Source organism: Paraburkholderia bryophila, assembly GCF_003269035.1.
Taxonomy (GTDB): domain Bacteria; phylum Pseudomonadota; class Gammaproteobacteria; order Burkholderiales; family Burkholderiaceae; genus Paraburkholderia; species Paraburkholderia bryophila.
Map to the genome: position 1 here is coordinate 634,388 of NZ_QLTK01000001.1, position 115,343 is coordinate 749,730.

Here is a 115,343-nt window from a genome sequence, read left to right on the forward strand (position 1 = left end):
TAGCCGTACCCGCGCCCTGGCCCCGACGCAGCGTCTGAATCACCTGCGCGCGCGCCTTCATCACCTGTTTATTCATCTCGCTCGACGATGCATCGCTCTTGCCCGAGATGTTCTGGTGCAGCGCGTACAGCATCGAATCGAGACCCGGCGTGCCGGGGTTGTCGATCACGTCGACACCGGCTTCTTCGAAATGGTTGCGCCACTGCAACGGCTCGGCCGCATCCGAGCGCTGAACCTGAACCCGTTCGACCGCGTCCGCCGCGAGATTGCGGCCCGCCTGGTCGAGCTTGACCGTGGAGAAACGGCGCCGCACGTTTTCACCGAACAGGTGGCCTTCGAGCCACTTGCACGCGTCCTTGCGACTCATGCCCTCCAGGCCCGCGATGTCCTTTTCGGTGAAACGAAGATCGCGCAGCATGTTCCGCGCCGCCACCGCGCCCTCGCCGCCGTCGCGCCATCCCGCCACGAACTGCCGCACCGCGAACGGCGGATTGTCCTGCGCGAAGCGTGTTTTCAGGTGCTCGGCGATCGCTGCGGGCGTCTTGCCCTGATAGCCGGTCTTATCGAAACCAAAGTCACCCTGCGCATGCCCCGTCGCCAGTTGTTCGGACAGCGTGCCGATTCCCACCGCCGGATGGTAAGCCGCTTCATCCAGAAAATGCGTCTTGAGCGCGGCAAACGACTCGTCCGGATTCGAGTCGTCGTCGATCGCGCGCAGGGCGGCGGAGTCATGGGTCTGCGCCTCGGCATCGATGGTTTGCCGCGCCTGATTGCGGTGAAAATGCGAAGCGACGCCGCCGCGCTCGTCGGCCATCACGCGCAGCGCGACCAGCACATTGTTCTCCGGGTTTTTAGACGCCAGAAACTCGCGGGCGCCCGCATGATTGCCGGCTCGTTCGAGCCCGTCGAGCTTCTTGATGTCCGCATCGCCGAGTTTGAGTTCATTGCGCAGGAACATGTCCCGATGCTGCAGGCGTTGCGTCGACGCCGCGCCTGATTCGATCCGCTCGCGCACTCGCGGCAGCGCGCGCAACAGCGCTTCCTCACGCATCTTCGCGTCGATCGGCCGGGCGTTCTTCTGCGTGATATAGCTGACGATCCCCCGGCGCCCCGCATAGATCAGATACACCGGACTCAGTACCGCGCGTGACGCACTCACTTGCCCGGCGGTCGCCGCGGCAACCGGATTCACCGCCAGCTCGGCGACGCCGGCCGCCATGTTCACCGCGCCGTAAGCGACCTGCACCTTCGCGTGCCGCTTCTCTTCTTTCAGATTGTCGAGATTGAGTGCCTGGTAAGCCGACAGATGCTGCTTGAGCATCTCCGGCGGCGCGGCGGTCTGCGGTGTCGTGCCGGTCGGCTTCAACGGCACGACTTTCGCGTTATAGCGCGTCTTGAGTTCCTGCATCCGCTCGATCGTCGCACCGCCGATGAAATGTTTCGCCAGCGCCTGGCGAATATCGCCGCGCTGATATTTCGTCGTCGGCAAGGTGGCGTCGCTCTTCCAGAAACGCCACGAGCCGAAGTGCATCGTGTCGCGCACCCGCGAGCGGTCGGTCTCGGAGAGGCCTTTGTAGCGTTCGAGAAACGCGTCCGGATTGCCCGAGCGGGCAATCGCCGTCAGCGCGTTCTTGTCGAACTCGCTTTTCTGCACACCGTGAGTCGCGAAATGCGCGTCCAGCTTGCCGAGATCGGGACCGGCCCGCTTGCCGCGCGACTCCTCGCGGACCGTCGCCAGATGCGTGAACAACGAATCGGTTCGACCGGGCCGCACGTCGGCGGCGATGAAAGCGTCGATCACGTCCTCGCGAATCGCGCGGCGCGTGCTCGCCGTATTGAGATTGGTCTTGCGGTTGAAGTTGAGGACGTTGAGCTTGATGCGCTCGCCCGGGAAATGCAGCATCTGGTTCAGCCGCTGTTGTCCGCCGCCGCCCACCGATGCGAAATTCTGCGTGAATTTCGTGACCTCGGCATCGCTGCGTTGACGCAGGATCGAGTAGACGTTCGAATCGATCCTGCCGCGCTCGTGCAGGTCGTCGAGTTCTTGCAGACCCGGGCTCGTCGCATCCTCGCGCGCACTCGCCGGATGATCGAGCGCGGTACTGAACGCATGGGTGCGCTGCACCTTGCGGTCGACCGCCCGGCTTTGCAGCGCGCCGGCCGCCGTGTACATCGCGCCGGACGCGATGGCGAGCGCGCCGTCCGCATACACCGGCCCCGGCGCCTTGCCGTACAGCGAGGTGCCCGGATGCGTGACCGATTCCATGCGGCTGGTCATGTTCAGCGCGCCCAGCCCGACATCGCGAAACGCGCCGGGCGCGGCGCGCTGGAGATTGCCTTTGTCCTGAGCCAGCGCACGCCGTGCTTCGTCGCCGTCCAGCGTGCCCTTTTCCGTCGTCTTGACCTTGTTCGCGCTGTTGGCGACCTTGAAGGCCTTGTGCGCGGTGCTGACGGAAGTGGCGACGATATCGAGCGCCTGCGGCACCGCGCCGAGCGAGCCCGCGACTTCGGCGAGGTTTTTTGTTCCTTCCGAGGCGTGGCCCGCGGCGCTTGCGAGGCCGCCGCCGGACGACGCCGCGTTGTTCACGCCCCACCCCAGATAGCCGCCGGACGCCGTGGTGCCGAGCGGCGATTCGATCGCCGCGATGCCTTCGCCGGTTTTTTTGGCGCCCTTCGACAGCTTCGCCTTCAGCTTGCCGAGCGTCGACAACTGGGCACTGCCTTGCTGCGTCGGCGTGGGTGTCGTCGATGCGGGCGCGGGGTGGGAGGGATCGGTCGACGGGTGTTCGCCGCCGGTCGGATCGGGGACATGTGCGGCACTGTGCGAACTCGGAATGGACGGTGTCGACATGGTGTTCTCCGTGGCGGTCGGGGCTCGATTCGTCAGTACATCGGAAATCGATGTGCCGACTCACGGCAAAACGGAACTGCCGAACGGCCAGGCGAAGTTTTTGTCAGCCTGATGACGGTTGTGGGAAAGTTTCAATGCGGTACGGATGGTCCTAACGCGACGCGCAGCCGTTCGCCCATCGCCTCGATACGGGCGCGCTGCACGCTGGCATAGTCCGCGTAAGCCGCGACCAGGGCGGTGCGCACCTCGTCGCGGCACAACGATCCGATCGCCGTCAAGGCGGCTTGCGCGCCGTTCGCGTCGTCGCATGCCGCACGCCATTGCGGGCATCCCACTTCGCCGAGCAAACGTTCGATACGCGTGTCCATCGACAGCCCGAACACGGGCACACCATGCGATATCGCGAGCACCGCCGCGTGATAGCGCGTCGTCACGACACAGGCAGCCTGCGCCACGGACGCGGCCACCTCGTCGAGCGTGCGCGGGCCACGCGTGACGAGTTCGATCTCGAACGGCAGCCGCGCGGCCAGATCGGTGCAGGCGCTGCGGTCGAGTTGCTCCATGCCCACCAGCACCGGCGTATAACCTTGCTCCCGCAGACCGATGGCGATCCGCGCGAAACGATCGAGATACGCGTCGTACGCCTCGGCGCGCGCCGCGTCCCAACTATGGAAATGCAGCGGCCCATAACGCAGCGGCGATGCTTCACCGCGCGCGTCGAGCTCACGGGCGCGCGCGGCGTCGGCGCGCACCGGCCACCAGAACGGATTGTTCGGACACAACGCGACGCGGCGCGCGGCGGGCGCCGCTTTGCTTGCTTCAGGTCGCGCCCGATAGGTCCATGCCGTATCGGCGCCGGCCTGCACGAGCACACCCAGCGAGGCGAGTTGTCGTCGCGCCGCGTCGTTGCGGCAGATGATCTCGCCGCCATCGGCGTTACGTTCGACGAAGCGCGTCAGCGCCGCACTCATCGTGCCGCTGTCGACACCATAGGCGATCGCCGCTCGCCCATGCGCATGCGCGAGCGCAACCCCGCCGATCAGCACGCCCGCCAGCGAATCCGAAAACTTCGACGTGTAAGTCGAGCCTTCGACGTTCAGCACGAGGTCGGCTTCGCGCACGGCGGCGTCGAGCGCATCGGGCAGATAAGGCAGCGCCGGCGTCAGGCGCGGCGTGTCGGCCAGCAACGGGTGATCGAAGCAGTCGCCAAGCGCGAACAGCGTGATGTCCGGCACGCGCGGCGCCAGCACGCGGTGTAGCTGCGCGATCGTTTCGATCGTGCGCAGATCGGCGCCGGTGTTGCCCGCGCCGGTGTAGCCGAGCAACAGGATGCGGGGCGCGGCGTTGGGCGCGCTCGGCGTAGCTGGGGGGACCGACCCACCCGACCCACCTGACCCACCTGATGCACCAAGCCCCTCGCCCGCCACACGCGAGCCGCTGCGGGCCGACGCGCGCCGCGCCGCGCCGATGCGTTGCTGCAGGTCGTCGAGAAACACTTCATCCGGCGCACTGGCACTCGCGTACCGCTCCAGGGCCGCGAGCGAGCGCTCCAACGGACTGGCCACCCCATCCCAATCCATCATGCCGCCCCCAACGCTTGCGCCAACTGTTTGATCTGCATCGCGCCGGAGTACGGTTCGACGGCAATTTCAACGAGGGTCACGCCAGCGTGAGCGCTGGCATCGGCGAGGGCCGCGTCCAGTTCGGCGCGCGTGCCGACCCGCCGGTGCGCCAGCCCGAACCCTTGCGCCAGCGCACCGAGGTCGAGGCGGTAAGGATTGCGGATGGTGCGCCGATAAGCCGGCGCTTGCGCGATGGGCAGAAAATCGAAAATCGCCCCGCCGCCGTTGTCGACCACGCAGACGCAGGCGGGGGTCCGCACACGCTGCGCGCTGGCTAATGCAGACAGATCGTGGACCAACGCCTGATCGCCGAGCAGCAGCAGCCCTGGGTCGCGACGCGCGAGCGCCTCGCCGATGAACGTCGACAGCGTGCCGTCGATACCGCTCACCCCGCGATTGACGTAGATGTCCTGACAGGCGGCGCGCACGTCGTAGCCGATATCGGCATGGCGCATCGACATCGAATTGCCGAGGTGAACGAAGGCAAAACCCGGTGCGGCCAGTACGCGATGCACCGCGGACACTTCGCCCCATTCGAGCGCGGCGACACAAGCGCGTCGCTCCCGCGCGCCGTAGCTGGCGACACCGGCCCAGCGGTCACGCCACGCGAAGGCGACGGGCGCGGCGGGTTGACTGGGGCGGGCGTCTGGGTGGGCGGCTGGGTCGGTGGTTGCTTCGGTGCACGCATGCGAAGGCATCCGGCCGCGCACCGCCTCGCCTAGTGCCCGTCCCAGCGCCAGCAATGCGCTAGCCGAAGACGCCACCACGACATCGCGCGGATCGAGCGCCTGATGCAGATAGTCATGTGCCACGCGGCACGGCGCGATCTTGATGGTGGGCACGTCGGCCTGCGCTTCAAGGTAGGCGTGCAACACCGGCAGCACCGGTGCGAGGCCGAAGCGCACGATCAATTCCGCACGCGTTGCCGCGAGCCGTGCGGCGCCGCCGAATACATCGAAGGCGTTGACGATCAGCGCGCCCGCCGCGCCGCGCGCCGCCGTCTGGGGCGCGAGTGCGGACGGTCCCGCGCGCAGTCCGCTGCCGGCATCGGCGAGCACCGGAAAACCGCTCGACGCCGCCAGCGCGAAAATCGCCTCGAGCGGCACGCCGGGTTCGGGGCCAACGACGATCAAGCCGTCGAGCCCTTCCGGGAGCGGCCGGTCGCCGCGCTTCGCCAGCACGCGAGTCATCACGCGCGCGACGATCTGTTCAGACAGGTGCTCGACCACGTGCGACGCCTGCGCTTCGAATGCCAGAGCCTCCGCTCCTCCACCGACATGGCGCCGCATCGCGATCCCGCGTCCATCCCCGGCCACATCGCCCGTCTCCCGCAGCGCACCAAGCGCACGCAGCGCACGCAGCGCACGAACCGTCTCACACGACACCGGCTGCGTCTCGACCGCATCGTAGACACCCGCCAGCGGCACGTTCACATGCACCGGCCCGCGCGTCGGTCGTCGTGCAGGCGGATGCGCGTCGGCTCGCGACAAGCCATCATCTACGTCATCCACGCCCCCGGCCATCGCCGCGAGCGCCGCCACCACGAGGCCCATCTCCTGCTCCACCGCCTGCGCCGAATCGACCGGATCGCCCAGATCCGCCTGAGCTCGCACGAACGCGCGCGTCGCGCCGAGATGATCGGCCATCTGCCCGAAGCCCGTGCCGCGTAAGGCTCGTGGACGATCGCAGGTCAGCACGACGAGCGGCACGTCGGCGGCGTCCGCTTCGGTCAGCGCCGGCAAGACATTCGCTACCGCCGAGCCCGAGGTCGTGACGATCGCGACCGGCGAACCGCTCGCCTTCGCGATGCCAAGCGCGACGAACGCGCCGCTGCGTTCGTCGGTGCAGACCATCTCGACGGCGATACGCGGATGCGCATCGACCGCGAGGCACATCGCACTGGCACGTCCGCCCGGGCACAACACCGCATGACGCACGCCGGCCGCGCTCAACATCTCGACGATACATTCCACCCAGACGGCGTTCAACGACTCGTCCCCCATCGCAGCATCATCGCAAAGCGCTTCCCCACCCATCGCGGCAGCATCGAAAACGGCCGCCATCACGCGACCTCTCGCGAAGCGTCCGCCACCGGCGTAATCGCAATCGTGCGCGCAGGCGTTTCGTCACCCGTCCGCTCGGCCGCGATCAGTCGCTCCATCACGCGCCGCGCGCGAATCGCGCCGGCATCGATCGGTAGCAGCGCCGGTTGCATCGCCCAGAAATCGTTGTCGCCGAGGTTCTTCTGCTGCGCTTCGAGCATCGGCAGGTCCTCGCACTCGAACGGCTTCATCAACCCTTCCACCGCATAGCGCACCAGTTCGTGCGCGGCCTCGCCCATCTCGTTGGGCAAGCCGAACGCGAAGAAATAATGCGTCGTGCGCTCCGTTTCCGGCGTGAGCCAATGCGCCGACGGCGCGATCAACCCGGCTTCGCGCGGCATGCCCGCCGCCGTTACGCCGACCACGATCGACAGCAGTCCCGGTGGCGTCCAGCGCACGTCCATCCAGCGGTCCACCCGCGTTCCCGGCGCTATCCCGAAGCCTTGCGCGACGAACGGCTGCAACGCTTCGTCGTACGCGCTACGGCGTACCCAGACGATGTCGCCGAGGCTGCCCGACTGCACGTCGCCGCGCGCGATCGCCTCGCTGCCCAGCGTATCGGGATGCAGAAACTGGAAGTGGCTCAGATCGAGCAGGTTGTCCGCGCTCAACTGATAATGCGCGCGCGTGTGCAGATAACCGTCGTGAGTGAAGTTCGTCGCGGTATCGACGAACGGAAACGACGGCAGCAGCGCTTCGTCCGCGCGCAGGGGATCGCCCGGCCAGAACCAGATAGCGCCGTAACGTTCGAGCGTGGGATATGTGCGCACCTTGGCGCCCGCCGGCACCCGGCCGTCGCCGTGCGGATTGTGCACGCACTGCCCGTTCGCCCCGAAGCGCAGACCGTGATAGGGGCACTCGAGCACGCCGTCGACGATGCGGCCTTGCGACAGCGGCGCGAAGCGATGCGGACAACGGTCGTCCAGCGCGATCGCGCGTTGTTCGGCATCACGATACATCACCACGGGCCGGCCGAGCAGCGTGCGGGTAAACGGTGTGCCGGAGCGCACCTCGTGGGAGAACGCGGCGACATACCACGCGTTTAAGAGAAAGGACATGGACGCACTCGCAATCAGATCGGCTTGAAAAAAATAGCGTGGCGCCGCTTGCCGGCAACCTCATGCGAGTCTAAGTACCCCGCCGTCCCACACTTTCAAAAAAACTCATGCCAATCCGAAGCTATGTGCATAAAACGCAGTTTCGCGATTCTCAACAAAAATAACCAGGCCTTGCAACGCTGAAAGGTGCTGCGAACCTTGCTTCGCGTGCGATTCCGGCCGATTGGGGTCTCTTTTACCGGCGCCATTCCGAATGCGGGAAATTGATACCGCAATTGGCATAAACCATTCATCTTCATTCAACGGGCGCGATTTCTCCCCCTATTGACCTGCATAAAGCCATTCGAAACCCTTTAGCCGTAATTCATGCCCTTTCCGTACCTGTTGAAGCGAAACAATTCGTTACAGCCCTGATATTTTAAGGGCCGTAATTTTCGGGGCACGCCAGATGGTTTGGGAAGCAACCGCAAGCATCAGTCCCCGGAGGGCATGTTGAAATTCGCCGTGATGACCACCAGCAGCTGTCTGTTCAATCTGATTTGCCAATGCTTTCACGACGAGGCAATCGAATGCTGCCGTTTCCTCGATGACGTCGCGCTGTCCCGGGCGATCTATCGGGAGGACTATCACGCTATTCTTGTCGACGCCGCCACGGGAATCGACGCGACGCGCGCCGTGTTCGCTCGGCGTGCCTGTTACGGCGACCGTCGCGCGCCGTTGATCGTGATCGGCGCATTTACCGATCGCGACAGCATCGAGCGGGCCTTCGAAATCGGCGCCGACGACGTGGTGCTTGCGCCGATCGACCGCGGCGAACTCGAAGCGCGCACCTACCAGGCGCTACGCCGCTTCCAGTCGCCGACGCCGGTGCAGTCCGAGGATTGGGCCGAACTCGGACCTTACCGGCTCGACCGGCGCACCGGCACCGTGCTGGTCGACGATCAGGAAATCCGTTTGACGGTACGCGAATTCGCGATCGCGTGGCTGCTGTTCTCGCGCGCCGGCGAGTATGTGAGCCGCCGGCAGATCGCGGGCGCGATCTGGAGCAGCACCGAGGATATCGTCGGACGCACGCTCGAACAGCACATCTACAAACTGCGCAAGAAGCTGGCGTTGAACGGTACGTGCGGTGTGCAGCTCCGCACGATGTATGCGCATGGCTATCGTGTCGAGTTATGCGACGGCCGGGCGGAGAGCGACGCGATCGCAGCGGATCTGGCGCGGGCCACGCCATCCACCCGCGCCCCGCAAAGCACGCGAGCCGCGCGCACCGCTGACGCGATCGTCGCGATCACCCACGCCGTGGACAGCGCGCGCGAGGAAATCGCGAGCGACCGTGTCACCCAGGCGGCACGCCCGGTGCGGGCGCTGGACATCCATGCAAAAGACAGCGAGACGGCACGCAACGCGCAGCCGTGGGGTCAGTATGCCGCCATGTGGCACAGCGGCGCGACGCACGTCGTGCATCGGCTGGCGGGCTTCACGGCGCCTGGCGCGGAGGCTTCGGACGGCGAGGCGGCGGTCGCGCTGACCTCGTTCTCGATTCCCGCCGCACTGCTGGGCGGCAACGCACGCCGTCGCTAGGCCGCGCTAGAAAAGCGGCTAAAAAAAGGCAAGCGCGGCCATCACCGCCTTGCCCCTGCCCGGCCTCGATCCAGACTCGACCCGGCTGCCTACAGGTCGAGCACCCGCGGCGACAACAGGAAAACCCGCTCCATATGCGAGCGCTCGTCGTTGTTGTAACGGAACAGCGCGCCAATCAGCGGAATCTTCGACAAACCCGGCACGCCGGTCATACCGTTGGAGTTGTTGTCCACGCTATAACCCGCGATCAACAGACTCTCTCCCTGACCGACGAACGCCTGCGTATTGATCTCGCTGCTGGTGATCACCGGAATGTTGTCGACCTGCTGCCCCGTGAGCTGACCGTCCTCGATATGCACGTCGAGCTTGATGCGTGTCTGGCCGTCTTCCTGCACCACCATCGGCAACACGCGCAGCGACACCCCCGTCGAGACGCTGTACAGATCCGCCGACGTATAACCGGACACGCGCACGAAGAATTTGGTCTTGTTGTCCATGACCGCCTCGACGTTGTCGAGCGTCGCGACCTTCGGCGACGCGTCGATCTTCGCCTTCGAGCTGCTCTGCATCGCATTGACGCGCGCCATCAGATAACGCCCGGCATCGCCCAGCACGGCGGTGATCGACGCGCCCACCGGCGTGGCCGAGACGACCGTGGTGCCGTCGGCGAGCGTCGAGGTGCCGAAGTTCGGGTTGATCGACCCGTTCGCGTAGCTGTTCTGTTGATAGGTCCCGCTGCCTGTCTGAAAGTCGAGATGACTGTTATGCGCCCGCCAGTCCACGCCGATCTGCTTCAACAGGTCGTCGTCGATTTCGATGATGTGCGCCTCGATCTCGATCAGCTTGGGCCGCGTGTCGAGCTGCTCGATCAGCGACGCGTACTGGTCGATACGCTGCGGCGTATCGCGGATCAACACCGAGTTGGTGGTGGGATCGGGCTGCATGATCGGCAACGTCAGATCGCCGCCGCTCGGCTGGCTCATCCCCGCTGAGCCCGGCGTGTTCGCGTAGCCCACGGCGCCGCTGCTGCCGTAGTTCGACGGCTGCGCATTGCCGACCAGACCGCCGAGCGCGGAGCCGTCGCCGCTCACCATGTTGGGCGGCAACGGCGGATTGTTCACCTGACCGCCGCCGTTGTTAGCGCCGTTGACGTCCGTCATCGGCGGGACGCGCTGCAGGTTCGGCGACACCGAGGTCTGCGACTGGCCACCGCCGCCGCCCTTCTCCTGTTTCGCGTGATACATGTTCGACAGCACCGTCGCCACGCCCGGCACCGTGATCGTGTTGCCGTCGATCTGCACCTTGTGGTCGGCGGCCCACGCATGCTTCAGTTTGAACACCCGGATCACCGAGCCGGTGCGGCGGCTGGCGTTGTCGTCCAGCCGCTTCGCGATCTCGCCGACCATCTGCACATATTGCGGGGGACCGTTGACGATCGCCGTCCCCGCGCTTTCGTCATAAAGCACCGGGAAACGCGGGTCGTCGACGCTCATGGTATGCAACGCCGCGCGCAGATCGCCGGCGGACGCGTGATCGAGTTTGATCACCTGGTGCGTGACGTCGTTGGCGCTGCTGATCGACAGCACGCTGCCGTCATAGAACCACACGAAGCCGAAGGTCGACGCAAGCGTATCCAGAAAGCGCTGCGGCGACATATCGAAACGCCCCGTCACCGCACCCTGCACGTTGCCCGCAATCGACGCGGCCACGCCCTGGCTGGCGGTGAAATCGCGCAGTACGTCTTTCAGATCCTTGCCTTCGACGGCAATGTGTACGGTCGTGCCCCGCCAACGCACCGGCGCGGCGCTCGCGGGTTGCAGCGCGCTCAACGTGAGGGACGCCGCGAGCCACGCGGCGCAGAACAGCGTCTTCGATTTCATGGAGTCGACTGTGTGAAGGTAAAGGAAAAGTGATGAATGCCCACCCGCCTTGCCACGGCGAAACGCCGTAAGCAGCCGCGATCGCGCTATCGTTCGAGCGTCTCGGACGGGGCTTCGTGAAACTGTTTGCGATAACCGTTGACGAGCGTCGAACGGTTTTGCACGCCCCATTTGCTGGCCGCGCCGAGCACGCCGCGCTCGCTCGAATAGGACCGGTCGGTGAGTTCCGCGCGAATCCGCTCCATGCGCTGACGGCGGATCAATTCGGTCGGCGACAGGCCGAGGAAATTCTTGAAGGCGCTTTGCAGCGCGCGCTCGGTCACGCCGATTTCGGCGGCCACCTCGCGTACCGACAGATCGCGACGGTCGAGGTTGTCGAGCACATAGACGTAGGCGCGGCGATATTTGGCCGGCAGGCGCGCGCCCACGTCGTCGAGTTGCGGCGAAGCTTTCGCGCTGCGCTGCAGGAACGGCGCGCGCACCTGCGAGTCCTCGCGCAGACACTGCATCGCGACCAGCGCATAGCGGCTATAGAGTTGCAACGATTCCTGCGCGCGGCCTTCGGCCTGACGCGTTTTGGCGCTGCAGTAGAGATATTCGAGCTGACGGTGCCCGGTCGTGCCGTTACGGCCGACCTGATGCAGCGGTTCGAGAATCGAGCAGGCCAGGTGCGGCGCCGCACCGGCCAATGTCGCCAAAGCGATTTCGAGGCGCAGCGTGCGTTGGTAGTCGGCGAGTCCCTGCTCTCGCGACCATTGCAGATGACGCTGCAATTCGCCGATCGCATCGCGATCCGCACACGCAGCCAGTCGCAATTGCTGCAGATAATCGATACGCGCGCGCAGCAACGGCGAGCGCACGCCGAACACGCCCCGCGCGAGACCATCGACGCTCGCATCCGTACCTTGACCGGGCCGCGGCGCGCGTTCGCTCGACAAACCCGAATGCCAGTAGACGTGATCTCGCAGCGCCGTCGCACCCCGCACTTCCGCCTGCACCGCGAAGTCGAAACGCAAGGTGGTGAGCAGCGCGTGCCAATGGCCGTGCGTATCGTCGAGGTCGCGCTCCACCCGCTCGATCAGATCGTCGAGCGCGTCGGCGGCTTCGCTGGTTCGGCCCAGTTCATAGAGCACGCAGACCATCCCGAAGTGGGCTTCCACCGCACGCGCCGGTTCGATTTCGGGTTCATCGGCGACGCGCGAAAAACACGCGAGTGCCGTACCGAGCCGATGACGGAAAAATGCCTGCCAGGCGGCATTCCGGCAGGACGCGGTACGAATCGCGTGCTTCGACGAGCGAATCAGTTTCTGGGCGCGGCGGTAGTTCTCCTCCGCCTCGACTTCGATGCCCAGCATCAGTTGCAGATCGGCGTGCAGTTGCAGCGCGTGCGGCGCGAATTCGGCGTTGCCGGCCTCGTCGGTCCAGCGGCTCGCGAGCTGGCTCGCGGCGTTCAGTTTGCCATCGAGCAAGGTGTCCAGGAAGCGGCTCGCCGACGCGGTGTGAGCACACGGTGACGGTGTCGCGAGCGCGGAGACCACGGGAAAATAAAGCATCGAAAGCATGGACGACTCCTCTGAGTGCGGGAACGCGTCGCAGGCGGCAAGCGCGTTGCGTCGGGTGGAGTCAATGTAGCCAGGCAGGTCGGGCGAAATTTCAATTAATCTGACATTCGCGGCGTGTTTGAGAAGGTTTGAGTTTTGCCGCGATCTCGCTGCGACGCATCGATTCATGCGGTACGTCATGCAACATTCTCAACGCAAGCTCAAGGGCGTTGGGTCGGCGGGGAGGCATCCGGCGTGCGCGGTGTGGGCGACGCATCCGGTGTCTTCGTCGAATCGGACAGCTCGCGAAACTCCGCCGCGAGGCCGCGCAACGTGACCTGATCGCGCACCTGATCCACGAAGACGCCGACGAACAGCGCCAGCATCAGCACCGTGACCGCGCCCTTGACCGGCTGACTGAGCGTCATCAGATCGAGCTTGGAGGCGGACTTCGCGGCAAAGCCGAACGCGAAGTCGATCAGCAGCAGAATGAACATCATCGGCGCTGCGAGCTTGGCGACGGTTTGCATCAGCGAATCGGTCTGCGCGAGCACGAACGATTCGAGAATGTTCGACACGTTCGGCGCCGCCGAAACGATCGGCCACCAGTGATACGACTCGTACAGCGTGCCCAGCAGAAAGGTCATGCCGCCGAGCGCCCAGAACGCCACGGAGGCAATCTGCCCGAGCAGCGTGGCGGTCGGCGTGGATTGCTCCTGGCGCGTGGGATTGGTGATCTGTACGTTGTTGTAGCCCGTCAGATCGTCGATATACGTGCCCGCCCCTTCCGCGACCCAGAACACGATCGACGCCGCGAAGCCGATCACGAGTCCGATCAGCGCCTCGCGCAAACCGACTTCGAGCAGCATCACGCCATGCAGCGACTGCATGAACGCAACGGGCTGACCATAGGCCACGTAAGAGCTGAACAGCAGCACGACCGCATTGCGCACCACGCCTTGCAGCAAACCGTCGGCGGTCGGCGGAAAGATGAACATCACGATAAACAGCCGCAACGAGCACACGCCGATCAACGTGATGTAGCCGACCAGCAGCGCGCCGAGTTGCGGCAGCGCGGAGGCGATGTCGTTCATGCGTGCGCCCCGCGTGCATGGAAGCGTCGGGCGAGCGCGGTTTCTTCGGCCTCTTCGTCGCTCGCGTCGCTCTCGGCGTTCTCCTGCACGCGACGAATCTCGCGAATGCGCTCGCCGCACAGATCGATGCGGCCCTGGTTCAACGCGATCTCGCGCTGCGTCTGCGCGATCGCCGCAAGGTTCGCCTGCACGGCGGCTTGCGCCTGCGCGAGTTCCGCGTCGAGCACACGCAGCCGGTCGTTCACCACGCCGAGATACAGGCGGCAATGATTGAGGTCGTCGAGCGAGAACGGCTCGGTGCCCGTCATCATGCCGTCCATGCGATGCTCGTAAAAGCGCAGCACCCCGGTTTGGTGCGCGAACTGCTCCTGCTTCGCGTCGCGCGCGGCGTCGAGCGACACCTGGGCGCTGCGCTGCGCCGCGAGCGTCGCACGCAAGGTCTCGTCGAGACGGCGACGCCGCGTGCACGATCGCTCCAGTGCGACGACGCGCCGCTGCTGCAAACCCGTCGACGCGCTCATCCGCCGAACCCGCTCAGGTCGTAGAGCTGCGCCTCGGTGTCCTGCGGCGCCGCGTAATCGCCGGTGCGCTGCGACAGGAACGCCTTGATCGCGTCGGCCTTGGCGATCGCCTCGTCGGCCAGCGCGTTCATGCCCGGCTGGTATTCGCCGATCTGCAACAGCATCTCGACCTCGCGATGCTTCGCCATCAATTCGCGAATCCGCGCGGCGGCCTGCACGTAATCGTCCGGCACGACCTGCGGCATCACACGCGACAAACTGCCGAGCACGTCGATGGCCGGATACTGATTCTTCGCCGCGATTTCGCGCGACAGGATCATGTGGCCGTCGAGAATCCCGCGCACTTCCTCGGCGATCGGATCGCTGCCGCTGTCGTCTTCGGCGAGCACGGTGTAGAGCGCGGTAATCGAACCGGTCTCGCCCATTCCGGCGCGTTCCAGCAGGCGCGGCAATTCGGCGAAGATCGACGGCGGAAAACCGCGCCGCGCGGGCGGCTCGCCGGCGGCGAGGCCGATCTCGCGACCGGCCCGCGCAAAGCGCGTCAGCGAGTCCATCATCAGCAGCACGCGCTGGCCGCGATCGCGGAAGTATTCGGCAATCGCCGTCGCGACGTAGGCCGCTTTCGCGCGCTCCATCGACGAACGGTCCGAGGTGGCGCAGACCACCACCGAGCGCGCCATGCCCTCGGGCCCGAGAATCAACTCGACGAATTCGCGCACCTCGCGGCCGCGTTCGCCGATCAGCGCGATCACGTTGACATCGCACGAAGCGCCACGCGCGAACATGCCGAGCAAGGTGCTCTTGCCGACGCCCGCCGGCGCGAAAATCCCCATCCGCTGCCCTTCGGCGAGCGTCATCATCGCGTCGACCACGCGCACGCCGGTGGGCAACGGCGCGTCGATCATGCGGCGGCTCATCGGCTCGGGCGGCGCGGCGAAAATCGGCCGCAGCGTGTCGGACTCGATCGGCGGGCCGCCGTCCACGGGTTCGCCCAGGCTATCGATCACGCGACCGAGCAGCATGTCGCCCACCTTGACGGAGAGCGGGCGGCCGAGGCCGATCACCTGGGTCGAGCGCGAAATATTTTCCAGCCGCGAGAACGGCGACAGCAACGCGACGTCGCGGGTAAAACCGATCACCTCGGCCAGCTGCAGCAAGGTGCCGTTCGCCGCGCGCAGCTCGCACAGTTCGCCGAGCGACAGATCGAGCCCGGCGACCTTGATCAGCGTGCCGATCACTTCGAGCACCTTGCCGGTTCGCGTGACGCCCGGCTCGGCCAGAATCTCGCGCTCGATCTCGTCGGTGAGCCGGTCGAAATCGACCGTGCCCGTCAGCCACGGCGTGCTCATGCGGCGTCCTCGTCGGAGTCCTCGTCGGCGTACCGGTTGCTGCGCGCCTCGGCCGCGCTGCCGGGCGGCGGCGCTTCGCCTTGCGCGTCGGCCACTTCCACCGAGCGCTTCAGCGCCCGCGACACCGCGCTGCGCATGGCGCGTAATTGCGTGTCGAGACTGGCGTCGACGGTACCGAAGTCGGATTCGCAAACGCAACTGCCGGGTTCGAGCCGTTTATCCGCGATCACCGACAGCGGAATCGGCTGACCGAGATCGCGCCAGCGCGACGCGAGCCGGTCGAAGGTCGCTTTGGCTTCGGTGTAGTCGTCGGGGTGCACGGCCACGCGCAGATAGGTCGCGCCTTCCACGATGCGATCGACGGTGGCGAGCGCGCGCTCGAACAACGCTTCGTGACGCTCCACCCGCACGATCTGCTCGACCGCCGACGCAACGATCTGCGCGAGGCGCTCGCGCATGCGGATCTGCAACTGGCTCTGCGCGTCGGCCACGTCGGCGAGGCGCTGCATCCAGTCGGCCAGCGCACGATCGCAACCGTCGCGATAGCCCTGCTCGCTGGCGGTGTCGTAGTTGCGCTGCGCCTGCGCAGCGATCTCCGCGGCCTGCGCATGCCCCGCGTCGACAATCCGGGCGGCTTCGTCGCGCGCCTCGGCCAGCAAGGCCTCGCGTTCGACGGCGAGTGCGGCGTAGGCTGCGTCGATCGAGACCAACTCGCCGAAGGTCGCGCGCGGAATCACGTCCGCCGACGCGCCGACGCGGGCGACCCATTGCCCGGCATCGTTGTCGCCAAAAGCGGAGCGCGCGTGCTTCAACCAAATAGCCATGCAAACTCCGGTAGCAGATCGGACAGACGCGCGAAGAGGCGCGCCGAACCGGGCGCGTCGAGCGTTGCGGGGACGGCGGCGAGCCAGGCCGGAGCGGGCAGTGCGCGCGGCAGCGCGAGCCGCAGTAACGGGAACGGCAGGCGATTGGCTTCAGCGGCCGCGTGCCCCACCTGCCCCACGTTTCCCATCTGCGCCGCGTGCCCAGCCTGCGTGCCCTGCGCGTCCGGCATGCCATGCGCCGCGCTCAAGCTGCCCAGATCGCGCAGCAGCAGCGCGCAGCCCTCGACGGCCAGCGCGTTCGCATCGAGCGCGGTCAGCGGCGGCATCGCCGCGCGCGTGGCGAGACGCGCGATATCGGGCGCGTCGGCCAGATGCGCGTCTTGCGTAAGACGGTCGACGCCGACGCCGGTCCACTCCGCCAGCAGCGAGCGCGTGCGTTTGTCGATCAGACGCCGCGCCTCCGCGCGCCGGAACGACAGCGCGCGCATGCACAGCACCTGCAGCGCGCGACGCGCCGGCAACACGTCGAGCAGCACGGCGTTCGGTTGAACCACGCCCGACGCCGACGGTGTGAGCGCGCTGTCAGTCAGCGCGGAGAATGAAGGGGGTTTGACGCCGGCCGCATCCGCGAGCGCCTGCGAACAGGTTTCGACGGCCGCCGCGCCGGCGCGTTCAAGCGCGCCGCGCCAGGCTTCCAGCTGCGCGGCGTCGGCGCCGAGCAACGCGGCGCTCCAGGAGGGATCGGCCCAATGGGCCACGGTCGCGAGGTTGCGACGGTACGCGTCGAGCGCCGCGGCCACGCGCTGGAAAGGCAGATCGGTGGGCGCGTTCATCGTAGCCGCGTCGCCCGTTCAGTTCGCGGGTCGCAAGCGGCGCAGACGCGCCAGCAATCCGCCGAAGCGGCCGCTCGCCGCGCCGTCGCCCGCCGCGGCCGCGTCGGCGCCGGACCGCCCCGCCAGCACGCCACGGCGCGCCAACACCAGCAGCGCGGTGGCGGCCAGCACCACGGCGCCCGCCAGCACGCCCAGCAGCCATGCGGGCATGCCGTTGCTCTGCGGCTGTTGCGCGTATTCGACCGGGTCGGCCGCCACGGCGGTGACGCTGACCTGATCGTAGGTGAGACCCTCGACGCTATGCATCACCAGCGTCTTGATCTGCGGCACCAGGGCGCCGATATCGGAATCGCGCCGGTATTTGATGAACACCGCCGCCGACGAAGGCTTGATGGTCTGCGCGAGCGGATCGTTGTTCGGCAGCACGATCTGCACGCGCGCGACCAGTACGCCGTCGATCTTCGAGAGCGTCGACGACAACTCCTGCGACGTGCCGTAGATGAAACGCACGCGCTCCTCGGTCGGCGTGGAGACGAGGCCGTCCTTCTTGAACAGCGCGCCGAGATCGTCGAACTTGCTGTGCGGCAAACCGCGCGCGCGCAACGCCTCCATCGCTCGCACCATCTGCGTATCGTCGACGTCGAGCGACCAGGTCTTGCCCGCGTCGGAAGTGTCTTTGGAGGCGTCCACGCCGCGCTCCAGCAGCGCCACCACCATCTCGTTGACGTCCTGCTCGGACAGATTGCCGTACAGCTCCTTCTTGCAGCCGCCGAGCGCGACGCACAGTGCAAGCACGCAGAGCAACGGCGCGGCGCGGCGGCGGGTTCGCGCGGTGGGCGATCGGTCGAACATGATGGCGGCGTCCGTGGCGGCGTTACTGGTTCTTCATCAGCGTTTCGATCGCCGACTTCGACGAATCCACCACGCCCATCTTCGCTTCCAGATCGAGCTGCGTGCTGGCGAGTTCGAGGGTCATGCGAATGGTGCCGGCGCTCATCTCGTTCATCGTCATGGTCGGCGCCTGCTGCGCGAGTTGCAGCGCGTCGTTGACGGTGTGTTGCAGCTCGGCGTCCTGACTCGCGACCAGCTTCGAGGCGACTGCCGTGCCGTCCTGTTGCGGCGTGACGGGCGCGCTCATTTGCCCCTTCTGCATCAGCGACTGAAACTTGTCGGCCAGTTCGGGCGAAGTCTGCGCGGCGGGCCCAGCGGCCGCGCCTTGCGACATCTGATCGAGCGACGCCTGCAAGGCGGTCGTGGTGGCGTTGACGGTCATATGCGGCTCCGTGATCAGGCGCGCAGGAAGGACGGGTTCGCGTAGTCGAGCGGCGCGGGCGTGGCCGTTACAGCGGCATGCGCGACCGGCTCCGCGGTGCTGGTCACGCCAGCGGCTTCAGCGGTCTCGGCGTCGAACTCCGCCAGCGCCTCGCACGATTTCGGCGTGACGAACTGGCCGCCCGCGCGCTTGACCTTCATCGCGTTGAGCAGATCCTCGCGGGCTTCGAGCGCGCGCACCAGCGACTGCGTATCGCGGGTCGGATTGTCGGCCATGGCTTCGGCCGCGCACTGTTTCCATTCGGGGTCGCCCTTGGCGGACAGACAGAACGCGAGCAGCGCTTTGGCGTAACCGAAGCGCGGCGCGTTCTCGCCGACCTGGCGCAGCACGTGAATGGCGTCGTCCCAGTGGCCGCGCACCATGTGCAGGATGCCGTCGAGCGTATCGATTTCGGCGACGCGCGGACGCAGCACGCGCAGCGCGTCGAGCACGAGCTCGATGTCGTATGGATCGGCCGACACTTTCGGGAAGTGGCTGAGCAAAGCGGTCGAGACGGTTTCGATCAGGCCGCCGACGACATCGGGGCTGCAGTTCAGGTAATCCGGCGTGCTGACGGTCATGGCGATGGGCTCCTGACGGAAGCGTTGAAATCGACCCTGCGGGTTGCAGCAGGTCGGGAAGGATGACGCAAACATAGCAACCGCCGCGCGGCGGGCAACCTCCGGATGCGAAGTCGCCGCACCGGATGCGAAGCCGCGCGGGTGCTTCGCGCCGTGGGCGGCCGCTTCGCCTCGCCCGGCGCGCGCGAGCGGCGCGAGCGCTATCGTCAGGCGGGGTCCCGAACTGCCCTGCCACGGCACGCGCAGCGTCTGCACAGCGCCCGCACGGCATCTACCCAGCGCCCTCTCCCACCGCGACCGAGCCGACATGAGCGACGAAAAAACCGAAGAGCCAACCCAGAAAAAGCTGCGGGACGCGCGCAAGGAAGGACAGGTGTCCCGCAGCAGCGATCTGACCGATTCGATCTCGATGTCGGCGGTCGTGCTGTTGCTGATGGCGGGCGCGAGCCACTTCAGCGACGCGCTGCGCGAAGCGGTGCTGATCGCCACGGGTTTCGTCGACGGCGATCATTCGCTGACCAATATGCAGACGCAGTTGTACAAGCTCGGCGGCCTCGCGCTCTCGGCGATCGTGCCGTGCGTGTGTATCGCGGCGCTCGCCGCGATTGCCGGTTCGATCGGCCAGGTCGGCATGCAGATCGCCACCAAGCCGATCACGCCGGACCCGAAGGCCGTCAGTCCGATGGCGGGGCTCAAGAAGATCTTCTCGGTGCGCACGCTGATCGAGTGCGCGAAGATGATCGTCAAGGCGGCGATCGTGTTCTGCGTGATGTGGCAGACCATCAAATGGCTGTTTCCGCTGATCGTGGGTTCGCTCTACCAGCCGCTGCCGGAGCTGGTGCGGATGTTCTGGGCGTTGCTGATCAAGCTGTTCATGGTGGCCGCGGCGGTGTTCGTGCTGGTCGGCGCCGCGGACGTCAAGCTGCAGAGCTTCATGTTCCTCAAGAAGATGAAGATGTCGAAGGACGAGGTCAAGCGCGAACACAAGAATCAGGAGGGCGATCCACGCATCAAGGGTGAACGGCGGCGGCTCGCGCGCGAGATTCTGAACGCGCCGCCGCAGTCGAAAGTGGGCATGGCCAACATGATGGTGGTCAACCCCACGCATTACTCGGTCGCCGTGCGCTACGCCCCCGACGAACATCCGCTGCCCCGTGTGATCGCCAAGGGCATGGACGAGAGCGCGGCCGCCCTGCGGCGCGCGGCGCGCGATGCGGGGGTGCCGATCATCGGCAATCCGCCGGTGGCGCGCGCGCTGTACAAGGTCGGCCTCGACGAGCCGATTCCCGAAGAACTGTTCGAGACGGTCGCGGCGATTCTGCGCTGGGTCGAATCGATCGGCGCGCGGCGCTCGACAGGCATGCCGGCATTGGACGACGCCGAAGCCGCATCGTCCGGTTCCCCGCACGACGCCACTGCCCCGCCGCCCGCCCTCCACTGACGAGACCCACCATGCTGAAGACACTGAAACTTCCTGCGGGCGGCGAGATCGGCATCGTCGCCCTGATCGTGGCGATCATTTCGCTGATGATCCTGCCGCTGCCGCCGACGCTGATCGACGTTCTGCTCGGCGTCAACATTGCGATCAGCGTGACCCTGCTGATGGTGACGCTGTACGTGCCCGACGTGGTATCGCTCTCGGCGTTCCCCTCGCTGCTGCTGTTCACGACGCTTTACCGGCTGTCGCTAAACATCGCGTCGACCAAGTCGATTCTGTTGCACGCCGAAGCGGGCCACATTATCGAGAGTTTCGGCGAACTGGTGGTGGGCGGCAATCTGGTGGTCGGGCTGGTGGTGTTCGTGATTATCACCACGGTGCAGTTCATCGTGATCGCCAAGGGTTCGGAGCGGGTCGCGGAAGTCGGCGCGCGTTTCACGCTCGACGCGCTGCCCGGTAAGCAGATGAGTATCGACGCCGACCTGCGCGCCAATCTGCTGAGCGCCGAGGAGGCCCGCCGCAAGCGCGCGACGCTCGCCGTCGAAAGCCAGTTGCACGGCGGCATGGACGGCGCGATGAAGTTCGTCAAGGGCGACGCGATCGCCGGCCTGATCATCACGATGATCAATATCGTGGCGGGGATCGCGGTGGGGGTGGCCTATCACAACATGAGCGCGGGCGAAGCGGCGAACCGCTTTTCGATTCTGTCGGTGGGCGACGCGATGGTGTCGCAGATTCCGTCGCTGTTGCTCTCGGTCGCGGCCGGCGTGATGATCACGCGCGTTGCCGACGAACGGCAGGCGAAGCCCGCTTCGCTCGGCGATGAAATCGGCCGCCAGCTCGGCTCCAGTTCGCGCGCGCTGTATTTCGCGGCGGTGCTGCTGCTCGGCTTCGCGGCGGTGCCGGGCTTTCCCGCCGCGCTATTCCTGCTGCTGGCCGCTTCGCTGACGTTCACCGCGTGGCGGCTGGACGCGAAAAAGCCGCAGCAAAGCAGTCACGAACGCGAATCCCTGCACGCCATGCAACGCTCGGGTTCGAAGATCGACGTGCCGGTGATTCTGGCGCGCGCGCCGCAATTCACCTGTCCGCTCGGCGTGCGCATCGCCCCCGACCTCGTGGCGCGGCTGACCATGCCGGCGCTCGACAAGTCGTTCGAATCCGAACGCGCGCGGCTGCAGGAAGAACTCGGCCTGCCGTTTCCCGGCATCACCATGTGGACCTATGCCGCGCTGCCGGCCTCCACCTGTCAGATCCTCGTGCACGACGTGCCGCAACGGACCATCGAACTACCCGCCGGCAAGGTGATGTTGCCCGAAGCGAGCCGCCTCGCGCATTCGGCCGCCGCCGTCACGCTGACGGCCGAGGACAGCGCCGCCCTGGACGCGCTCGTCGCGCAAGCCGAAGCCGGTCCGCCGATCGACCCGAGCGGCGCGCCGACGCGCTGGCTCGAAGAACGCGCGGTGCCGCCGAAGACGCCGGTGTGGCGCGCGGAACAGGCCATCGCGCACGCCTGCGTCGCGCTGATGCGGCGTCACGCGCCGTTGTTTCTCGGCATCCAGGAAGTGCAGTGGATGCTCGACCAGCTCGCGGGCGACTATCCGGGTCTGGTCGCCGAGGTGCAGAAGGTCCTGCCGCCGCAACGGATCGCCGACGTGCTGCGGCGCCTGCTCGAGGAACAGATTTCGATCCGCAATGTGCGCACGATCATGGAAAGCCTGATCACCTGGGGACCGAAAGAAAAAGACATGCTGATGCTGACCGAGTACGTACGCGGCGATCTCTCGCGCTTTCTCGCGCATCGGGCGGCAAGCGGCCAGCGGACCTTGTCGGCGGTGCTGTTCGACATGCCGGTCGAACAGCATATCCGCCAGTCGATCAAGCAGACGCCCACCGGCAATTTCCTCGCGTTGCCGCCGGATGAAGCTACCTTGCTGATCGACAAGATCCAGTCGTTCGTCGGCGCGACGCCGCGCGAGGGCGTGGCGCTGGTGACCTCGATGGATATTCGCCGTTACGTGCGGCGCATGATCGAGGCGCGCCTGGGCTGGCTCGCGGTGTATTCGTACCAGGAACTCGGTGAGCACGTCGAGTTGCGGCCGCTCGGCCGCGTGTCGATCTGAGGCCGCCGCGATGACTCATATCGTGTCGCGCCACGTGCGCGTGATTCCCGGCGAGGCGGACAACGGCACGGCTGGCGACGACGCCGCTGCGCGCCCGGCATCACGCGGTCGCGGTTTTGACTACGCCTCGCTGCTTGGACGCAGACGCGCCGTGCTTCGGTTGAATCATCAGGCCGATGCCGATACCGATCGCGGCGCCGGGTCGCAAGACGATCACCCTGCGGACGACGCTGAAGCCGCCGGGCATGCATCGGTCCCGGCCGCGCCGCGCCCGTTCTTTTGTCACGAAGACGGCGGCGGCCCGCAAGCGGCCGAAGACGCGGGCGGTTCCAGCGCGAATGGCGCAGCGGGCGCGGGCAACGTGACGCTGCCCGAACGCCTCGCGATCGGCTCGCGCGTCGAAGACGCCGCACAGCCCGTCGTCTCCGCCGTTTACCGGCAGCAGCAGCGCTTCGTGCAATTGCTCGGCTCGCTGGCGCGCGAGATCGGCGCATTCTGCGGCGATCCGTCGATTGCCGAAGCGGGCAACTGGGAAGTGCAACTGCCGCTCGATCAGAAACTGCTGCCGCAGACCACGCTGTATCTGACGCTTTCGCGTTTCAGTCTGCAGCTTCGGTTCGACACGACCGATACCGTCGCGAGGCAATTACTCTTGGAACACAGCGCACTGCTCGAGCGAGAACTCGACACCTTGCTGCGCGCGTGGGGTGAAGCCCGCGACATCGAACTGACTGTCTGGTGACAGATTCTCCGCGCATGACCTATCCGCTCGACGAGCCGACGACCGAAGATCAAGCCATCGCCGATCCGCAGGCGGCCGGTGAGCGTGCGCGCACGATGGAATCGGCAGGGTCGTCGGACGAGGCGGCGCGTAGTGAGGCGCGGCTGGCGGCGAGCGCTGCACCGGTGGTCGAGGCGACACGGCCGGCGACGGTCCCGGCGCACGCTGCCGCTTCCGCTTCGGCCGGGACGCACGCCGCGCCGATCGCGCCGCTGACGATGCCGGCCATGACACGCGCCGCCGCGCGGATCACGCGAACCGTCTGCGATACGCGTCTGGCCGGTCATCTGCGCGCGACGCTCGGCATCACCGAATGGCAAGCGTCGCTGACCGGCACACGCAGCGTCGACGCCTCGTACGTGGACGCCGGTATCGTCGACCTGACGCTCGCTTCCCCTGACGGTGGCGCACCGGTCAGCCTGCAGCTGTCGCTCGATCTGCATGCCTATCCGGCGCTGTCGATTGCCGCGTGGCCGGACAGCGACGCGCCAGGCGCGAAGCCGCCCGCCGACGCCGCCTTGCGCCAGGCCGTGGCGGGCGTCGTGCTGGAGCCGTTGCTCGCGCGACTCGGCAGTGCCGGTTTCAAGGACGTACGCGTCGCCGATGTACGCCGTGGACGTCTCGAGGAGACCCGGCCGCTGCGCGAACTCACGACGGGAAAGGGAAGTCACGCCGTTGCACCGGTGATTGCTCCCGTGATCGCGCTGTCGTTCATGCTTGCCGGGCGTCGCTATCAGGCCGCGCTGCGTGCGCCGGCCGCCTGCTACGACCTGCTCGACCGCCTGCTACAGGGCGGCGCTGGGACGCAGCCCCCGGACACCGCGAGTGGCGTCGCCGCCGTCGTAGCAGCAACGGCAACGGCAACGGCCACCGCCGGCAACGACCCGCATACCACCTCCAGATCGTCCGGTCAGCCGCCCTATCCGACCGTCGATCTCGACGTGCCCGGCAGCCTGATCCTCGGCGTCAAGCGCCTGCCGGTGGACACGCTGCGCGCACTCGAACCCGGCGACGTGCTGTTGCGCGCCACCTTCCCCTCGCTCGATGCGGCGCAGCCCGGCACATCGCACGACCTTTCTGCGCCCCGCGCGCGGCTGCGTGCCGTCGCCGCGTGGGGAACCCCCGGGCTCACCCGTGTGTGCGCCGCTGTGGAAATCGACGGGCAATCGCTCGTCATCGTCAAGGAGCCGAACATGTCAGAAGAGCTGGACCCGGCGAGCGCCGACGCCGGGCTCGCCATCGACGACCCCGCCGATCCGATCCGGATCGGCGAGCTCGAGCTGCCCGTGCAATTCGAGATCGATACGGTGGCACTACCGCTCGCCCAGTTGTCGGCGCTCGGCCCAGGTTATGTGCTCGAACTGCCGGTCCCGGCAGCGGACGCCCAATTGCGGCTCGTCGCACATGGCCAGACCATCGGCTATGGCGAGCTGGTGACGGTCGGCGAGCACCTCGGTATCCGCATCATTCGCATGGCGCACAGGCATGGTCCAATTCAGTGATATCACCGGGCTGCTGCTGGTCGTCGTTGCGATCAGCCTGCTGCCCTTCGTCGCCATGGTCGTCACCTCCTACGCGAAGATCGTGGTCGTGCTCGGCCTGTTGCGCAATGCGCTCGGCGTGCAGCAGGTGCCGCCGAACATGGTGCTCAACGGCATTGCGATTCTCGTCTCGATCTACGTGATGGCGCCGATCGGCATGCTCGCCGCGAAAACGCTCGAAGGCCAGCAACTCGCGACGCAGCCGTCGCAAGCGCTGATTCAGGCGTTCGGCGCGGCGCGCGAGCCGTTCCGCGCGTTTCTCGTCAAGCACACCAACGAGCGGGAAAAGCGCTTCTTTCTACGCTCGGCCTCGGTCGTGTGGCCGAAGGAAGAAGCCGCGCAGATCAAGGAAGACGATCTGATCGTGCTCGCGCCCGCCTTCACGCTGACGGAGATGACCGACGCCTTCAAGATCGGCTTTCTGCTGTACATCGCGTTTATCGTGATCGATCTGATCATCGCCAACGTGCTGCTCGCGATGGGCCTGAACCAGGTCACGCCGACCAACGTCGCGATCCCGTTCAAGCTGCTGCTGTTCGTGGTGATGGACGGCTGGTCGACGCTGATTCACGGCCTCGTGATGTCCTACAAATAGCGCGGACTTGCCTTCGGAGATCCAGATGGAAATCGATTCGCTGATCCGCTTCACGACCGAAGGCATGCTGCTGTGCCTGACCGTGTCGCTGCCGGCGGTGATCGTCGCGGCCGTGGTCGGCCTCGGCGTGTCGTTCCTGCAGGCGATCACCTCGATGCAGGATCAAACCTTGTCGCACGCGGTCAAGCTGATCGCGGTGACAGTGGTGATCGTGGTCGCCGCGCCGCTGTCGTGCGCGGCGATCCTGCACTTCGCCAACGAAATGATGCAAGCCGCCGTGCCGCTGTGAGGCGGCCCGTGCCGACCCATTCGCGAGGCGATCGATATGAGCCGCATCTCTCACCAAGGTAACGACGCCGCTGCCGCGCATGCGCAACACACCGCCGACGCGCAGCAGAAATCGGCCAATGCGCAAGGTGCGCGCAACGGCGCGCAGTTCGCGGCGCTGTATCGCGGCACGACCAATTTCACGTATGGATCGGACGCGCAGCGCGGCCCCTCGGTCAGCTCGGTGCGCGCGAAACGCATGGCCGACCAGTTGGCGCGCAAGCGTCGCGCGGCCAAAAAACAGCGCAGCAATGGCGGCGGTCTCGACGACGACGGCCCGGACGACGCCGAGGCGAATCACGCGGAAGGCCACAAGGTGAATCGCGACGGCGGCGGACGCGGCGGCGGCGGTGGCCAGTCGCAAGGCGATCACGGCGACGAGCACGGCACCGGAACGGCGCCCGCGATCAAGGCGCGCGGCGATCGCGGCGCGGTGCCCGCGCCGCCGTCCGGCCGGCTCGACGCGGTCGCGGCGCAGTACGCCCAGCCGGGTCAGGAAGGGGCCCGCGCCGCCGCCGTGCGCGACGCGTGGCGCGGCGACATGCTGAACCTGCGCGGGCAACTGGCTGCCAATCCGCAGATGCCGCTGGACGCGCGCGTGTTCGAACAGTCGCTCGACCTGCTCGGGGTGCAGCAGCGCATCGGTAGCATTGCAGCGGCGCTGCCGGGCGCGAATTCCGGCGTGGCTGCGTTGCGTGAGCATGCGGGCGGTGTGGGTGCGCAGGGCGTGACGCGGCTGCCGCCGCCCGAGCGTGTGCAGCGCTTCAACCTGCTGTTTCCGCTGTTGTGGCTGCATGCGGATAAACCTGCGACGGTGACGCAACGCGCACGCTCGATCGATACGCTGTGCGGGCTGCGCGGCGGCGTGCTTGGGCGAACCCCCGGTGCGGCTGCGGGTGGTGCCGGTGCAGCCGGTGAAGTCGGCGCATCCGCCGCGCCGGCCACCGCGAACGGCTCCACCACCGAAGCCCGCGCCCAGGCTGCCGCGGCCCCGCCGACCCCGCGCCGGGCCTTTCCGGGCGGCAGCGGCTAGCGGCCAGCCGTTTGCGGCGCGGCTTCGCATCCCATGCGGCGCCTTCGCATCCCTCCGGCCGCACGCCACCTCGCGCGGCTACATTAAAGCCGATCGATCCGGTCGAGCCGCGCACCCCGCGCGCTCCTCCGGCGCCCCTCCCACCCACCCTGTGCGAGCACGATGAAACTGCTGCGGATACTGACGGGCGTCCACGCGGGAGCGCAGTTGCAGCTCACGCCGGGCACGCATCGCGTCGGCGCCGACGACGATGCCGACATCCGCCTCACCGACTGGCGCGGCGCGGATGCGCTGTTGCACGTCGACGCGAGCGGCGTGGTCAGCGCGCAGCGGGTCGCCGATGCCGCCGCCGTGTCGGCCGCGCAAGGCGCGGACGGCCAGCCCGCCGCGTCGCTAGCCGGCGAGGAAGTGGTGCTGCTGGTGGACTTCGTGCCGATGCAATTCGACGACATGATCCTCTGCATCGGCGCGGACGACGCGGCATGGCCGTCCGACCTCGACCTGTTGTCGATGTTGCTGGCGCGGCCCGCCGAAGCGCGCTTCGCGGCCGAACGCAAGAAACGGCGCCGTTACGTGGGCGCCGTCGCGGCGTGCTTCGTCTTGGGTATCGTGATCGTCGCCGGTTCGCTGCTGACCACCACGCAGATGAGCCGCGCCGCGCTGCCGCGCAATGCCGACGATCGTGCGCAACGCGTTAGCGAGGCGCTGGCCGCGGCGCATCTGAGCGGCTTGCAGGCGCACGCCGTCGGCAGCACGGTGGTGGTGACCGGCATGGTCACGAGCCCCGCCGACGACGACGCCGTGCGCACCCTGCTGGCGCGCGTTTCGCCGGGCGGCCTGGCGCGCAACTACGACGTCGCGCAGAACGACGCGCGCAGTATCGAGGATTCATTGGGTGTGGCGGGCGCGCATGTCCGCTATCTCGGCGACGGCAACTTCGCGGTGACGGGTGCCGTCAGCAGCCGCGCCGACCTCGACGCCGCGCTGGCGCGGGTGCGCGCCGATCTGGATCCGAACGTGAAAAACATCGTGGTGCAGGTGGCGGAAAACGGCAACGTCGCCGCGGGCAGCGCGGCACCCGCGTCGTATTCCGAAATGATTTCCTCCGACGACGTCCGCTATGCGCAGACACCGGACGGCGTCAAACATATTTACGCCGTCGACCCGCCCGCGCCGGACAGCGAGGCGAATGGGGCCGGCGGGGCGAAGGACGCCAGCAATACCAGCACCGCCAGCGCCACCAGCACCGCCGCGATCGTCGACAACGACACCGTGGCCCGCAGCACGGCAGGTGTCGTGCCGCTGCCCAACCCCGCGACCTTGCCGGCGGCCCAACCCCACGGTCCGGCAAGCTGACCCGTCAACCGCTATTGCCCCGTTCAATCAGGAGATCGACATGTACGAGCAGCTCGAAACCCACGCCAGCGAATTCAACGATTTGCAGAAGACCCTCGCCGATCCCGCCGGCGCGCCGACAGTGGACGCGATTCGCCAGTCGCTCGAAGCGACCGCGCAGCGGATCAGCGAAACGCAAGGCGCCACCGACCTCGATCGCAACAATCTGGCCAAGCTGTATCGCGGCTTTCTCGCTGCGTCGCGCGTGATCGCGCGGCTGCAGGAAAAACAGGCCGGCGCGCGCGCCTGACACGGCGGCGCAACGGCTCACCGACGCGCCGGCGCGGCAGCCGGCGCGGCGGGCAACGCGCTTGTCGCGGCGGCGTGGCTCTCCTGAGCAGCCGACGCGGCGGCAGGTCTCGATGTAGGCCACTCCCACTCTTTATCCCTAGTCACTGGAGGTTCTTATGTCCGTAGGAAGCGCAGGCGGAATGATGGCTGGTCTCACGCAGGAAATGGACCAGATGACGATGATGTCTGCCCAGATGCAAGTCGAGCAGAGCATGTATTCATCGGTGGCGAACATTGCGAAGAGCGGTGCGAGCAACGTCAAGGATGCGTCGCGCGGCAGCTAGGCGTCGCTGAGGCGGGCCGCTCGCCGACGGCGGCGGCTCGCATGCGGCCGGTCCCGTTTGCGTTTTTGTTTCCGACGGGTGCCGGCTGTGTCTTTTCAGGCGTTTGCGCCTTTGTGTTTTTTCGCTTTTTTTGCCGGCGCCGCGATGCGGTTTGCCGGGACATCCGGTTGAGCCGCGCGCGCAACCGCCACGCAGGGTACGAGGATGAGCAGCGAGCGTTACACCAGCCTGATCATGGATCTATGCGCGGTCGTCGGCCTCGGCGACGCGGACCCTGTGCTGCGCTCACGCTCGATCGAAGTCGAAGGCTTCGACGTGCGGCTCGACTATTTCGAGCGCGACCTCGACGCGATGTATGCGAACTTTCATTTCGGCACGGTCACCGCCGGGCGCACGCTCGTCGTGTTCCGCCTGATGCTCGAAGCCAACCTGCTGATCTATGCGCAGGACCAGGCGCAGCTGGGACTCGACACGGACACCGGCGGCGTCGTGCTGGTGTTGCGGCTGCCGTTCGCCGACGACCTCGACGGCAACGCGCTCGCCGATCTGCTCGCGCACTACGCGGAGCACGGCCGCTACTGGCGGCAAAACATCGTGGAATCGAGCGACGAGATGTTCGAGGGCATCGCGTCGGGGGAGTTTTTCTGGTTGCGGGCTTAGGGTTCCGAATGCGGGCCTGGCGGCGCACGCAGCGGACCCCGATATAACGTCAACCCTTCGACGCCTCTTCGATATTGCGCGCGCCCTGCTTCATCAACTCCGCGATCTGGTTCACTGCCGCCTGCTCCAGTTGCATCACGCCGCCGAGCACGTTCAGGCCCGCCTGTGCCATCCCCGTGACGCCGTTCGCCGTATTGGCCGTGCCTTGCGAGAACGCACCCAGACGGCCGGCGCCCCCCTGCATGCCGGCCGCGAGCTTCTGCGGCATCGCGGCCGCGGCCTGGCTGGCGGCCGTCGCCGCCGAAGAAACCTTGGCCGCGAACGACGCGCGCGTGCCCTTGCCGGCCGCCGCCGTCGATGCGCTACCGCCGTTGCCGGCCAGCGCGTTCAGCTTCGCATCCGCTTGCGGACCGGCGTGCGGCGCGCCGCCGGCCGCCTGGCCACTGTCCGCCGCGGGCGACGGCGACGTATGCGATTCGGTGAGCGGCAGCGTGCTGCTGGAACGTCCGATCGAGGGGGAATTCGGCATGGTGCGGGCTCCTGGTGTGAATGTGCGCCGCACGAGCGAAGCACGGGACAACGACATCGAACGGACGTCCTTATCGACCTTACAACTCACGTGCGGCGCCTGCCGGCGTGGCGCGAACCCGTGTGCGCGAATGCGAAGCGCAACGTGGCATCGCCCGGCACGAGCCGACGCGGCACGCGAAGTCGGCGCTCGCCTGCCATCGCCTGTCCTCGCCTGTCCTCCTGTCCTCGCCCGGTGCTCGCCTGAATGTTCGCGGCGCGCCCGCCCCCCCGTCACGCCTCCACCGCCGCCCGGTGTGTTCGCGCCTCTCGACGCCGGTTCGCGGCCGCTCGTGTATGAGTCATACGGCAGCGGCACACTGCCGGGACCCGTCGCTCAATCGGAGTCCGACTCATGCGCCTCACCCCACTCGACAGTATCGACACGCCGCTGCTGCGGCTGCGCCCACTGACCCCCGCCGACGCCCCCGCCCTGTTCGACCAGATGCTCGGCGACGCCGGCACGATGCGTGATCTGCCGGTGTTGCGCCAGACCGGCGTGAGCCAGACCGACGCCTTCATCGCCGAGGCGTTGCGCGGCTGGGAAGACGGCAGCCTGATTCGCTACACGCTCGAATGCAAGGAGACCGGCCGGCTGACCGCGTTGATCGAATTGAAACCGGCGCTGCCGCGCGTGGAAATCGGCGTGATCATCAGCCGGCATGGCGGCGCGCGGCGACGCCGGGCCGGCGTGCTGGCGTTGCAGGAACTGATCGACTGGCTGATCGAACAACCCGGCGTGTACCGGGTATTCGCATGCTGCGCCGTGGACGGCGCGGCGCACAGTTCAATGGAGCGGCTCGGCTTCGTCAAGGAAGCCGTGCTGACCAATCACGAACCTCGTCCGAATCGCGGCCTCGTTGCCGCCGACAGTTATCTGTTCGCCCTGACGCGCCCGGCGCCGGTTCCGCCGGAACCGGCCAGCGAAGGCGTCGCGTGGTTGCGCAACACCATGCAATGGAGTCTCGAAGATGCCTGACGCGGCCACGCCGGCCCGTCGACCCGCGCCATGCATTCGAAGAAGTGTTCGCCATGAAGGCAATTGTTCACTTCTCGGGCGATAATGCAAAGGTCTGACGAATCGCCGCATCGCGGTAATTCGTCACGCATGCCTTGCGAGTACCCCTCGCCGGTGGACCGAAACACTACTACGCCGGAGACCCATCATGTCGCTACCGCGGCTCACTGGTCAGGTCATCGCCTTTGCGCGATTCTGGCTCTCACGCGACGTGGGCCTGCTGATATCCGACGGCGCCGTCATCGAACTCGGCACGCGCCCGTTCACCATGCTGGCGGCCCTGCTCGAGGCCCGCGGCCGGGTGGTGTCGACCGCCGAACTGCGCGAACTCGTCTGGCCGGGCAGCACGATCGACGCCAATACCGTGCAGGCGCAAATTTCCGCGATTCGCCGCGCCCTCGGCGACGCCCGCGATCTGATCGTCACCGTGGCCGGTCGCGGCTATCGCTTCGCGGGCGAAATCCGTGTGCTCGACACGCCCGACGCCGGACTCGATCTCGCCGCGGCGAACGCGGGCAGCATTGCCGCGTCGCTCGCCACCTCGTTTGCGGCGACCGAGGCGGCCGGCCCGTCAGCCACGGCAACGCTCGCGTCGAGTCCAGCTTCCACGTATGGCGCGAGATTCGGCGCGACTGCAGCGGGGCTTGCGTCGGGGTTCGCCTACGGTGCTCAATTCGGTGCGCAGTTCGGCGCGCAAATCGGTGCAGGGTCCGGTGCACGACTCGGTGCATCATCAGGCGCGCAACCCGGCACGCAATTCGGACCACAATCCGGCACACGCTCCACGTCGGCGCCCGCCGCAGCGTGGGACGCCCCGGCGGCGTCGCGTCTGGCCGCCGCTCCGGCCGCTCCGGCCGCTCCGGCCGCACCGTCCACGCCGGCTTTCCCCGCGCTGATGCCGACCAGCGCGAGCGCGTCGTTGCGCTCGCAGAGCATCGATCCTTCGCCGTTCATCGGCCGTCATGCCGAACTGTCGGAGTTGCTCGCCCTGGTGCCCACGCGCCGCATCGTGACGCTGACGGGCGCGTCCGGCGTCGGTAAAACGCGGCTGGCGATCGAAGCGGCGAGCCACCTCGGTCCGCAATTTCCCGACGGCGATTTCTGCGCGGCACTCGCTTCGCTCGCGCAACCCGACCGCGTGGCCAACGCGATCGGTGCAGCCCTCGGCATGGAACCCGCCGGCGACCTGACCACCTCGGCCAATCTGGCCGCGCAGATCGGCGAGCGGCGCCTGCTGCTGATCGTCGATCACTGCGATCATCTGAGCGAAGCGGCGGCGGCCCTGATCGATACGCTGGTCGCGCACACCACCGGCTTGCATGTGATCGCCACGTGCGAGTCGCCGCTGTTCATCGGCGGCGAGGCGGCGGTGCCGGTGGCCGCCTTGCGCGTGCCGCCCGAACAGACCGACGAGACACCCGCCACGCTCGACTACGACGCGCTGCGGCTCCTCTTCACCCGCCTCGCGCACTGCCTGAAGGCGGCGGCACCGCCCGCGCCGCTGGCGGATGTGAGTCAGCTCGCGCCGGCCACCTGCGCGGCCGCGGCGCTGATTTGCCGGCGCGTCGACGGCGTGCCGTTCGCGCTCGAACTGGCGGCGGCGACCATCGCCGGCCAGGTGAGCAGCGGCATGCCGCCGGAAGATGCGATCGTGGCATTCGCGCGCGAACTCGACACCGTCATGACCCATCGTGGCGGCGGCCGCCGTATCGTGCTGCCGCGCGCGGCGATCGTGCACGTCATGCTCGATCTGTCGTACGCCGCGCTCGAAGCGCCCGCTCGCACCATGCTGCGCCGGCTCGGCATTTTCGCCACGGCGTTTTCGCACGAGGCCGCCTACGAAATGCTCAGCGCGTTCGGCAGCGATTACGGTCTCGAACCGCCCGAAGCCCACCAGCTGGAACACCAGCTTCATACGTTGATGGAGGCGGGGCTCGTGAATGCGGTCGATTGCGACGGCACGTTGCGGCTGCGCCTGCCGCCCGCCGTGCGCCGGTTTTCGCTCGACGCGCTGGAGCGTAATCGCGAAAGCGCCGAGGCCGGCCTGCACCATGCGCAGTACGTCGCCCGCGACATGGCGCGCCGGTTCGGCGCGGGCGTCGCCATGGCCACCGCGCACAGCCGCTACGATATCGATGCGTTGCGCGCCGCGCTGGAGTGGGCCGTCTCCGTCGACAAGGTGGAGCTGTGCACCGAGCTGCTCGACAACACCGCGCCGATCTGGGCCGCGCTCGCGTTGGTCGACGAATACATCGGCTGGGTGCGGGCGGTGCTGGCGCGGGTGGACAGCGTGTCGATGCGGCGCATCCGCGACGAGATGCGGCTGCGCGCCGTGCTCGCGCGGGCGCTGACGCTCAAACGCAGCGCGTCGGCGGAGATCGTGCAGAGCTGGCAGCGCACCTACGACCTCGCCAACATCTGCGCCGATACGCCGTACCGCCTGCGCGCGCTGTTCTGCCTCGTGATGTGCGCGCTCGACGCCGGCGAGATCAAGCATTGCCGCTGGCTGTCCGGCCAGTTCAGCGAGATCGCGCCCATCGCGCACAGTCCGGTGGTGAGCATCAACGCGCGGCGGATCGAGGGCGTCGTCACGGCGTATGGCGGCGACTTCGACACCGCGCTGCGTCTGCTCGCGCCGGTGGTCGGACTCAACGACGAAGCCGACGGCGTCGACGAAGAAGTCAGCCGCGAGGCCAATGCCGTCGCCACCAGTTACGGGCTCTCGCTGCATCTGGTGGCCCGGGCGATTCATGCCGTCACGCTGTGGCTGGTCGGCGAACCGCAGACGGCCGCGCCGCTACGCGTCACGATTCGCGACCCCGCCGACGAGAGCGAGCCGCTCGCGTGCTGCATCGCGCTCAGCCTCGCCTGCGCGCTCGCCGCGCTCGACGACGACATCGCGCTCACCGAGTCCTGCGCCGCGGCACTCGTCACGCGGGCACGCGCGGCGGGCGTCAGACGGTGGCTGCGCGTCGGACTCGATTTCCAGCTTTGGCTCGATGCCCGGCGCGGCGACGAGGAAGCCGCCCTGCGGTTGATCGGCGGCGCGGCGAAACGCATTGCGCGCGAACGCGTGCAGGTGCCTGACATCGCCTTCATCGCCACGCTGTTGCCGCGTATCGCGCTGCATGACGCGCCCGACCTCGCGGCGTCGCTCGGCGCGACGTTACGCGACGCCGTGACCCGCAGCGAGCGAACCGGCGAGCTCTGGTATGTGCCCGAACTGTTGCGTCTGGAGGCGATGGTGCGTCTGCGCAGCGGCGACGATCCGGGCACCGTGCGTCCGCTGCTCGAACGCGCGTTGCAACGGGCCCGGCAGCACGGCGCGCAACGGCTCGCGCTGCGTATCAATGTGGATCTCGAAGCGCTGGAGGCTTCGGTGGGCGTGGGGCTGCTTCGCGTGCGATGAGATCGCCTGGCTCGCCGCCTGGGGGGCATACGTGCGCCGGACCGGCGTCGATCTACAGGCGCTGAAGGCTTCGGCCGGTGTGGCGTGCTTCGCGTTCGGTGACATCGCTTCGCCCGCTGCCTGGGGGTGTCATACGTGCTGCATACCGTGGGTTCAACCGCCGCTCGTTGAACGCCACTCGCCATGTCCGACATCCATGCCGTACCGCCGCGCGTGCCCCACGCGCCGGAAACCGAAGCAGCCGAAGTTCCTCCAGTGCCGGGGCACCGGCCCGGCGAAGCGCCCGCGGCGACGCCCGCCGGCGCACCGCAAGCGCGGCCGCTGGTCGACGACACGCTGCTGGGCCGGCTCGGTAATAGCCTGTCGCGAACCGGCGCGCGACTAAGGGCGAGCAAGTTCGATGTCAGCACCGCGCTGTCGCAAGCGAACCGGCACGGCAAGCCGTTCGCACCGGCCGATTTCACGGCTAACGGTGAGCGGTATGCCGCAAAACCGGTGGCGGGGTCGGCCGCGGCGGCCACACCGCTGGCCAAAAGCGAACGGCAGAGCCGACAGGCGCTTGGGAAGACGGCGCGGGCTTCGGGTGCTTCAGCGGGTGCTTCAGCGGCTGCTTCTGCGGCTGCTTCTGCGGCTGCTTCTGCGGCTGCTTCTGCGGCGGCGTTGGTTGCTTCGCCTCCGGCTGCTTCGGCTGCGCCCATCGCGGCGACCGCGCACGCCGCCACGCCTGCCGCCGCACACGAGCAGCCAGCCTCGACGATCCCCCTCGACGCCATGGCCAGCGAAGCCGCGTTGCGCGAGTACGTCGGCCATCAGCTCCCGGCGCCTGCGAACGATCTGCTGGCGCAGGCCACCCTGTCGCATCGCCTGAACGCATTGGGTGGCCCGGATGCCGCGTTGCCGGCGAGTCGCGGCGCGCTGGTGGCCCAGGCCTTACACGGCGCGACGATCGGCGATGCGCGCAGCGCCAACGACGTGCTCGGCGCACTCGAACACCTCGACTTCGCGCAGATGCACACCGCCCGCTCCAGCACGCCGGCCGAAGCCGGCGCATGGCAGGTCGCGCGCACGCTGGCGCGCACCGATGCCGGCTTCGAAGCACTCACGCAGTTGCGTCACGGCGGCCAACCGCCGCCCGGCAATGCGTCGACCCAACTCGCGCAGCGCATGATGCTGCAAGCCGCCGACGCGCTCGACCCGCCGCTCCACGGCGCGGGCCCCGCGCAAGACCCGGCGCCCGCGGCGGTTGCCGCACGCGCGGCGCCAGCCGCCGGCACGGCCGTTGGCGACACCCCGCTCGCCTGGCAAGCCTACGACGCGGCAGCGACCCTGACCACGCAAGGGCGCGGCGCGTTGAACGCCGATCAGAAAGGCGCGTTCTTCGCCTGGCGTCAGAACTTCCGCGACGACGGGCGCGGCAGCGATTTGTCCCAGGCACGCGAGCGTCTGAACAAGTTTTCCGCGAAGACTATCGACCGGGTCGGCGAAAACCGCTGGAAGAGTTTCTTTCCGCGGCTCGTGGGCAAACGTAGTTCGCCGCTCTCGGCGTTGCGCTTCGGTACGCAAGGCGTGCCGCGCAAAACGGTCGGTGCCGAACAGGCGAAATTCGAGGACAGCATGCGCGAGGCGTTGGCGCCGCTGTGCGAGCGCCCGGAAATGCGCGCCGCGGCGGCGCTGTCGCACGCGCGTCCGGAGCAGTCGATCGCCGAGCTCGCCGCGCTGCACGTCTGGCTCGAAGCCGGCGGCTTTCCGAACGGCCGGCTCGACGCCGGCCAGTTGCAGCAGGTGACCGAACGCGCGCAGCGGTTGTGCGCGGAACTGCAACCACGCGACGTCGGTTCGCCCGCCACGCTCGACCGTCTGCGCACCGAGACCACGCGTTGGGCCAACACCGACCCGCACGTGCTGGCTCGCAGCAAGCCGTTCAAATCGATCGCGAAACAGCCGTTCAATCTGGAACGGCTCGCGGCGTGGGGCAAGGTCGCCAAGGTCCCCGCCGATTCGCCGTTCTGGACCCAGGTGTCGTCCCTGAAGGATCGCGCGCGGCCGCCCAGTCCGACCGCCGACGCCGATAACACCGGCGCGGTCCGCCAAACGCTCAAGGACGTCGCGCACGATCTGCAATCGAGTTCGCGGCTGCGTCTGACCGACGGCAGCCGGATCGGCATCAGCACGCGCGGGTTGTCGGCGAATCTCAGCAAGGTCTTGCACGCGGGCGCCGTGCCGATCGCGCCGCGCCTCGATCTGCGCGCGTCGAAAACGCGTGAGGCCGTGGTCGAACTGAGCCGCGGCACGCACGGCGTCGAGATGTTCGTCGGCACCGCCAGAACGCAGGTGCGGCATGCGGGCATCGGCGTGCTGGTCGGCTATGACGTCGACGTCGGCCTGACCCAGATGCGCGCGGGGCTCACCACCCAGGCCGTGCTGCATTCGCAGGAGTTGTCCGAGCCGAGCGGCGTGTCGCTGCGCGTGGCACGGCGCGTCAATCAGAACGGTACCGGCTACGACGACGGCGCGATGCGCGAAAAACTCGAGGGCGTCATCGATCACGTGTTCGACGAGACGACCCAGGCGCACGGCGCGAACTCGGGCGGCGCGCGCGGCACGTGGAACCGTCTCGCCGAGCATTATTTCGACGATCCCGACGTGTCCGTCAGTTGGACGGATACGGTGGCGCGCACCGTCAAGCGCGGCGCCTCCGCCGAAGTCGGCGTGTCGGTGAGCGTGCCGAAGGTCGGCTCGCCGTTTCGCGCGGGCGCCGCGCTCGGCATCGGCTACGAGAAGACCGCGAAACAGACGCTCGATTCGAACGAGCAAAGCGGTCGCATGCAGGTCGAGCAGCATCGGGTGGGTGCCGGCTCGCGGCTGATCGGCCGACTGAGCGGAACGGTTAGCGCGACGAAATCGGTCGGCGCGCACGATTCGAGCGTGGGCGTGGGACTCGTGTCGCTCGATGCGCCTTCCGCGAGCATGACCTTCGCCGACGATAGTCATCTCGCCAAAGTGCAGCTGGTGCGCGAGAACGGTGCGCTGATGCATCGTGCGTGTCTGTTCGACACCGAGTATTCGAGCGCCGAGACCTACACGCGCGCGCTCGATGCGAGTCGCGATCAGTGGGTCGGTCTGTTCGCCGAACAGGTGCTCGACGAACAGGAGGCCGAGCGCCAGGAGGCGCGGTTGAATGGCCGGGCGGCACCGCAACAACCGCCGGCGCGTGAAGTGGCAGAGGAACGGCTCGATCGGCATCTTGGTGACGTGAAGGCGAACCGGCGGCCGAATCAGACTTACTTTCATCGGTATCGGCTCAAGCGGGGCGCGGCTAAACAACTCGATTTGCTGGCGGCGATGGCGAAGCAGTTGCCGCCGGCGGAGACGGCGGCGGGACATCGGCAGATCGATGCGAAGGTGGATGGGATTCTCAACGATCCGGCTTCGTGGATGCCGATCGAGCTGAAGGTTAAAGAGCGCACGACGAGCACGCGGAGCCCGGGGTTTAACTTCGCGCTGCAGTTGAATACGCAGACGAGCGCGACCGGGGACCGGGAGCTGTTTGCGGAGAGTATTCCGTTTGCGTTGGTGGATCGGTTGGATGGGTAGGGGTGGGAATCGCGACCGCGTACATGGATGCGGTCCCGAACACGCTGCGAAAGCTCGTTTGTTAGCGTATAGCCCCGTTTTCATGGCTCAGGCGTCCGTCATACCCCGGAGCCGAGGCCCCTCAGTCAAGCCTTGAATCAGTTAGAAGCTTGCCACGTTTTGAGGTGTCGAATCAGAGCTGACGCCATCCAGACGACAATCGCCGCGATGATAAAGCTCGCGGTAAGCAATACGCCCAGCAACACATTTTCCTCACCCTCGGTACCGGTTGTTCGAAACAGCTGAAACAACGGCGCCAATGCCGTCCACGCCGCGTCGCTGCCGACCCAGCGCGCCAGAGGGCCAATTTGCGAAAGGCCGATGAATACGAGCGGGGTAAGCAAGGCAGCGAGAGCCATGCGCAAGATGCTTTTCATCGCACTTCCACCGTTCCGTAGTACGGGATGTCGGTACCTGGGATCATCGTAGGCGGTTGAGATAGCAGGTAGCTTCGCAGGCGATCAAACTGCGCCTGCGATGTGAGCGTGATGCATCTGTCACTGACATTCCAGCGGCCAGTGGGATGCAGCCGGAAGTTGCCGCGCCTCACGCCGTTGACGAACGTCCAATCGTCAATCTTGCCGTCGGCGCTGTACAGCGCGAACCACGTGGCGCGATCACTCCTGGACCAGATATCGAGCGCGAAGTCGCGCACCCGTCCAAGTCGGCCGCCGGGTTCGCGCGTGATGATGTAGTAGCGCCCCTTCGGGATCGGTCCAGCGCCGACAACCGCGGTATCGGAGGGGTTATCGATGTGCTGACTATTGCCTGAAAACGCGGCCACGCCGCCGAATCCAGAGCAGACCAGCGCGGACACTTTCTGATTGTTAAGCGTGAAATAGCAGGACGCAGGCATTACCAATGCCCTCGATTGCGATAGACGGCCGTAATGTATGACGAAAGAGACTGTGCAGGCAACGAACGACGTCGAAGAGCAATGAAGTTATGCGATTTGGCTGCGGATAGCCTGGTGCTGTCTCAGTGATTGTTCCCAGACAACGGAATTGCCCCAAGGACGCCCCGCTCTGATGGGAGGCAATGAGAACTCTGAGCAACGATGGAAATTGAAACTGGCTAAAACCCTTGATGCAGTGGATTTTTTAACTACAGAAAACACGGGGAGAACCCATGGTACCGGGGACCGGACTTGAACCGGCAAGCCGTTAGGCGGCGGATTTTAAGTCCGCTATGTTTACCAATTTCATCACCCCGGCAGGGCGTTGAATCTTACGTGGACGCGAATTCTACCATTGCCTGGCGAGCGCACCAAACCGGCGCAATCCGACCGCCCATCCACCCTTCCCCCGCCCCCGCCGCGCTGAATGTCGAAGTCATCCGTTAGTCACAAAGCTTCCCGATAATCCGCTCACGAAAACGTTTACAACGCGACGTTGACAACCCGACGTTTGCAACCCGAGCGGAACCCCATGACCCCGACGATCAAAGATGTCGCCGCGCACGCTGGCTTCTCCATCGCCACGGTCTCGCGCGCGATCAACGCGCCGCACACCGTCAATCCCGTCACGCTCGACAAGGTGCGTCAATCGATCGACGCTCTGAATTTCCGCCCCAGCCCGCTGGGCCGGCAACTGCGCGGCGAGCGCACGCGTCTGATCGGCGTGGTTCTGCCCACGCTCGCCAACCCGGTTTTCGCCGAATGCCTGCAAGGCATCGACGAACTCGCGTCGGCCCGGGGCTACCGGCTCATGCTGATGACCACGCAATACGACGCCGATCGCGAACGCCACGCCATTGAAACGCTGCGCGAACATCGCGTGGAAGGCCTGATCCTGACAGTGTCCGACGCCGACACGCACCCGCTGCTCGATGAACTCGATCGCGACGGCCTGCTTTACGTGCTGATGCATAACGACACGGTGCGTCGCCCGTCGGTGTCGGTCGACAACCGTCTGGCCGCCTACGACGGCGTGCGCATGCTGATCGCGCACGGCCACCGCCGCATCCTGATGCTGGCCGGCTCGCTGGCCGCGTCCGACCGCGCGCGTCAACGGCATCTGGGTTACTCGCAAGCCATGCAGCAGGCCGGCCTCTCTCCCGCGCCCGCGCTCGAAGTGGATTTCAACGCCGACGAACTGTCGCCGTCGGTGCTCGCGCATCTGACCAGCGGGCCGAATCGGCCGAGCGCGCTGTTCTGCAGTAACGATCTGCTCGCGATGGTGGTCATGCGCGGCCTGCGCCGCGCGCGTCTGCAGATTCCGCACGACATGTCGATTCTCGGTTTCGACGGCCTCGCCGTGGGCGATCTGCTGTCGCCGCCGCTCGCCAGCGTCTGCGCGCCGAATCGCGAAATCGGTTGCGCGGCGTGGGAGCGTTTGCTGGCGCGTGTCGGCGGGACGTACGAAGCACTGAACGAAACCTCGCTCACGTTGACCTTGCCGCACAGCTTGCGCCAGGGCGCGACCATCGCGGCGATTTCGAATCGCGATGCGATGTCGTCGTCGCCGCACGCAGCCGCGACGGCAGCGGAAAAACCGTTCGCCTGACCCGTCTTCCGACTCACGTCTTCTAGCTCACGTCTTCGGATGCACGTCTTTCGACTCACGCACTTCGACCCCGAACCACCCGCTCTCGTCCTCTCCAGGAGACCCGCAGTGATCCGCTCGTCCGCCCGCTTTATTTCGCCGCTTAAGCCGCTTAAGCCGCTTAAGCCGCTTAAGCCGCTTAAGTCGCTCAAGTCGCTTGCGTCGCTTGAATCGCTCAAGTCGCCCCAATCGCATCCGTCACTCAAACCGCGCTGGTCCCGCCTCGCGCGCACCAGCGCCGCTGTGCTCTCCGCCGGCGCGCTAATCACCGCCGCGCTAGGCGCGCTTGCCCCGCAAGCGGCTCTCGCCGACGAAACCGCGATCTGCTACAACTGCCCGCCCGAATGGGCCGACTGGGCAAGCCAGATCAAGGCGATCCAGCAAAAGACCGGCATCCGCGTGCCGTTCGACAACAAGAACTCCGGCCAGTCGATCGCGCAACTGATGGCCGAGCAGAAGAGCCCGGTCGCCGACGTGGTGTACCTGGGCGTGTCGTCGGCCTTCCAGGCGAAGGATAAGGGCGTGGTCCAGCCGTACAAGCCGGCGCACTGGGACGACATTCCCGCCAACGAGAAGGACCCGCAAGGCTACTGGTTCGCGATCCACTCGGGCACGCTGGGCTTCTTCGTCAACAAGGACGCGCTCGAAGGCAAACCGGTGCCGCGTTCGTGGGCCGACCTGCTCAAGCCTGAATACAAAGGCATGATCGGCTACCTCGATCCGTCGAGCGCGTTCGTCGGCTATGCAGGCGCGGTGGCGGTGAACCAGGCGCTCGGCGGCACGCTCGACAACTTCGAACCGGGCCTCGACTGGTTCCGCAAGCTCAAGGCCAACGCACCGATCGTACCGAAGCAAACCGCCTACGCACGCGTGATGTCCGGTGAAATTCCGATCCTGCTCGACTACGACTTCGACGCCTATCGCGCCAAGTACAAGGACCACGCGAACGTCGAATTCGTGATCCCGAAGGAAGGCACGATCTCGGTGCCGTACGTGATGAGTCTCGTGAAGGGCGCACCGCATGAAGCGAACGGCAAGAAGGTGCTCGATTTCGTGCTCTCCGACGAAGGCCAGAAACTGTGGGCCGAAGCTTATCTGCGCCCGATCCGCGCCAACGCAATGAGCCCGGAAATCGCCGCCAGATTCCTGCCGGCCGCCGACTACGCACGCGCCAAGCCGGTGGATTTCGGCAAGATGGCGGAGAAGCAGTCGAGCTTCGGCGAGCGTTATCTCCAGGTGATGCATTGAACGACATTACGTTTCCGCTGCGCTGGCGCATTGCGTTGATCGCGCCGGCGCTGGCGGTGTTTATCGCGTTCTGGCTGTTGCCGATGGGTGCGCTCGCGCAACTGAGCGGCGACGGCCACGCCTTCGCCACCTATCGCGCCATGCTGACCAATCCGCGCTACATGTCGAGCCTCGGCGCGACCGTGCTGCTCTCGGCAGCGGTCACGGCGGCCACGCTGGTGTTGTCCGTGATCGCCGGCTTGCTGCTGGCGCGCCGCGAATTTCCGCTCAAGCGCACGCTGCTCGCGCTGCTCACCTTTCCGTTGGCGTTTCCCGGCGTGGTGGTCGGCTTCATGGTGATCATGCTGGCGGGACGGCAGGGGCTGATCGGCGCGCTCTCGCTCAAACTCACCGGCGACCGCTGGGTGTTCGCGTATTCGATGAGCGGCCTGTTTCTCGGCTACCTGTACTTCTCGATTCCGCGCGTGATCGTCACGGTGATGGCGTCGGCCACCAAGCTCGACGCGTCGCTCGAAGAAGCCGCGCGTTCGCTCGGCGCGTCGCCGTGGCGGATTACGCGCGACATCGTGCTGCCCGCGCTGTCGCCGGGTCTGATCGCGGCGGGCGCGGTGTGTTTCGCCACCGCGATGGGCGCGTTCGGCACGGCCTTCACGCTCGCCACCGACATCGACGTGCTGCCCATGACCATTTACACCGAGTTCACGCTGAACGCCAACATGGTGACGGCGGCCGGTCTCTCGATCGTGCTCGGCATCGTCACGTGGGTAGTGCTGGCATTCGCGCGCAGCGTCAGCGGTTCCGCCGTGGCGGCAAGCGCATGAGCGGCATCGTCAAATCCGGGGCAACCCGACAACCGGACCTCGCGTCTTCGATGGACAGTCTCCCCGCTCCTTTCCAGCCGGCCGCGAAGCCACGCTCGCGGTTCACGCTGCCGCCCTCGAGAAGCTGGCTCGCGGCCGGTCAATGGCTCGTCACGCTGCTGCTGTGCGCGTTTCTGATCGTGCCGGTCATCATGTCGATCATGGCCGGGCTGACGGTCAACTACTTCAAAGGCGTGTCGAGCGGACTCACGCTGCGCTGGCTCGTCGAAGTGTGGACGCAGTATCACGGCTCGGTGTTCCTGTCGCTCGAAGTCGCGGCGGCAACCCTGTTCATCACGCTGCTGACCGGCGTACCTGCGGGTTACGTGCTCGCGCGCAGCAAGACGCGGCTCTCGCGCATCATCGAGGAATTTCTGGTGCTGCCGATCGCGCTGCCCGGTCTCGCGTCCGCGCTCGCGCTGCTGGTGGTCTACGGCGGCTTCACGATGTTCCGTATGAGCGTGGTCTTTATCGTGGTGGGCCACGTGGTGTTCACGCTGCCCTTCATGGTGCGCGCGGTCGCCGCGGTCTGCGCGAGCAGCGATCTGCGCACGCTCGAAGAAGGCGCGGCGAGTCTCGGCGCGAGCTTCTGGCAGCGCTTCGTGACGGTCGTGCTGCCGAATGCGCGGCCCGGCATCGTAGCCGGCGCACTGGCGGTCGTGACGTTGTCGATCGGCGAATTCAACCTCACGTGGATGCTGCATACGCCCGACACCAAGACGCTGCCGGTCGGTCTCGCCGACACCTACGCGTCGTTGCGTATCGAGATCGGCAGCGCGTACACGATCCTGTTTTTCATCATGACGATGCCTCTGCTCGTCGCCATGCAATGGCTCGGCGTCGATGCGACCGGTCAGCGCAGCGCGGCGAAAAAACGCAGCACGGCTTCGGCATCGAAGTCCATCATCCAGTCCACGCCCACGTCCACGCCATGAAACTCGCCTCCGTTCCCATTACGCTCACGCAGTGCGCGAAAACGTTTCGCGGCACACGCGTGCTCGAACCGCTCGATCTGCGGATCGGCGCGGGTGAAACGCTGGTGCTGCTCGGGCCGTCCGGCTGCGGCAAGACCACCACGCTGCGCATGATCGCGGGTCTCGAAACGCCGGACGCGGGCGGCCGCATCGCCTTCGGCGACGAAGACGTGACCGCGCTGCCAATCGAAAAACGCCAGGTGGGCATGGTGTTTCAAAGCTACGCGCTATTCCCCAATCTGACGGTGCGCGGCAACATCGGCTATGGACTGAAGATCCGGCGCACGGCCGCGGACACCGCGCGTCAGCGCGTCGACGAATTGCTCGCCATGATGCGTCTCACCGCGCACGCCGACAAACCGATCGACCAGTTGTCGGGCGGCCAGCGCCAACGCGTCGCGCTGGCGCGCGCGCTCGCGGTGCAGCCGCGCGTGCTGCTGCTCGACGAACCGCTCACCGCCCTCGACGCACGTTTGCGCGACACCTTGCGCAGCGAGATGAACACGCTGTTGCGCGAGCTGGGTATCACGACGGTCTACGTGACGCACGATCAGGCCGAAGCGATGGAACTGGGCGACCGTATCGTCGTGATGAGCGCGGGCCGCATCGAGCAGATCGGCTCGCCGCGCGACATCTACTACCGGCCCGCGAATCGCACGGTGGCGCAGTTCGTCGGCACGATCAACCGGCTCGCGGGCGAACGCCGCGACGGCATGCTGACGACCACCGGCGGCGCGGTGCCGCTATCGTCCTTGCTGGACACCGCGCAGGGCAACGCCGCGCACGAAATCTTCTTCCGGCCGGAAGACGCGTATCTCGCCGATCCGGCCAACGCGCAATTGCGCGGTCACGTGGAAAGCACGGCGTTTCTCGGCGAGCGCACCCGTCTGACGATAGGCGGCGCCGCACCGGACGCGTTGCTGATCGACGTTGCGGGTCGCGTCGAACTGGCGCGCGGCACGCCGGTCGGCATCTCGATCGCGCAGGACGCGCTGATTGCGCTATCTTGACGACATCGCGCTGCTTGGCCAGAGCGCGCTATAAAAAGGACTACCCTATGCTGCTGGCTCAAATTAGCGACCTGCATATCAAACGGCCGGGCGCGCTCGCTTACCGCCGCGTCGACACCGGCGCGCATCTGGCGCGCTGCGTCGCCGCGCTCAACGCGCTCGAACCGCGTCCCGATGCCGTGATCATGACCGGCGACCTCGTCGACCAGGGCGATCCGGAACAATACGCCTACCTCAAAACGCTGCTTGCGCCGCTCGAGATTCCCTACTTCCTGCTGGTCGGCAATCACGACGAACGCGCCGCCTTGCGCGCGGCGTTTCCCGATCGTTCGGAATTGCACAGCGGCGGCGAGTTCGTGCATTACGCGGTGGATATCGGCCCGCTGCGTCTGATCGCGCTCGATTCGATGGTGCCGGGTCAAAGCGCCGGCTTGCTGTGCGACGCCCGGCTTGCCTGGCTCGCGACGCAACTCGACGCCGCGCAAGGCAAGCCGACGGTGGTCGCGTTGCATCATCCGCCGTTCGTGTGCGGCATCGGCCATATGGACGAACTGCGGCTCGACCCTGCGGCAGCCGACAAACTGGCCGCGTTGATCGCGCGTCATCCGAACGTGGAACGGGTGATCTGCGGCCACGTGCATCGGCCGATGTTCGTGCGCTTCGGCGGCACGATCGCCTGCGCCGTGCCGGCGCCCGCGCACCAGGTCGCGCTTGATCTGCGCGACGACGCGCCGTCCGCGTTCATGATGGAGCCGCCCGCGTACGCGCTGCATCGCTACGATCCGGCGACGGGTATCGTCACGCATCACGCGTATGTCGAGGCCGCCGATGGGCCGTATCCGTTCTATGAACCGGAAGGCGCGTTGATCGACTGATCCGCTCGCCTGATTCTGTCGCCCCGGGCCTTTCCGGCGCGGGGTAAACGCGTCACGCGGCCGTCCGCGCGGTCAGCACGATCTGCCCCGCTCCGGTATGATCGGCACGCTCAAGGACCGCGCATGGGCCGGTCCGTCGAACGTCGCCTCTCATGTCCACATCCAACCCGTCTTCTCCCGCTACCGCCGACCGGTCGTTGCGCGGTCTGCTGTTTCTGCTCGCGACCATTGCCGGTGTGTCGGTCGCGAACATCTATTACAACCAGCCGTTGCTCGACAATTTCCGCCAGTCGTTTCCGGCCGGCGCGTCATGGGTCGGCGCGGTCCCGGCCGTCACGCAACTCGGCTACGCCGCCGGCATGCTGCTGCTGGCGCCGCTCGGCGATCGTTTCGACCGGCGCCGGCTGATCCTGCTGCAAATCGTCGGCATGTGCGTCGCGCTGGTCGTGGCCGCCGCCGCGCCGACGCTGACGGTGCTGATCGTGGCAAGTCTGGCGATCGGTGTGCTCGCCACCATCGCGCAACAGGCCGTGCCGTTCGCCGCGGAACTCGCGCCGCCGGCCGAGCGCGGTCACGCGGTCGGCACGGTGATGAGCGGTTTGCTGCTGGGGATTCTGCTGGCACGCACGGCCTCCGGCCTCGTCGCCGAATACTTTGGATGGCGCGCGGTGTTCGCTCTGTCGGTCGTCGCGCTGCTGGTGCTGGCGGTCGTGATCATTCTGCGTCTGCCGAAGAGCCAGCCGACGTCGACCCTGCCGTACGGCAAGTTGCTGGTGTCGATGTGGCATCTGGTGGTCGAGCATCGCGCGCTGCGCGAGGCGTCGCTGACCGGCGCGGCCATGTTCGGCGCGTTCAGTATTTTCTGGTCGGTGCTGGCCTTGCTGCTGGCCGGCGCGCCGTTCCATCTCGGACCGCAGGCGGCGGGGCTGTTCGGGATCGTCGGCGCGGCCGGCGCGATGGCTGCACCGCTTGCCGGCAAGTTCGCCGACAAGCGCGGGCCGCAATCGATCATCACGGTGTCGATCGCGCTGGTGGCGATTTCGTTCGTGGTGTTCGGCGCATCGGCAAAGAGTATCGCCGGACTCGTGATCGGCGTGATCATTCTCGACATTGGCGTGCAGGCCGCGCAGATTTCGAACCAGTCGCGCATTTACGCGCTCAAGCCCGATGCACGCTCACGCGTGAATACGGTGTACATGGTGGCGTATTTCATTGGCGGCGCGTTTGGCTCCGGCGTCGGCGCGTTCGTCTGGCCGATGTTCGGCTGGCTCGGGGTCAGCGTGGCCGGACTCGCGTTCGCCGGGCTCGCGGCATGGAATCATCTGGCGTTGCCGGCTCGCGCGAAGCGTCAGGGTTTGCTTTGAAACGTGCAACGTGCAACGTTGAAGCGCTAGCCGCGCGAGGCGCTCATTGGCCGCCTCGCGCGTACGCATATTCATGCAGCGCGTCGATCACCCGGTCGAACTCGAACGACTTGTCGTAGAAGTGCCGCACGCCGTATTGCTCGCAACGCTCCCGGTACGCCGGCAACGCATGATTCGTGAGCACTGCGGCGAACACCGTGTCGATCAGCCCCTCGCGTTGCAAATACGCCAGCACGGGGACGCCCGAGCCCTGCTTGAGTTGCAGATCGACGATCACCGCGTCGAACGCCTCGTCGGCCAGCAACGCGATCGCCTGATCGGCGGAGTCGGCGTAAGCGCACACGCGCAGCAAACCGGAGGCGTCGATCGCTTCCACCAGGCTGCGGCGGATCAGCGGCGAATCCTCGATCAGCAGCACACGCAACGGCATATGACTCGCTGGCTCGGTCAGGGTGTCAGGTTCGCTGTTCATCGGCTGGTCTCGATCGTCCATTATTCGATCAAGCCATTCTTGATCGCGTAATAGGTCAGATCGGCATTGTTCGCCAAACGCATTTTCTCGAGCACGCGCGCCCGATAGGTGCTGACGGTCTTCACGGACAAATGCAATTCCTCCGCGATTTCAGTGGGAAGCCGGCCGGCCGCGAGCTTGCAGAAGATCTGGAACTCGCGCTCCGAGAGCGCTTCATGCGGCCGTCCCGCAGCGGGCTTGTCGAGATTGTCGGCGAGCGTATCGGCAACCGCCTCGGATAAATAACGATGCCCGCGCGCCACCGAGCGGATCGCCCGCACGATCTCCTCCGGCTCGCAATCCTTGTTCAGATAACCGTTCGCGCCAGCGCGCAGCAGGTTGATGGCGTACTGGCTCTCCGGATAGCCCGACAGAATCAGCACGCCCTGCTCGGGGCGCACCTGCTTGATCACGCGCAACGTGTCGATACCGTTTTTATCCGGCATTGCGATGTCGAGCAGCACCACGTCGAACGCCTGCTCGCGCACGAGGCTGATGGTTTCGTCGCCGGTGGCGGCTTCCGCCGCGACGCACATGTCCGGCTCGTCGGCGACGAACTGCCTGAAACCCCCTCGGACGATCGCATGGTCGTCGGCTATCAACACTCGAATCATCGGCTTGGTGTCCCTGCTGTGGAAACGCTCCAGAGCAGACATTGTAATGATCTCCGGCACGCTGGCGCGCCGGTCATGCAGAGCGTTACGGGATCCGGCCAGTCGTGCACCTCGTGCCGTTCATGCTACGTGCCACGGGCGCGGGAGCTTGCTTCATTCCAGACCCACCCGCGCCCGGCACGCATCGGCACGCATCGGCACGCGCCGACACAGCGTCGCCGCGCTTATTCCCGTCCTTCGAGAAGATCCGCCATGTCGTCGGCATGCTCTTCTTCGACCGCGAGGATGTCTTCGAACATACGGCGCGTCGTCACGTCCTTCTCGCCGAGATAGCGAACGATCTCGCGATACGTGTCGATGGCAATCCGCTCGGCGACCAGGTTCTCCTTGATCATGTCCGTCAGATTGTCGCCTTCCTTGTATTCGGAATGCGAGCGCGTCTTTAGGCCCTCCGGCGCAAAATCCGGCTCGCCGCCCAGTTGCACGATGCGCTCGGCGATGCGGTCGGCGTGCTCCTGCTCTTCGGCCGCATGTTCGGCGAACTCCGCCGCCACGGCTTCGGAGTTGATGCCCTTGGCCATGAAATGATGCCGTTTATAACGCAAAGTACAGACGATTTCCGTGGCTAGCGCGTCGTTGAGCAGTTTCAGCACGGTGTCGCGGTCCGCGCCGTAAGTCTGCGTGACCGGACCGTCGGACATATGCTTGCGCGCGTCCTCGCGAATCTTCTTCAGGTCCATCACGAACGGCTGGCTAGACGGAGTTTGTGTGGCGGCGCTCTGCGCACCTGGCGATTTCGACATTGAATTTCTCCTTAATCCGTATTGGGGGAACAACGCATCCCGCACGAATCGCGCCTGATGCGCCGGTCAAAGAGGAATCGCTGCGCCTCTACGTTCGGAACACGCCAAGCAGCAACGTGACCACGAAGACGACGAGGAAAATGTAGAACAGGATTTTCGCGATTTCCGCCGCGCCTGCTGCGATGCCGGTAAAACCGAACACGGCCGCAATGATCGCGATCACGAAAAAGACAATGGCGTAGTGAAGCATGGCAATTCTCCTTTCAATGGGGTTCGGCTCGATGTGCGAGCCGCGCTAATCGACGATCTTTTTCGTCACCACGAAGCCGAGCACGAGGAACACCACGCACAGAATCACGAACACGACAAACAGGAACTTCGCGATCGCGGCCGCCCCTGCCGCAACGCCGGTAAAGCCAAGCAGGCCGGCGATTATCGCGATCACGGCGAAGAACAACGCCCATTTCAGCATGGTGGCTTTCTCCCAAAAGAATGAATGAACGATCAAGGCTCATGCTATCGATCGGTGCGCGAAGGCGCATTCCGACGCAGGCCGGTTTTCGTGTGAGAATCCGCTTACATTGGATTACGGCAGCGTTACGATGGTGGACGTTACACTGATGCCCCATCCGAGGAGCCCAATGTGCCAAATGCGCAGAACACGTCGAACCTGCAAACCCCGCGCGATCCAGCGGCGGCGACGCGACTGAGTCAATGGATGCACAACCGCAGCTGGGCCATCGCGATGACAGTCGCGATCGTCATCACCGTGGGCGGCCTCGTGATTCTGGAGACCGCGCGCGAGCGCATTGCCGCCGAGTACGAGACCGCGCTCGACGCCCGCGACGTCACCGTGCAACTGAGCACGCTCGCCAGCCAGCTCTCCAACCTGAGCGCGCAGCAAAGCGATTTTCTTCTGACGAAGCAGGACGCCACCGCGCAGGCCTATTGCGCGAGCGCCGCACGGATTCGCCAGAGCGAACAGCAGTTGAACCGCTTCTATCGCAGTGGCAAGGCGGATAACGCCGAACTCACGAGCTTCACGCAGATTCTGGCGCTGATCGAAGCACGCATCGGCGCGGGCGCCGCCGCCCTGCAACGTGCGGCGCCGCATCCGCTGGATCTGGCCGCGTGCGGGCCGCTGAGCGCGGCGAATCCGGCCGACGCGTCGCTGGTGGACAGCACCCTCACGCTGCTACGCGATAACGAGGACCGCCGCGCGCAGCACGCGCTCGCCGCGAGCCGCGCGGATCAGCGCATTTCGACGCTGTGCGCGGCGGGTCTGTCGGCGTTGAATATCGTGTTGTTCATTCTGCTGTTTCGCAATCTCGGCATTCAGATCGATCGCCAGGCGCGCGTGCAGCGTCAGTTGATCACGCAACAGGAAGAACTCGATCAGCTCGTCGGCGAACGCACGCGTCAGCTCGAAGCGCTGGGCTGGCATTTGCAGGCGGTCAGCGAAAACGAAAAGACCCAGCTCGCGCGCGAACTGCACGACGAACTCGGCGCGATTCTGACCGCCAGCAAGATGGACGTGGCGTGGGCCAACCGCAAGCTGAAGGACAGTGCGCCGGAAATCGCCGACAAACTAAAACGCGCGCTCGTCAATCTCGACCAGGGCATTGCGCTCAAGCGCCGCATCATCGAAGACATGCGGCCTACCGTGCTGGCCAATTTCGGGCTCGTCACGGCGCTGCGCACGCTCGCCGACGAAGCTGCGCAACGCAACAACTGGACGCTCGATCTGCATCTGCCCGCCGACGATATCCAGCTCGACGAGCAGACCGAGATCGCGCTGTTTCGTGTCGCCCAGGAGTCGCTGACCAATGCCGCCAAGTACGCGCGGGCGTCGAAGGTGTCGATTGCGCTGGAGGTCGGCGATGGCCAGGTCGCCCTGCACATCGCCGACAACGGCGTGGGCATCATGCCGGCCGATCTGAAGCGCACCCACACGCACGGGCTGCTCGGCATGCGCCAGCGCGTCGCCGCGCACGGCGGGCGTTTCGACATCCGGCGCGGCGAACCGAACGGCACCGACATCGACGTGATGATGCCAAGCGTCAGCACCGCGACGCCGTCGATCGATCTGCCGCCGGCCACGCCCACGCGCACGCCCGTCTAGCAACGTGCGGACGCACCTCGCCCCTGCGCTTGTAGGAGTGCGCCGACGCAAACACCGGAGCCCACCTACAACAAAATCGCGGTGCAACTGACAGCGCCGCCCCCGCCCTTTTTTTAACATGCAATCAGACCGGATCGACTGGCGATCTGACACAAGCCCCGGTCGCACGTGCCGGACACGACGGGCACGTCAACCGATGCATTCTCGACACGGAGAACTTTCATGACTCGACTGATCGCTTTGCTTCTCATTGCAGGGACCGCTGCGCTCGCAGGTTGCAACACGGTGGCCGGCGCCGGACAGGACATCTCGAAGGGCGGTAACGCCATCACGAACTCGGCGGATCAGGCGAAGTAAGCTGGTAGCCGGGCGACTTGTGGAGGCGCTTTCGCGGCGCCGATGCGAGTTCGCTGCTTGATGTTGCTTGATGTTGCTTGACGCTGAGTCAGGCTGCGTCACGCTGAGTTTTGCAGGCAAGGAAAGCCCGTCGCGGGTCATCTAGCGACGGGCTTTCTTTCATGGGCAGCGCAGGCGTGCCCACATTGCCCGCCCGCCCGCTCGCGCGGTGCACGTGCGCGACGTTCGCTGCCGGTTCAACTCGTCACCGCGCCCTGCACGCACCGCGCTCCCCGCGAGCGAAGCAATTCCCACCCGCACAAACAAAACGGCGACCCACTCACGTGGATCGCCGCTCCGTCCTCCCCAGGACTGTCCCCCGCTCACAGGCGCTACGCGCGCCTGCGAGCGCGGCGTGCTTACATGCCCGTCAGCGTATTGGTCAGTTCCTGACTCGGCGTGCCGGTGTTGCCGTTCTGCGCGATCAGCAGATGGATCTGCCCCGGCAGCAACTGGCTGAGCGTGCCGCCGATCGGCACCGACGTGATCAGCCAGTCGGCGTTGTTCGACAGCGAGAACGCGGCCGACTGGAAGATCGGCGTCTTGCTGCCGGAGACGGTTGCGATCAACTCGTATTGGCCGCCGGACACATAAATCGAATCCTGGCCGCTGGCCGGCACGGCGTTCTTGTACTGCACGCCCGTCATGGTCGGCGTGAGGGTGCTGACGTCGGTCGTCCCGGCCGGCACCAGGTACAGATCGAGATTGCCCGCGTTCTGCGACGCGTTGAAGCCGCGCAGACGCGCGCTATTGGACAGCAGGCCCTTGTCGAACGGATCGTCGATCAGGCCGATGTCCGGTGCCGTGACGTTCGGCAACGCGATCACGGTGTAGTCGTGACCGTTCGCGACGTTCGGGAAATTGCCGCTCGCGAGCGCGGTGGTCGTGCCGGTCGCCGCGTAGGCGACCGTGGTCGAACCCGTGCCGATATTGGTGAGATTGGTCACGCCTTTATAGGCGACGTTGGTCTGCCCCGACGGCGCGGTGCCGCTCACGAGAAAGTCGAGTGCCGGACTGCTGGGATTCGCGTTGATGAAATGAATCTCCGGATTCGTGATGCCGAGTTCCTTGCCCACGTCGCTGGTGCCGCCGCCACCGCAGGCGCTCAGAAGGGACGCAACAGCAGCCATTGCCGCCATGGTTCGGATCGTTTTCATTGTGTTCACCTATATCGATGTCGGGCTCATGGCGCATTGCTCATGGCCCATTGATTTATGGGTGCTTCGCTTCGAACCTCGGAACGTCCGACACCGGTTTCGTCGCTGCTTCGAATGGTGTCTGGACGGCGTTCCGAAACGGAGCACTCCCTCCTTCCCTGCCGCACAACGCGCCTGTTCGGGGAGCGGCGCGGTCCGTGTCGTTGGACGCTCGCATTGAGCAATGCACGTGCCGCGGGGGCAAAGTTGGCTCGTGGCGACGCAAGAATGTCTTACGGCGCAACGATTTGCGTGGATTAGAATTTTTCCTCGGAGGGTTGGCACGACGCCCGGTGTATCGTTCGTCCGCGTCCCATACTTACACGGTCCCCCGCATGCCTTACCAACGCTTACTCGCCGAGCTCGATCTCGGCTTCACCCGCTTGCGCAACCGCGTGGTGATGGGTTCGATGCACACCGGCATGGAAGACCGCTTCTGGCATTACCCGAAGCTGGCCGCCTACTTCCGCGAGCGCGCCAAAGGCGGCGTGGGTCTGATCATCACCGGCGGCATCTCGCCGAATCGCGAAGGCTGGCTGCTGCCGTTCGGCGGCACGCTGAACTCGGTATTCGATCTGCGCAACCACCGGCAGTTGACCGAGGCCGTGCACGCCGAAGGCGGCAAGATCGCGTTGCAGATCCTGCATGCGGGCCGTTACGGCTACCAGCCGTTCGTGGTGTCGGCCTCCGCGCTCAAATCGCCGATCTCGAAGTTCAAGCCGCGTGCGCTCACCGTGAGCGGCATCGCGAGGACCGTGCGCCACTACGCGCGCTGCGCGCGGCTCGCGCAACGCGCGGGCTACGACGGCGTCGAGATCATGGGCAGCGAAGGCTATCTGCTCAACCAGTTCCTGTGTCCGCGCACCAACCAGCGCACCGACGGTTACGGCGGCAGCATCGAAAATCGCCTGCGGCTCGCACGCGAGATCGTCGAGCGGGTGCGCGCGGCGTGCGGCGAACGCTTTATCGTCGTGTACCGGCTCTCGCTGATCGATCTGGTGGAAGGCGGCAATACCTGGGACGAAACCGTGCAGGTCGCCCAGGCACTCGAAGCGGCCGGCGTGACGATGTTCAATACCGGCATCGGCTGGCACGAGGCGCGCGTGCCGACTATCGTGACGTCGGTGCCACGCGCGGCGTTCGCCGAACTCAGCGCGCGTCTGAAGGCCTCGGTCAAGGTGCCGGTGATCGTGTCGAACCGTATCAATACGCCTGAAGTTGCCGAAGCCCTGCTCGAACAGGGCGCCGGCGATCTGGTGTCGATGGCGCGGCCGCTGCTGGCCGATCCCGAGTTCGTCGTGAAGACCGCCGAAGGCCGCGCGCACGAAATCAACACCTGTATTGCGTGCAATCAGGCCTGCCTCGATCACACCTTCAAGAATCAGCGCGCGTCGTGCCTCGTGAATCCGCGCGCGGGACGCGAGACCGAACTGGTCTATCACCCGGTCGCCGGACCGCAGGCTGTGCGTTCGGTGGCGGTGGTCGGCGCGGGGCCGGCGGGCTTGTCGGCGGCGACCGTGGCGGCCGCGCGCGGGCATCGCGTGACGCTGTTCGATGCGAACGCGAGCATCGGCGGCCAGTTCAATCTGGCGATGCGCGTGCCCGGCAAGGAAGAGTTCAGCGAGACCATCCGTTACTTTCAGAGCCAGTTGCAGCGGCATCGCGTCGACGTGCGACTCGACACGCGCGTCGATGCCGCGCTGCTGGCGGCCGGGGCTTACGACGACGTGATCGTCGCCACCGGCATCGTGCCGCGGCGGCCGGCGATTACCGGCATCGACGGGCCGAACGTGCTGTCTTACGTGGACGTGTTGCGGGGCGCGCCGGTCGGGCGCCGCGTCGCGGTGATCGGCGCGGGCGGCATCGGTTTCGACGTCAGCGAGTTCCTGCTGCATCGTAAGGGTGATGCTCTGCCGACGCCGCGCGATGCGTGGCTCGACGAATGGGGCGTGGATCTCGCGGTGCGGGAACGCGGCGGCCTCAAGGCGCCGGTCGCGCCGCAGCCGCCGCGCGACATCTGGTTGCTGCAGCGCAAGGCCGGCAAGCTGGGCATGGGACTCGGCAAGACCTCGGGCTGGGTGCATCGCGCGACGCTGGCGAGAAACGGCGTGAAGATGCTCGGCGGCGTGTCGTACCGGGAGATCGGCGCGCGCGGTTTGAAGATCGAGCGTGACGGTGCCGAGGAATGGCTCGAGGTGGATACGATCGTGGTGTGCGCGGGGCAGGATTCGCTGCGCGATCTGCATCCGGTGACGGCGGAGAACGCTGCCGCGCGGACCGGTGGCCCGCGCTATCACGTGATCGGCGGCGCCAGGCTGGCGGGCGAACTCGACGCGAAGCGGGCGATCCGCGAGGGCGCGGAAGTGGCGGCGGCGCTTTAGTTTAGGGGCTTGAGTTGGTCAGGCGTGCGCTGTGCGGGTGGTCGTGCTGTGCGGTTGAGTCGTGCTGTGCGGCTGGGTCGAGCGAGAACGGTGGCTTTGTCGAACAGTTCGCCGGTTCGCCCGCACGTCGGTTCGCCAGTTAGCCGGTTCGCCAACGCTCCTTCCCCCCTCGCGCCCCTCAAACAGCCAGCCCCTTCTTCCGGTAATCGAACCAGAACGACAGCCCCACGCTCGCCAGAATCACCACGGTCGCGATCACCGTGGAATGCGTGACCGGCTCGCCAAGCAGCAGCGCGCCAAGCGCGACCGCGACCACCGGGTTCACGTACATACAACTGCTGGCAATGATCGGACTGGTGTGCCGGATCAGAAAACCATACGCGACATACGCGGCCATCGTGCCGATCAGCATCAGGTAGATAAACGCCAGCACCGGCAGAAAATGCACGTCGAGCATCCGCTCGCCGGAGACCCACGCCACCATGCTCGACATCGCGCCACCCAGGCCGATCTGCAGCGAGGTCGACAGAAACAGATCCGACGGCAACTTCAGACGCCCGGCCAGATGTGCGCCGCCCGCCCAGAAAAGCGCGCCGCACAGGATCGCGAGACTGCCGCCCGCCGACCCCGGCGAGTTGTCGCCGTGACTCAGAATTGCAATGCCCACGAGCCCCAGCCCGACCGCGAACCACTCGCCCCGGCCGATCTTGCGCCCCGCTACCGCCGCGATCACCGTGGCGAACAGCGGCACGGTCGCCACCATCACCGCGGCGGTGCCGGTGCCGACGGTGCGCATCCCGAACGCCAGCATGCCGCTCGACAAACCGACCAGCATCGTGCCGACCAGCCCGGCATTGCGGATTTCGGCGAGACTCGGCCAGACCGGCTTGCGGCGCATCGCGAAGATAAACAGGCCGATACCGGCAAACAGATTGCGCATGCCCGACAGCAGCAAAGGCGGAAACGAGCCGAGCGCGACGTGCACGGCGAGATACGTCGAGCCCCACACGAGGTAGACGACGCCCAGCGCCAGCGCGATCTGGCCATTGCGCGACTGCGGTAGGCGGATCGGGAAGCGACGCGGAAAATTGCGCAAAAAGCGCTCGGGGAGTTGCGGCGACATGCGTTCAACCCGCCCCTGCCGCTAACGGTTCCGCGTCCCCGCGGACGACCCGGTGACGGGATGGCGGACACCGCATCGGCGATGCGGTCGGACGGGCGAGGCTGGCGGACATGTGGTGGAACGGAAGGACGATAAATGGCCAAAGGGCCACAGCGCCGCGCGTTCGAACGGAGTCGATTCGCGGCGAACACGCGCCAAATGCCTGGCGCGCACCGCATTATGCAGTAAGCGCCCACCGCGCCAGTCGAAAGAATCGTAACTTTTTAGCGTACTTGCAACAAAAAAACCGGGGAGTTTTCCCCGGCCTGGGCACCGCTTCGGCACCGCCGCGTTCACGCTATGCGACGGGCATCGACCGGATGCGTCAGTTGGCCATGGCGCCCGACGCTTCGTGCTTCATGCCCATCGCGTCGCCGCTCTTTTTCATCTTGTCGTGCTTCATCGTGTTCTTTTTCATGCTGTCTTTCGACATGCTGTCCTTGGACATGGAATCCTTCGACATGGTGTCTTTCGACATGGCGTCGTTGGACATCGCGCCGCTGGCTTGCGCGAAGGCGGCGCCGCCGCTGGTCAGAAGAGCGACGGCCACTGCTGCGATTGCGAACTTTTTCATGGGATAACTCCGTTGTTGTGGATGATTCAAAACCGGCCGATCGGGCGACCTGATCCATTGAGCGCGTGATCGCCGGCGTATTTCCGAAGCTTCTGCCGCCCGGGGGTGCGTGACGGGCCGGACGTCGTCGCCGGCTCATCGCGCGGCCCGCGTGCGTCAGGAGCCTCCGAACCAGTTGTAGCCCTGGTCGACCCAATAGCCGCCGGGGAACGTGTTGGTGACGAACATCTCGACGATGTGCTTCGGATTCTTGTAGCCGAGCTTGGTCGGCATGCGCAGCTTCATCGGGAAGCCGTATTTCGCGGGCAGACGCTCGCCGTCGTAGTCGAACGTGAGCAGCGTCTGCGGGTGCAGCGCGGTCGGCATGTCGATGCTTTCGTAGTAGTCGTCCGCGCATTTGAAACCGACGTATTTCGCGCTGGTGTCCGCGCCGATGCGTCGCAGAAAATCGCCGAACGGCGTGCCGCCCCAGCGGCCGATCGCGCTCCACCCTTCCACGCAGATGTGCCGCGTGATCTGCTCGGCGTGCGGCAACGCGTACAACTCGGGCAGACTCCACGTGCGCTGACCTTTGACGAGGCCGCCGATCTTCAACTGGTAGTCGGCGCCGTCCACGTCGGGCACGTCGTCGATGCCGTAGAACGCGTTGAACGGGAACGGTCGCGTTATCTGCGCTTCGGTGTAGGTCGGCGCGAGTTGCTTCGGATCGAATAGCGCGGCCTGCGCACGGTCGTTCAGGCGCGACACCGCGGTCAGGAATTGGTTGACCGAGTCGTTGTCGGTGAGCGAGCAGCCGGTCAGCATCGACAGGCCGCCGAGCGTCAACAGGCGCTTGCCGAACAGGCGCCGCGACGGCATGGTGAGTTCGCGGCGGGCGTCGATCAGGATCGACTCGCGGTCGAGCGTCTGGCCGGCGGGTCGCGAGGGGGGTCGAACAGGCTTGTTCATGATTCGAGTTCCATAACGTTCGGTAGCGGCGGCTCGGTGGTAACCAGCCGGCGGCTCAGCGGCCGCGCAACATGGCCAGCAACGAGCGAGGCACCAGCGCCACCATCGCCAGATGCACGGCGATGAACGCGGCCATCAGCGACATCGCGCAGAAGTGGACGATGCGGGCGTTGTCGTAGCCGCCCATCAGTTCGCGCAGCAGCGGAAACTGCACCGATTTCCAGATCGCGAGGCCCGACAACACCAGCGCGATCAGATCGCAAACCACGAACAGGTAGGCGAATTTCTGCACCGCGTTGTAGACGCGGAGATCGGCGTGCGACAGCTTGCCGGTCAGCGCGGCGATAAAGTCGCGCAGCACCGCGCGCGGCGACACCGGCAGGAATTTGCGGACGAAACGTCCGCTCGCGAGGTTCAGCGCGAGATACAGCAGACCGTTGAACACCAGCAGCCACATCGCCGCGAAATGCCATTGCAGCGCGCCGCCCAGCCAGCCGCCGAGCGTGATGCCAGGGGGGAAGCGAAACGTCGGGAAAATCGGCGAGGCGTCGTAAATGCGCCAGCCCGACAGCATCATCAGGATCGCCGCGAGCGCGTTGAGCCAATGCGTGACGCGCACCCATACCGGGTGAATCGCGCCGGGTTTCGGTACGGCGGGCGGTGCGAGGTGCGGCTCGCTATCGCGTAATGCGTGAGGGATTGCCATGGCGGTCTCCTGTCGAACAGAGTGGGCGTGTCATCCTGAGTTAACGCTTTCGCGCTGCCTTGGGTGCAATAGCGCTTACCCTGATCCCCTTCAAGAAAGTTGCGGCGAACAGCCGGACGGCGCTCACTGGCAGCCCGCCAGTTCGGCCACTTGCAGCACGTCGCCGGTCGCATCGTTTTCGACGAAACCGACCACGCCGAAACGATCGGCGCTGCCGCCGGCATCGGCGCCGGTCGCGTCGACGCGAATCTCGCGATGAATCTGCGCATGGCCGCCGACCAGCGGCACCGGCCCGATCCATTGCCGCACCACGCGCTCGTGATGCAAGGTGGCCCCGCTGTTTTCGCCCGCGCCGACGTGCGAGCTCAGCGCGTTCTCATAAACGGCGATGTACGCGTTGAGTTGCCCGGCAGGATCCGCGGCCTTGCTGGTGAATTGCGCGGCGACATTGAAGGCGCCCGGCGCCTGCGGATTGAGTTCGAGCGCAACGTTTGCCTGAGCCGGTTCGGCAACCAGCGTGCCGATGCGGCTGTCGAAACTGTCGCGTTGCGACCAGCTACGCAGTTCGCGCCCGGACACGAAGATTTCCGGCGTATAGATGGTGTGGCCGCCGGCGAGATCGGTCAGCGTTTGCTGCCGTTCGGTGAAACGATGTTGCGAGAAACGGTCGGTCCAGCCGAGGCTGTTCCAATAGTCGACGTGCAACGCGAGCGGCACGATGCTTTGCGTCGCGCCGCTGTTTTTCCATTGGCTCAACCAGTTGTCGGCGGGCGGGCAGCTATTGCAGCCTTCGCTGCTGTAAAGCTCCACCAGCGCGACGCGATGCGCCGGGCTGTGTGCGCTGCAGACGGCGGCGGCCGCGTCGGCGAGGCCACTGGCCGCGAGCAGGCTGAGCGCGGCCATGCACGCGATGGCTCGCGTGAAGCGGCGGGTACGGGCGGTTTGCATGACATGCTCCCATCAGGATCTGCACGTTTGTCGAACCGCCCACTCGCTTATGACAGGTCTTGCGAAATTTTTTTCCGCTGCCCTGCCCGCTCGCCGCGCATGGCTCAGTCGTGACTTATCACCACCGTCACGCGCGTGTCCGGCGTGGTGTTCATCGGCGCGACATCGTCACACTGGGTACGGCCAGTCTGTCAGGCGCGTTAACCGCACCGGCAGGCGCGGCCTTGGATGACACGCGCACGCGTGGCCGAACCGATACCACGCAGACGGCGCGTCGCGGCGTCGAACGAAGAGACCCAAAACCCCGTGCTAACATTCTCCTTTCAGTTGCGCCGTATTTTTATTCTCGCGGCGCCGAACCGATTCGATCCCGAACTTGCCGGCCAGCCCCATGCGCTTTTCGATTTCCACTGCCCACATCCGCTTGCGCCCGTGCCGCGCAACCGGTTGCGCGCGCAAGGAATTCACCCCGCAGCGCATTAGCGAGCCGGCCCGAATGCTTCGCCGAACGCTTCTGCGAACACTCCCCCGACTTCTCCCGCTCTCCGCCGCCCGGCGCCCGATCTAACGCAGCCCGCTCCATGCCCGAGCCGCGTAGTGGGGCTCCGGGCCGATCTCTTCCGCATGCTGTTCCCTCACCCGCAGATCGCACTGGAGTACCGTCGTGAAGAAGACGAAAACCTGTTACCTCACCGAGCTCGACGTCGTCCGTCTCGAGAAACACGCGGCCGCGCCCGGCGCCGACGCCCGCTTGCAAGACATGCTCGACCAGGTCCTCGAACGCGCCGTGATCGTCGACTCGCGCGAGATTCCCGCGAACATCGTCACGATGAATTCGCAGGCCATTCTGGTCGACGAAACCAGCGGCGAGCAGATGACGTGGACCGTCGTCTATCCGCCCGAGGCGGAGTTCGCGCGCGGCCGCCTGAATGTGTTTTCGCCACTCGGTCTCGCGCTGCTTGGCGCCAGACGCGGCGAGAAAATTCGCTTCATGCCGCCGAGCGGCGCCGAGAAAGTGCTGAAGCTCGAGAAGATCCTGTTCCAACCCGAAGCCGCCGACGACTTCACGCGGTGAAGCGGCCGCGCTGCGGCGCGGATCATGCGCCGCAGCATGCCGGTCGGGCTTATCTCTAGAAGAATAGGTCGCGGCCGGCGAGAGTGGTACTCGCGGTGACAGCCGCGGTAATACCCGGTATCCGACTTTTCAGGATGGGTTGCCAAGCAGCGCCCGGCCGGTGTATCGTGTGCGCTGCTAACGCGGGGGTCCTGCGTCGCACGGAGGTTGGAGGTCCGTGCTGCGTGGGTGAGAAATACCCTTTGAACCTGATCTGGATAATGCCAGCGCAGGGAAGCGTACGGATTTCGCACCTGGTCTACTGCTTCATCTCCCGCGATCTCCGACTTCTTCCGTCTCGTCTCCTGCTTAGCCGCCCCACATTGCTTTGGCATGGGACCGGAATAGGCATTCAAGCGCCAACTCCGGTCAACCTAGGAGATAACGCATGAACGCCAACCCGAAATTCCTTTCCGCCGACGCGCACGTCGACGAAGCCGCTGTCGCGCCGCTGCCGAATTCCCGTAAGGTCTACGTGACCGGTTCGCGTGCCGACATCCGCGTGCCGATGCGCGAGATCTCGCAGGCGGACACGCCGGACAGCTTCGGCGGCGAGAAAAATCCGCCGGTCTATGTCTACGACACGTCGGGCCCCTACTCCGATCCGGACGCCAAAATCGACATTCGCGCCGGTCTGCCCGCGCTGCGTCAGGCGTGGATCGAAGAGCGCGGCGACACCGAAGCGCTGACGGGTCTGTCGAGCGACTTCAGCCGCGAACGCGCCGCCGACACCGCCACCGCCGACCTGCGTTTCAAGGGCCTGCACCGCACACCGCGCCGCGCGATCGCCGGCCAGAACGTCTCGCAGATGCACTACGCACGCAAGGGCATCATCACGCCCGAAATGGAATACATCGCGATTCGCGAGAACCAGCGCCGTGCGGAGTATCTGGAGAGCCTGAAGACGAGCGGCCCGAACGGCGAAAAGCTCGCCGCGATGATGGGCCGGCAACACCCGGGCCAGGCGTTCGGCGCGAGCGCGTTCGGTCCGAACGGCCTCACCGCGATCACGCCGGAATTCGTGCGTGAAGAAGTCGCCCGCGGCCGCGCAATCATCCCGAACAACATCAATCACCCGGAAAGCGAGCCGATGATCATCGGCCGCAACTTCCTCGTGAAGGTGAATGCGAACATCGGCAACTCCGCCGTGACGTCGTCGATCGGCGAGGAAGTCGACAAGATGACGTGGGCGATCCGCTGGGGCGGCGACACGGTGATGGACCTGTCCACCGGCAAGCACATTCACGAAACGCGCGAATGGATCATCCGCAATTCGCCGGTGCCGATCGGTACGGTGCCGATTTACCAGGCGCTGGAAAAGGTCAACGGCAAGGCCGAAGACCTGACCTGGGAAATCTTCCGCGATACGCTGATCGAACAGGCCGAGCAAGGCGTCGACTACTTCACGATCCACGCGGGCGTGCGTCTGCAATACGTGCCGCTCACGGCGAAGCGCATGACCGGCATCGTGTCGCGCGGCGGCTCGATCATGGCGAAGTGGTGCCTGGCTCACCACAAGGAAAGCTTCCTGTACGAGCATTTCGAGGACATCTGCGAAATCATGAAGGCCTATGACGTGGCCTTCTCGCTCGGCGACGGCCTGCGTCCCGGCTCGATCTACGACGCCAACGACGAAGCGCAACTCGGCGAACTCAAGACGCTCGGCGAACTCACGCAGATCGCGTGGAAGCACGACGTGCAGACCATGATCGAAGGCCCCGGTCACGTGCCGATGCAGCTGATCAAGGAGAACATGGACCTGCAACTGGAATGGTGTGACGAAGCGCCGTTCTACACGCTGGGACCGCTCACCACCGACATCGCGCCGGGCTACGATCACATCACGTCGGGTATCGGCGCGGCGATGATCGGCTGGTTCGGCACGGCGATGCTGTGCTACGTCACGCCGAAGGAACACCTCGGCTTGCCGAACAAGGACGACGTCAAGACCGGCATCATCACCTACAAGCTCGCCGCGCACGCCGCCGATCTGGCGAAAGGCCATCCGGGCGCGCAGGTGCGTGACAATGCATTGAGCAAGGCACGCTTCGAATTCCGCTGGGAAGACCAGTTCAATCTCGGTCTCGACCCGGACAAGGCGCGCGAATTCCACGACGAAACGCTGCCGAAGGATTCCGCCAAGGTCGCGCATTTCTGTTCGATGTGCGGTCCGCACTTCTGCTCGATGAAGATCACGCAGGACGTCCGCGAATTCGCCGCGCAACAAGGCCTCTCCGACGACGACGCGCTGCAGAAAGGCATGGAAGTGAAGTCGATCGAGTTCATGAAGAAAGGCGCGGAAATTTATCAGCGTCAATAACGGTTGAAGCGTTTGCCGGGCGATGCGATTGCGTCGCCCTTAAAGCGCACGATGCGTTGCAGTACCGAAGCCCGCCATTGCGCGGGCTTTTTTTGTGCTCACGGCCAGGCACGCCGCATGCTGACAGAAGGGAAACACCTGATTACGAATAACTCACTTCCACGGGAGTCAGCATCATGAAATCGATCCGACAAATCAGTGCGCTCGCCACGCTCGTCGCCGTGGTGGCCAGCCTTTCCGCCTGTGGCGACATGAGCCGTCAAGGCCGCGATACGGCCATCGGCGCGGGCCTGGGCGGCGCGGCGGGCGCGGCGATCGGCGGCAACGCGCTGTCGACGGTGGGCGGCGCGGCGGCGGGCGGCATCATCGGTAATCAGGTGGGCAAGTAACGCCGACGTGCGAGCGGCCGACTTCGGCAATGCCGGTCCGCCGCCTCGTCCATGGCTTGCAATGACCTGAAATAAGCCGTTACGGTTTTGCAATCCTGCATGCATCCTCGCGGCGTAAGCTCATGGGATCACGCCGCCGGCCGGCGTTCGATATAACCAGGAGCGCGTCATGAAGTCCCGCGTCGTCAATTCGTTCCGTGCGTTCGGCCAACGGCTGCCGCACGGTTTTTACCGTCGCCTGTCCAGTCTTTCGCGAAACGGCATCGCCCTCGGCGGTGCCGTCTGCGTGTTGACGCTGTCCGGTTGCTATTACCCGTACGGCTACTATCCGGGCGCTTACTCGCCGTACTACGCCACGGTCCCCGCCGGCGCGACCCAGCAGGATCTGGGCGTGGCGCAGAACGATCCGGCCGCCCTGCAACAACAGCAGCAACTGCAGGCGCAACAGGCCCAACAGGCGCAGTCGCAAGCGCGGGCGGCCCAGCAGGTACCGCCGGCCACCTACGCGACCGCGGTGGTTCCGCCTCCGCCGGTCTATGTCGCGCCGGCTTATCCCGCTTACTACGCGCCGCCGGTTTATCCGGCTTACCCGGCGTATTACGGCGGTTATCCGGGTTGGTACGGGCCGTCGGTGTCGATCGGCTTCGGCTTCGGCGGTTACTGGGGCGGGCATGGCGGCTGGGGCGGCGGGCACGGCCACTGGCATTGATCGATTGGCGCGGACTGGTGCCGATTGGCGCTGATTGACGCCGATTGACGCCGATTCTCACCGATTCGCACTTGTTGGCGCTGGCCTTCTCCGCTTCGCCCTTTCTCTACTTCCGCTCGCGTATCGGGTCGCCGGTTCCTTTCGTGAACCCTTGACCGGATACGCTCGCGCGGCCGTCCAGAGCGCCGCGCGACGCCTGCGTCATGCTCGACGCGCGGCCCAATCCGTCAGGCGGCATACACCGTTATCCCGCCTTCGTCCCGCGCCCGTAGTTTCCCTTCTTGACCTACCCCAGCCGAGTTCTATGCTTCTGTAGAACCGCACGCAGTACCCGTTTAAATAAGCGCCCCGGCCCGCTTCACCGTCGCCGCCGGCGCCCATCCGTCCTAACGACGCGCCCCGTAGTGCGTGGTCTCGCGTCGAGTCCGAACAACAACGAAGGAGACGCGATGTTTCATCAACTACTCACTCCGGTCGGCAACTCACTGCCGCTCTCGTTTCTGGTCGCCGCGCTGCCGATCATCGTCGTGCTGCTCCTGCTCGGCTGGGCGCGGCGGCCGGCCTGGCAGGCGTCGCTCGCGGGGCTGATCGTCGGTCTGATCGTGGCGATCGCCGTCTGGCAATTTCCGGTGGGACTCGCCTTCGACTCGGTCGCCAACGGCGCGGTGTTCGCCTGCTGGCCGGTCATGTGGATCGTCTTCACGGCGATCCTGCTGTACAACATCTCGCAGCGCTCGGGCCGCTTCGCTGCCTTCCGCATGTGGATGATCGACAATCTGCCGAACGACCGGCGCGTCGTGCTGGTGGTGATCGGCTTCTCGTTCGGCGCGCTGCTCGAAGGGATTTCCGGTTTCGGCACGCCGGTCGCGATCACCAGTTCGCTGCTGATCCTGCTCGGCTTTCCGACCCTCGAAGCACTCACCTTCACGCTGATCTTCAATACCGCGCCGGTCGCGTTCGGCGCGCTGGGCGTGCCGATCACCGTGCTTGGCGCGGTCACGCACCTGCCGGCCGATTCACTCGCCAAAATGGTCGGCCGTCAGTTGCCGTTCTTCGCGTTCCTGTTGCCGTTCTATGTGATCGGCGTGTACGCCGGCTTTCGCAACATGCTGCGCGTGTGGCCGGTGCTGCTGGTGTCGGGCGCGAGCTTCGCGCTAACCCAGTTCGTCGCGTCGAACTACGTGAACTACAGCCTGACCGACGTGCTGTCGTCGATGGTGTCGCTGATCCTGACGATCGCCTTCCTGCGCGTCTGGCGCCCGGCGGTGGATCCGAAGTTCGCGATCAACATCGACCGGGTCGGCGAGGTGCGCGGCAAGATCGGCGGCGGCCAGGGCTGGTATCCGTGGATCATCGTGTCGATCGTGGTGATCATCTGGACCGTCGCGAAGATCTTCCTGATCGGCGACGTCAAGGTGCCATGGCCGGGACTCGACAAAGCCGTCTTCATCACGCTGTACAACACGCCATATAGCGCCGTGTGGGATTTCCAGCCGCTGGCCACCGGCACCGCCATTCTGGTTGCGGCGATCATCACGGCGTTCGTGGTCGGGCTGAGCGCGAGCGAGTTCGGCAAGGCGATCGCCGATACCTGGGTGCAGACGCGCATCGCGATCCTGACGGTGGCGACGATCGTCGGCCTCGCGTATCTGATGAACTACTCGGGGCTGACCTACACGCTCGGTCTGGGCGCGGCGTCGGTCGGGCCGTTCTTTCCGCTGGTGTCGGCGTTCCTCGGCTGGGTCGCGGTGTTTCTGTCGGGCAGCGATACGTCCGGCAACGCGCTGTTCGGCAACCTGCAGGTGGTGGCGGCGCATCAGTTGAATCTCAATCCGATCCTGATGGCGGCGACCAATTCGTCGGGCGGCGTGATGGGCAAGATGATCTCGCCGCAAAACATCTCGACCGGCGTGGCCACCACCGAACTCAAAGGCAAGGAAGGCGTGGTGTTCGCGCGAACCTTCAAGCATTCGATTCTGTTGACGGTGCTGCTCGGGGTGCTGGTGTGGCTGCAGCAAAATGTGCTGCAGGGGATGATTCCGCATTAGGCAGATTGGTGGGAAGCTGGCCGTGGTCTATCCGCGGCCAGCTTCCGTGATTCCGTACCTCCGTATTCCCGTACTTCTCCCACCTCCGCATTTCGGCGCCACCGCAAAATAATTCACGATCGCGCCGTGTGCCCCACGCCCTACCTGGCCTCTCGCCAACTCCGCATTCATTCTCATCGTAATTTTTCTCACATCAGCGTGAGAATTGCTCGTTTTGCATACGCCGCCTCAGCGCTTACGATCACGTCTATCCGACGCCCCCACTCTCCCGCATCTTGCCGTTTCATTCCAGGCTGAAACGTTTCGCGCAATCGCGCTGCTACGATGCGCTGGCGTCTCGACTCAACCGCGCGCGGCGCCACTCCGATGAATGCTAAAAACCTGCTCCAGTTGCTGATTCTCGCCGCCCTCTGGGGCGCGTCCTTCCTGTTTATCCGCGTCGGCGTGACCGACTTCGGCGTCGCGCCGCTGATGGCGCTGCGTGTCGGCATCGGCGCGGCCTTCCTCATCATCGTGCTGGTCGCGCGTCGGCCGTTGCAGCAATCGGTCACGATCCTGCGCACACGCGCCTTTCCGCTGCTGGTGGTTGGCATTCTGAATTCGGCGGCGCCCTTCTGCCTGTTCGCGTACGCCGAACTGACGCTGTCGGCCGGCGTCACGTCGGTGATCAATGCGAGCACGCCGCTGTGGGGCGCGCTGGTCGCTTTCGTCTGGCTGCGCGACCGGTTGAGCGGCATGCGCACGCTCGGCCTGGTGGTCGGCTTTCTCGGCGTCCTGATGCTGGTGTGGGATCAGATCGCCGCGCCGGGCAGCTCGGCGGCCACACCGCTGGGCACTGCGCTGGCGGCCGGCGCGGCGCTCGGCGCCACGCTGCTGTACGGCATTGCCGCCAATTACACCAAGCGTCACCTGACCGGCGTCGACGCGCTGACCGTCGCCGCCGGCACCATGACCGGCGCCACTATCGTGCTGCTGCCGCTCGCGGTGATCTACTGGCCGGCCACGCCGATCTCGCTGCATGCCTGGGGCGCGGTGATCGCGCTGGGCGTCGCGTGTACTGGTGTCGCGTATATGTTGTTCTTCCATCTGATCGCGGTGGCCGGACCGGCGCGCGCCATTACGGTGACCTTCGTGATTCCGATTTTCGGCATCTTGTGGGGCGCGCTGTTTCTCGGCGAAAGCGTGTCGCCCGGCATGCTGGAAGGCTGCGGCGTGATTCTGGTCGGCACCGCGCTCGCCACGGGCGTGATCAAGCGCTTGCCTTGGGTCGGGCCGCGTCGGGCCGACACCTGAGCCGGATTGATTCGGGCTCGAGCATTGTTGGGCGTTGGTCGCGCTGTCTTGTTTGCGTTTTCATTGGCCACGTATCGTGCGTCGCCAAAAAAATAGCCCGCACTCTTTCGGAGTGCGGGCGAAACCGTCGCCCTACGAGGATAGGCGACGGGGCCACCGAGGCCGCGCGCGTCGCGCGCAGGCCATCATCGGGCTCAGCACCGGTTCATCGTCCGATACTGGAATCGTCTGGAACGCCTGGCTGGAAAACCCCATCGGCTTAACCAATCCGGCCCCATGAGCTTATAAAAGCAGCTTGTGTGCCAGTTGCTGGATGTCAGCGGGAAAATCTCGCAAGCGTTTGATTATTATTGGAATTTTCAGCGAGAGGGTGAGGCGAAGGAAGGCGGTGGAGCGGGCTTCGGCAGTTACGTCACCGGGGTAACGTCACGTTACACGCGGCCGCACAGAACGGCCGCATACGTTCGATTCATACGCGGCCGGCACGGCGGCGTTCAATGCGTGGGCCACTTCGGACGGTGCGCGGCGCTGTGTCGCAAACGCAGTCCCGCCGGCGGCCGCGATTCGCGCGGGCTCAACGCCGCTCCGCACACAAGCGCCAGGACGAGCAAGCTCGCCGCCCACATCCAGTAAGGAATCACGTCGAACATGGCCAACTCCGGTTGATTGCCGGGTCATCCCGGTATCTCGCAGTCAAGCAAAACACATGCTCGGTTTCACGGGGGCACCGCCGGGCGGCCGGATGCGGATTTTGCCGGTTGTACGGCGGCGCCAGGCAAGACTTGTGAGCAAAAAAAACCCGTCCGGGACAGGTCCCGGACGGGTTTTTTACCAACTGGGCTGCCTGCCTTGACTTACCGCCGCTTGCGGCAAGCCCGGACGGTTTGCTCAGTGCAACTGGTCGACCATCAGACTCATGATCTGTTTGGCCTGCGAGCTCTGATCGACGTCGCCCTTGTCGGTGACCACGGCAACGCGAGTCTGGTTAGGCGTCACGGCGCGCACGTTCACCAGATACTGTTTGGCAACCTTTTCCTTCTTGCCGTGGAAAATCTGGCTCCAGAAACCCTGTTCCGCCGAGCTCAGATCCTTCGGATCGACGTAGCGCACGAAGTAGAGGCCACGGCCCAGATCGCGGTCGTCGACAGTGAAGTTGCTGCGGTCGAGCGCGAGGCCCACGCGCAACCACGCGCGGTCGTACGGCTCGCCCAGCGTAAGCTCGGTCGACGAGAACTGCGCCTGCGTGTTCGGCGTGTCCGCGTCCGGCATGGGCTGCTGCGCCGACAACGCCACGTTTTGCGCCGCAGTGGCCGCCGCTGCCGACTTTGCCCCCGCGGTGGCCGCGTTCGGCGCGGTTTGCGCGCCGGCCGGCGACAGATCCGCGTTTTGCGTGTCACCCGATTTGCGCGAGTCGGCCAGCGCCAGGGCCGCCATCAGGCGCTTCAGGTATTCCTGTTCGAGACCCGGATCGTTCGGCTTGGCTTCCCACTTGGTCGAATCGTTGTTCGGACCGGTGACCGCCTCACGCAAGCCCTTCTGGCTGATGAAGACATACGTGCCGCCGCCCGGCGACGATTCCAGACGCGTGCGGTACTTGTTGCGCTCCGAACTCACGTAGCTGTTGCCCATGGCTTTGGACAACGTGTTGCGGATCAGGCCGTCGTTGATCTGCGCGTGGGTTTCGTTCCAGTCGGTTTCCATCACGCCCTTGTCGCGCTGGTCGACCACCAGCAGGAACCCCTGCTCCTGCCAGAAGCGGCGGATTTGCGCCCAGGCCTGATCGGGCGACTTGTTGTCGATCACCAGCCAGCTCTCCGCGCCGTCGCGCTGGATGTGCATGCCGGTGACCGGCGGCACCACCACCGTGGAATTGGCCGACGGCGCTTGCGCCTGAACCTGCTTGAGCGTGGACAACGAGGTTTCGCCGCCTTGCGGAGGCAACGAACGCTGATCGGCCGTCTCGTCGATCATGTTCGGCGGGACGGCAAGTGACACCTGCTTCGATTTCGAGTCGCTCTTGTAGTCGATTTTGGTCGGCGACGACGTGCCGCAGCCGGCAACCAGACCGCCTGCCATCAGCATTACTGCAAACCGCTTGGTAAGACGAAGATCAGTCATGTTCGGGGAATCCTTCCGCTACGCCACGGCAAGTTTCCGTGGATCAACCCAACATTTTACCGATCCCGGCGAGTCGTGTGCAAAAACTGGGGTTTGCCTGAGAAATGAGCAGCGTGCGCGGCCTTGCCGAGCCGTGCGGGTGGCCTGCTGAGCTCACGTTTTTGCGACGCGCACGCGGCGCTTTCGGTCACGGGGGAAAGCCGGGCTTCGAGCGTTTTCATCCTGCTCTCGCGCGGCATATTTAACAATCCGCAACCTTTCCCAATTAATTGTCGGATGTATCTCACATGCGCGTCAGATCCTTGTTTTAAAGCCCTTTCGCGTCCGTTTGGCCGGTCAATTTTGAGACTCGTCGATCCGGCGAATCGCCTGCAGGACAAAGATCAGGAAACCTCAGTGTTATCTTGAATTGGACGTCTCAATAAGTTTGAGCGCTTCCATTGCGAGATCGACCGTTATGCCAAAACCCCTTGTTCGTCAGGCCCTGAACGTTCTGGCGCTGGCCGTTCCCCTTGCGTGCGCGAATGTCCCCGCGCACGCCGAACTGGGCGGCGCGATGCCGCTGCAAGCCGATTCGAGCGGCGCCACGCCGCAAACCCTGCTGAACGGCGCGCTGCGCATGCGCACGCTGACCGATGCCGGCATGACGACCGTCAACGAATACGCCACCAGTACCGGGCTGATCGTCGCCTATGCGTGGCAAGGCCCGACCATGCCGGATCTGCACGCGCTGCTGGGTCCGTACGCCCAGTCGTACCGCAGCGGCGCCGCAGCGGCTGCGGCGAGCGGCAATCTGCATGCGTCGCGCGTGGTTCGCCCGGACGTGATCGTCGAGTCCGGCGGCCCGATGCGCGGCTACGTGGGACGCGCGTGGCTGCCGTCGGCGTTGCCGGCGGGCGTCGCGGCCGATGACTTCCGCTAATGGACGATGGCGGGCCGCGCCCGCCCGCCGTGCCCCCGCCCCAAGCCCGCCCTCGTCAAAAAACAACGCGCCGGAGACCTCCCGCACCATGACCCCGTCCTTCTCCCTACTCACGCTGGTCGTCGCTTGCGCCACGCTCGCCGGTTGCGGCGGCGGCAGCGGTGGAGGCACAGGCGGCAGCAGCACGCCGACCAGCGCCCCCCAAACCGGCGCCGCCCCGCTCGGCGCCAGCGCGCCGTCCAGCGCCTCCGCGCCCGCCGCCAGCACATCGGTGCCGCAATCGACCATTCCGAACGTCCAGCCGATTGCCGTCACCACCGCGCCGGGCCTGACGCGCAACCTGCTGACGACGAGCGTCACCGTCTGCCAGCCCGGCACCGACAACTGCGCAACGATCGACAATATTCAGGTCGACACCGGCTCGCACGGCTTGCGGATTCTGGCGTCGGCGCTACCGGCGAGCGTCCCGCTCGGGGCGATCCCGTCGGGCAACGGCATCACCGGCGAGTGCGCGGTGTTCGGCGGCGGCTACGCGTGGGGCGCGGTGCGCAGCGCGGACGTGCGCATGGCCGGCCAACTGGCCGCGTCGATCCCGATCCAGTTGATCTCCGACCCGGCGGCGCCGACCGTCCCGACCGACTGCGCCGCCTCCGGCCCGGCCATGCTGACGGTCGCGAGCTTGCGCTCCAACGGCATTCTGGGTATCGGGCTGTTCGCGGCCGACTGCGGCGCCGGCTGTGTCAACGCCGCGTTGCCGCGCTGGTACTACAGTTGCGACGCGAACGGCGCCTGCGTTGCAAGCACCCAAGCGCTCGCGCAACAGGTGACCAACCCGGTCAGCCGCTTCGAGCTCGACAACAACGGCGTCGTGATCGACCTGCCGCCGGTCGCCGACAATGGCGCGGCCAACGTCTCCGGCTCGCTGATCTTCGGCATCGATACTCAGGCGAACAACACGCTCGGCGCCGCCGGCGTGGTCAAGGCCAATTCTCTGACGGGCTACGTGGTCACCACGAGCGGCGGACAAACCTACTCGCAAAGCTATATCGACAGCGGCTCGAACGGGCTTTTCTTCAGCAACGCGCAATTGCCGCAGTGCGGTTTCTGGTATTGCCCCAGCGCGGCGCTGGCCGCCAGCGCCGCGATTACGGGCACGAACGGCATCTCGAACCCGGTGTCGTTCGAGATCGGCAATTCGCGCGTCCTGTTCGCCTCGGCGAACAACGCTTTCGACAACCTGGCCGGCGTGGCCGGTAGCAGCTTCGGCTGGGGCCTGCCGTTCTTCTTCGGACGACGGGTCTACACCGCGATTTCGGCACGCGTGACGTCGGCGGGACCGGGGCCGTATTACGCTTTCTGACTTACGCTTTTTGACGCGGAGGGCTGGTTCTGACAGATTCGCCCGACACGCGTCATGAAGGCGTCGCTTTCAGAAGCGGAAACTTCTCGAATTGGTGGCATGGGGCAATTTGGATGCAATCGACTGCGATAATCTTCGGCTTCGACTAACGTCGTTTTCATTTAGTTAGTCATGCGTATTTCGAGAGATTTGCCTGATGCAAGAAGCCACCTTCTCGCTCGACCACTTCGAGCAACTTGTCTACACGCGCCAGCATGTCAAGGCGTCGATCCAGCTCATCGCCGGGTTGGTGCTGTTGCAGCAGACACGCGGCAAGCTGGACCACAGCTTCGTTGCATCGGGCATGCTCGAGCTTACGCCCATCGAGCAACGCCAACGCTTTTGCAGCCGTCTCGCGAGCGCGTCGTCCACGCTGTTCGCCGATCCGGATTTCAAGCTGCCCGGCGAGTGCCTCAAGCTGTTTCTGACGCTGCACGAATGGCTAGGCCTGGTGTTCTCGACCACGCCGTTCGGCAATGCCGATCCGGTGATCCGTCATCTGAACCCACGGGGTCCGGAGAACACGCAGTTTCTTGCTGGCGACAGCTTCGTCGAAAAACTGTGCGTGCTGTATTCGACCGAGTCGGAACTGGAAATCGACTTCGCCGCGCTGTGGGCGTACGACAAAACCCTCGCGGCCAGTCTCGCGCTCGTGCTACTCGCCCCCACGTTCAAGGCCTCACCGAGCGCACATCTCAAACGCGAAGCGCTGATTGAATGGCTGCCCGGCAAGTTGCGGCAGATCGGCGACCTCGACGACTTACCTACCGCCCTGCTGCATAACGCCTATATGTTCTGCAGCTACGCGGACTCACCGCGACGGCATGAGATCAAGCGGGACATCAACGTGCTGGTGCGTCGCAAACTGGCGCAACTCGGCCTGACCGACCTGCCGGCGGCGGCGCCGGCCGCAGCGCCGGCGAAAAACCGCACGCGCAGCGGCAAGAAACCGCTGATGCTGGTCGTGCTGGAGTGGTTCGGCGGCGCTCACTCAATTTACCGCACGCATTCACGCACGCTGGAAGCGGCACGCGAGCATTTCGAGGTGGTGGGCTTCGGGTTCGGTTACGCAATCGACGACATCGGTCGCGCGGTCTTCGATCGTTTCATCGAACTGGAGCAGCCGGAATACATCGGCGAGTGCCTGAAGACGATTCGCGACTTTGCCGAGACGGAAAAGGCGGACGTGCTGTATATGCCGAGCGTCGGCATGTTCGTGCTCAGCGTGTTCATGTCGAATCTGCGCGTCGCACCGCTGCAGATCGCCGGCCTGGGTCACCCGGCCACCACGCACTCCGACAAGATCGACTACGTGAGCGTCGAAGAAGACTACGTCGGCGACCCCGCCTGCTTTAGCGAGCGCCTGCTCAAGCTGCCGAAGAATGGTCAACCGTACCGCCCTTCCGTGTCGTTGCCGGATATCGTCGCGCGGGTCCCGCCGTCGCGCGAGACCTTGGAGATCGTCGTCACGGCCAGCGCGATGAAGCTGAATCCGGGTTTTCTCGACGCGTGCCGCGAGATCGGCGCGCGCGCCACCACGCCGGTCGAGTTTCATTTCTTGAGCGGCGTGCCGGCAGGTTTGCCGCTGGAGCGAATCCGCGACGTGATCGGCCGAGCCCTGCCGCGCGCTGTCGTGCATGGTTTTTACGGTTACGCGGGCTATCTGGCGTGCGTCGATCGCGCCGATCTGTTTCTCAGCCCGTTTCCGTTCGGTAATACCAACGGCATTGTCGACGCGCTTACGCTGGGTTTGCCGGGTGTCTGCAAACGCGGCGCGGAGGTGTTCGAGCGGATCGACGGCGCGTTGTTCGAGCGGGTCGGCATGCCGTCGTGGACCACGGCCGATAGCGTCGAAGACTACGTCGCCGCCGCGGTGCGAATGATCGACTCACACGACGAACGCAAGCTGTTACGGCAGCGTTTGATCGATACGCGGGCGGTGGAGCGGTGCTTCGAAGGTCGGCCGCAGGCGTTTGGCGAGCGGGTGCGCGAGCTGACGCGGGAAAAGAAAAGCCATCGCTTGGAGGCGATGGCTTGAGGGTGGTTCGGGCTTAGCGTTGGTTTGAGGCTAGGGCCTCAAGCGGCGCGACCGCGACCGCGACACCGACCGGGAGCAAGCTCGCCCGTGCCACGACGCACCAAGGCATCGAAAAACCGAAGCACCAACGCGATTTACTCTTCGGCGGCCTCATCAGGCGGCGCGGCGAGCTTGGCAGGCGCCAGCCAGGTGAACACCCCCAATGTCTCGCCATGGAATGTGCATTCGGCAGCGGCGGCCGTCGTGGTCTTCTTCGGCTTGGCGTCTTTGGCCGAAGGCGCTCCGGCGCTCGAAGCCGCCGCAGCCATGGCTGCCGGTGCCGCCGCTGTCTCCGATGCCCCGGAGCCATTCGCTATCGCGACAGACTCCGAAGCAGACGCCGAAGCCGGCGAAGCAGCCGAAGCCGCCCGCACGCCCGAAGCCGCGTACGCCATCTGCCCGGTCTGCGCGGCTGAAGCCGTAACCGGCGCCGCCACCTTCGGCACGACAGGCGGCGTGGCGGCCGCCACTTCCGACGCGGTCATCACGTGTTCGATCGTCCCTTCCGCCACCACCCGTGTACCGTCGATTGCCGTACCCGCATGATCGATCTTCAACGTATCCGCGGAGGTGTCGGCCAGCTTGCTTCGCATCAACTGCTCGCATGCGCTCGGGTTCTTATAGACGGCACAGCCGGCCAGCAACGTGGCAGCGGTCGCGACGCAGACGAGGGAGAGAATGCGAATCTTCATTGATGTTCCGTTTTTCAAGCCGTCGGCAATTGTAGCTTACGGGGCGCACACTCGACCTCGGCCGCGACCGGCTGCGCAACGCGCGGACCGCGAGCCGTGGACCTCGCGCAAAACGGCATGCAACGGGTCAAAACCTTGACCGCGTCGGCACGTATTGGCATCGTGTCGATCGGCCGCCGACGTTGCGCCGCGCGGCTGCCTTTCCCGCCTGCGCCCTTCACGGGACGCAGTCCGGCTTCGTCACCCCGTATCGACCGGCTTTCCCGCATGCTCAGCCTTGCCCTGCTCGCCATCGCGGCCTACGCCGCCACCAACATCGACAATCTGTTCGTGTTGCTCGCCTTCCTCGCGGAAGCGGGACGCGAGCGGCGTCGTGTGATCGCGGGGCAATTTGCCGGCTCGCTGGTCCTGGTCGTGGCGGCGATTCTGCTGGCGGCGCTGCTCACGCGCTTGCCCACCGGTTACGTCGGCCTGCTCGGCATCTTGCCGATTGGCGTTGGGCTCGCCAAGGCCTGGGAGCGCTTTAGTCCGTCCAGCGCCACCCCGACAAGCGCGTCCGTACCGCCCGCCACCGTGCGCGGTGGCTCATCCTGGTGGACCGTAGCGTGCGTGGCGGTCGCCAACGGTTCGGACAACATTGCCGTCTACGTGCCGTTGTACGCCAGTCATTCCCATGCTGACGGTATGTTCATCTCGCTGGTATTTGTCGTGATGATCGGGCTGTGGTGCCTCGGCGCGGTGTGGCTCGTCGAACATCCGTTACTCGGCGCGCCGATCCGGCGTTACGGTACGGCGCTGCTGCCGCTGATCCTGCTGGTGATCGGCGTGTCCGTGATCGTGCAGAACGACACGCTGCCGATCGTGTTCGGCCTCTGACAGGCTCGACCAGCCCTTAGAACCAGCCCTTGGATAGTCAGCAACCGGCCTGTGCGGAGATGCGCTGCACATCAGCGCGCGATGCAGCACGGCCGTTCTCCCGCCGAGCTTTCAGTTGGCCGGCATCGACGGCGTGGCGGTCGGCTGCACATACGTGCGCACGCCCGCGAGCGGCGAGCCGTAGCCGCCGGCATTCGTGTTGTTCGGCAAACCGTTCACCAATTGCGCGCGCGGGTCGGTCGGATTCAGATTCATCTCGCCAGCCTGCTGGTTGCCGTGCGTCGGATATTCGCTGCCGCGCGCGGCGTTCGGCATCAGACGTAAACCATTTTGCGGCGCGTTGACGTCGTCCTGCGCGGCGATCCCGCACGCGGCGGCGCACAGCAAGATCCGTACTGCCTTCAATGTCCTCGACGTTCGATTCATGGCTGCCTCCGGCAAAGTGAAAAGAAGTGATCGCGTCCGCGGTTTCCGATCGGGTGATCCGGCGATCCAGCGCGCGGCCAACGCTGATCCCCTTATTTATACACACCGCCGTCCGGTTCGGATTCGGCAACTTCGGCCATGTCAATCTCGACTCACCCACTGCAATCGCCGCAAACAGCGCGCCCGCTCACCCGCCGTCGCAGCGCAATCCTCCGCCTCCCACGCCGCAGCATCAGCAGCAAATTCCGCCAACGCCTATCTTTATTCCGATTGATAATTTCCCCGCGATTCGAACGCCCCGATAATGGATCTCATGAACGCCTACCCCACTCCGAAAGCCCGCGCGCTGTCTGGCACGCTCGCGGCATTGAGCGCCGCGCTGCTCATGGCGGCATGCGCCGGCCCGACCGCGGCGATCTCAACGGCATCGAATCCGGCCGCCACCCCCGCCAACGCGGCGCAACTGCAAGCCGCAATCGCCGGCCCGCAACGCGGCGAGAAGGCTCGCCAGCGCGACCTCTACCGTCATCCGCAAGAAACCTTGCAGTTCTTCCAACTGACGCCGTCGCAAACCGTACTGGAAATCGCGCCCGGCGGCGGTTGGTACACGGAAATCCTCGCGCCGTACCTCCGCGACCAGGGCAAGCTCTACGAGGCCGAATACGACGGCCCGCAAGCCGTGCCATCGGCGGAAACGCAAGCGAATCGGGCCGCGTTCGCGCGCAAATTCGCCGCCGCGCCCGCCGTGTACGGCAACGTGGTGGTCGGCACGCTGAAGGCCGGCCAGTTCAACGGTATCCCGGCGGATGCCCGCTTCGACCGCGTGCTGACCTTCCGCAACGTCCACAACTGGATCAAGGACGGCCAGATCGACGCCAACCTGCGTGCCTTCTACGCGGCGCTCAAACCCGGCGGAATACTCGGCGTCGAAGAACATCGCGCGGCGCCCGGCACCTCGCTGCAACAAACCATCGACAGCGGCTACGTGACCGAAGCCTACGTGATCGAGCACGCGCGCGCCGCCGGCTTCCAGTTGATCGGCCGCAGCGAAGTCAATAGCAATCCGCGTGACACGAAAGACTATCCGCACGGCGTCTGGTCGCTGCCGCCCACCTACGAAGGCGGCGACGTCGACCGGGCCAAATATGCCGCCATCGGCGAATCGGACCGCATGACCTTGCGCTTCCTGAAACCCGCGCAATAACGCCGTGGCGCCGGAAGGGCGTCCGCAGCGGCGTCCGCACGATGCGACAGCGGGATGGCGCTTGACGCCATCCCAATAATATGTTCCTATTGCGCACTATGTACCGCGCCCAGACCATCCTATCGCTACTACTAGCCTCCTCTACCGGGCTAGGTCTGCTGCTGCGCGCTTCCATCTGAATCTGCTACACCCGAAGCACCGCTCAATTCCCCAGTAACTGACCCAGCCCCGGTTTCCGACCGGCGCGTCGTTGCATCTGTTCGTCGTCCGGTCGATTCCCAGCTTTCTGGTCTCACCCTCGGATGATGAAAATGTTGAAGAACCCTGCTACCAAATACCGCTCGTTCAAGCCTATTAACTTGACGGATCGCCAATGGCCGTCGCGCACCATCACGCGCGCACCGATCTGGATGAGCACCGATCTGCGCGACGGCAATCAGGCGCTGTTCGAGCCGATGAACGCGCAGCGCAAGATGCGCATGTTCAAGACGCTGGTGCAGATCGGTTTCAAGGAAATCGAAGTCGCGTTTCCGTCCGCGTCGCAGACCGACTTCAATTTCGTGCGCGAGCTGATCGAAGGCGGCCACATTCCGGACGACGTCACCATCGAAGTGTTGACGCAAGCTCGCGACGACCTGATCGAACGCACCTTCGAGTCCTTGCGCGGCGTGCCGCGCGCGATCGTCCATCTGTACAACGCGACCGCGCCGGAATTCCGCAAGATCGTCTTCGGTCTCGAGAAGAGCGGCGTGAAGGAACTCGCGCAAAAAGCCGCGCGCACCATGAAGCGTCTCGCCGACGCATCGCCGGAAACGCACTTCACGCTGCAGTACAGCCCGGAAGTGTTCAGCGGCACCGAACTCGATTTCGCGAAGGAGGTCTGCGACGCCGTGTTCGACATCTGGCAACCGACGCCGGATCACAAGGCGATCGTCAACCTCCCCGCCACCGTCGAAATGGCTACGCCGAACGTCTACGCGGACCAGATCGAATGGATGCACCGCAATCTCGCGCGCCGCGATTCGCTGATCGTCTCGGTCCACCCGCATAACGACCGCGGCACGGCGGTCGCGGCGGCGGAACTCGCGGTCATGGCCGGCGCGGATCGCGTCGAAGGCTGCCTGTTCGGCAATGGCGAACGCACCGGCAATGTCGACCTCGTGACGCTCGCGTTGAATCTGTACACGCAGGGCGTCGATCCCGAGCTCGATTTCTCGAACATCAACGAAGTCGCGCGCACCGCGGAAGAGTGCACGCAGTTGCCGGTGCACCCGCGTCATCCGTATGTCGGCGATCTGGTGTTCACGGCGTTCTCCGGTTCGCATCAGGACGCGATCAAGAAGGGTTTCGCCGTGCAGAAACCGGACGCGTTGTGGGAAGTGCCGTACATGCCGATCGATCCGAGCGACCTTGGCCGCACCTACGATTCGGTGATTCGCGTGAACAGCCAGTCGGGTAAAGGCGGCATTGCGTATCTGCTCGAACAGAGCTACGGCGTGGTGTTGCCGCGCCGCCTGCAGGTGGATTTCAGCTCGGCGGTGCAGCGCTTTACCGACGAAAGCGGCCAGGAAGTCACGCCCGCGCAGATCTGGGCCTTGTTCCAGGAAGAGTATGTGCAGAACGTCGCGCCGATTCATTACATCGGCCACAACCTGTCCGAGCGCGACGGACGTGAACACATCAAGCTCACGGTCGAGATCAACGGCGAGCGCCGCGTGGTGAGCGGCGAAGGCAATGGCCCGCTGGATGCGCTGATGCACGCCATCGGCGCGCCGGTGCGGATCCAGCACTATGAAGAACGCTCGCTGACGCAAGGCGCGGATTCGCGCGCGGTGGCCGTCGCCGAAATGGCCGGCGCCGAGGTGGCGGGCAGCGCGTTTGGCGTCGGCATCGACGCCAATCTGGTGACCGCCTCGATTCGCGCGGTGATTAGCGGCGTCAATCGTGCTTATGCACGCGCGAATGCGCAGGCGAAGGCAAGCTTCTTCGACGCGGCATTGAACGATGCGGCGCAAGACGTAGCCGTGTGAAATAGCTAGCCTGCAATGGATGGCGGGGCTTGTCCAGGGGCGTCCGGTTCATTCCGGACGCCCCTTTTCCATTGGCCGCGATGGTTGTCCGCAAAGCACGTCGTGCTCGTTCTGCAATACCGGATTGCGCCCCACGCTCTTTCAGCGGGAAAGCGACCCTGCGATAGTTGCGCCGTCTTCTTCCCGAACTTTCGATTCCGGTTCAAAGGAGACTCAGGCAGTTTTCTATCGACATGAATGCGACAGTGCAACCAATGAACGTTGAATACGCCAAAGCAGAAGGACGTGGCCTCGTCCTGTACAAAACGCTGGCGGGACTGGCGGTGTGAGTGGCTTCAGGCATCGCTCTGTCGACCTATCTGCCGGCCGGTCGGAGATGTGTAAACTCACGTTGAGGGACGGGTGACGATCGATCAACACCCGCAAGTCTGGAATCAGCACATACCCGGCCAGAATGCATGGCACGCTGATGCCGACCGAGCCCAATACCTTATCGCCGCGCGACGCGAGATCGTCGGCGAGCCTCGCCGCATTGCCTGAGATCCGCTTCGCGTGTTCGAGAAAGAGCCGGCCGTCGTCGGCCAACCGAACCTGATACTCAACCTCGCTCAGTCCACGAGTCCGGCAGACTATGCGTCAACGTCGACACGAAGCGCGCCGTTTCCGGCTCACGCGGTTGCATGAAGATCTCGCGCGACGGCCCCGCTTCTTTCACCACGCCGTTATTCAGAAACACCACGTCGCGCGCAATCGTCGCGGCGAGTCGCAGGTCGTGCGTGGCCATCAGCATCGTCATGCCTTCGGTGGCAAGTTGCTTGAGCACTTCGACCACTTCGGCGGCGAGACCCGGATCGAGCGCCGAAGTCGGTTCGTCGCACAACAGCACTTCCGGCGACGGCGCCAACGCCCGCGCAATCGCCACGCGCTGTTGCTGACCGCCGGAGAGCGTGGCCGGCCACGCGTCCGCCTTGTGTGCAATGCCGACTTTTTCCAGCAATTCATCGGCGCGCACGCGCGCTTTTTCCTTGTCCCACTTCTGCACGGTCAGCAGGCCTTCCATCACGTTCTGCCGCACTGTCAGATGCGGAAACAACTGGAAGTTCTGAAACACCATGCCGGTGCGACGGCGAATCGTCAGCACCGCATCTCGCGACGGTTTTTCATCGCGACTGAATTCGAGCCGCTGATCGCCGAGTTCGAGTGACCCTGCTTCAGGAATTTCCAGCAGGTTCACGCAGCGCAACAGCGTGCTCTTGCCGCTGCCGGACGGACCGATCAGGGCCGTGACATTGCCCGGCTCGAGTTTCAGATCCACCGAACTGAGCACGCGCTGGCCACCGAAATACTTGTCGATTTTTTCCAGTCGGATCATCAGTTACCTGCCTGGAAAAGTGCGTGACGGCCAAACTTGCGTTCGAGCCTGACTTGCGCCGACGACAACACCGAACTGAACACCAGATACACCAGCGCCGCTTCGGTATAGAGAATCAGCGGTTCGTAGGTGACCGAGGCGATCCGCTGCGCCGCCTGAAATACTTCCGGCACCGTCAGCACGGCCGCCAGCGAGGTATCCTTGACCAGCGCGATAAACGAATTCGACAACGGCGGCAGCGCCACGCGCGCCGCCTGCGGCAAGATCGCGCGACGCAGTGCCTGGCTGCGCGTCATCCCCATCGAATAGGCGGCTTCCCACTGCCCTTTCGGTATCGATTCGATCACGCCGCGAATCACTTCGGAGTTGTAGGCGCCCACGTTCAGCGAAAAACCGATAATGGCCGCCGTCAACGGATCGAGCACGATGCCCACATTCGGCAAGCCGTAGAAGATCACGAACAGTTGCACGAGCAACGGTGAGCCGCGAAACAGCCACACGTAAAAACGCACGATCGCCACCGCCCACTTCGGCCCGAACAGCCGCACCAGCGCGACGACGAACGCCAGCACAATGCCGATCGCGAACGACGCCAGCGTCAGCGGCACGGTGAATACCAGCCCCGCATACAGCAGGGGCCACAGCGAATGCGCCATCAGATGCAACCATGCCGGCATGATTCAGACTCGCGGTGGGGGCTTACTGGGAAACGTCTTTGCCGAAGTACTTCTGCGAGATCTTCTCGTAGGTGCCGTCTTTCTTGATGTCGGCGAGAGCCTTGTTGATTGCCGCCACGAGTTCCGGGCTGCCCTTGCGGATCAGCACCGCGGACTTGTCGCTGCTGTCCGACGACGTGTCGAGCGCAACGATCTTCACCTTGGCGTCCGGCTTGTGTTTCTTGAAGTCGAGGAACGACAGCGAATCGTTGACGGTCGCATCCACGCGGCCCGAGGTCAGCAGATCGATCGACTCGTTGAAGCCTTGCACGGGGATCACTTCCGCGCCGTGCGCTGCCGCGATCTTGCCGAAGTTGCTGGTCAGTGTGTTGGCCGACTTCTTGCCCTTCAGGTCGTCGAAATTCTTCAACGTGGTATTGCTCGACTGCACGATCAGCGCCGCGTGCGACGTGATGTACGGGTCCGAGAAGTCGTATTTGACCTTGCGCGCGTCGGTAATCGCCACTTCATTGATCACCGCGTCGTAGCGGTTCACGTCGAGACCGGCAATCAACCCGTCCCACTTACCTTCCACGAATTGCGGCTTGACGCCCAGGCGCTGCGCGATCTGCGTGCCGATCTCCACGTCGAAGCCGGTCAGCTTGCCGGACTCGTCGTGATACGTGAAGGGGGCATAAGTGCCTTCCGTGCCGATCTTCAGCACGCCGGCGGCTTTGATCTGCGCGAGTTCGTCGGCGGCGAAGGCCGAGCTGATGGCAACGGCTTGGAACAGCGCGATCAACAGAATGGAACGAATCGACTTCGACTTCATCAGGTAGCTCCGTCAGGTTTGCTGCATCAATGATGCTTGGGCAGGGCCCGCCGCGCTTGCGCCCGGCAGAGTGGGCGGACTGTAGCAAAGCGCTCACGCTTTTACAAAGGATCAGGTTTCCGATCAATATGCGCATACGTGCTAAGGCGACAGCCGCGACCGATTACACGTTGTCGAATACGACGTTATAGCAGATAGCGCGAACGGCATGCATCGCATCATGGAACACGGGCGGGACGCCATCGGGGAAAACACGGGAGGGGTGCGGCCCGGGCCAACGCGCCGGCCAAGGCCTGGCCGCAAGAGAAAAAGCGGCGCCATGGAAAACCACGGCGCCGCCCCTGGCTGGTCTATAGAAAGCCTACCGCTCCACCGGATGCGGCTCCTTGCGCTTGTTGGCCACACGGATCGCGTCGAAGTAAGCCGGATTCGGCGGCCGCTTCAGATAACGCCCGGCGCCGCGCACGGCGCGCAACTCGCCATCGGTCCATGCGAGCGCGCCGCGCGTCAGCGTGTGCATCGCGACGCCCTGCACGGTCATGCCTTCGAACACGTTGAAGTCGACCTTCTGATGATGCGTCTTCACCGAAATCGTCCTGCTCGCGTTCGGGTCCCACACGACGAGATCGGCATCCGCGCCGACCTGCACCGCGCCTTTACGCGGATAGAGATTGAAGATCTGCGCGGCATTGGTCGACGTGATACGCACGAATTCATTCGGCGTAAGACGTCCGCTATTCACGCCGTGATGCCAGAGCACCGCCATGCGGTCTTCCACGCCGCCGCAACCGTTTGGAATCTTCGTAAAGTCTTCACGGCCCATGGCCTTCTGCGACGCGCAGAACACGCAGTGATCCGTCGCGGTGGTGTGTAACTGGCCCGCTTGCAGACCGTGCCACAACGCTTCGCGGTGTTCGGCGGAACGGAACGGCGGGCTCATGACATGCGCCGCCGCGCGCGTCCAGTCGGGATCGCGATACACCGCTTCGTCGATCACCAGATGCCCCGGCAACACCTCGCCGAATACGCGTATGCCTTCGCTGCGCGCCCGCGCGATTGCGTCGACCGCGTCTTTAGACGACACGTGCACGATGTAGACCGGCACGCCCAGTACCTGCGCAATACGGATCGCCCGATTAGCCGCTTCGCCCTCCACCTCAGGCGGTCGCGACAGCGGATGCGCCTCCGGTCCCGTGAAGCCCTTCGCCAGCAACTGGCGCTGCAACTGGAACACCAGCTCGCCATTCTCCGCATGCACGGTGGGCAGCGCGCCGAGTTCGAGCGAGCGCGAGAAGCTGTTCACGAGCACTTCGTCGTCGGCCATGATCGCGTTCTTGTAGGCCATGAAGTGCTTGAAGCTCGATACGCCATGCTCATGCACGAGCGTGCCCATGTCGCGATAGACCGAGTCGTCCCACCAGGTGACCGCAACGTGAAAGCCGTAATCCGCCGAGGCTTTCTCCGCCCAACCGCGCCACGCGTTGAACGCTTCCATGAGCGACTGCTTCGGGCTCGGAATCACGAAATCGATAATGCTGGTCGTGCCGCCCGATAATCCCGCCGCCGTGCCGGTATAGAAGTCGTCGCTCGCCGTGGTGCCCATGAACGGCAATTCCATATGCGTGTGCGGGTCGATACCGCCGGGCATCACGTACTGGCCGCCCGCGTCGACAACGGCGGCACCGGCCGGCGCGTCGAGGTCCACGCCGATCTGCAGGATCGTGCCGCCGTCCTGCGGGTCCGCACACAATACATCCGCACGATACGTGTTCTCCGCGTCGATAATCGTGCCGCCGCGAATCAGGGTCGTCATGTTGCCGCCTCCTTATGAACTGCTGGTTTCGGTGCTACCTCTATCCATTGCGCTCGCATCAGGCATCAGGCACTAGGCGCTCGCTACTCGCGCGCTCGTTCCCTTGCTGAGCTTCATCCACGCGCTGTACACGATCGACGCCAACGCGAGTCCGACAAACCACGCGTACGTATAGAGCGTATTGAAGATCGCCGGCACGTTCGGAAACGAAGCCGGAAACGCGGTATGCAAAAAGCCCGGCAGATTCGGCAGCACGCCGATCACCAGGGCGACCACCGCGCCGATATTCCAGCCGCCGGTGTAGCTATACTCGCCGTGTTCGTCGAACAGTTCGCGCGGATCCAGACGCGTGCCGCGAATCAGGAAGTAATCGACCATCAGAATGCCCGCCACCGGTCCGAGCAACGCCGAATAGCCGACCAGCCACGTGAAGATATAGCCCTGGGTGGTGGCGAGAATCTTCCACGGCATCATCACGATCGCGATGGTCGCGGTGATCATGCCGCCGGCGCGATACGAAATCCCCTTCGGCCACAGGCTCGAAAAATCATAAGCCGGGCCGACGAGATTGGCGGCGAGATTGCAGCACATCGTGTCGAGCGTCAGGATGATCAGTGCGACGCCCACGCCGATGCCGGTCATGCGGCTCGTCAGGTCGATCGGATCCCAGATCGCCTTGCCGTAAATCACCACCGTTGCCGACGTCACCACCACCGAGATCACCGAGAGCAAGGCCATCGGCACCGGCAGCCCGATCGACTGCCCGACGATCTGATCGCGCTGCGTTTTCGCGAAACGCGTGAAGTCGGGGATATTCAGCGCGAGCGTCGCCCAGAAACCGACCATGGCGGTGAGACCCGGCCAGAATGTGACCCAGAAAAGACCCTCCTTCTTGCCGCCCGGCACGAATTGCGACGGCGCCGACAACATGGAACCGAGGCCGCCCGCTTTCGAGGTCGCCCACCAGACGAGCGCGATACACATCACGATCTTGATCGGCGCGGACCAGCTTTCGAGCCAGCGGATCGAATCGGTGCCGTGCACGATGAAGTAAATCTGCAAGGCCCAGAACACCAGGAAGCACGCGAGCTGCGCGAGCGAGATGTCGAGGAACGGCAAGGCCGCGCCATGCAGCGCGTTACCGGTGAGTATGTTCAGCAGCGTGTAGATCGCACTGCCGCCGAGCCACGTCTGAATGCCGTACCAGCCGCACGCGACGATCGCGCGCAACATGGCCGGCAATTTCGCGCCTTGTGTGCCGAACGAGGAGCGCACCAGCACCGCATACGGAATACCGTGCTTCGCGCCGGCGTGGCCGATCAGCAGCATCGGCACCAGCACGATCAGATTGCCGAGCAGCACGGTCGCGACCGCCTGCCACGGCGACATGCCCTCTTCCGTCAAACCGGCCGCAAGCATGTACGACGCGATGTTCATCACCATCCCCACCCACAGCGCGGCGAAGTGATACCACCTCCACGTGCGTTGCGCGACGCCGGTCGGCGCAAGGTCGTCGTTGTAAAGACTGCTGCCCTGCGCGCCGGCCGCGAACTGCGGATCGGCGGGTTGCGCTGTCTGCTTCATCGAAAGATCTCCACTGGATCGTTGAGGCCCGCGCGGCTTCTAATGGCGCTTCAGGCCTTTGGGGAATGCCGTATCAGGCTGCCTTGGCCGCGTGCGTAGGCTCGGCGGTGTCGGCCGCTGGCGCTGCGGCCGGCTCCGCCGCGTTCACGCGCGCCGGGTTGTTCGGATGCGTGGTCCAGTTCGCGTACTCGCCCTGATCCACGCGTTCCATCGTGATGCACTGCTCGACCGGACAGACATGCATGCACAGATTGCAGCCGACACACTCGGAGTCCATCACTTCAAAATGCCGGACGCCATCTTTTTCTTTCATGATCGCCTGGTGCGCCGTGTCCTCGCAGGCGATATGGCACAGGCCGCATTGAATGCACTTGTCCTGATCGATGCGCGCCTTGATGTCGTATTTGAGGTTCAGGTACTTCCAGTCGGTGACGTTCGGCACCGCGCGGCCGCGGATCTCGTCGAGCGTGGCATAGCCCTTCTCGTCCATCCAGTTCGACAGGCCGTCGGCGAGATCGGAGACGATGCGAAAACCGTAGTGCATCGCCGCCGTACAGACCTGCACGCTGCCGGCGCCGAGCACCATGAATTCGGCCGCATCGCGCCACGTTGAAATACCGCCGATGCCCGAGATCGGCAGGTTCGGCGTTTCGACGTCGCGAGCGATTTCCGCGACCATGTTCAGCGCGATCGGCTTCACCGCGGGACCGCAGTAGCCGCCATGCGTGCCCTTGCCGTCGACCATCGGCAGCGGCGCCATCGCGTCGAGGTCGACCGCGACGATCGAGTTGATCGTGTTGATCAGCGACACGCCATCCGCACCGCCTTTATAAGCCGCGCGCGAACCGAGGCGGATGTCGCTGATATTCGGTGTGAGCTTGACGAGGCACGGCAGCTTGCTGCCCTCCTTCACCCAGCGCGTGACCATCTCGATGTACTCGGGCACCTGGCCGACCGCCGCGCCCATGCCGCGTTCGCTCATGCCGTGCGGGCAGCCGAAATTCAGTTCGACCGCGTCGGCGCCGGTATCTTCGACGAGCGGCAGAATCCACTTCCAGTCGCGTTCGTTGCACGGCACCATCAGCGAGACGATCATCGCGCGATCGGGCCAGTCGCGTTTGACCTGCGCGATCTCGCGCAGATTGACGTCGAGCGGACGGTCGGTGATCAGTTCGATATTGTTCAGCCCCGCGATCCGCTGGCCGTTCCATTGCACCGCGCCGTAGCGCGAGCTGACGTTCACCACGTGCGGGTCGAGGCCCAGCGTCTTCCACACCACGCCGCCCCAGCCCGCTTCGAAGGCGCGGTTCACGTTGTAGGCTTTGTCGGTGGGCGGCGCGGACGCGAGCCAGAAAGGATTCGGCGAGGTAATGCCGGCAATCGTACAGCGCAGATCGGCCATGTTCGGCTCCTTGGGGACGGCTATTCTTTGTCTGGGTGTTCGGATGCGTGTTGCTCGCGGCGGGCGTCGTCGGCGTCAGCCGTGCGCCGTGTTTCGGCTCACGCGGCTTTCACCGCCGTGCGGGCGAACTGCGCGTCGATCGCGGCAGCCGCGATCTTGCCGTCCTGCACCGCCTGCACCGTGAGATCGATGCCGCCGGTGGCTGCGCAATCGCCGCCCGCCCATACGCCGGGCAACGATGTCTGCCCTCGTGCATCCACGGCAATGCGGTTGCCATCGAGCGTCAACAATTCACGTTCGATCCCGACCGGCACCAGCGTTTGACCGATCGCCTTGAGTACCATGTCGGCCTCGATGACGAAGCGCTCCTGGCTACCGTCGCTCGACCCGCGCTCGAACTCGACGCCGGTCACTACGCCTGCATTGCCGATCAGGCGCGTCGGCGCCGCATGCGTGACCAGCGTGACGCCGCTGGTCTGCGCAAAGTCGCGCTCGGCCCATGTGGCGCTCATCGATTCGACACCGCGCCGGTACACCATCGTCACCGAGGTCGCGCCGAGCTTGCGGCTTTGCACGGCGGCATCGACCGCCGTATTGCCGCCGCCGATCACGACGACGCGCCGCCCGACCGGCACCGTGCCGACGTCGCTCGCGCTGCGAATCTGTTCGATGAAGTCCACCGCGTTCATCACACCGCTCAGGTCCTCGCCTTCCATGGCGAGCGCGCGCACGCCGGTAAGACCGATCGCGAGGAACACGGCATCGTGTTGCTGGCGCAGCGTATCGAGATCGATATCGCGCCCCAGCGCCACGCCGTGTCTGATGTCGATACCGCCGACCGAACACAACCATTCCACTTCACGCTGCGCGAAATCGTCGACGGTTTTATACGCGGCAATGCCGTATTCGTTCAGACCGCCCGCTTTTTCATGCGCGTCGTAAATCGTCACTTGGTGACCGCTCAACGCGAGCCGGTGCGCACACGCGAGCCCGGCGGGCCCCGCGCCGATTACCGCGACATGGCGGCCCGTCTCCGCCGCCCGCTTGAACAGCACGTCGCCGCGCGCCATCGCCCAATCGGTCGCGTGACGTTGCAACGCGCCGATCGCCACCGGCTTCGCGTCCTGATGGTTGCGCACGCAAGCGCCTTCGCAAAGAATCTCGGTCGGACAGACGCGCGCGCACATGCCGCCCAGCGGATTGGCCGACAGAATATCCACCGCCGCGCCCTTCAGATTGCCGTTGCCGATCTTGCGAATGAAACTGGGAATATCGATCTGCGTCGGGCACGCGTTCACGCATGGCGCGTCGTAGCAGTAGTGGCAGCGGCTCGCCGCCGCGGCGGCCGCGCTCGCGTCGAGCAGGGGTGCGATGTCGGAGAACTCGCACGAAAGCTGCTCGGGCGACAGGCGCTGCGCGGCAAGGTCGCCGGTTTGCTTGATAGCCATACACGTTCCTTCTTCGATGTGAGGACGTAGCCGGTCCCGCCGGCTGCGCTGAAGCGGAGCCGGGACGGCATGTTTTATGGGCACTACGGTGAAGCGACCGCTCGAACCATGCGGACCGTAAGCGGGTCCGCCGATGCTGATGCCGACGCTGGCGCTCGCGGCAACGCGTTATGAAACCGGCTCGCAGGCACGCTCGAGCATGGCGTGCAGCAGCACGTTGGCGCCTGCCTCGATCCATTCGAAGGTGGCGTCCTCGATCTCGTTGTGACTGATCCCGTCGACACACGGCACGAATACCATCGACGTCGGCGCGACTTGCGACAGGTAACACGCATCATGTCCCGCACCGGACACCATGTTGCGATGCGGATAGCCGAAGCGTTCGGCGGCGGCGCGTACGGACTTCACGCAGGCTTCATCGAAGGCAACCGGGGCGTAGTAAAAAATCTGTTCGAGTTCGGTTTCGAGGCCGATACCGCTTGCGATCTTCGCCACGCCTTCGCGCAACGCGGCATCCATCTTCGCGAGCACCGCGTCGTCCGGATGACGGAAGTCGACGGTGAAAAACACACGGCCCGGAATCACGTTGCGCGAGTTCGGATGGACCTGCATCATGCCGACCGTCGCGCAGCCGAACGGCGCGTTGTCGAGGCCGATGCGGTTGACCAGATCGACCACGCGCGCGGCGCCGAGCAAGGCATCGCGGCGACGCGGCATCGGCGTCGGACCCGCGTGCGCTTCCTGCCCCGTCAGCGTGATTTCATACCAGCGCTGACCTTGCGCGTCAGTGACCACACCGATGGTTTTCTGCTCCGCTTCGAGAATCGGCCCCTGTTCGATGTGCAATTCGAACGCCGCATGCAAAGGACGTCCGCCGCACGGCACATCGCCGGCATAGCCGATCCGTTCGAGTTCCTCGCCGATGGTTTTGCCGTCCACGTCCTTGCGCGAGAGGCCGTAGTCCAGCGTGAACACGCCGGCGAATACACCCGAGGCCACCATCGCCGGCGCGAAGCGCGAGCCTTCTTCGTTGGTCCAGATCACCACTTCGACGGGATGCTCGGTCTCGATGCCGTGATCGTTCAGACTGCGGATCACTTCGAGACCGCCGAGCACGCCGTAGATGCCGTCGAAGCGGCCGCCGGTCGGCTGCGAGTCCGCATGCGAACCGGTCATGACCGGCAGCGCGTCCGCTACGCGTCCGGCGCGACGCATGAAGACATTACCCATCTGATCGACGCTGACCGTGCAGCCCGCTTCCTTCGCCCAACTGACGATCAGATCGCGCCCTTCCTTGTCGAGGTCGGTGAGCGCGAGGCGGCATACGCCGCCTTTCGGCGTCGCGCCGATCTTCGCCATCGTCATCAGACTGTCCCACAGTCGCTTGCCGTCGACCTTGATCGACGTCGCGGGTTCGGCGCCCTTCAGTGCTTCGGATACCGCGTTCATTCGTCTCGCTCCTTTCGGTGAACCGACGTGAAACTGGTGCATGGGCGGCGGTTTTTGGGGCGTGTCCGCACGGCGGCGGTGCACACGCGATACGCTCGATCGCCTCTCGTGAGAGGGGCAAACCCTGGGGTATCGCCGCTCTTCCAATCCTGTCCAGTTGGACAGGTTGTAGACGATTAAGCCCGCCAGATCAATGCTTTTCGTACGGTGAGAAACATAGCGAGAAGCGTGCCATTGCACTGCAACACGGGGGTAACGTTCGTGAAGATTGGGGAGGTGAGCGACGCGCTGAACGACTAGAATGAAGCGCGACGCGGCACCCATGCCGCCGAAGGCGAACATGAGAGACGACGACGTGACAGCCGGCATCACGGAAAACGAAGAAACACGCGCGCCTTTGCGGCGGCGCAAGGCGCACATTCGCGAGTCGAACGAAGCGCATCTTCTGGCGTGCGCGGAGGCGGTGTTCGCCGAGCGCGGGCTCGACGGCACCAGCACCGCGATGATCGCGGAGCGTGCCGGCTTACCAAAAGCCAACGTGCATTACTACTTCCCAACGAAGCTCGCGCTCTACCGTCGCGTGCTGGAAGATCTGTTCGAGGACTGGCATCGCGCGGCGGACACGTTCGAATGCAGCGACGATCCGGTCGAAGCGATTGGCGGGTACGTCCGCGCGAAAATGGAATTGTCGCGGCGTCGGCCGTTGGGTTCGAAGGTGTGGGCGAGTGAGATCATTCACGGCGCCGGGCATATGGAAGACATTCTCACCGGTCGCGTGAAACCGTGGCTCGACAGCCGCGTGAAAGTGATCGACGACTGGATCGCGCGCGGTTTGCTCGCGCCGGTGAATGCGCAAACGCTGATGTATATGATCTGGGCGACGACGCAGCATTACGCCGATTTCGACGCGCAGATCCGCGCGTTGAAGGGCAAGCGCGCGTTGACGCAGAAGGCGTTCGAGGCGACGACCGAAGAAGTGGTGCAGTTGGTGATTCGAGCCTGCGGGGCGGTGTCGCCGGCGCAGCGGGAGGAAGGAGTGGATCCTTCACGGTAGCGGTAGAAATGCAACCGCTCGCCTGAATATTTCCGTATCCGTACGGGAACGAAAGACGCCAACAAGCGCCCCGCGATGCCGCTTCGTACCCGAACGGTTACGAAACAGTATAAATAGGCCCTTCACGTCTTCCGCCGTACCCGATCGGGTACTAAAACCCCGCTCAACCGCACCTTCCGGCATAATATTCCCGAGCGGATACGAAACTGGAGCGACAGTGGTGGATAGCGACTACCCCGTGACCGAGATGATGGCCCTTGCAATTCTGGTGCGCGCCGCGCGCCTTGCTCAAGGCCTGACTCGTGACGAGTTGGCCAACGTGACTGGCCTTTCACCGAAGTTCATTACTCACGTCGAAGCAGGGAAATCCACAGCGCAGATCGGCAAGGTGCTCCAGCTTCTCTCCGAGCTCGGCGTGCACCTGTACGCTCAAACCTCGACGACCATCTCGCCCAAGCTGACCGAAAAGGCACGACAACGCCGCCGCCGAACCCAACATGACGACTAGAAAACTGAACGTATTTGCCAATAGCGAGCGAGTCGGCACGGTCATCGACGAGAACGACATATGGTCTTTCGTCTATGAAGGGAACTGGCTGGCTTCAAAACGCGCCTTTCCGCTATCTCCCGCATTTCCGCTCCAGGCGGAGCCGTTCGTCGACGGGTCCAGCAAGCGCCCGGTGCAGTGGTTCTTTGACAACCTGCTGCCCGAAGAGAGAATGCGCATCATCCTGGCACGAGAAGCCAAGGTCGACGAGAGCGACGCGTGGGGCCTGCTCGCGCACTACGGTCGCGAATCCGCCGGCGCACTGACATTGCTCAAGGAAGGCGAAATCGAACCCGCCGCAGGGCTGCAACCCCTCTCCTTCCTGAACCTCGAAGCTCGCATCAAGGCGATGCCGGACCGCGCACTCACCGCTGCGGCGCCAAAGCGTATGTCGGCGGCGGGCGCTCAGCCCAAGCTGCTCGTGACAATGAGAGGCAACCCACCCGAGTGTGAGCTGTTTGAACCGGTCGGCAATGAACCTTCCATGCATCTGCTCAAGCCCGACGCATTGGGCACCACAGGTTATCCGCACGCCGCCGTCAACGAGTTTTTCTGCATGCAACTCGCAAAGGCCATGGGAATCTCCGTGCCGCAGACGCATTTCATCCGGGTCCCCACGGCGTGTTACCTCATCGACCGATTTGACCGGGATACGTCGAACGAGCCGCCTCGACGCCTCCATGTGATTGATGCGACCCAACTGCTCAATTACGCCCGAACTTTCAAATACGACGAAGTGACCGCGGAGCGGTTACAGCAGACCATCGAAATGACGAGCACAAAGGCCGTCTCCCGCCTCGAAATGTTCAGGTGGTCGGTATTCAACGTACTCATAGGGAACGCGGATGCCCACCTCAAGAACCTGTCTTTCTTCGTGACTCCGTTCGGTTACCAGCTCGCGCCTTTCTACGACCTGGTGAGTACCGTCGTCTACCACACGAAGAACTATCACCCAGAGCGCGCGGACTATTGGCCCGATTGCGCACTCTCCATGCCGATAGGCGATGCTCGGCATTTTTCCGAGATCAACCGGCGCAACATGCTGCAGTTTGCCGACGCGCTCGGTATGCGAGCCCGCGGTGCCGCGCAGTTCCTCGATGAAATGCTGCACACTCTTCCTGAGCGCGCGTCGACTACGCTCGCGAAAATCACCGATCTCGCGAAGCCCACTGCCGGCGAAGTCCGGCTACTGAACGCCATTCATAAGATGCCGATCGCGGAGATGTCGAGAGCATTGTCGAAGTAGTTCTATTGATGGCGACGCCTTGGAAATAGTTTCGCAAGCGCTTCTTCCTCAATACGTCTCCAGATGCAGCCGCCCTTCCTTCTTCAACTTCGCCCACAGCGCTTCCCAATCCAGCTGAACCTGCTCGCCGATCTCCTTGAGCGCCTGCAGCACACCGTCTTCCATGCCTTTCAAACCGCACACGTAAATGTGCGTGTTGTCGTCCTTCAGCATCTGCGCGATATCTACCGCGCGTTCACGCATGGCGTCCTGCACATAACGCTTCGGCTGCCCCGGCGTGCGCGAAAAGGCCAGATTCGTATCGATGAAATCCTTCGGCAGATTCGTGAGCGGCCCGAAATACGGCAGTTCCTCTTGGGTTCGCGCGCCGAAGAACAGCATCAGTTTGCCGGTCGCGCCTTTGAGCCGACGACGTCGCCGATACTCGGTCATCGCGCGCATCGGCGCTGAACCGGTACCGGTGCAGATCATCAACAGATGCGAGTTCGGATGATTCGGCATCAGGAACGTGCCGCCGAACGGACCGATCACATTGACCACATCGCCCTTTTTCAAATTGCACAGGTAGTTCGAGCACACGCCATCGATCGTGTCGCCGTGTTGCCGCGCCACGCGTTTGACCGTCAGCGACACGTTGTTATAGCCGGGACGTTCGCCATCGCGTGGACTCGCGATCGAATACTGGCGAGCGTGGTGCGTGCGGCCATCCGCCGTAGCACCGGGCGGCAGAATGCCGATCGATTGTCCTTCCAGCACCGGAAACGGCATCGTCCCGAAATCGAGCACGATGTGATGAATGTCGCTGTCGGTCGAGCCGTCCGTGAGCCGGTAGTTGCCCACCACGGTCGCCGTGGTGGGCGCCTTGTGCATGTACAGATTCACATACGGCTTCGCGGCCGACCACGGCGGCACCACCGAGCCACGCACGGTGTCCACATCGATGCCCGTCGCTTCGTCGGTCGTATCGCCCGATGCGCCCGCCGTCGGCGATTCGTCTGCCACCGGCACGGCCATCGTGTTCTGCTCCGGCAACACGTCCCATGTGAACTGCTCGTCGACCGGATAAGCGTCGGCCTTAAGCACGGTGCGCCAGTTGTCGATCGCACCGGTCGGGCACGGCGGCACGCAGGCCATGCAACCGTTGCACAGATCAGCCTTGACCACGTAATTGTTGTCGTCGTGCGTGATCGCATCGACCGGGCAAGTCTCTTCGCACGTATTGCAGCGAATGCAGATTTCCGGATCGATCAGATGCTGCCTGAGAACTTCGATCGACACTGGGCCGTTCATGACTTCCTCCATCGGGTAATACCAACGCAACGGCAACTCAACCCGCGCGTTCAGTTAAAACGCACGTACTCAAAATCGACCGGCTGACGGTTCACGCCCATGGCCGGCGGCGCGATCCAGTTGGCGAACTTGCCGGGCTCGGCCACTCGCCCCATCAGCGACGCAACATAAGCGCGGTCTTCCGGCGACGCGAGCCACTTCGCTTCGTTGGCGGCCCATTCGGTCTCGCTGATCACGCGGCCGTCGGGAGACACCCGTGTGCCGGCAAACGTGCCGATCTGCCGGTTGAACGCTTTGTGCGGCACTGTCATGCGGAAATCGATGCCGGCTTTTTCGAGCACCTTGTTCCAGCGCCCCACGCCCGCCACCGAATCCTTGATGTAATCGTCGCGCAGTACTTCGTTCATCGCGTTGAGCATCGGCACTTCGCGTTCGGTCAGCTTGCCGTCCTGCACGTCGAGCAGTTTGTAGCTCTGGCCATTCAATTGATGGTCGTCGTCGCGCTTGTTCTCTTCATAGCGGCCTTTCAGACCGGAGCTATAAAACGTTGCCGCATTCGACGAATGGTCGGCGCCGAACAGGTCGATCGTCACCGAATAATGGAAGTTCAGATAGCGCTGAATGGTCGGCAGATCGATCACACCGGCCGCCCGAATCCTGGCGACGTCGTCGGTGCCGAGCTCGTTCATCACCTGCGCGGTGCGCTGGATCACACGCGACACCCCCGACTCGCCGACGAACATGTGATGCGCTTCCTCGGTCAGCATGAACTTCGTGGTGCGCGCGAGCGGATCGAAGCCCGACTCGGCGAGCGCCGACAACTGGAACTTGCCGTCGCGGTCCGTGAAATATGTGAACATGTAAAACGCGAGCCAGTCAGGCGTTTTCTCGTTGAACGCGCCCAGAATGCGGGGGTTGTCGTCGTCGCCCGAGCGGCGGCCTAGCAGCGCCTCTGCTTCCTCACGGCCGTCACGACCGAAGTAGCGATGCAGCAGATACACCATCGCCCACAAATGGCGTCCTTCCTCCACGTTGACCTGGAACAGGTTGCGCAAGTCGTACATGGACGGCGCGATCAAACCCAGATGCCGCTGCTGCTCGACCGAAGCCGGCTCGGTGTCGCCTTGCGTGACGATAATCCGGCGCAGATTCGCACGATGTTCGCCGGGCACGTCCTGCCACGCGGCTTCGCCCTTGTGCTCGCCGAAGTGAATCTTGCGGTCCTGCTCGCCCGGCGTCAGGAAAATCCCCCAACGGTAGTCCGGCATTTTCACGTGATCGAAATGCGCCCAGCCGCCCGCGTCGACGCTGACCGCCGTGCGCAGATAGACGTCGTAGCCGTGCGAACCTTCCGGGCCCATGTCGCCCCACCAGGCGAGGAAATTCGGCTGCCATTGTTCGAGCGCGCGTTGCAGCGTGCGGTCGTCGGCGAGGTTGACGTTGTTCGGAATCTTTTCGCTGTAGTTGATCGTTGACATGGTCGGTTCCTGGTTCGGAAACTGCAGTGTTTATCTGACAGACGCGTATCGGAAAGAAAGAAGACGTTATGTCAGGCCGCGATATCGACGCGCTGCCTGAGTCGAGTCGTGCACGCTCAAACGCGCGACACGTCGAATTGCGCCTTGCTGCCCTTGCCGTACACCTTGAGCGCGCCCTTCTCGCCCACTGCATTCGGCCGGTTGAAGATCCAGTTCTGCCACGCGGTGAGGCGCCCGAAAATGCGCGTCTCCATCGTTTCCGGACCGTTGAAGCGCAAATTCGCCTCGAGACCGGTCAACGCGTCCGGCGACATGGCCGCGCGTTCTTCGAGTGCGATGCGGATTTCGTCGGCCCAATCGATATCGTCGGGCGAGGCGGTCACGAGACCGAGGCGTTCGGCGTCGACCGGTTTGATCGGCTGGCCGATTCGCGAGCGCACCGCGTCGAGCGGTTCGGCTTCTTCATAGAAGCGTCGCGCGAGCCGCGATTGTTGCGTGACCATCGGATACAAACCGAAGTTGACTTCCGACAGCGTGATTGCCGGTTCCTCGTCTTCGTTCGACGGTAATGCAGCCATGTAGCTGCGGTCGCAAGCAAACGCAAGTTCCGCGAAAGTGCCGGCGAAACACGAGCCCGGTTCGATCAGCGCGAACAGCGAACGCGACGACACGTCGATACGTGCCAGCGTGCGGCGCAGCAAGCCGATGGTCTCGCGCACGAACCAGTGGTCCTTGTGCTGCATCAACATGGCGTCTGCGGCGAGCAGCGCACGGGCGTCGCCTTCGGTCTTGAACACCCAGGTGCCGACTTCGAGTTCATTGGTGCGCATCGACAGAATCGCGTCGTCGAGTTCGCGCGCGAATTGCAGCGGCCACCAGTTGACGCCGGCGACGACGATCGCCTCGATGCTCGCGGGCTGATCGGATTGCGGCGCTCTGGCGGTGAAGGTGGCGATACGTTTGGCGCGATCGATCGTGACGTCGAGCGTTTTATAGGTCAGGCCGTCTTCCCGATCGGTGCGATCGATACGCGTGAGCAGAACACCTTGGGCATTGCCGGGACGATCGCTTTGCGCGGCGAGTTCGAGCGCGCGTGCCTGAATGGCTTGATCGAACTGGTTCGGCTTCACGACTTCATCCACGAGACGCCACGCTTTCGCGCGCTCGCCGCGAATGCCCTCGACCACCGTGCAGAAAATGTCCGCGCGATCATGGCGCACCTTGCGCTTGTCGGTCACGCGTGTCAGGCCGCCGGTGCCCGGCAGAACACCGAGCAACGGCACTTCCGGCAACGACACCGACGAGGAGCGGTCGTCCACCAGATAGATCTCGTCGCAAGCGAGCGCGAGCTCGTAACCGCCGCCGGCACATGCACCGTTCACCGCCGCGAGAAACTTCAGACCCGAATGGCGCGACGAATCTTCCAGCCCATTACGCGTTTCGTTGGTGAACTTGCAGAAGTTGACCTTCCACGCATGCGTCGACAAACCGAGCATGAAGATGTTGGCGCCTGAGCAGAACACGCGGTCCTTCAGGCTCGTCAGCACGACGGTTTTGACTTCGGGATGCTCGAAGCGAATGCGCTGGATCGCATCGTGCAATTCGATGTCGACGCCGAGGTCGTACGAATTCAGCTTCAGCTTGTAGCCGTCACGAATGCCGCCGTCTTCGGCGATATCGATGCCGAGCGTGGCAATGGGACCGTTGAAGCTCAGCTTCCAGTGTTTGTACTGCGAGGGATCAGTGCGGTAGTCGACCGGCGCGATGGCGGTTGCTGCTGTGGACATGGGGCGTCTCCTGACTGGACGATGCAACATTGTTTTTTGAACAATAGTGCATCATCACACCCACGTAAAGCACTTTAGTGCATATCAACGTGTAAACCCTGACGCTTCACTGCATTTCAGCCACCCACATCGTCCGGCGCCTCCGCCGCGAGGCGCGCCGCGAGGCGGTCGCGCAGTTGCAGATAGGCGTCGGCGAGTGTTTTCTCGCTGGTGTCGAAGCTCATGTCGGCCCGCCCGTACAGCTCGCCACGGCCGGCCAGAATGCGTTTGAGATCGTCCATCGCTTCCTTGTTGCCGGACATCGGCCGCAAATCGCCTTGCGCGACGACGCGGCGCATGTGCTCTTCCGGCGTGGCCTGCAGCCACACGGTGAAGCAGTGCGACAGCAGCGCGTTGAAGGTGCCCGACTCCGACACCAGGCCGCCCGGCGACGCGATCACCGCGCGCTCATGCTCCTGAATCACGGCCTCGAGCGCGCGGTGTTCATAACGCCGGTACGCGGCCGCGCCATACAGCGAGTGAATCTCCGACGGCGGGCAGCCGGCCAGTTGCTCGATCACGCGCGTCAACTCGACGAACGGCACCTTGCGCTCCTGCGCGAGCATTCGTCCCAACGTCGACTTACCCGCACCGCGCAGGCCGATCAACGCAATCCGGTCCTTGCGATGCGGGTCGCGGGGTGCCTGCGCGAACATGTCGGCCAGCGCCACGCGGGCGCGCTGCAACGCCGCCTGATCGCGACCCTGCAACAACTCACGAATCAGCAGCCATTCGGCGGACGCGGTGGTTTCGTCGCCGATCACCTCGGCCAGTGGACAGTTCAGGGTCGCCGCGATCTGCCGCAACACCAGCACCGAGGCATTGCCGACCCCCGACTCCAGATTGGCCAGATGCCGCTCCGACAAGCCGGTTTCGCTCGCCAGCGTCTTGCGGGTCATGCCGCGACGCGCGCGCAGCAGGCGCACACGCTCGCCCATCGCGGTCAGGAACGGATCGCGCTCCTCGCGCTCGGCGCCGCGCTCCGGCCGCTCGGCGCGGCCGGCGTCTTCGTCGGCGGCATCGTCCAGGGGTGCGGGAGAGTAATTTTGATTCATGTTTTACGACCTCTCAACTTCTATACATGTACTATAGTGCTTGACACGCACCGGATGAACGGTTAATTTTCGCCAAATATTGATCCAATAACAAACGCTGTCGAGATTTATCGGCGGCGTCACGGAGATGGCGCAACAGCACGCATGAATTAAGTTGCGTGCGCGCCGATCTGGAGGCACTTATGTCCCCTGAAACATTCCAGCGCCTGATCGCGGGCGTGACCGCGCAACTCGCCGACCGGCCGCTCGACGGCCAGCTCGCCGCCTGGCTGAACGACACCTGGCCGGCGGATGGCGAGACCTTCCGCGAGCTCGCCGCGGCGTGCCGCACCGGCGTCGCCGAAGGCTGGTTGTGCAACCGCGAAGGCGCCGGCATCCGCTACGGCAGGATCTTCAAGGCGCTCCCCGACACCCACGGTTTTTCCGTCGACGTGGTCGCGATGAGCAATATCGCCGGTCCGCATCACGTGCATCCGCATGGCGAGATCGATCTGATCATGCCGCTCACCGAAGGCGCCACGTTCGACGGCCAGCCGGCCGGCTGGTGCGTGTACGGACCCGGCTCGGCGCATCGGCCGACCGTGGCCAACGGCGACGCGCTCGTGCTGTACCTGCTGCCGCAAGGCGCGATCGAATTCACGTCGGCCTAGCTGTTTACCGCTCACTGCTCACTGCCAGAGATATGCCATGACCGAACTGTTGAAGAACTACGTTGCCGGCCAATGGGTCGCCGGCGGCGGCGCAGGTGTGACGCTCATCGATCCCGTGACGGGCGCGGCGCTCGTTCGTGTCTCGAGCGAAGGCCTCGACCTCGCGCAAGCATTCAGCTTCGCTCGCGATCAAGCGGGCGCCGCGTTGCGCGCGCTGACCTATGCGCAGCGCGCCGCCCGCCTCGCCGACATCGTCAAGCTGTTGCAGGCCAAACGCGACGACTACTACGCGATCGCCACCGCGAATTCAGGCACCACGCGCAACGATTCGGCGGTCGATATCGACGGCGGCATTTTCACGCTGTCGTATTACGCGAAACTGGGCGCGACGCTCGGCGACGTGCATGCGCTGCGCGACGGCAGCGCCGCGTCGTTGAGCAAGGATCAGTCGTTCAGCGCGCAGCACGTGCTGACACCGACACACGGCGTCGCGCTGTTGATCAACGCGTTCAACTTTCCGTCCTGGGGTTTGTGGGAAAAGGCCGCGCCGGCCCTGCTCTCCGGCGTACCGGTGATCGTCAAACCCGCGACGGCGACAGCGTGGCTTACTCAACGCATGGTCGCCGACGTGGTCGACGCGGGCATCGTGCCGCCCGGCGCGCTGTCGGTGATTTGTGGTGGCTCGGCGGGCCTGCTCGACCAGGTTCAGGCGTTCGACGTCGTGTCGTTCACCGGCTCGGCCGACACGGCCGCGACACTGCGCGCGCATCCGGCGTTCGTGCAGCGCGGCGCGCGCCTGAATGTCGAAGCCGACAGTCTGAACAGCGCGATTCTGTGCGCCGACGCGACGCCCGAGACGCCCGCGTTCGAGTTGTTCATCAAGGAAGTGGTGCGCGAAATGACCGTGAAATCCGGGCAAAAATGCACCGCGATCCGTCGTGCGTTCGTGCCGGAAGCTTCGCTCGAAGCCGTGCTCGACGCGCTCAAGGCGAAGCTCGCGAAGATCAGCGTCGGCGATCCGCGCAACGACGCCGTGCGCATGGGTTCGCTCGTGAGCCGCGAACAGTACGACAACGTGCTGGCGGGTATCGCGACCCTGCGTGAAGAAGCCGTGCTCGCCTACGACGGCTCGGCCGTGCCGCTGATCGATGCGGACGCAAGCATTGCGGCCTGCGTCGCGCCGCATCTGTTCGTGGTCAACGATCCGGACAACGCAACGCTGCTGCACGACGTCGAAGTGTTCGGGCCGGTGGCAAGCGTGGCGCCGTATCGCGTCTCGACCGATGCCGAGGCATTGCCCGAGGCCCACGCCGTCGCCCTTGCGCGACGCGGTCAAGGCTCGCTCGTCGCGTCGATCTATTCGAACCACGACGCGCACCTCGGCCGGCTCGCACTGGCACTCGCCGATTCGCACGGCCGCGTGCATGCGATCTCGCCGTCGGTGCAACAGAGTCAAACCGGTCACGGCAACGTGATGCCGATGTCGCTGCACGGTGGACCCGGACGCGCCGGCGGCGGCGAAGAACTCGGCGGCTTACGGGCGTTGGGGTTCTATCACCGGCGCTCGGCCATTCAGGCGCCGGCGGCGGCTATCGAAGCGCTGACGCAAACAACGCATTTGCCCGCGGCCTAACCAAACAAGGCCACGACGCAACGAAACATCGAAATCAGGAAACACGCAATAAGCCACGCATCGAGCGGATCAAGAGCGCACAACAGCCGGACCGCCCCACCCCGATGGAGGAGACACATGCAAGTTCTGCTGGAACCGGCTGCAAGCCAGCCCGCCGCGACCGTCGCGCCACCGCCCATGCTGTTCAATTTCGCTTCGTATCTGTTCGGACTGAACACACTCCGCGCCGCCAAAACAGCGTATATCGACGACACCGGCGCGACCTCCTACGCCACGCTCGAAGATCGCGCGCGACGCTTTGCGACCGCGCTGCGCGCGCTCGGCGTGCATCCGGAAGAACGCATGCTGCTCGTGATGCACGACACGGTCGAATTGCCGATCGCGTTTCTCGGCGCGCTGTATGCGGGCGTCGTGCCGGTCGTTGCCAATACCCTGCTCACCGCCGCCGATTACGTGTACATGCTCACGCATAGCCACGCGCGCGCCGTGATCGCCTCGGGCGCGCTCCTGCCGAACGTCATCGAAGCGATGAATACGGCCGAACACGACGGCTGCCAGTTGATCGTCTCGCAACCGCGCGCCGATGATCCGCAAGCCGCGCCCGTACTCGCCGACCTGATCGACGCCGCCCTGCCCTCGGTCAAGCCGGCCCAGTCAGGTTGCGACGACATCGCGTTCTGGCTGTATTCGTCGGGCTCGACGGGCAAGCCGAAAGGCACGGTCCACACGCACGCGAACCTGTACTGGACCGCCGAGCTGTACGCGAAGCCGGTGCTCGGCATCGTCGAAAGCGATGTGGTTTTTTCAGCGGCCAAACTCTTCTTTGCATACGGTCTCGGCAACGCGCTGACCTTTCCGCTGTCGGTGGGCGCAACCGCCGTGCTGATGGCGGAACGGCCCACCGCCGACGCGATTTTCGCGCGCCTGACGCGGCATCGGCCCACGGTGTTCTACGGCGTGCCGACGCTCTACGCCAGCATGCTGGTGTCGCCCGCATTGCCCGCGCGCGCCGATGTCGCGATGCGCGTGTGCACCTCAGCGGGCGAGGCGTTGCCGCGCGAAATCGGCGAGCGCTTCACCGCGCACTTCGGCTGCGAGATTCTCGACGGAATCGGCTCGACCGAAATGCTGCACATTTTCCTGTCGAATCGCGCCGGCGCGGTCGAGTACGGCACCACCGGACGTCCCGTGCCCGGTTACGAAATCGAACTGCGCGACGAAGCCGGGCACCCGGTGGCCGATAGCGAGGTCGGCGATCTGTATATCAAGGGGCCGAGCGCGGCGCTGATGTACTGGAGCAATCGCGAGAAGTCGCGCGCGACCTTCCTCGGGGAATGGATTCGCAGCGGCGACAAGTATTGCCGCTTGCCAAACGGCTGCTACGTTTATGCGGGGCGCAGCGACGACATGCTGAAAGTCAGCGGGCAGTATGTGTCGCCGGTGGAAGTGGAAATGGTGCTGGTGCAGCACGACGCAGTGCTCGAAGCGGCGGTGGTCGGCGTCGATCATGGCGGTCTCGTCAAGACCCGTGCGTTCGTCGTATTGAAGCGTGAATTCGCGGCGTCTGAGATACTCGCGGATGAGTTGAAAGCCTTCGTCAAGGAACGGCTCGCGCCGCACAAGTATCCGCGCGATATCGTATTCGTCGACGATCTGCCGAAAACCGCCACCGGTAAAATTCAACGCTTCAAACTGCGCGAACAGTCATAAGGTGAACCATGCAGAACCCCGCTACCGGCGCTGCCGGCAGTAGTACGGCCAGTCGCTTTGCCGAACTGCCCGCGGTTGCGTCACGGGGTCCGTTGCGCATTGAGTATCGCTGGGTCAACGATACTGCGCGTGAAGCGCCGGTCGTCGTTTTCCTGCACGAAGGGCTCGGCTCGATCGCGATGTGGCGCGACTGGCCGCAGGCGTTGTGCGAACGGCTCGGCATGCGTGGCCTGATTTATTCGCGGCCCGGCTACGGACTATCGACGCCGCGCAAGCATGAGGTGAAATGGCCGGTCGATTTCATGACCTCGCAGGCGCGCGATATTCTGCCGGCGCTGCTCGACTCGCTCGACATCGACGCAAGCGAGCGTCGGCGTATGTGGCTCGTCGGCCATAGCGACGGCGGTTCGATTGCGTTGCTTTATGCCGCGCTGCATCCGGATGCGCTGGCCGGCGCGGTGGCGATTGCGCCGCATGTGTTCGTCGAAGATATTTCGGTGGAAAGCATCGCGCTGACCAAACAACTTTATGAAACCACCGACCTACGCGACAAACTCGGCCGCTATCACGCCGACGTCGATTCGGCGTTCTACGGCTGGAACGACATCTGGTTGAATCCGGCCTTCAGGCAATGGTCGATCGTCGACGAGTTGGCGTCGATCCGCCAACCGCTGCTCGCCGTGCAAGGACACGACGACAACTACGGCACCATGGCCCAGATCGACACCATCGCCGGGCGCGTGCCGCATGCGCGACTCGCCAAACTCGACGCTTGCGGACATTCCCCGCATCGCGACGCGCCGCAGGCGCTGAACGACGCGATTGCCGCGTTCATTTCGCGGCAGAACCTGTAGCAGGAACAAGCGCGGCGCGCCTTCTCAACGCGCCGCGCGCACTTCATCCTCTACTTCAGATTACCGTCGACAACCCCAGCGTCAGCAACAACGCCGTCACCGAAATAATCGTTTCGCAGACCGTCCACGTCTTGAAGGTCTGCGGCACGGTCATGCCGAAGTACTCCTTCACCAGCCAGAAGCCGCCGTCGTTGACGTGCGACAGAATCAGCGAACCCGCGCCGGTCGCCAGCACCAGCAACTCGGGACGCACGCCGCCCACCGTGCCCGCCGCCGCGGCGGCGATCGGCGCAATGATGCCGGCGGCGGTTGCCATCGCCACCGTCGCCGAACCCGTTGCCACGCGAATCAAGGCGGCTACCAGCCACGCGAGAATCAGCAGCGGCACGTGCGCACCGGTCGCCACATCCACGATTGCCTTCGACGCGCCGCTGTCGATCAGAATGCGCCCGAAGCCCGCACCCGCCCCCACCACCAGCGTGATGCTCGCAGTCGGCGCGAGACATTCGTTGGTGAACTTGAGGATCTGCTCGCGGTTGAAACCGCGCGCCCGGCCGAACGTGATAAAGCTCAACAGCACGGCCAGCAGCAATGCCATGTCCGGGTGACCGATCAGACGCAGCGCGTTGTTCGCCGCCGATTTCGCCGGCACGATCGCATCCGCCCAGCTACCCACCAGCATCAGCAGCACCGGCAGCAACACCGTCACCAGCGTGATACCGAAGCCCGGCAGGTCCTGCTGCGAGCGCTTCGCGTCCTGCTCGATGAATTGCTGCGCCATCGGATTGATGCCGTCGAGCACGACGAACCGCGCGATCAGCTTCGAGAACAGCGGGCCGGCCAGCGCCGCGGTCGGAATGCCGACGATCAGCGCGTAGAAAATCGTGTGGCCGATATCCGCGTTGTAGGCGGTCACCGCGAGCAACGCGGCCGGGTGCGGCGGAATCAGTCCGTGCACGACGGACAACCCCGCCACCATCGGAATGCCGACGCGAATCATCGACGTGCCGGTGCGTTGCGCGACGTTGAACGCGATCGGGATCAGCAGCACGAAACCGACTTCGAAGAACACCGGCAAGCCGACCAGAAAAGCGATGCACATCATCGCCCAATGCACGTTCTTCGGTCCGAACAAGCCGATCAGCGTGCGCGCGATCCGCTCCGCCCCGCCCGACTCGGCCATCATCTTGCCGAGCATCGTGCCGAGACCGACGACGATCGCGATATGGCCGAGCGTGCCGCCCACGCCGGTTTCGAACGACTTGAGAATCGACGTCGCCGGCATGCCGACGGCCAGCGCCAACGCCACCGACACCATCATCAACGTGATGAACGGGTTCATCTTGAAGCGCGCGATCAGCACGACCAGCGCGATGATGGCGATCAATGCATAGACGAGTAACAGACTTCCTTGAACGGTCGCCATAGGTGCTCCTGAAGAGAAGGAACCGCACCGCCGCCTTGCACGCGTCGAAGCGCGTGCAATGTTCTATCGGTATCCGACGGTGCGGGCCGCGTGCTTAGAACTTGTGGCGGATGCCGGCGACGGTCACGAACTGGCCGTTGTTGTTCGACGGGTTCGAAATGCCTTCCACCCACGCCTTCGAACCGGACGAACGCTGATAGATACCGTTCAGGTACAGGTCGGTCGTCTTCGAGAGGAAGTACTCGCCGCCCACGCTCAACTGGTTGTAGTGCGCATTGGTGGCCGTGGTGCCGCTGGCGTTCTGCGTCGTGTAGATGTAGCCGAGCGCAAGCAGCGTGGCCGGCGTCAGTTGATACTTCAGGCTCGCCTCGTAGTTGGCGAAACGCAGGCTGCCGCCCGTGAGCAACTGGAATTGCGAGTTCGTGTACAGCAACGCAACGGTTGCGGGGCCGAACACGTAGGCACCGCCCGCGCCCCACACCTGATTGCGCTTCACGCCGCTGATGATCGACGAGCTGGTGCTGTAGTAGTTATCCGACGGCGCCGCACCCGCCGTGCTGGTCGCCGGCTGATTCACCAGCGAGTACGCCGCGTCGAGGTGCAACGGACCATTCACGTAATCCGCACCGACGCTCCACGAGCGGTTGTTGGCGAATTCGCCTGCGGTGTTCGAGAACGCGTACATGGCGTTCGCGGTGAAACCGGCGTACGTCGGCGTGGTGTACTTGACCGCGTTGTTGGTCCGGTAGGTGTTGTTGATGTCGTCGTTGTCGTAGATCGCGTTGCCGTACTGGCTCATTGCGCCGACGCCGTTGATCTGCATGTTCGACAGATAGTCCTGCACGCTGTTGTACTGACGGCCGAGCGTGATCGTGCCGGCCTTGTCGTTGACCAGCGCGACCCATGCGCTACGGCCGAACATCCGGCCACCCTGACCCGCCGCGCCGGTTTCCAGGCTGAAGCCGTTTTCCAGCTTGAACATCACCTTGTTGCCGCCGCCCAGATCTTCCGTGCCGAGCAGGCCCCAACGCGAACCCTGCACATTGCCCTGGGTCGCCTGATAGGCCTTCTCGCCCTTCTGGTTATTCGTGAAGGTAAAGCCCGCGTCGACGATACCGTAGAGCGTCACGCTGCTTTGCGCGTGAGCGGCCTGGGCCGCGAGTCCAACGGCCGCGAGCGCGATGGCGGTACGAAAGATCTGCTTGTGCATCATGGTTTCCTCAAGTCGAAAAGTGACGAACGCCGGTGACATTCCAATGTTCCGGCGATATTAGTAATACTAAACAGACGAGTCAAAGCGACACCGGCTTGGGGTCCGGTGTTCGGGTCAAACAACAGTCTTCGGGGCGGCTAACGGAACAGCATCAGCCGGAAAGGATCAATCGGAGAACATCAGTCCGGCCAGTTGCGGCGCGCATCCAGACGGCGCGCGTCGCGTTGATGAAACGGCGTAACGATCGGCTCGGGCGCCACGCGCGCCCGTTCGAGTTCGGCCAGGATTCTGCTCAGGACGATCTGCGCTTCGCCCGCGTGCAGGTTGCACGGGTCGAGAAAAAAGAACTGCAATTCCGCTTCGTGATCGCGCACGATCACCGGCGCCTCGCCTTCGGGCGCACGCGCGAGCGCATCGGCGAGATCCCAGGCGGAGATGCGCGCCAACTTCGGATCGATATGCAGCTTCAGGCGGTCGAGCGGATTGCCGGTCGGATCGGCGTCGATTTCCGCCCACACACCTTCGCAACGGTTCAGGGTTTCGCGCCACAGCGTCAGGTAGCCGCGCTCGCGGGCGCGAATCGCCAGATGGTCGCGCTGCTGCCACTGTTCGAGTGCGACGATCGCGCCGACAATGCCTTCCTTGCCGACTTTCATGCCGCGGCCAATACCGCCGTTCTGGAAATATGCCGCACGTACCAGCGCTTTATTGCCCGCGACGATCCCGGCCGTGAGGCCGCCGAGGAATTTGTGCGCCGAGTACAGCGCGAGATCCGCACCGCCGGCGATAAAGCGTTCGAGGTCGTATTCGGAGGCGGCGTCGACGATCACCGGCACGCCTTTCGCATGCGCGACGGCGACGAATTCCTCGAACGGGATCAGACCGAATTGCACCGTATGATGCGAGACCACGTACAGCGCCGCAGCGGTGCGTTCGGTGATCGCGGTGTTCAACTGGTAGCCGTGCGCTTCGGTCGCCGCGCCGACCGGCACGACGCGCGCGCCGGACAGGCGGATCGCCTGATCCACCGGTGCGCCATAATTGACGAGGTGGCCGGTCTGGATCACGACTTCATTGCGAAGGCCCGGCATGCCGCTCGTATCCGGCAGACGTTCGATCAGCCCGGGATCGTCGCCGGTCATCGCAGCGGCGATAGTCAGCGTGATCGCCGCCGAGCACGACGCGGTGACATAACCGGCTTCGCTGCCGCACGCCTCGGCAATCACCGCCGAGGCCTTGCGCTGCAGATCGTCGATCTCGACGAATTGCGGCAGCATCCGCGCCACCGCGTCGATCACCGGTGCGCCGACGCTGGATGCGCCCAGGCCTGTCATCGTGCCCGAAGCATTGATGACAGGGCGTAAGCCAAAACGAGAGCGAATGTCCACGAAGCGCCTCCAACCGGTATTTCTTAATTATGGAATATATGTTGTAATTGAGGATCAGTCTAGCATACAATCCCCCTGCGTCAACTGGACAAAAACAAGCTGTGACAGAGGAGCACGATGGCCCGTACGTCCCGACCTTCCGCGGCTGTAACCGCCGCCGCGCGCCCGTCCGCGGCAGCGGCGGCCGAGCCCGTTGTGGCACAAGCCGACGCAACCCTACCCGCTGACACGGCCGCGCCGCGCACCCGCACCAGCGCGCTCGACCGCGCCGTGCAGATCCTCGACGCGCTCCAGCAGGCGAACCGCCCCGCCACCGCGTACGAAGTCGCACGTATCGTCGGTGCGCCGTTGTCCACGGTGTATTCGATCATCAACGATCTGGTCGACAAGAATCTGCTGGCGCGTCGCATGGACGGCACGATCTGGCTCGGCTCGCGTCTGTACGGTTACGGCCTGACGTACGCGAGTTCGCTCGACTACCTCGCGGTCGCGAATGAGGAAATGCAACGGCTCTCGGCGGAAGTCGAGGAAACCGTGCAGGTCTGCGGTCTCGAAGACGGCATGATGGTCGTGCAGCAAATGGCCGAAGGTCCGGGCCATTTCCGAGTGACATCGCGCGTGGGCAGTCGCGTGCCATTGAACTGGACGGCGTCGGGCCGCCTGCTGGTCGGTCACCTGCCGGACGCCGAACGCATCGCGTTCTTCGCGCAGCATGCGCAAAGCTCGCCGACCGGTCGCGCGGAAACGCGGCCCGAGGTCCTCGCGCGGATCGCGCGCGAAGCGCTGGAGGCGCGGCTGTCGATTCAGATCGGCGAGTCGGACGCATCGGTGGCGTGTCTCGCGGCACCCGTGCTCGACAACACCGGCGCGTGCGTCTTCACGATTTCGATCGTGATGCCGGAGGCCAAAGCCGAACTCGGCACCGCGCGTTTCGCGCAAGCCGTGCAAGCGGTGGCCGCCCGCATCGAAGCGCGCCTCGGCTGGCGGCATCGCGATTCCGAACCGGCTGCGTAAGCGCGGCCTCGTCGCTGCGCCACCTCCCCTTAAAACGATCACCCTCACTTTCTTATCGATGAACTGCTACGACCGGCTGCACACGCGCGGCCTCAAGCTTCCGCAGGTGCCGACGCCGATCGGCAACTTCACGCACTGCACGCGCGAGGGCAATCTGCTGTTTCTGTCGGGCCAGGGTCCGCTCGACGAAAGCGGCTCGTTGATGACCGGCAAGGTCGGCGCCACCGTCAGCGCCGACGAAGCGTACCGCCACGCGCAACTGGTCGGCCTCAACCTGCTGGCCGTGCTGCACAACGAACTCGGCGATCTCGCCCGCGTGAAGCGGGTCGTCAAACTGCTCGGCATGGTCAACGCGGCGCCGGATTTCACCGAACATCCGCGCGTCATCAACGGTTGTTCCGATCTGTTCGTCGACGTGTTCGGCGACGCCGGCCGTCACTCGCGCTCCGCCGTCGGCGTGGGTTCGTTGCCGGGCAATATTACCGTCGAGATCGAAGCCATCGTCGCGATCGAGGATTAAATACCGCCCGGCCGGTCAAATCCTCAATATTCCACATCTCACCATTTCTTCACAAAAGTTACACAGGTCAGCGACTATCCTTCGACATCGCTGACCCGGGCGCATGCATGCCCTGGCGCTCTTCCCCCGTGCCGGAGACGTGGCCATGTCCTGTGTGTCGAAACCGACTGTAGCCTTTCATCGCAAACGTTTGGTCGGCGTGCTGATCGCCGCTGCGCTGTGCGCGCTGACCGGCGCCTGCAGTGACGACGACAAGACGCCGGACCCGGCCACGACCAGCGCCGCCGCCAGCGATCCCGCCGCGAACGACAACGGCGCGGACACCAGCACCGCCGTGCTGTCAGCGAACCCCGCATCCGTAGCACCCGCACCCGCAGCACTCACGATTCAAAGCCCAGCACTGCCCGCATCAAGCACCGACCCGGCTTTGTCCGCCGCCGCGTCGGCGCCGCTCGCCCCACCTGTCATTCACACCGTGGACTGAGTTCCGCGCTCCGTACGGCGCGTGGCTCACACTCGCGCGCCGTGTGCATCGTTCCTCTACCGAAGATCGAAAGCCAATACCATGACCTCGAAAAATCGCCGTGATTTTCTGCGCTCCGCCGCGCATGCAGCCGGCTCCGCCACCGCGCTGAGCATGTTGCCGCTGGGCATTCGCAATGCACTCGCCATTCCGGCCAACAACAAGACCGGCACGATTCGCGACGTCGAACACATCGTCGTGCTGATGCAGGAAAACCGCTCGTTCGACCACTACTTCGGCACGCTGAAAGGCGTGCGCGGTTTTGGCGACACGCGCGCGATCAATCTGCCCAACGGTCAACCGGTGTGGTATCAGCCCCTCGCCGCCGATCTCGGCTACGTGCTGCCGTTCCGCCCGAGCGCGCCGAATCTCGGCCTGCAATTCCTGCAGGATCTCGCGCACGACTGGACCAGCACGCATGCCGCGTGGAACGGCGGCCGCTACGATCAGTGGGTGCCGTCCAAAGGCACCACGACGATGGCCTACCTGACGCGCGAGGACATTCCGTTTCACTATCAGCTCGCCGACGCCTTCACGATTTGCGACGCCTACCACTGCTCGCTGATGGGCCCGACCGACCCGAACCGCTACTACATGTGGAGCGGCTGGGTCGGCAACGACGGCAGCGGCAGCGGCCCGGTGATCGACAACGCGGAAGCCGGCTACGGCTGGTCCACCTATCCCGAAGTGCTGCAGAACGCGGGCATTACGTGGAAGATCTATCAGGACATGGGCACCGGCCTCAACGCGAGCGGTTCGTGGGGCTGGACGTCGAACCCGTATATCGGTAACTACGGCGACAACTCGCTGCTGTACTTCAACCAGTATCGCAATGCGCAGCCGGGCAACCCGCTGTACGACAACGCGCGCACCGGCACCAACGTCTCGGCGGGCGACGGCTACTTCGACATTCTGAAGCGCGACGTGCAGAACAACGCACTGCCGCAAGTGTCGTGGATCGTCGCGCCGGAAGCCTATTCCGAGCATCCGAACTGGCCGTCGAACTACGGCGCGTGGTACATCGATCAGGTGCTGCAGATTCTCACGTCGAATCCGGAGGTGTGGAGCAAGACGGTGCTGCTGATCAACTACGACGAGAACGACGGCTTCTTCGACCACATGGCGCCGCCGTTCGCCCCGGCTTCGAGCGCGAACGGTTTGTCCACCGTCGACGTCAGCAACGAAAACTTCGCGGGCAATACGAACTACCCGGCCGGCCCGTACGGTCTCGGACCGCGCGTGCCGATGCTGGTGGTCTCGCCGTGGTCGAAAGGCGGCTACGTGTGCTCGGAACTGTTCGACCATACGTCGGTGATCCGTTTCATCGAAAAGCGCTTCGGCCACGATCACAACCTCGGCGAATCGAACATCACGCCGTGGCGCCGCGCGGTGTGCGGCGATCTGATGTCGGCCTTCAATTTCAGCAACCCGAACGACGCGGTTCCCGCGCTGCCGAGCACGAGCGGCTACGTGCCGCCGGATCAGAACCGCCATCCGGATTACGTGCCGCTGCCGCCGCTGGTGCAGGCGGTGCCGAAGCAGGAAGCCGGCGTGCGTCCGGCGCGCGCGTTGCCGTATGAGCTGTTCGTACGCGTGCATGGCGAAGGCTCGGCCAACACGCTCACCATGCGCTTCGTCAACTCGGGCCGCGCGGGCGCGGCGTTTCTCGTCTACGCCGCGAAAAGTCTCAACGCACCGCGCACCTATACGGTCGAAGCCGGCAAGCGCCTGCAGGATCAGTTGCCGTGCAATGCGGACGGCACCTACGACTTCACCGTCTACGGTCCGAACGGTTTCCTGCGCCGCTATGCGGGCAAGCCGGTGGCGCGGAACTGGTGGAATGGTTCGGATATCGCGCGCCCGGAAGTCGAGGAAGGCTACGACGTCGCGAACGGCAACCTGCAATTGCGCCTGGAAAACGTCGGCAGCGCGCGTTGCAAGTTCACGATCGTCAACGCGTACGATCCAGGCAACGTGATCACGCATTCGGTGCGCGGCGGCGACACGGACCCGCTCTACCTCGATCTGCGCAACGCGCACGGCTGGTACGACCTGACGATTACGGTCGACACCGACCCGCTGTTCGCGCGCCGCTTTGCCGGTCACGTGGAGACGGGCAAGAGCAGCATGAGCGATCCGGCACTGGGTAGCTGATCGCGACGCTGTACGCTCGCCATTCAATGCGACGGCCGCTGCGGGTACGACCGCAGCGGCCGTTTTCCAGTCGCGTTACGGTTTCATGCCGCCACCGCCGCGCTCAGCGTCTTCCGCTCGCGCAACTTCTCCCGAATCGCCTGCACGATGAACTCCGCGTCGCGCGCGACACCGGAAAAGCGCCCCGAACCCCACGTATGCAGCCACGGCAAACCGACGAAATACAAACCGTCGATCGGCGTAATGCCGCGCGTGTGCGCCGGATAACCGCGACCGTTGAATACCGGCGCGTCGAGCCAACTGAAGTCCGGCGTGAAACCGATGCACCAGATGATCGCGGCGATGCCGCTGCTGTCCACGTCGAGCGTGGCGCGCTCTTCGAGCGGACGCCAGACCGGTTCGTAGGGCTCGCCCGCGGGCGCATCGATACCGTGCTTCGCGATAAATCCGTCGATACTCGCGTTGATGCGGTTATAGACGTCGTCGGCCGCATCCAGACTGGCCGCTAATGTCGGCGCGAAATGGAACTGGCCGTCGCGCAGATCGTCGAGCCGGCCGTACAGTGCCATGCCCTCGGCGGCGAATTTGCGCAGATCGATATCGCGTCCGCCGTCGCGGCCGGTCACGTAGTGATTGGTGTTGTCGCGCACCCCTTCCCGCAGCGGATGCTGCTCGACCGGCATGTCGTAATACTGCATGTCGGCAAGCCAGTCGACCACGTCGCGGCCCCGATAGAAGCGCGCGCAACGCGGCGCCTCGCCGACCGCGAGCACGACCTGACGGCCCGCCAGATGCAAATCCTCGGCGATCTGCGCGCCGGACTGACCGGTGCCGACCACCATCACCGCGCCGTCGGGCAGCGCTTGCGGATTACGATAGGCGGACGATTGCAGCTGCACGATCCGCCCGGGCAAGCGCTCGGCGAGACGCGGCACGATCGGCGTGTGATAGCCGCCCGATGCCACCACGACCTGATCCGCGGTGAACTCGCCTTGCGTCGTCGCGACCGTATAAACGCCGTCGTCGCGCCGCTTCACGCGTTTCACCTCCGCGCGCTCGACGACCGGCGCATCGACGTGCGCGATAAAACCGTCCAGGTACGCGACGATTTCATCTTTTTTCATGAATCCGTGCGGATCGTCGCCGCGATACGGATAGCCGGGCAACGCGCATTGCCAGTTAGGCGTGACGAGACAGAACGCGTCCCAGCGCTGCTCGCGCCACGTGTGCGTGACCGTGTTCTTCTCCACGACCAGATGATCGATGCCGGCCTGCTTCAGCCAATAGCTGACCGACAGGCCCGCCTGCCCGCCACCGACGACGAGCACGCTGTAATGCCCATCGGCGCGCGCTGGATGGTTTCGATTCGACATGATGCGTCCTCTGGAAAATGAGCGTCTAGCTGAAGGCGATGACCTTGACGGTCGCCTCAGGCCGGTCGCGAAAGCGCGCCGCGTCGCGCTCGATCTGGGCGAGCTGGTCCAGCGCCGCCGAGCAGGCGAAACCGTATTTCTCGCGCACCCGTTCGGACGCGATGCCGAGCGCCTGCTGCGAACGTGCGACAAAATCGTCGAGCGGATAAGCTTCGCCAGGCGTGAAAAAATCGCCGATCACGAGCGAGGGCGAATAGCAGTCCGCTTCGTCGCCGTCGGGCCATTGAATTCGAAAGTGCATGACAGGCATGGCTAAACCTCGATCAGTTGATAACCGGTGCGTGCTTCGCGACGAAGCGGCAGTAGATGTCGACGTGGCGCTCTGCGCTCGCCGTCCAGTTGAAGCGCGCGAGCAAGGCAGGGACCGCGTGCTCGAAATCGGTTGCGTTCGCACCCGGGGAACCCGGCGGCGCCACCGCGCGCAGCAGCGCGGCCGCAATCGATTCGACATCGGCGGGATCGGCCCAGTAGCACGTGCTGTCGTCGAGATACTCGGTAAACGGCGCAATCGCCGACGCGACCACCGGCGTGCCGCTCGCCAGCGCTTCGAGCACGACGAGGCCGAAGCCCTCGCGCAATGACACCATCGCCAGCACGTCGGCGCTGCGAAATAGCGCGGGCATCGCAGCATCGTCGAGTGGCCCTGTCACCACCACGCTTTCCCGAGGACCGATCGACAGGCCCAACTCGGCGGCCCGTTGCAAAAGACGGCGGGTGTAAGCGTCATGATCGAGCAGGCTCGCGCCTCCCGCGATGACGAGTTGCGCGTGCGGCAGAACGCGCTGTACGGCGGCGAACGCTTCCAAAAGAGTCAGTGTGTTTTTGCGCGCTTCGATACCGCCGACGGCGAGCACGATGGGACCGCCGTCGCCGTTTATGCCCAGGCGATGTCGCAGCAATGCGTTGTCATGCTCTCGCTCCTTCCTGGTCTCCCGAGAAGAAAAGCGCTCGACGTCGACGCCATTCGGCACGGTGATCGCATCGATACCAAAGGCGGAGCGCATTTCCGACGTCCACATGTCGCTTACGCACAGCACCTGATCGGCGTCCTCATACGCGCGGCGCTGCCATGCCGCCAGCCGGCAATCGTCGAACCGGTCGAGGTGATGCACCGTGCGGATAAATCCATGAATGCGCGCTTCAGCTTTCAACTCGGCGAGCGCATTGCCGCTGATACTGTCCTGCGCGTGCAGCAGATCGAACGGCGTAGCGTCGGATTCGATCAATGCCCGCCTGAACGCATCGAGACGTGCTTCGACCATCGCGACGGTGTTGGACTGAGGCAATGCGATAGGCGCATACACCACGCGGCACGGCGATGGGCGGAAAAGTCTTTCGCCACGCACGGCCGGCACGAACACGGTTATGTCGTGCCCTAGCGCCGTCAGCGCCGCCGCCAGTTCAAGCGTATGCACGACACCGCCGCGCGGATTGACCGAATGCGTGAGCAACGCAATGCGCAGCGGATTCATCGCGCACCGCCCTTACCGGCCATGATGAAGGGCTCGCGCTCGAAGTCCCACAATATCGCCGCATCATCCTGCTGATGCACTATCACCTGACGCGTCGCATCAACCGAGCCGATCACCGCGCAAGCCAGCGAGCGCGCATCGAACAACGCCCGCACCGCGTCCACCTGATGCGCCCGCACCGACAGCAAATAACCGAAACTCGGAAACGCGGTGACCCAGCGCGACAGCGCCACACCCTCAGGTTTCGGAATCCGCTCGAGATCGATCCGAGCGCCCACCTGCGAGCATTCGAGCAACATCAGCGCGGTACCGAGCGTGCCGGCCATGCTGATGTCTTTCGCGGCATCGCACAGTCCGCTCTCCGCGAGACGCGGCAACAGATCGAGATCCGCACGCAGCCGCTCCGACGGCGCATCCACCGAGGCATTCCAGAACGGATACGGCTCTTCGAAACGGCCGCGCAAATCGACCGCCATCATCAGGCTGTCGCCCGGCTGCGCATTGAAACTCGACAGCAACGCGTTCGCGCGGCCAATAATCGACACCGCCAGCTGCGCGGCGTCACTGCGCGTATTCGTATGACCGCCGACAATCGGCACACCGTAGGCCACGGATGCCGCCGCCATACCCGCCAGGACCTGTTCCGCCGCGTCGCTGCCTCGACTCCACAACGCGTCCACCACCGCCAGCGGCCGGCCGCCCATCGCGTAGATATCGCTGATATTGACCATCACGCTGCTATAGCCGGCGAACCATGGCATCGCGCTGACAAAATCGCCGACCATGCCTTCGATCGCGAGCAGCAGATAGCCGCTGCCATCGGCAAGCGCCGCGCAATCGTCGCCGAGCGCGACCGCCTGATCGAGGTCGCGCGCACCGCGAGGCAAGTGCCGCGCCAACGCGCCGACCACGTCGACGATATCGGTCTTATGGCGAAAGCCGCGGCTCTCGCGCAACGCGGCGATCAGATCGGCGACGCTCATGCCGCGCTCCGGGCGGAAGCGGAGGCGGCTTGCGAGCCCGCTTCGGAATCGGCTTCACGCTTCGGCGACGCAGCCGGCGTACGCGTCACGAAGCCGCCATACGGCGTCACACACGGCGCGTACCAATCCAGTTGCGCCTGCATCAAATGATGCGGACGACCGAGCAAGGTTTCTTCGGCCAGCACGTCCCAATGCATCGCCCGAAAGAGCGGCACATTCTGA

General features: G+C 64.9%; 101 protein-coding genes, 1 tRNA gene and 1 riboswitch (2 of these 103 running past the window's edge). Of the genes, 48 read left to right on the plus strand and 54 right to left on the minus strand.

From position 1 onward, the window contains the following. From BX591_RS02760 to BX591_RS35970, 5 genes are all read right to left on the minus strand, one after another. On the minus strand, nucleotides 1–2,851 hold the 5' portion of the coding sequence (locus tag BX591_RS02760) for a hypothetical protein (protein WP_146749717.1). The gene continues 1,262 nt to the left of window position 1, outside the view; only the first 2,851 of its 4,113 coding nucleotides appear in the window; the start codon lies at nucleotides 2,849–2,851; its stop codon lies beyond the left edge, outside the window. A gap of 131 nt (nucleotides 2,852–2,982) precedes the next feature. Next, nucleotides 2,983–4,434: a polysaccharide pyruvyl transferase family protein gene (locus tag BX591_RS02765; RefSeq protein ID WP_111929180.1), complete on the minus strand. Its 1,452-nt coding sequence runs from the start codon at nucleotides 4,432–4,434 to the stop codon at nucleotides 2,983–2,985. After that, nucleotides 4,431–6,461 carry a thiamine pyrophosphate-binding protein gene (locus BX591_RS02770; protein ID WP_167444487.1) on the minus strand — a complete coding sequence of 677 codons (2,031 nt, stop codon included), beginning with the start codon at nucleotides 6,459–6,461 and terminating at the stop codon, nucleotides 4,431–4,433. Before BX591_RS02770 ends, BX591_RS02765 begins: the two co-directional genes overlap by 4 nt. Nucleotides 6,462–6,535: 74 nt before the next feature. After that, entirely contained in the window at nucleotides 6,536–7,633 is a 1,098-nt protein-coding gene (locus BX591_RS02775; RefSeq protein ID WP_111929182.1) for an aromatic ring-hydroxylating dioxygenase subunit alpha, read from the minus strand. Nucleotides 7,634–7,738: 105 nt separating this feature from the next. Next, nucleotides 7,739–7,936, minus strand: coding sequence for a hypothetical protein (locus BX591_RS35970; protein ID WP_146749719.1), 198 nt, complete (start codon nucleotides 7,934–7,936; stop codon nucleotides 7,739–7,741). A gap of 186 nt (nucleotides 7,937–8,122) precedes the next feature. Between BX591_RS35970 and BX591_RS02780 the strand changes: the two genes are divergently transcribed. Further along, complete coding sequence (locus tag BX591_RS02780; RefSeq protein ID WP_244146892.1) at nucleotides 8,123–9,217, plus strand: response regulator transcription factor; 1,095 nt, start codon at nucleotides 8,123–8,125, stop codon at nucleotides 9,215–9,217. 89 nt (nucleotides 9,218–9,306) lie between these two features. Here the strand turns inward: BX591_RS02780 and sctC are convergent, their stop codons facing one another. From sctC to BX591_RS02830, 10 genes are all read right to left on the minus strand, one after another. Continuing rightward, entirely contained in the window at nucleotides 9,307–11,097 is a 1,791-nt protein-coding gene (gene sctC / locus BX591_RS02785; RefSeq protein ID WP_111929183.1) for a type III secretion system outer membrane ring subunit SctC, read from the minus strand. Between the two features lie 86 nt (nucleotides 11,098–11,183). Beyond that, nucleotides 11,184–12,659, minus strand: a complete 1,476-nt coding sequence (locus BX591_RS02790) for a helix-turn-helix transcriptional regulator (protein WP_111929184.1) — start codon at nucleotides 12,657–12,659, stop codon at nucleotides 11,184–11,186. A gap of 200 nt (nucleotides 12,660–12,859) precedes the next feature. Further along, a complete protein-coding gene (sctT, locus tag BX591_RS02795) occupies nucleotides 12,860–13,732 on the minus strand; it encodes a type III secretion system export apparatus subunit SctT (protein ID WP_111929185.1) in 873 nt (290 codons plus the stop codon). Further along, complete coding sequence (locus tag BX591_RS02800) at nucleotides 13,729–14,253, minus strand: type III secretion protein HrpB7 (RefSeq protein ID WP_111929186.1); 525 nt, start codon at nucleotides 14,251–14,253, stop codon at nucleotides 13,729–13,731. Before BX591_RS02800 ends, sctT begins: the two co-directional genes overlap by 4 nt. Then, nucleotides 14,250–15,602 (minus strand): type III secretion system ATPase SctN, encoded by a 1,353-nt coding sequence (sctN, locus tag BX591_RS02805; protein ID WP_111929187.1) that lies wholly within the window; start codon nucleotides 15,600–15,602, stop codon nucleotides 14,250–14,252. The genes BX591_RS02800 and sctN overlap by 4 nt, the downstream gene beginning before the upstream one ends. After that, complete coding sequence (gene sctL, locus BX591_RS02810; protein WP_111929188.1) at nucleotides 15,599–16,426, minus strand: type III secretion system stator protein SctL; 828 nt, start codon at nucleotides 16,424–16,426, stop codon at nucleotides 15,599–15,601. Before sctL ends, sctN begins: the two co-directional genes overlap by 4 nt. Next, on the minus strand, nucleotides 16,411–17,259 hold the full coding sequence (locus tag BX591_RS02815; RefSeq protein ID WP_111929189.1) for a type III secretion protein HrpB4: 849 nt from the start codon (nucleotides 17,257–17,259) through the stop codon (nucleotides 16,411–16,413). Before BX591_RS02815 ends, sctL begins: the two co-directional genes overlap by 16 nt. An 18-nt stretch (nucleotides 17,260–17,277) precedes the next feature. Continuing rightward, a complete protein-coding gene (gene sctJ / locus BX591_RS02820; protein WP_111929190.1) occupies nucleotides 17,278–18,111 on the minus strand; it encodes a type III secretion system inner membrane ring lipoprotein SctJ in 834 nt (277 codons plus the stop codon). A gap of 22 nt (nucleotides 18,112–18,133) precedes the next feature. Next, a complete protein-coding gene (locus BX591_RS02825) occupies nucleotides 18,134–18,532 on the minus strand; it encodes a type III secretion protein HrpB2 (protein ID WP_111929191.1) in 399 nt (132 codons plus the stop codon). 14 nt (nucleotides 18,533–18,546) lie between these two features. Continuing rightward, nucleotides 18,547–19,152 carry an HrpB1 family type III secretion system apparatus protein gene (locus tag BX591_RS02830; RefSeq protein ID WP_111929361.1) on the minus strand — a complete coding sequence of 202 codons (606 nt, stop codon included), beginning with the start codon at nucleotides 19,150–19,152 and terminating at the stop codon, nucleotides 18,547–18,549. Between the two features lie 307 nt (nucleotides 19,153–19,459). Between BX591_RS02830 and sctU the strand changes: the two genes are divergently transcribed. The 11 genes from sctU to BX591_RS02880 all read left to right on the plus strand — a co-directional run bounded on the left by sctU (nucleotide 19,460) and on the right by BX591_RS02880 (nucleotide 29,617). Continuing rightward, on the plus strand, nucleotides 19,460–20,593 hold the full coding sequence (gene sctU / locus BX591_RS02835) for a type III secretion system export apparatus subunit SctU (RefSeq protein ID WP_111929192.1): 1,134 nt from the start codon (nucleotides 19,460–19,462) through the stop codon (nucleotides 20,591–20,593). A gap of 11 nt (nucleotides 20,594–20,604) precedes the next feature. Next, nucleotides 20,605–22,710: a type III secretion system export apparatus subunit SctV gene (sctV, locus tag BX591_RS02840; RefSeq protein ID WP_111929193.1), complete on the plus strand. Its 2,106-nt coding sequence runs from the start codon at nucleotides 20,605–20,607 to the stop codon at nucleotides 22,708–22,710. Nucleotides 22,711–22,720: 10 nt separating this feature from the next. Beyond that, on the plus strand, nucleotides 22,721–23,452 hold the full coding sequence (sctP, locus tag BX591_RS02845) for a type III secretion system protein SctP (RefSeq protein ID WP_111929194.1): 732 nt from the start codon (nucleotides 22,721–22,723) through the stop codon (nucleotides 23,450–23,452). Between the two features lie 143 nt (nucleotides 23,453–23,595). Next, nucleotides 23,596–24,993, plus strand: a complete 1,398-nt coding sequence (gene sctQ, locus BX591_RS36325; protein ID WP_420849319.1) for a type III secretion system cytoplasmic ring protein SctQ — start codon at nucleotides 23,596–23,598, stop codon at nucleotides 24,991–24,993. Beyond that, nucleotides 24,977–25,627, plus strand: coding sequence for a type III secretion system export apparatus subunit SctR (gene sctR / locus BX591_RS02855; RefSeq protein ID WP_035546643.1), 651 nt, complete (start codon nucleotides 24,977–24,979; stop codon nucleotides 25,625–25,627). The genes sctQ and sctR overlap by 17 nt, the downstream gene beginning before the upstream one ends. Nucleotides 25,628–25,652: 25 nt before the next feature. After that, nucleotides 25,653–25,916, plus strand: coding sequence for a type III secretion system export apparatus subunit SctS (gene sctS / locus BX591_RS02860; RefSeq protein WP_035546645.1), 264 nt, complete (start codon nucleotides 25,653–25,655; stop codon nucleotides 25,914–25,916). Between the two features lie 36 nt (nucleotides 25,917–25,952). Beyond that, nucleotides 25,953–26,987, plus strand: a complete 1,035-nt coding sequence (locus BX591_RS02865; protein WP_111929195.1) for a hypothetical protein — start codon at nucleotides 25,953–25,955, stop codon at nucleotides 26,985–26,987. A 162-nt stretch (nucleotides 26,988–27,149) separates the two neighbouring features. Next, a complete protein-coding gene (locus BX591_RS02870) occupies nucleotides 27,150–28,343 on the plus strand; it encodes a secretion protein (protein ID WP_111929196.1) in 1,194 nt (397 codons plus the stop codon). Between the two features lie 40 nt (nucleotides 28,344–28,383). After that, complete coding sequence (locus tag BX591_RS02875; protein WP_111929197.1) at nucleotides 28,384–28,632, plus strand: type III secretion protein; 249 nt, start codon at nucleotides 28,384–28,386, stop codon at nucleotides 28,630–28,632. A 157-nt stretch (nucleotides 28,633–28,789) separates the two neighbouring features. Further along, complete coding sequence (locus tag BX591_RS36330) at nucleotides 28,790–28,957, plus strand: hypothetical protein (RefSeq protein ID WP_167378473.1); 168 nt, start codon at nucleotides 28,790–28,792, stop codon at nucleotides 28,955–28,957. Between the two features lie 204 nt (nucleotides 28,958–29,161). Continuing rightward, nucleotides 29,162–29,617, plus strand: coding sequence for a CesT family type III secretion system chaperone (locus BX591_RS02880; RefSeq protein WP_111929198.1), 456 nt, complete (start codon nucleotides 29,162–29,164; stop codon nucleotides 29,615–29,617). Nucleotides 29,618–29,666: 49 nt separating this feature from the next. On the opposite strand, the gene BX591_RS02885 is transcribed toward BX591_RS02880, so the two are convergent. Further along, nucleotides 29,667–30,146, minus strand: a complete 480-nt coding sequence (locus tag BX591_RS02885) for a hypothetical protein (RefSeq protein WP_111929199.1) — start codon at nucleotides 30,144–30,146, stop codon at nucleotides 29,667–29,669. A gap of 393 nt (nucleotides 30,147–30,539) precedes the next feature. Between BX591_RS02885 and BX591_RS02890 the strand changes: the two genes are divergently transcribed. The 3 genes from BX591_RS02890 to BX591_RS02900 all read left to right on the plus strand — a co-directional run bounded on the left by BX591_RS02890 (nucleotide 30,540) and on the right by BX591_RS02900 (nucleotide 38,205). Continuing rightward, nucleotides 30,540–31,163, plus strand: a complete 624-nt coding sequence (locus BX591_RS02890; RefSeq protein WP_111929200.1) for a GNAT family N-acetyltransferase — start codon at nucleotides 30,540–30,542, stop codon at nucleotides 31,161–31,163. Nucleotides 31,164–31,350: 187 nt separating this feature from the next. After that, nucleotides 31,351–34,611: an ATP-binding protein gene (locus tag BX591_RS36735; protein WP_208459603.1), complete on the plus strand. Its 3,261-nt coding sequence runs from the start codon at nucleotides 31,351–31,353 to the stop codon at nucleotides 34,609–34,611. 183 nt (nucleotides 34,612–34,794) lie between these two features. Then, nucleotides 34,795–38,205 carry an autotransporter gene (locus tag BX591_RS02900; protein WP_111929201.1) on the plus strand — a complete coding sequence of 1,137 codons (3,411 nt, stop codon included), beginning with the start codon at nucleotides 34,795–34,797 and terminating at the stop codon, nucleotides 38,203–38,205. Nucleotides 38,206–38,342: 137 nt separating this feature from the next. Here BX591_RS02900 and BX591_RS02905 read toward each other — a convergent pair whose 3' ends face one another. The 3 genes from BX591_RS02905 to BX591_RS02915 all read right to left on the minus strand — a co-directional run bounded on the left by BX591_RS02905 (nucleotide 38,343) and on the right by BX591_RS02915 (nucleotide 39,458). Continuing rightward, complete coding sequence (locus tag BX591_RS02905) at nucleotides 38,343–38,621, minus strand: hypothetical protein (protein ID WP_111929202.1); 279 nt, start codon at nucleotides 38,619–38,621, stop codon at nucleotides 38,343–38,345. Next, the gene (locus BX591_RS02910) at nucleotides 38,618–39,100 is read right to left on the minus strand and encodes a DUF2778 domain-containing protein (protein WP_111929203.1); all 483 of its coding nucleotides are present in this window, start codon (nucleotides 39,098–39,100) and stop codon (nucleotides 38,618–38,620) included. The genes BX591_RS02905 and BX591_RS02910 overlap by 4 nt, the downstream gene beginning before the upstream one ends. Before the next feature lie 273 nt (nucleotides 39,101–39,373). Further along, nucleotides 39,374–39,458: transfer RNA gene (locus BX591_RS02915), tRNA-Leu, on the minus strand. Nucleotides 39,459–39,671: 213 nt separating this feature from the next. Between BX591_RS02915 and BX591_RS02920 the strand changes: the two genes are divergently transcribed. From BX591_RS02920 to BX591_RS02950, 7 genes are all read left to right on the plus strand, one after another. After that, entirely contained in the window at nucleotides 39,672–40,748 is a 1,077-nt protein-coding gene (locus BX591_RS02920; RefSeq protein WP_111929204.1) for a LacI family DNA-binding transcriptional regulator, read from the plus strand. A gap of 282 nt (nucleotides 40,749–41,030) precedes the next feature. Continuing rightward, nucleotides 41,031–42,035 carry an ABC transporter substrate-binding protein gene (locus BX591_RS02925; RefSeq protein ID WP_111929363.1) on the plus strand — a complete coding sequence of 335 codons (1,005 nt, stop codon included), beginning with the start codon at nucleotides 41,031–41,033 and terminating at the stop codon, nucleotides 42,033–42,035. Then, entirely contained in the window at nucleotides 42,032–42,856 is an 825-nt protein-coding gene (locus tag BX591_RS02930; RefSeq protein ID WP_111929205.1) for an ABC transporter permease, read from the plus strand. Before BX591_RS02925 ends, BX591_RS02930 begins: the two co-directional genes overlap by 4 nt. A gap of 50 nt (nucleotides 42,857–42,906) precedes the next feature. Further along, nucleotides 42,907–43,830 carry an ABC transporter permease gene (locus tag BX591_RS02935; RefSeq protein ID WP_111929206.1) on the plus strand — a complete coding sequence of 308 codons (924 nt, stop codon included), beginning with the start codon at nucleotides 42,907–42,909 and terminating at the stop codon, nucleotides 43,828–43,830. Continuing rightward, a complete protein-coding gene (locus BX591_RS02940) occupies nucleotides 43,827–44,879 on the plus strand; it encodes an ABC transporter ATP-binding protein (RefSeq protein ID WP_111929207.1) in 1,053 nt (350 codons plus the stop codon). The genes BX591_RS02935 and BX591_RS02940 overlap by 4 nt, the downstream gene beginning before the upstream one ends. A 47-nt stretch (nucleotides 44,880–44,926) precedes the next feature. Continuing rightward, on the plus strand, nucleotides 44,927–45,754 hold the full coding sequence (locus BX591_RS02945; protein WP_111929208.1) for a phosphodiesterase: 828 nt from the start codon (nucleotides 44,927–44,929) through the stop codon (nucleotides 45,752–45,754). Between the two features lie 152 nt (nucleotides 45,755–45,906). Next, nucleotides 45,907–47,118, plus strand: coding sequence for an MFS transporter (locus BX591_RS02950; protein WP_111929209.1), 1,212 nt, complete (start codon nucleotides 45,907–45,909; stop codon nucleotides 47,116–47,118). 43 nt (nucleotides 47,119–47,161) lie between these two features. Here the strand turns inward: BX591_RS02950 and BX591_RS02955 are convergent, their stop codons facing one another. From BX591_RS02955 to BX591_RS02975, 5 genes are all read right to left on the minus strand, one after another. Further along, nucleotides 47,162–47,611 (minus strand): response regulator, encoded by a 450-nt coding sequence (locus BX591_RS02955; RefSeq protein WP_176343033.1) that lies wholly within the window; start codon nucleotides 47,609–47,611, stop codon nucleotides 47,162–47,164. Next, nucleotides 47,611–48,243: a response regulator gene (locus BX591_RS02960; protein ID WP_035546679.1), complete on the minus strand. Its 633-nt coding sequence runs from the start codon at nucleotides 48,241–48,243 to the stop codon at nucleotides 47,611–47,613. The genes BX591_RS02955 and BX591_RS02960 overlap by 1 nt, the downstream gene beginning before the upstream one ends. A gap of 224 nt (nucleotides 48,244–48,467) precedes the next feature. After that, a complete protein-coding gene (locus BX591_RS02965; RefSeq protein WP_111929210.1) occupies nucleotides 48,468–49,046 on the minus strand; it encodes a ferritin-like domain-containing protein in 579 nt (192 codons plus the stop codon). Between the two features lie 88 nt (nucleotides 49,047–49,134). Then, nucleotides 49,135–49,296 (minus strand): DUF1328 domain-containing protein, encoded by a 162-nt coding sequence (locus BX591_RS02970; RefSeq protein ID WP_006052455.1) that lies wholly within the window; start codon nucleotides 49,294–49,296, stop codon nucleotides 49,135–49,137. Nucleotides 49,297–49,341: 45 nt separating this feature from the next. Further along, nucleotides 49,342–49,518 carry a DUF1328 domain-containing protein gene (locus BX591_RS02975; RefSeq protein ID WP_111929365.1) on the minus strand — a complete coding sequence of 59 codons (177 nt, stop codon included), beginning with the start codon at nucleotides 49,516–49,518 and terminating at the stop codon, nucleotides 49,342–49,344. Nucleotides 49,519–49,689: 171 nt separating this feature from the next. Here BX591_RS02975 and BX591_RS02980 point away from each other — a divergent pair, with 171 nt between their 5' ends. Both BX591_RS02980 and BX591_RS02985 read left to right on the plus strand, forming a co-directional pair. Further along, on the plus strand, nucleotides 49,690–51,168 hold the full coding sequence (locus BX591_RS02980; protein WP_111929211.1) for a sensor histidine kinase: 1,479 nt from the start codon (nucleotides 49,690–49,692) through the stop codon (nucleotides 51,166–51,168). Nucleotides 51,169–51,390: 222 nt separating this feature from the next. Beyond that, the gene (locus BX591_RS02985; protein ID WP_111929212.1) at nucleotides 51,391–51,525 is read left to right on the plus strand and encodes an entericidin A/B family lipoprotein; all 135 of its coding nucleotides are present in this window, start codon (nucleotides 51,391–51,393) and stop codon (nucleotides 51,523–51,525) included. Nucleotides 51,526–51,923: 398 nt separating this feature from the next. Here the strand turns inward: BX591_RS02985 and BX591_RS02990 are convergent, their stop codons facing one another. Next, entirely contained in the window at nucleotides 51,924–52,721 is a 798-nt protein-coding gene (locus BX591_RS02990) for a DUF4397 domain-containing protein (RefSeq protein WP_111929213.1), read from the minus strand. 374 nt (nucleotides 52,722–53,095) lie between these two features. Here BX591_RS02990 and BX591_RS02995 point away from each other — a divergent pair, with 374 nt between their 5' ends. Continuing rightward, nucleotides 53,096–55,141, plus strand: a complete 2,046-nt coding sequence (locus BX591_RS02995) for an NADPH-dependent 2,4-dienoyl-CoA reductase (protein ID WP_111929214.1) — start codon at nucleotides 53,096–53,098, stop codon at nucleotides 55,139–55,141. 178 nt (nucleotides 55,142–55,319) lie between these two features. On the opposite strand, the gene BX591_RS03000 is transcribed toward BX591_RS02995, so the two are convergent. From BX591_RS03000 to BX591_RS03020, 5 genes are all read right to left on the minus strand, one after another. Next, nucleotides 55,320–56,264, minus strand: coding sequence for an EamA family transporter (locus BX591_RS03000; RefSeq protein WP_111929215.1), 945 nt, complete (start codon nucleotides 56,262–56,264; stop codon nucleotides 55,320–55,322). A 364-nt stretch (nucleotides 56,265–56,628) separates the two neighbouring features. Further along, nucleotides 56,629–56,877 carry a pentapeptide MXKDX repeat protein gene (locus BX591_RS03005; protein ID WP_111929216.1) on the minus strand — a complete coding sequence of 83 codons (249 nt, stop codon included), beginning with the start codon at nucleotides 56,875–56,877 and terminating at the stop codon, nucleotides 56,629–56,631. 156 nt (nucleotides 56,878–57,033) lie between these two features. Further along, complete coding sequence (locus tag BX591_RS03010; protein WP_111929217.1) at nucleotides 57,034–57,825, minus strand: molybdopterin-dependent oxidoreductase; 792 nt, start codon at nucleotides 57,823–57,825, stop codon at nucleotides 57,034–57,036. Between the two features lie 55 nt (nucleotides 57,826–57,880). Then, complete coding sequence (locus tag BX591_RS03015; protein WP_111929218.1) at nucleotides 57,881–58,531, minus strand: cytochrome b/b6 domain-containing protein; 651 nt, start codon at nucleotides 58,529–58,531, stop codon at nucleotides 57,881–57,883. A gap of 123 nt (nucleotides 58,532–58,654) precedes the next feature. Next, nucleotides 58,655–59,479, minus strand: a complete 825-nt coding sequence (locus BX591_RS03020) for a DUF1223 domain-containing protein (protein WP_111929219.1) — start codon at nucleotides 59,477–59,479, stop codon at nucleotides 58,655–58,657. Between the two features lie 664 nt (nucleotides 59,480–60,143). Here BX591_RS03020 and BX591_RS03025 point away from each other — a divergent pair. The 6 genes from BX591_RS03025 (at nucleotide 60,144) to BX591_RS03050 (ending at nucleotide 67,352) form a co-directional block, all read left to right on the plus strand. Continuing rightward, the gene (locus BX591_RS03025) at nucleotides 60,144–60,554 is read left to right on the plus strand and encodes a GreA/GreB family elongation factor (protein WP_111929220.1); all 411 of its coding nucleotides are present in this window, start codon (nucleotides 60,144–60,146) and stop codon (nucleotides 60,552–60,554) included. Between the two features lie 174 nt (nucleotides 60,555–60,728). Next, a riboswitch (TPP riboswitch) is annotated at nucleotides 60,729–60,847 on the plus strand. Between the two features lie 134 nt (nucleotides 60,848–60,981). Further along, nucleotides 60,982–62,913 (plus strand): phosphomethylpyrimidine synthase ThiC, encoded by a 1,932-nt coding sequence (gene thiC / locus BX591_RS03030; protein ID WP_111929221.1) that lies wholly within the window; start codon nucleotides 60,982–60,984, stop codon nucleotides 62,911–62,913. Nucleotides 62,914–63,089: 176 nt separating this feature from the next. Then, nucleotides 63,090–63,302, plus strand: coding sequence for a glycine zipper 2TM domain-containing protein (locus BX591_RS03035; RefSeq protein ID WP_111929222.1), 213 nt, complete (start codon nucleotides 63,090–63,092; stop codon nucleotides 63,300–63,302). Nucleotides 63,303–63,471: 169 nt separating this feature from the next. Then, nucleotides 63,472–64,011 (plus strand): hypothetical protein, encoded by a 540-nt coding sequence (locus tag BX591_RS03040; RefSeq protein ID WP_111929223.1) that lies wholly within the window; start codon nucleotides 63,472–63,474, stop codon nucleotides 64,009–64,011. Nucleotides 64,012–64,460: 449 nt separating this feature from the next. Beyond that, on the plus strand, nucleotides 64,461–66,059 hold the full coding sequence (locus BX591_RS03045) for an L-lactate permease (RefSeq protein WP_111929224.1): 1,599 nt from the start codon (nucleotides 64,461–64,463) through the stop codon (nucleotides 66,057–66,059). Between the two features lie 366 nt (nucleotides 66,060–66,425). Further along, a complete protein-coding gene (locus tag BX591_RS03050; protein WP_111929366.1) occupies nucleotides 66,426–67,352 on the plus strand; it encodes a DMT family transporter in 927 nt (308 codons plus the stop codon). 494 nt (nucleotides 67,353–67,846) lie between these two features. On the opposite strand, the gene BX591_RS36335 is transcribed toward BX591_RS03050, so the two are convergent. Further along, nucleotides 67,847–68,002, minus strand: coding sequence for a hypothetical protein (locus tag BX591_RS36335; protein WP_167444488.1), 156 nt, complete (start codon nucleotides 68,000–68,002; stop codon nucleotides 67,847–67,849). A 238-nt stretch (nucleotides 68,003–68,240) separates the two neighbouring features. Further along, nucleotides 68,241–69,470 (minus strand): outer membrane protein assembly factor BamC, encoded by a 1,230-nt coding sequence (gene bamC, locus BX591_RS03055; RefSeq protein ID WP_111929225.1) that lies wholly within the window; start codon nucleotides 69,468–69,470, stop codon nucleotides 68,241–68,243. A gap of 457 nt (nucleotides 69,471–69,927) precedes the next feature. On the opposite strand from bamC, the gene BX591_RS03060 reads away from it, so the two are divergent. The 3 genes from BX591_RS03060 (at nucleotide 69,928) to BX591_RS03070 (ending at nucleotide 73,829) form a co-directional block, all read left to right on the plus strand. Next, nucleotides 69,928–70,392: a DUF2844 domain-containing protein gene (locus BX591_RS03060; RefSeq protein WP_111929226.1), complete on the plus strand. Its 465-nt coding sequence runs from the start codon at nucleotides 69,928–69,930 to the stop codon at nucleotides 70,390–70,392. An 88-nt stretch (nucleotides 70,393–70,480) separates the two neighbouring features. Then, entirely contained in the window at nucleotides 70,481–71,752 is a 1,272-nt protein-coding gene (locus BX591_RS03065; protein WP_111929227.1) for a DUF3443 domain-containing protein, read from the plus strand. Nucleotides 71,753–71,948: 196 nt separating this feature from the next. Continuing rightward, nucleotides 71,949–73,829 (plus strand): glycosyl transferase family 1, encoded by a 1,881-nt coding sequence (locus BX591_RS03070; RefSeq protein WP_111929228.1) that lies wholly within the window; start codon nucleotides 71,949–71,951, stop codon nucleotides 73,827–73,829. A gap of 134 nt (nucleotides 73,830–73,963) precedes the next feature. Here the strand turns inward: BX591_RS03070 and BX591_RS03075 are convergent, their stop codons facing one another. Then, nucleotides 73,964–74,560 (minus strand): hypothetical protein, encoded by a 597-nt coding sequence (locus tag BX591_RS03075; protein WP_111929229.1) that lies wholly within the window; start codon nucleotides 74,558–74,560, stop codon nucleotides 73,964–73,966. A 96-nt stretch (nucleotides 74,561–74,656) separates the two neighbouring features. Between BX591_RS03075 and BX591_RS03080 the strand changes: the two genes are divergently transcribed. Next, nucleotides 74,657–75,436, plus strand: a complete 780-nt coding sequence (locus BX591_RS03080; protein ID WP_244146890.1) for a cadmium resistance transporter — start codon at nucleotides 74,657–74,659, stop codon at nucleotides 75,434–75,436. Nucleotides 75,437–75,547: 111 nt separating this feature from the next. Here BX591_RS03080 and BX591_RS03085 read toward each other — a convergent pair whose 3' ends face one another. Next, a complete protein-coding gene (locus tag BX591_RS03085) occupies nucleotides 75,548–75,862 on the minus strand; it encodes a hypothetical protein (protein ID WP_111929230.1) in 315 nt (104 codons plus the stop codon). Between the two features lie 304 nt (nucleotides 75,863–76,166). Here BX591_RS03085 and BX591_RS03090 point away from each other — a divergent pair, with 304 nt between their 5' ends. Together BX591_RS03090 and leuA are read left to right on the plus strand one after the other, a co-directional pair. Continuing rightward, entirely contained in the window at nucleotides 76,167–77,066 is a 900-nt protein-coding gene (locus BX591_RS03090; RefSeq protein ID WP_111929231.1) for a class I SAM-dependent methyltransferase, read from the plus strand. A gap of 311 nt (nucleotides 77,067–77,377) precedes the next feature. After that, nucleotides 77,378–79,096: a 2-isopropylmalate synthase gene (gene leuA / locus BX591_RS03095; RefSeq protein WP_111929368.1), complete on the plus strand. Its 1,719-nt coding sequence runs from the start codon at nucleotides 77,378–77,380 to the stop codon at nucleotides 79,094–79,096. A gap of 598 nt (nucleotides 79,097–79,694) precedes the next feature. On the opposite strand, the gene BX591_RS03100 is transcribed toward leuA, so the two are convergent. The 8 genes from BX591_RS03100 to BX591_RS03135 all read right to left on the minus strand — a co-directional run bounded on the left by BX591_RS03100 (nucleotide 79,695) and on the right by BX591_RS03135 (nucleotide 89,652). Beyond that, entirely contained in the window at nucleotides 79,695–80,468 is a 774-nt protein-coding gene (locus BX591_RS03100; protein ID WP_111929232.1) for an amino acid ABC transporter ATP-binding protein, read from the minus strand. Continuing rightward, a complete protein-coding gene (locus BX591_RS03105) occupies nucleotides 80,468–81,145 on the minus strand; it encodes an amino acid ABC transporter permease (RefSeq protein ID WP_035546740.1) in 678 nt (225 codons plus the stop codon). The genes BX591_RS03100 and BX591_RS03105 overlap by 1 nt, the downstream gene beginning before the upstream one ends. A 22-nt stretch (nucleotides 81,146–81,167) precedes the next feature. Next, nucleotides 81,168–81,956 (minus strand): amino acid ABC transporter substrate-binding protein, encoded by a 789-nt coding sequence (locus BX591_RS03110; protein WP_111929233.1) that lies wholly within the window; start codon nucleotides 81,954–81,956, stop codon nucleotides 81,168–81,170. A 361-nt stretch (nucleotides 81,957–82,317) separates the two neighbouring features. Continuing rightward, nucleotides 82,318–83,769: a dihydropyrimidinase gene (gene hydA, locus BX591_RS03115; RefSeq protein WP_111929234.1), complete on the minus strand. Its 1,452-nt coding sequence runs from the start codon at nucleotides 83,767–83,769 to the stop codon at nucleotides 82,318–82,320. Nucleotides 83,770–83,841: 72 nt separating this feature from the next. Continuing rightward, nucleotides 83,842–85,353, minus strand: coding sequence for an NCS1 family nucleobase:cation symporter-1 (locus BX591_RS03120; RefSeq protein ID WP_111929235.1), 1,512 nt, complete (start codon nucleotides 85,351–85,353; stop codon nucleotides 83,842–83,844). A 73-nt stretch (nucleotides 85,354–85,426) separates the two neighbouring features. Then, a complete protein-coding gene (gene preA, locus BX591_RS03125) occupies nucleotides 85,427–86,755 on the minus strand; it encodes an NAD-dependent dihydropyrimidine dehydrogenase subunit PreA (RefSeq protein ID WP_111929236.1) in 1,329 nt (442 codons plus the stop codon). A gap of 98 nt (nucleotides 86,756–86,853) precedes the next feature. Continuing rightward, nucleotides 86,854–88,203: an NAD(P)-dependent oxidoreductase gene (locus BX591_RS03130; protein WP_111929237.1), complete on the minus strand. Its 1,350-nt coding sequence runs from the start codon at nucleotides 88,201–88,203 to the stop codon at nucleotides 86,854–86,856. A gap of 168 nt (nucleotides 88,204–88,371) precedes the next feature. Further along, nucleotides 88,372–89,652 carry a Zn-dependent hydrolase gene (locus tag BX591_RS03135; RefSeq protein WP_111929238.1) on the minus strand — a complete coding sequence of 427 codons (1,281 nt, stop codon included), beginning with the start codon at nucleotides 89,650–89,652 and terminating at the stop codon, nucleotides 88,372–88,374. A 340-nt stretch (nucleotides 89,653–89,992) separates the two neighbouring features. On the opposite strand from BX591_RS03135, the gene BX591_RS03140 reads away from it, so the two are divergent. The 3 genes from BX591_RS03140 to BX591_RS03150 all read left to right on the plus strand — a co-directional run bounded on the left by BX591_RS03140 (nucleotide 89,993) and on the right by BX591_RS03150 (nucleotide 92,499). Then, the gene (locus tag BX591_RS03140) at nucleotides 89,993–90,706 is read left to right on the plus strand and encodes a TetR/AcrR family transcriptional regulator (RefSeq protein WP_111929369.1); all 714 of its coding nucleotides are present in this window, start codon (nucleotides 89,993–89,995) and stop codon (nucleotides 90,704–90,706) included. Between the two features lie 247 nt (nucleotides 90,707–90,953). Continuing rightward, the gene (locus tag BX591_RS03145) at nucleotides 90,954–91,214 is read left to right on the plus strand and encodes a helix-turn-helix domain-containing protein (protein ID WP_111929370.1); all 261 of its coding nucleotides are present in this window, start codon (nucleotides 90,954–90,956) and stop codon (nucleotides 91,212–91,214) included. Then, entirely contained in the window at nucleotides 91,204–92,499 is a 1,296-nt protein-coding gene (locus BX591_RS03150) for a HipA domain-containing protein (RefSeq protein WP_111929239.1), read from the plus strand. Before BX591_RS03145 ends, BX591_RS03150 begins: the two co-directional genes overlap by 11 nt. Nucleotides 92,500–92,547: 48 nt before the next feature. Here BX591_RS03150 and boxA read toward each other — a convergent pair whose 3' ends face one another. From boxA to BX591_RS03170, 4 genes are all read right to left on the minus strand, one after another. Then, on the minus strand, nucleotides 92,548–93,789 hold the full coding sequence (boxA, locus tag BX591_RS03155; protein ID WP_111929240.1) for a benzoyl-CoA 2,3-epoxidase subunit BoxA: 1,242 nt from the start codon (nucleotides 93,787–93,789) through the stop codon (nucleotides 92,548–92,550). 50 nt (nucleotides 93,790–93,839) lie between these two features. Continuing rightward, nucleotides 93,840–95,267 (minus strand): benzoyl-CoA 2,3-epoxidase subunit BoxB, encoded by a 1,428-nt coding sequence (gene boxB / locus BX591_RS03160; protein ID WP_111929241.1) that lies wholly within the window; start codon nucleotides 95,265–95,267, stop codon nucleotides 93,840–93,842. Between the two features lie 116 nt (nucleotides 95,268–95,383). After that, complete coding sequence (gene boxC, locus BX591_RS03165) at nucleotides 95,384–97,054, minus strand: 2,3-epoxybenzoyl-CoA dihydrolase (protein WP_111929242.1); 1,671 nt, start codon at nucleotides 97,052–97,054, stop codon at nucleotides 95,384–95,386. Between the two features lie 116 nt (nucleotides 97,055–97,170). Further along, the gene (locus BX591_RS03170) at nucleotides 97,171–98,148 is read right to left on the minus strand and encodes a helix-turn-helix transcriptional regulator (RefSeq protein WP_111929243.1); all 978 of its coding nucleotides are present in this window, start codon (nucleotides 98,146–98,148) and stop codon (nucleotides 97,171–97,173) included. 182 nt (nucleotides 98,149–98,330) lie between these two features. Here BX591_RS03170 and BX591_RS03175 point away from each other — a divergent pair, with 182 nt between their 5' ends. From BX591_RS03175 to BX591_RS03190, 4 genes are all read left to right on the plus strand, one after another. Beyond that, entirely contained in the window at nucleotides 98,331–98,798 is a 468-nt protein-coding gene (locus BX591_RS03175; RefSeq protein ID WP_111929244.1) for a DUF4863 family protein, read from the plus strand. Nucleotides 98,799–98,835: 37 nt separating this feature from the next. After that, on the plus strand, nucleotides 98,836–100,431 hold the full coding sequence (locus BX591_RS03180) for a 3,4-dehydroadipyl-CoA semialdehyde dehydrogenase (protein ID WP_111929245.1): 1,596 nt from the start codon (nucleotides 98,836–98,838) through the stop codon (nucleotides 100,429–100,431). Nucleotides 100,432–100,548: 117 nt separating this feature from the next. Then, nucleotides 100,549–102,141, plus strand: coding sequence for a benzoate-CoA ligase family protein (locus BX591_RS03185; protein WP_111929246.1), 1,593 nt, complete (start codon nucleotides 100,549–100,551; stop codon nucleotides 102,139–102,141). A gap of 8 nt (nucleotides 102,142–102,149) precedes the next feature. Then, a complete protein-coding gene (locus tag BX591_RS03190) occupies nucleotides 102,150–102,995 on the plus strand; it encodes an alpha/beta fold hydrolase (protein ID WP_111929247.1) in 846 nt (281 codons plus the stop codon). Nucleotides 102,996–103,050: 55 nt separating this feature from the next. On the opposite strand, the gene BX591_RS03195 is transcribed toward BX591_RS03190, so the two are convergent. The 3 genes from BX591_RS03195 to BX591_RS03205 all read right to left on the minus strand — a co-directional run bounded on the left by BX591_RS03195 (nucleotide 103,051) and on the right by BX591_RS03205 (nucleotide 107,022). After that, nucleotides 103,051–104,421 carry a GntT/GntP/DsdX family permease gene (locus tag BX591_RS03195; RefSeq protein ID WP_111929248.1) on the minus strand — a complete coding sequence of 457 codons (1,371 nt, stop codon included), beginning with the start codon at nucleotides 104,419–104,421 and terminating at the stop codon, nucleotides 103,051–103,053. A 94-nt stretch (nucleotides 104,422–104,515) separates the two neighbouring features. Beyond that, nucleotides 104,516–105,634: a porin gene (locus BX591_RS03200; RefSeq protein WP_111929249.1), complete on the minus strand. Its 1,119-nt coding sequence runs from the start codon at nucleotides 105,632–105,634 to the stop codon at nucleotides 104,516–104,518. Nucleotides 105,635–105,813: 179 nt separating this feature from the next. Beyond that, on the minus strand, nucleotides 105,814–107,022 hold the full coding sequence (locus BX591_RS03205) for an aminotransferase class V-fold PLP-dependent enzyme (protein ID WP_244146889.1): 1,209 nt from the start codon (nucleotides 107,020–107,022) through the stop codon (nucleotides 105,814–105,816). A 195-nt stretch (nucleotides 107,023–107,217) separates the two neighbouring features. Between BX591_RS03205 and BX591_RS03210 the strand changes: the two genes are divergently transcribed. The 4 genes from BX591_RS03210 to BX591_RS03225 all read left to right on the plus strand — a co-directional run bounded on the left by BX591_RS03210 (nucleotide 107,218) and on the right by BX591_RS03225 (nucleotide 111,233). After that, entirely contained in the window at nucleotides 107,218–108,036 is an 819-nt protein-coding gene (locus tag BX591_RS03210; protein WP_244146888.1) for an IclR family transcriptional regulator, read from the plus strand. Nucleotides 108,037–108,094: 58 nt separating this feature from the next. Next, nucleotides 108,095–108,556 (plus strand): RidA family protein, encoded by a 462-nt coding sequence (locus BX591_RS03215; RefSeq protein WP_111929252.1) that lies wholly within the window; start codon nucleotides 108,095–108,097, stop codon nucleotides 108,554–108,556. A 145-nt stretch (nucleotides 108,557–108,701) separates the two neighbouring features. Further along, entirely contained in the window at nucleotides 108,702–109,040 is a 339-nt protein-coding gene (locus tag BX591_RS03220) for a hypothetical protein (protein WP_111929253.1), read from the plus strand. An 81-nt stretch (nucleotides 109,041–109,121) separates the two neighbouring features. After that, entirely contained in the window at nucleotides 109,122–111,233 is a 2,112-nt protein-coding gene (locus tag BX591_RS03225) for a phosphocholine-specific phospholipase C (RefSeq protein ID WP_111929254.1), read from the plus strand. Between the two features lie 83 nt (nucleotides 111,234–111,316). Here BX591_RS03225 and BX591_RS03230 read toward each other — a convergent pair whose 3' ends face one another. The 5 genes in view from BX591_RS03230 to BX591_RS03250 are tightly spaced (at most 25 nt apart) and all read right to left on the minus strand, a layout consistent with a single transcriptional unit that may run on beyond the window. Continuing rightward, entirely contained in the window at nucleotides 111,317–112,606 is a 1,290-nt protein-coding gene (locus BX591_RS03230; protein ID WP_111929255.1) for an MSMEG_0569 family flavin-dependent oxidoreductase, read from the minus strand. A 25-nt stretch (nucleotides 112,607–112,631) separates the two neighbouring features. Then, entirely contained in the window at nucleotides 112,632–112,916 is a 285-nt protein-coding gene (locus BX591_RS03235) for an MSMEG_0570 family nitrogen starvation response protein (RefSeq protein ID WP_111929256.1), read from the minus strand. A 13-nt stretch (nucleotides 112,917–112,929) separates the two neighbouring features. Then, complete coding sequence (locus BX591_RS03240) at nucleotides 112,930–114,138, minus strand: MSMEG_0565 family glycosyltransferase (RefSeq protein ID WP_111929257.1); 1,209 nt, start codon at nucleotides 114,136–114,138, stop codon at nucleotides 112,930–112,932. Next, nucleotides 114,135–115,121: a sll0787 family AIR synthase-like protein gene (locus BX591_RS03245; RefSeq protein ID WP_111929258.1), complete on the minus strand. Its 987-nt coding sequence runs from the start codon at nucleotides 115,119–115,121 to the stop codon at nucleotides 114,135–114,137. Before BX591_RS03245 ends, BX591_RS03240 begins: the two co-directional genes overlap by 4 nt. Next, nucleotides 115,118–115,343, minus strand: the final stretch of a protein-coding gene (locus tag BX591_RS03250; protein ID WP_111929371.1) for an MSMEG_0567/Sll0786 family nitrogen starvation N-acetyltransferase. 416 nt of this gene lie beyond the right edge of the window; only the last 226 of its 642 coding nucleotides appear in the window; its start codon lies beyond the right edge, outside the window; its stop codon occupies nucleotides 115,118–115,120. Before BX591_RS03250 ends, BX591_RS03245 begins: the two co-directional genes overlap by 4 nt.

Coding starts and splice junctions, on each gene's coding strand:
- BX591_RS03015 (WP_111929218.1), bottom strand. CDS start 58,531: ATGGCAATCCCTCACGCATTACGCGATAGCGAGCCGCACCTCGCACCG.
- thiC (WP_111929221.1), top strand. CDS start 60,982: ATGAACGCCAACCCGAAATTCCTTTCCGCCGACGCGCACGTCGACGAA.
- BX591_RS02995 (WP_111929214.1), top strand. CDS start 53,096: ATGCCTTACCAACGCTTACTCGCCGAGCTCGATCTCGGCTTCACCCGC.
- BX591_RS02970 (WP_006052455.1), bottom strand. CDS start 49,296: ATGCTTCACTACGCCATTGTCTTTTTCGTGATCGCGATCATTGCGGCC.
- sctN (WP_111929187.1), bottom strand. CDS start 15,602: ATGAGCACGCCGTGGCTGACGGGCACGGTCGATTTCGACCGGCTCACC.
- BX591_RS03085 (WP_111929230.1), bottom strand. CDS start 75,862: ATGAATCGAACGTCGAGGACATTGAAGGCAGTACGGATCTTGCTGTGC.
- BX591_RS02870 (WP_111929196.1), top strand. CDS start 27,150: ATGAAACTGCTGCGGATACTGACGGGCGTCCACGCGGGAGCGCAGTTG.
- BX591_RS36335 (WP_167444488.1), bottom strand. CDS start 68,002: ATGTTCGACGTGATTCCTTACTGGATGTGGGCGGCGAGCTTGCTCGTC.
- BX591_RS03175 (WP_111929244.1), top strand. CDS start 98,331: ATGTCCCCTGAAACATTCCAGCGCCTGATCGCGGGCGTGACCGCGCAA.
- sctT (WP_111929185.1), bottom strand. CDS start 13,732: ATGAACGACATCGCCTCCGCGCTGCCGCAACTCGGCGCGCTGCTGGTC.
- BX591_RS02815 (WP_111929189.1), bottom strand. CDS start 17,259: ATGAACGCGCCCACCGATCTGCCTTTCCAGCGCGTGGCCGCGGCGCTC.
- BX591_RS03145 (WP_111929370.1), top strand. CDS start 90,954: ATGATGGCCCTTGCAATTCTGGTGCGCGCCGCGCGCCTTGCTCAAGGC.
- BX591_RS02775 (WP_111929182.1), bottom strand. CDS start 7,633: ATGTCCTTTCTCTTAAACGCGTGGTATGTCGCCGCGTTCTCCCACGAG.
- BX591_RS03040 (WP_111929223.1), top strand. CDS start 63,472: ATGAAGTCCCGCGTCGTCAATTCGTTCCGTGCGTTCGGCCAACGGCTG.
- BX591_RS02900 (WP_111929201.1), top strand. CDS start 34,795: ATGTCCGACATCCATGCCGTACCGCCGCGCGTGCCCCACGCGCCGGAA.
- hydA (WP_111929234.1), bottom strand. CDS start 83,769: ATGACGACCCTGATTCGCGGCGGCACGATTATCGACGCGGAGAACACG.
- BX591_RS02975 (WP_111929365.1), bottom strand. CDS start 49,518: ATGCTGAAATGGGCGTTGTTCTTCGCCGTGATCGCGATAATCGCCGGC.
- BX591_RS02885 (WP_111929199.1), bottom strand. CDS start 30,146: ATGCCGAATTCCCCCTCGATCGGACGTTCCAGCAGCACGCTGCCGCTC.
- boxC (WP_111929242.1), bottom strand. CDS start 97,054: ATGTCCACAGCAGCAACCGCCATCGCGCCGGTCGACTACCGCACTGAT.
- BX591_RS02825 (WP_111929191.1), bottom strand. CDS start 18,532: ATGACCGTCAACGCCACCACGACCGCCTTGCAGGCGTCGCTCGATCAG.
- BX591_RS03135 (WP_111929238.1), bottom strand. CDS start 89,652: ATGAACGCGGTATCCGAAGCACTGAAGGGCGCCGAACCCGCGACGTCG.
- BX591_RS03245 (WP_111929258.1), bottom strand. CDS start 115,121: ATGAGCGTCGCCGATCTGATCGCCGCGTTGCGCGAGAGCCGCGGCTTT.
- BX591_RS02910 (WP_111929203.1), bottom strand. CDS start 39,100: ATGCCTGCGTCCTGCTATTTCACGCTTAACAATCAGAAAGTGTCCGCG.
- BX591_RS02800 (WP_111929186.1), bottom strand. CDS start 14,253: ATGAGCGCGTCGACGGGTTTGCAGCAGCGGCGCGTCGTCGCACTGGAG.
- sctU (WP_111929192.1), top strand. CDS start 19,460: ATGAGCGACGAAAAAACCGAAGAGCCAACCCAGAAAAAGCTGCGGGAC.
- BX591_RS02880 (WP_111929198.1), top strand. CDS start 29,162: ATGAGCAGCGAGCGTTACACCAGCCTGATCATGGATCTATGCGCGGTC.
- BX591_RS03195 (WP_111929248.1), bottom strand. CDS start 104,421: ATGGCGACCGTTCAAGGAAGTCTGTTACTCGTCTATGCATTGATCGCC.
- BX591_RS03185 (WP_111929246.1), top strand. CDS start 100,549: ATGCAAGTTCTGCTGGAACCGGCTGCAAGCCAGCCCGCCGCGACCGTC.
- BX591_RS03045 (WP_111929224.1), top strand. CDS start 64,461: ATGTTTCATCAACTACTCACTCCGGTCGGCAACTCACTGCCGCTCTCG.
- BX591_RS02765 (WP_111929180.1), bottom strand. CDS start 4,434: ATGATGGATTGGGATGGGGTGGCCAGTCCGTTGGAGCGCTCGCTCGCG.
- BX591_RS03100 (WP_111929232.1), bottom strand. CDS start 80,468: ATGATCCGACTGGAAAAAATCGACAAGTATTTCGGTGGCCAGCGCGTG.
- preA (WP_111929236.1), bottom strand. CDS start 86,755: ATGGCCGATCTGCGCTGTACGATTGCCGGCATTACCTCGCCGAATCCT.
- BX591_RS03225 (WP_111929254.1), top strand. CDS start 109,122: ATGACCTCGAAAAATCGCCGTGATTTTCTGCGCTCCGCCGCGCATGCA.
- BX591_RS03170 (WP_111929243.1), bottom strand. CDS start 98,148: ATGAATCAAAATTACTCTCCCGCACCCCTGGACGATGCCGCCGACGAA.
- BX591_RS03110 (WP_111929233.1), bottom strand. CDS start 81,956: ATGAAGTCGAAGTCGATTCGTTCCATTCTGTTGATCGCGCTGTTCCAA.
- BX591_RS03235 (WP_111929256.1), bottom strand. CDS start 112,916: ATGCCTGTCATGCACTTTCGAATTCAATGGCCCGACGGCGACGAAGCG.
- BX591_RS02960 (WP_035546679.1), bottom strand. CDS start 48,243: ATGATTCGAGTGTTGATAGCCGACGACCATGCGATCGTCCGAGGGGGT.
- BX591_RS03240 (WP_111929257.1), bottom strand. CDS start 114,138: ATGAATCCGCTGCGCATTGCGTTGCTCACGCATTCGGTCAATCCGCGC.
- BX591_RS03215 (WP_111929252.1), top strand. CDS start 108,095: ATGAACTGCTACGACCGGCTGCACACGCGCGGCCTCAAGCTTCCGCAG.
- bamC (WP_111929225.1), bottom strand. CDS start 69,470: ATGACTGATCTTCGTCTTACCAAGCGGTTTGCAGTAATGCTGATGGCA.
- BX591_RS02865 (WP_111929195.1), top strand. CDS start 25,953: ATGAGCCGCATCTCTCACCAAGGTAACGACGCCGCTGCCGCGCATGCG.
- BX591_RS02985 (WP_111929212.1), top strand. CDS start 51,391: ATGACTCGACTGATCGCTTTGCTTCTCATTGCAGGGACCGCTGCGCTC.
- sctL (WP_111929188.1), bottom strand. CDS start 16,426: ATGGCTATTTGGTTGAAGCACGCGCGCTCCGCTTTTGGCGACAACGAT.
- BX591_RS02780 (WP_244146892.1), top strand. CDS start 8,123: ATGTTGAAATTCGCCGTGATGACCACCAGCAGCTGTCTGTTCAATCTG.
- BX591_RS02945 (WP_111929208.1), top strand. CDS start 44,927: ATGCTGCTGGCTCAAATTAGCGACCTGCATATCAAACGGCCGGGCGCG.
- BX591_RS03035 (WP_111929222.1), top strand. CDS start 63,090: ATGAAATCGATCCGACAAATCAGTGCGCTCGCCACGCTCGTCGCCGTG.
- BX591_RS02965 (WP_111929210.1), bottom strand. CDS start 49,046: ATGTCGAAATCGCCAGGTGCGCAGAGCGCCGCCACACAAACTCCGTCT.
- BX591_RS02890 (WP_111929200.1), top strand. CDS start 30,540: ATGCGCCTCACCCCACTCGACAGTATCGACACGCCGCTGCTGCGGCTG.
- BX591_RS03000 (WP_111929215.1), bottom strand. CDS start 56,264: ATGTCGCCGCAACTCCCCGAGCGCTTTTTGCGCAATTTTCCGCGTCGC.
- sctR (WP_035546643.1), top strand. CDS start 24,977: ATGGTCCAATTCAGTGATATCACCGGGCTGCTGCTGGTCGTCGTTGCG.
- BX591_RS03220 (WP_111929253.1), top strand. CDS start 108,702: ATGTCCTGTGTGTCGAAACCGACTGTAGCCTTTCATCGCAAACGTTTG.
- BX591_RS02990 (WP_111929213.1), bottom strand. CDS start 52,721: ATGAAAACGATCCGAACCATGGCGGCAATGGCTGCTGTTGCGTCCCTT.
- BX591_RS03090 (WP_111929231.1), top strand. CDS start 76,167: ATGGATCTCATGAACGCCTACCCCACTCCGAAAGCCCGCGCGCTGTCT.
- BX591_RS03070 (WP_111929228.1), top strand. CDS start 71,949: ATGCAAGAAGCCACCTTCTCGCTCGACCACTTCGAGCAACTTGTCTAC.
- sctC (WP_111929183.1), bottom strand. CDS start 11,097: ATGAAATCGAAGACGCTGTTCTGCGCCGCGTGGCTCGCGGCGTCCCTC.
- BX591_RS02940 (WP_111929207.1), top strand. CDS start 43,827: ATGAAACTCGCCTCCGTTCCCATTACGCTCACGCAGTGCGCGAAAACG.
- BX591_RS03010 (WP_111929217.1), bottom strand. CDS start 57,825: ATGAACAAGCCTGTTCGACCCCCCTCGCGACCCGCCGGCCAGACGCTC.
- BX591_RS03200 (WP_111929249.1), bottom strand. CDS start 105,634: ATGATGCACAAGCAGATCTTTCGTACCGCCATCGCGCTCGCGGCCGTT.
- BX591_RS03060 (WP_111929226.1), top strand. CDS start 69,928: ATGCCAAAACCCCTTGTTCGTCAGGCCCTGAACGTTCTGGCGCTGGCC.
- BX591_RS36330 (WP_167378473.1), top strand. CDS start 28,790: ATGTCCGTAGGAAGCGCAGGCGGAATGATGGCTGGTCTCACGCAGGAA.
- BX591_RS03005 (WP_111929216.1), bottom strand. CDS start 56,877: ATGAAAAAGTTCGCAATCGCAGCAGTGGCCGTCGCTCTTCTGACCAGC.
- BX591_RS03180 (WP_111929245.1), top strand. CDS start 98,836: ATGACCGAACTGTTGAAGAACTACGTTGCCGGCCAATGGGTCGCCGGC.
- BX591_RS02905 (WP_111929202.1), bottom strand. CDS start 38,621: ATGAAAAGCATCTTGCGCATGGCTCTCGCTGCCTTGCTTACCCCGCTC.
- BX591_RS03230 (WP_111929255.1), bottom strand. CDS start 112,606: ATGTCGAATCGAAACCATCCAGCGCGCGCCGATGGGCATTACAGCGTG.
- BX591_RS03065 (WP_111929227.1), top strand. CDS start 70,481: ATGACCCCGTCCTTCTCCCTACTCACGCTGGTCGTCGCTTGCGCCACG.
- BX591_RS03150 (WP_111929239.1), top strand. CDS start 91,204: ATGACGACTAGAAAACTGAACGTATTTGCCAATAGCGAGCGAGTCGGC.
- BX591_RS03020 (WP_111929219.1), bottom strand. CDS start 59,479: ATGCAAACCGCCCGTACCCGCCGCTTCACGCGAGCCATCGCGTGCATG.
- boxB (WP_111929241.1), bottom strand. CDS start 95,267: ATGTCAACGATCAACTACAGCGAAAAGATTCCGAACAACGTCAACCTC.
- leuA (WP_111929368.1), top strand. CDS start 77,378: ATGTTGAAGAACCCTGCTACCAAATACCGCTCGTTCAAGCCTATTAAC.
- BX591_RS02830 (WP_111929361.1), bottom strand. CDS start 19,152: ATGACCGTCAGCACGCCGGATTACCTGAACTGCAGCCCCGATGTCGTC.
- BX591_RS02790 (WP_111929184.1), bottom strand. CDS start 12,659: ATGCTTTCGATGCTTTATTTTCCCGTGGTCTCCGCGCTCGCGACACCG.
- sctV (WP_111929193.1), top strand. CDS start 20,605: ATGCTGAAGACACTGAAACTTCCTGCGGGCGGCGAGATCGGCATCGTC.
- sctJ (WP_111929190.1), bottom strand. CDS start 18,111: ATGTTCGACCGATCGCCCACCGCGCGAACCCGCCGCCGCGCCGCGCCG.
- sctS (WP_035546645.1), top strand. CDS start 25,653: ATGGAAATCGATTCGCTGATCCGCTTCACGACCGAAGGCATGCTGCTG.
- BX591_RS02955 (WP_176343033.1), bottom strand. CDS start 47,611: ATGGACGATCGAGACCAGCCGATGAACAGCGAACCTGACACCCTGACC.
- BX591_RS36735 (WP_208459603.1), top strand. CDS start 31,351: ATGTCGCTACCGCGGCTCACTGGTCAGGTCATCGCCTTTGCGCGATTC.
- BX591_RS03050 (WP_111929366.1), top strand. CDS start 66,426: ATGAATGCTAAAAACCTGCTCCAGTTGCTGATTCTCGCCGCCCTCTGG.
- boxA (WP_111929240.1), bottom strand. CDS start 93,789: ATGAACGGCCCAGTGTCGATCGAAGTTCTCAGGCAGCATCTGATCGAT.
- sctP (WP_111929194.1), top strand. CDS start 22,721: ATGACTCATATCGTGTCGCGCCACGTGCGCGTGATTCCCGGCGAGGCG.
- BX591_RS03120 (WP_111929235.1), bottom strand. CDS start 85,353: ATGAAGCAGACAGCGCAACCCGCCGATCCGCAGTTCGCGGCCGGCGCG.
- BX591_RS03140 (WP_111929369.1), top strand. CDS start 89,993: ATGAGAGACGACGACGTGACAGCCGGCATCACGGAAAACGAAGAAACA.
- BX591_RS03075 (WP_111929229.1), bottom strand. CDS start 74,560: ATGAAGATTCGCATTCTCTCCCTCGTCTGCGTCGCGACCGCTGCCACG.
- BX591_RS02875 (WP_111929197.1), top strand. CDS start 28,384: ATGTACGAGCAGCTCGAAACCCACGCCAGCGAATTCAACGATTTGCAG.
- BX591_RS02935 (WP_111929206.1), top strand. CDS start 42,907: ATGGACAGTCTCCCCGCTCCTTTCCAGCCGGCCGCGAAGCCACGCTCG.
- BX591_RS02950 (WP_111929209.1), top strand. CDS start 45,907: ATGTCCACATCCAACCCGTCTTCTCCCGCTACCGCCGACCGGTCGTTG.
- BX591_RS02920 (WP_111929204.1), top strand. CDS start 39,672: ATGACCCCGACGATCAAAGATGTCGCCGCGCACGCTGGCTTCTCCATC.
- BX591_RS03105 (WP_035546740.1), bottom strand. CDS start 81,145: ATGCCGGCATGGTTGCATCTGATGGCGCATTCGCTGTGGCCCCTGCTG.
- BX591_RS03130 (WP_111929237.1), bottom strand. CDS start 88,203: ATGGCTATCAAGCAAACCGGCGACCTTGCCGCGCAGCGCCTGTCGCCC.
- BX591_RS03190 (WP_111929247.1), top strand. CDS start 102,150: ATGCAGAACCCCGCTACCGGCGCTGCCGGCAGTAGTACGGCCAGTCGC.